At 56.9% G+C, this 115,343-nt stretch carries 83 protein-coding genes (1 of these 83 running past the window's edge); 30 read left to right on the top strand and 53 right to left on the bottom strand.

The window, feature by feature from the left end:
* Nucleotides 1–10 precede the first annotated feature (10 nt).
* Entirely contained in the window at nucleotides 11–1,213 is a 1,203-nt protein-coding gene (gene rlmI, locus ACLH1U_RS15800; protein WP_023289059.1) for a 23S rRNA (cytosine(1962)-C(5))-methyltransferase RlmI, read from the top strand.
* Nucleotides 1,214–1,272: 59 nt separating this feature from the next.
* Nucleotides 1,273–1,590: a heat shock protein HspQ gene (gene hspQ, locus ACLH1U_RS15795; protein WP_023289058.1), complete on the top strand. Its 318-nt coding sequence runs from the start codon at nucleotides 1,273–1,275 to the stop codon at nucleotides 1,588–1,590.
* Between the two features lie 41 nt (nucleotides 1,591–1,631).
* Here hspQ and ACLH1U_RS15790 read toward each other — a convergent pair whose 3' ends face one another.
* The 7 genes from ACLH1U_RS15790 to ACLH1U_RS15760 form a co-directional block, all read right to left on the bottom strand.
* Nucleotides 1,632–2,507: a peptidase gene (locus ACLH1U_RS15790; RefSeq protein ID WP_102003797.1), complete on the bottom strand. Its 876-nt coding sequence runs from the start codon at nucleotides 2,505–2,507 to the stop codon at nucleotides 1,632–1,634.
* A gap of 146 nt (nucleotides 2,508–2,653) precedes the next feature.
* Nucleotides 2,654–5,788: a glycosyltransferase gene (locus ACLH1U_RS15785; RefSeq protein ID WP_411299332.1), complete on the bottom strand. Its 3,135-nt coding sequence runs from the start codon at nucleotides 5,786–5,788 to the stop codon at nucleotides 2,654–2,656.
* A gap of 54 nt (nucleotides 5,789–5,842) precedes the next feature.
* Complete coding sequence (locus ACLH1U_RS15780) at nucleotides 5,843–7,063, bottom strand: HlyD family type I secretion periplasmic adaptor subunit (RefSeq protein ID WP_064154780.1); 1,221 nt, start codon at nucleotides 7,061–7,063, stop codon at nucleotides 5,843–5,845.
* Nucleotides 7,060–9,207, bottom strand: coding sequence for a type I secretion system permease/ATPase (locus tag ACLH1U_RS15775; protein WP_102003796.1), 2,148 nt, complete (start codon nucleotides 9,205–9,207; stop codon nucleotides 7,060–7,062). The genes ACLH1U_RS15780 and ACLH1U_RS15775 overlap by 4 nt, the downstream gene beginning before the upstream one ends.
* Complete coding sequence (locus ACLH1U_RS15770; RefSeq protein ID WP_044522009.1) at nucleotides 9,204–10,640, bottom strand: TolC family outer membrane protein; 1,437 nt, start codon at nucleotides 10,638–10,640, stop codon at nucleotides 9,204–9,206. The genes ACLH1U_RS15775 and ACLH1U_RS15770 overlap by 4 nt, the downstream gene beginning before the upstream one ends.
* 167 nt (nucleotides 10,641–10,807) lie before the next feature.
* Nucleotides 10,808–19,768 carry a BapA/Bap/LapF family prefix-like domain-containing protein gene (locus tag ACLH1U_RS15765; protein ID WP_411299331.1) on the bottom strand — a complete coding sequence of 2,987 codons (8,961 nt, stop codon included), beginning with the start codon at nucleotides 19,766–19,768 and terminating at the stop codon, nucleotides 10,808–10,810.
* 612 nt (nucleotides 19,769–20,380) lie between these two features.
* Entirely contained in the window at nucleotides 20,381–20,794 is a 414-nt protein-coding gene (locus ACLH1U_RS15760; RefSeq protein WP_117132600.1) for a CoA-binding protein, read from the bottom strand.
* A gap of 154 nt (nucleotides 20,795–20,948) precedes the next feature.
* Here ACLH1U_RS15760 and mgsA point away from each other — a divergent pair, with 154 nt between their 5' ends.
* Nucleotides 20,949–21,407: a methylglyoxal synthase gene (gene mgsA / locus ACLH1U_RS15755; RefSeq protein WP_004201439.1), complete on the top strand. Its 459-nt coding sequence runs from the start codon at nucleotides 20,949–20,951 to the stop codon at nucleotides 21,405–21,407.
* Between the two features lie 11 nt (nucleotides 21,408–21,418).
* Here the strand turns inward: mgsA and helD are convergent, their stop codons facing one another.
* Complete coding sequence (gene helD / locus ACLH1U_RS15750; RefSeq protein WP_236947937.1) at nucleotides 21,419–23,473, bottom strand: DNA helicase IV; 2,055 nt, start codon at nucleotides 23,471–23,473, stop codon at nucleotides 21,419–21,421.
* Between the two features lie 124 nt (nucleotides 23,474–23,597).
* Between helD and ACLH1U_RS15745 the strand changes: the two genes are divergently transcribed.
* Both ACLH1U_RS15745 and yccS read left to right on the top strand, forming a co-directional pair.
* Nucleotides 23,598–24,044: a YccF domain-containing protein gene (locus ACLH1U_RS15745; RefSeq protein ID WP_004201437.1), complete on the top strand. Its 447-nt coding sequence runs from the start codon at nucleotides 23,598–23,600 to the stop codon at nucleotides 24,042–24,044.
* Between the two features lie 17 nt (nucleotides 24,045–24,061).
* Nucleotides 24,062–26,197: a YccS family putative transporter gene (yccS, locus tag ACLH1U_RS15740; RefSeq protein WP_023289054.1), complete on the top strand. Its 2,136-nt coding sequence runs from the start codon at nucleotides 24,062–24,064 to the stop codon at nucleotides 26,195–26,197.
* Between the two features lie 10 nt (nucleotides 26,198–26,207).
* Here the strand turns inward: yccS and ACLH1U_RS15735 are convergent, their stop codons facing one another.
* Nucleotides 26,208–26,804, bottom strand: a complete 597-nt coding sequence (locus ACLH1U_RS15735; RefSeq protein ID WP_023289053.1) for a TfoX/Sxy family DNA transformation protein — start codon at nucleotides 26,802–26,804, stop codon at nucleotides 26,208–26,210.
* 17 nt (nucleotides 26,805–26,821) lie between these two features.
* Nucleotides 26,822–27,127 carry a hypothetical protein gene (locus tag ACLH1U_RS15730; protein WP_158238131.1) on the bottom strand — a complete coding sequence of 102 codons (306 nt, stop codon included), beginning with the start codon at nucleotides 27,125–27,127 and terminating at the stop codon, nucleotides 26,822–26,824.
* Between the two features lie 25 nt (nucleotides 27,128–27,152).
* Here ACLH1U_RS15730 and sulA point away from each other — a divergent pair, with 25 nt between their 5' ends.
* A complete protein-coding gene (sulA, locus tag ACLH1U_RS15725) occupies nucleotides 27,153–27,662 on the top strand; it encodes an SOS-induced cell division inhibitor SulA (RefSeq protein WP_023289052.1) in 510 nt (169 codons plus the stop codon).
* Nucleotides 27,663–28,014: 352 nt separating this feature from the next.
* The gene (gene ompA, locus ACLH1U_RS15720) at nucleotides 28,015–29,085 is read left to right on the top strand and encodes a porin OmpA (protein ID WP_044521956.1); all 1,071 of its coding nucleotides are present in this window, start codon (nucleotides 28,015–28,017) and stop codon (nucleotides 29,083–29,085) included.
* Between the two features lie 146 nt (nucleotides 29,086–29,231).
* Here the strand turns inward: ompA and matP are convergent, their stop codons facing one another.
* Nucleotides 29,232–29,684 carry a macrodomain Ter protein MatP gene (gene matP / locus ACLH1U_RS15715; RefSeq protein WP_002898404.1) on the bottom strand — a complete coding sequence of 151 codons (453 nt, stop codon included), beginning with the start codon at nucleotides 29,682–29,684 and terminating at the stop codon, nucleotides 29,232–29,234.
* A 185-nt stretch (nucleotides 29,685–29,869) separates the two neighbouring features.
* On the opposite strand from matP, the gene ACLH1U_RS15710 reads away from it, so the two are divergent.
* On the top strand, nucleotides 29,870–31,627 hold the full coding sequence (locus ACLH1U_RS15710; RefSeq protein WP_064155426.1) for a Lon protease family protein: 1,758 nt from the start codon (nucleotides 29,870–29,872) through the stop codon (nucleotides 31,625–31,627).
* A gap of 69 nt (nucleotides 31,628–31,696) precedes the next feature.
* On the top strand, nucleotides 31,697–32,215 hold the full coding sequence (gene fabA, locus ACLH1U_RS15705; RefSeq protein ID WP_004201428.1) for a bifunctional 3-hydroxydecanoyl-ACP dehydratase/trans-2-decenoyl-ACP isomerase: 519 nt from the start codon (nucleotides 31,697–31,699) through the stop codon (nucleotides 32,213–32,215).
* A gap of 68 nt (nucleotides 32,216–32,283) precedes the next feature.
* Here the strand turns inward: fabA and rmf are convergent, their stop codons facing one another.
* The 6 genes from rmf to rlmKL all read right to left on the bottom strand — a co-directional run bounded on the left by rmf (nucleotide 32,284) and on the right by rlmKL (nucleotide 40,202).
* On the bottom strand, nucleotides 32,284–32,451 hold the full coding sequence (gene rmf / locus ACLH1U_RS15700; RefSeq protein ID WP_002898396.1) for a ribosome modulation factor: 168 nt from the start codon (nucleotides 32,449–32,451) through the stop codon (nucleotides 32,284–32,286).
* 252 nt (nucleotides 32,452–32,703) lie between these two features.
* Nucleotides 32,704–33,267 carry a membrane integrity-associated transporter subunit PqiC gene (pqiC, locus tag ACLH1U_RS15695; RefSeq protein WP_032455285.1) on the bottom strand — a complete coding sequence of 188 codons (564 nt, stop codon included), beginning with the start codon at nucleotides 33,265–33,267 and terminating at the stop codon, nucleotides 32,704–32,706.
* A complete protein-coding gene (gene pqiB / locus ACLH1U_RS15690; RefSeq protein WP_032455284.1) occupies nucleotides 33,267–34,904 on the bottom strand; it encodes an intermembrane transport protein PqiB in 1,638 nt (545 codons plus the stop codon). Before pqiB ends, pqiC begins: the two co-directional genes overlap by 1 nt.
* Entirely contained in the window at nucleotides 34,894–36,162 is a 1,269-nt protein-coding gene (gene pqiA, locus ACLH1U_RS15685; protein ID WP_023289047.1) for a membrane integrity-associated transporter subunit PqiA, read from the bottom strand. Before pqiA ends, pqiB begins: the two co-directional genes overlap by 11 nt.
* A gap of 14 nt (nucleotides 36,163–36,176) precedes the next feature.
* Nucleotides 36,177–38,084 carry an ABC transporter ATP-binding protein gene (locus ACLH1U_RS15680; protein ID WP_023289046.1) on the bottom strand — a complete coding sequence of 636 codons (1,908 nt, stop codon included), beginning with the start codon at nucleotides 38,082–38,084 and terminating at the stop codon, nucleotides 36,177–36,179.
* 12 nt (nucleotides 38,085–38,096) lie between these two features.
* Nucleotides 38,097–40,202 carry a bifunctional 23S rRNA (guanine(2069)-N(7))-methyltransferase RlmK/23S rRNA (guanine(2445)-N(2))-methyltransferase RlmL gene (rlmKL, locus tag ACLH1U_RS15675; protein ID WP_023289045.1) on the bottom strand — a complete coding sequence of 702 codons (2,106 nt, stop codon included), beginning with the start codon at nucleotides 40,200–40,202 and terminating at the stop codon, nucleotides 38,097–38,099.
* A 99-nt stretch (nucleotides 40,203–40,301) separates the two neighbouring features.
* Here rlmKL and ACLH1U_RS15670 point away from each other — a divergent pair, with 99 nt between their 5' ends.
* The gene (locus ACLH1U_RS15670; protein WP_017899457.1) at nucleotides 40,302–41,411 is read left to right on the top strand and encodes a YcbX family protein; all 1,110 of its coding nucleotides are present in this window, start codon (nucleotides 40,302–40,304) and stop codon (nucleotides 41,409–41,411) included.
* On the opposite strand, the gene zapC is transcribed toward ACLH1U_RS15670, so the two are convergent.
* On the bottom strand, nucleotides 41,408–41,950 hold the full coding sequence (gene zapC, locus ACLH1U_RS15665) for a cell division protein ZapC (RefSeq protein ID WP_023289043.1): 543 nt from the start codon (nucleotides 41,948–41,950) through the stop codon (nucleotides 41,408–41,410). The genes ACLH1U_RS15670 and zapC overlap by 4 nt on opposite strands.
* 169 nt (nucleotides 41,951–42,119) lie before the next feature.
* Entirely contained in the window at nucleotides 42,120–43,130 is a 1,011-nt protein-coding gene (gene pyrD / locus ACLH1U_RS15660) for a quinone-dependent dihydroorotate dehydrogenase (RefSeq protein ID WP_004201417.1), read from the bottom strand.
* Nucleotides 43,131–43,378: 248 nt separating this feature from the next.
* Here pyrD and ssuE point away from each other — a divergent pair, with 248 nt between their 5' ends.
* Genes ssuE through ssuB form a run of 5 tightly spaced genes read left to right on the top strand, consistent with a single transcriptional unit; the run spans nucleotide 43,379 to nucleotide 47,623 of the window.
* Nucleotides 43,379–43,954 (top strand): NADPH-dependent FMN reductase, encoded by a 576-nt coding sequence (ssuE, locus tag ACLH1U_RS15655; protein ID WP_004201416.1) that lies wholly within the window; start codon nucleotides 43,379–43,381, stop codon nucleotides 43,952–43,954.
* Nucleotides 43,947–44,909, top strand: a complete 963-nt coding sequence (locus ACLH1U_RS15650; RefSeq protein ID WP_023289042.1) for a sulfonate ABC transporter substrate-binding protein — start codon at nucleotides 43,947–43,949, stop codon at nucleotides 44,907–44,909. Before ssuE ends, ACLH1U_RS15650 begins: the two co-directional genes overlap by 8 nt.
* Complete coding sequence (gene ssuD, locus ACLH1U_RS15645; protein ID WP_023289041.1) at nucleotides 44,906–46,051, top strand: FMNH2-dependent alkanesulfonate monooxygenase; 1,146 nt, start codon at nucleotides 44,906–44,908, stop codon at nucleotides 46,049–46,051. The genes ACLH1U_RS15650 and ssuD overlap by 4 nt, the downstream gene beginning before the upstream one ends.
* Nucleotides 46,052–46,061: 10 nt before the next feature.
* A complete protein-coding gene (gene ssuC / locus ACLH1U_RS15640) occupies nucleotides 46,062–46,853 on the top strand; it encodes an aliphatic sulfonate ABC transporter permease SsuC (protein ID WP_004201413.1) in 792 nt (263 codons plus the stop codon).
* The gene (gene ssuB / locus ACLH1U_RS15635) at nucleotides 46,850–47,623 is read left to right on the top strand and encodes an aliphatic sulfonates ABC transporter ATP-binding protein (protein ID WP_102003825.1); all 774 of its coding nucleotides are present in this window, start codon (nucleotides 46,850–46,852) and stop codon (nucleotides 47,621–47,623) included. Before ssuC ends, ssuB begins: the two co-directional genes overlap by 4 nt.
* Before the next feature lie 97 nt (nucleotides 47,624–47,720).
* Here the strand turns inward: ssuB and pepN are convergent, their stop codons facing one another.
* Nucleotides 47,721–50,336, bottom strand: coding sequence for an aminopeptidase N (gene pepN, locus ACLH1U_RS15630; protein ID WP_044521934.1), 2,616 nt, complete (start codon nucleotides 50,334–50,336; stop codon nucleotides 47,721–47,723).
* A 326-nt stretch (nucleotides 50,337–50,662) separates the two neighbouring features.
* Here pepN and pncB point away from each other — a divergent pair, with 326 nt between their 5' ends.
* The 4 genes from pncB (at nucleotide 50,663) to aspC (ending at nucleotide 56,483) form a co-directional block, all read left to right on the top strand.
* Entirely contained in the window at nucleotides 50,663–51,865 is a 1,203-nt protein-coding gene (pncB, locus tag ACLH1U_RS15625) for a nicotinate phosphoribosyltransferase (RefSeq protein ID WP_032428717.1), read from the top strand.
* Nucleotides 51,866–52,030: 165 nt separating this feature from the next.
* Complete coding sequence (gene asnS, locus ACLH1U_RS15620) at nucleotides 52,031–53,431, top strand: asparagine--tRNA ligase (RefSeq protein ID WP_017899452.1); 1,401 nt, start codon at nucleotides 52,031–52,033, stop codon at nucleotides 53,429–53,431.
* Nucleotides 53,432–54,022: 591 nt separating this feature from the next.
* A complete protein-coding gene (gene ompK35 / locus ACLH1U_RS15615; protein WP_004201406.1) occupies nucleotides 54,023–55,105 on the top strand; it encodes a porin OmpK35 in 1,083 nt (360 codons plus the stop codon).
* A gap of 187 nt (nucleotides 55,106–55,292) precedes the next feature.
* Nucleotides 55,293–56,483: an aspartate transaminase gene (gene aspC / locus ACLH1U_RS15610; RefSeq protein WP_023289032.1), complete on the top strand. Its 1,191-nt coding sequence runs from the start codon at nucleotides 55,293–55,295 to the stop codon at nucleotides 56,481–56,483.
* A 66-nt stretch (nucleotides 56,484–56,549) separates the two neighbouring features.
* Here aspC and ACLH1U_RS15605 read toward each other — a convergent pair whose 3' ends face one another.
* From ACLH1U_RS15605 to cmoM, 7 genes are all read right to left on the bottom strand, one after another.
* On the bottom strand, nucleotides 56,550–57,197 hold the full coding sequence (locus tag ACLH1U_RS15605) for an MBL fold metallo-hydrolase (RefSeq protein WP_023289031.1): 648 nt from the start codon (nucleotides 57,195–57,197) through the stop codon (nucleotides 56,550–56,552).
* A 13-nt stretch (nucleotides 57,198–57,210) separates the two neighbouring features.
* Nucleotides 57,211–57,762 (bottom strand): YcbK family protein, encoded by a 552-nt coding sequence (locus tag ACLH1U_RS15600; RefSeq protein ID WP_004201403.1) that lies wholly within the window; start codon nucleotides 57,760–57,762, stop codon nucleotides 57,211–57,213.
* A gap of 303 nt (nucleotides 57,763–58,065) precedes the next feature.
* Nucleotides 58,066–59,856, bottom strand: a complete 1,791-nt coding sequence (gene ldtD / locus ACLH1U_RS15595) for a L,D-transpeptidase (RefSeq protein ID WP_065805869.1) — start codon at nucleotides 59,854–59,856, stop codon at nucleotides 58,066–58,068.
* Nucleotides 59,857–60,057: 201 nt separating this feature from the next.
* Nucleotides 60,058–64,506, bottom strand: a complete 4,449-nt coding sequence (gene mukB / locus ACLH1U_RS15590; protein ID WP_023289028.1) for a chromosome partition protein MukB — start codon at nucleotides 64,504–64,506, stop codon at nucleotides 60,058–60,060.
* Nucleotides 64,506–65,210, bottom strand: a complete 705-nt coding sequence (gene mukE, locus ACLH1U_RS15585) for a chromosome partition protein MukE (protein ID WP_004150840.1) — start codon at nucleotides 65,208–65,210, stop codon at nucleotides 64,506–64,508. Before mukE ends, mukB begins: the two co-directional genes overlap by 1 nt.
* Nucleotides 65,191–66,513, bottom strand: coding sequence for a chromosome partition protein MukF (gene mukF, locus ACLH1U_RS15580; RefSeq protein WP_002898189.1), 1,323 nt, complete (start codon nucleotides 66,511–66,513; stop codon nucleotides 65,191–65,193). Before mukF ends, mukE begins: the two co-directional genes overlap by 20 nt.
* The gene (cmoM, locus tag ACLH1U_RS15575; protein ID WP_017899447.1) at nucleotides 66,510–67,310 is read right to left on the bottom strand and encodes a tRNA uridine 5-oxyacetic acid(34) methyltransferase CmoM; all 801 of its coding nucleotides are present in this window, start codon (nucleotides 67,308–67,310) and stop codon (nucleotides 66,510–66,512) included. Before cmoM ends, mukF begins: the two co-directional genes overlap by 4 nt.
* Nucleotides 67,311–67,431: 121 nt before the next feature.
* Between cmoM and elyC the strand changes: the two genes are divergently transcribed.
* Nucleotides 67,432–68,211, top strand: a complete 780-nt coding sequence (gene elyC / locus ACLH1U_RS15570) for an envelope biogenesis factor ElyC (RefSeq protein WP_374014252.1) — start codon at nucleotides 67,432–67,434, stop codon at nucleotides 68,209–68,211.
* Here the strand turns inward: elyC and ACLH1U_RS15565 are convergent.
* The 14 genes from ACLH1U_RS15565 to ACLH1U_RS15500 form a co-directional block, all read right to left on the bottom strand.
* Nucleotides 68,188–69,081, bottom strand: a complete 894-nt coding sequence (locus ACLH1U_RS15565; protein ID WP_004201393.1) for a YcbJ family phosphotransferase — start codon at nucleotides 69,079–69,081, stop codon at nucleotides 68,188–68,190. The genes elyC and ACLH1U_RS15565 overlap by 24 nt on opposite strands.
* A 137-nt stretch (nucleotides 69,082–69,218) precedes the next feature.
* Nucleotides 69,219–69,965 carry a 3-deoxy-manno-octulosonate cytidylyltransferase gene (kdsB, locus tag ACLH1U_RS15560; RefSeq protein WP_023289025.1) on the bottom strand — a complete coding sequence of 249 codons (747 nt, stop codon included), beginning with the start codon at nucleotides 69,963–69,965 and terminating at the stop codon, nucleotides 69,219–69,221.
* Nucleotides 69,962–70,144 (bottom strand): protein YcaR, encoded by a 183-nt coding sequence (gene ycaR, locus ACLH1U_RS15555; protein WP_004201390.1) that lies wholly within the window; start codon nucleotides 70,142–70,144, stop codon nucleotides 69,962–69,964. The genes kdsB and ycaR overlap by 4 nt, the downstream gene beginning before the upstream one ends.
* 63 nt (nucleotides 70,145–70,207) lie before the next feature.
* Complete coding sequence (locus ACLH1U_RS15550; protein ID WP_374014253.1) at nucleotides 70,208–71,437, bottom strand: winged helix-turn-helix domain-containing protein; 1,230 nt, start codon at nucleotides 71,435–71,437, stop codon at nucleotides 70,208–70,210.
* A 54-nt stretch (nucleotides 71,438–71,491) separates the two neighbouring features.
* Nucleotides 71,492–72,472, bottom strand: a complete 981-nt coding sequence (gene lpxK, locus ACLH1U_RS15545; protein WP_374014254.1) for a tetraacyldisaccharide 4'-kinase — start codon at nucleotides 72,470–72,472, stop codon at nucleotides 71,492–71,494.
* Nucleotides 72,469–74,217: a lipid A ABC transporter ATP-binding protein/permease MsbA gene (gene msbA / locus ACLH1U_RS15540; RefSeq protein ID WP_004201387.1), complete on the bottom strand. Its 1,749-nt coding sequence runs from the start codon at nucleotides 74,215–74,217 to the stop codon at nucleotides 72,469–72,471. Before msbA ends, lpxK begins: the two co-directional genes overlap by 4 nt.
* Nucleotides 74,218–74,253: 36 nt before the next feature.
* Nucleotides 74,254–76,518 carry a ComEC family protein gene (locus ACLH1U_RS15535; RefSeq protein ID WP_374014255.1) on the bottom strand — a complete coding sequence of 755 codons (2,265 nt, stop codon included), beginning with the start codon at nucleotides 76,516–76,518 and terminating at the stop codon, nucleotides 74,254–74,256.
* 202 nt (nucleotides 76,519–76,720) lie between these two features.
* A complete protein-coding gene (ihfB, locus tag ACLH1U_RS15530; protein WP_002898165.1) occupies nucleotides 76,721–77,008 on the bottom strand; it encodes an integration host factor subunit beta in 288 nt (95 codons plus the stop codon).
* 151 nt (nucleotides 77,009–77,159) lie between these two features.
* Nucleotides 77,160–78,833 (bottom strand): 30S ribosomal protein S1, encoded by a 1,674-nt coding sequence (rpsA, locus tag ACLH1U_RS15525; RefSeq protein ID WP_002898162.1) that lies wholly within the window; start codon nucleotides 78,831–78,833, stop codon nucleotides 77,160–77,162.
* Nucleotides 78,834–78,966: 133 nt separating this feature from the next.
* Nucleotides 78,967–79,650, bottom strand: a complete 684-nt coding sequence (gene cmk / locus ACLH1U_RS15520) for a (d)CMP kinase (RefSeq protein WP_023289021.1) — start codon at nucleotides 79,648–79,650, stop codon at nucleotides 78,967–78,969.
* Between the two features lie 171 nt (nucleotides 79,651–79,821).
* Complete coding sequence (locus ACLH1U_RS15515) at nucleotides 79,822–80,589, bottom strand: M48 family metallopeptidase (protein ID WP_085550648.1); 768 nt, start codon at nucleotides 80,587–80,589, stop codon at nucleotides 79,822–79,824.
* Nucleotides 80,590–80,736: 147 nt separating this feature from the next.
* A complete protein-coding gene (gene aroA / locus ACLH1U_RS15510) occupies nucleotides 80,737–82,020 on the bottom strand; it encodes a 3-phosphoshikimate 1-carboxyvinyltransferase (protein WP_085550647.1) in 1,284 nt (427 codons plus the stop codon).
* Nucleotides 82,021–82,093: 73 nt separating this feature from the next.
* Nucleotides 82,094–83,182, bottom strand: a complete 1,089-nt coding sequence (gene serC, locus ACLH1U_RS15505) for a 3-phosphoserine/phosphohydroxythreonine transaminase (protein ID WP_023289018.1) — start codon at nucleotides 83,180–83,182, stop codon at nucleotides 82,094–82,096.
* 188 nt (nucleotides 83,183–83,370) lie between these two features.
* The gene (locus tag ACLH1U_RS15500; RefSeq protein WP_023289017.1) at nucleotides 83,371–84,063 is read right to left on the bottom strand and encodes a DUF421 domain-containing protein; all 693 of its coding nucleotides are present in this window, start codon (nucleotides 84,061–84,063) and stop codon (nucleotides 83,371–83,373) included.
* 115 nt (nucleotides 84,064–84,178) lie between these two features.
* On the opposite strand from ACLH1U_RS15500, the gene ycaO reads away from it, so the two are divergent.
* The 4 genes from ycaO to pflA all read left to right on the top strand — a co-directional run bounded on the left by ycaO (nucleotide 84,179) and on the right by pflA (nucleotide 90,448).
* Nucleotides 84,179–85,939 (top strand): 30S ribosomal protein S12 methylthiotransferase accessory factor YcaO, encoded by a 1,761-nt coding sequence (gene ycaO / locus ACLH1U_RS15495; RefSeq protein WP_032455278.1) that lies wholly within the window; start codon nucleotides 84,179–84,181, stop codon nucleotides 85,937–85,939.
* Between the two features lie 385 nt (nucleotides 85,940–86,324).
* Nucleotides 86,325–87,182: a formate transporter FocA gene (gene focA, locus ACLH1U_RS15490; RefSeq protein WP_023289015.1), complete on the top strand. Its 858-nt coding sequence runs from the start codon at nucleotides 86,325–86,327 to the stop codon at nucleotides 87,180–87,182.
* 51 nt (nucleotides 87,183–87,233) lie between these two features.
* Nucleotides 87,234–89,516, top strand: coding sequence for a formate C-acetyltransferase (gene pflB, locus ACLH1U_RS15485; RefSeq protein ID WP_023289014.1), 2,283 nt, complete (start codon nucleotides 87,234–87,236; stop codon nucleotides 89,514–89,516).
* Between the two features lie 191 nt (nucleotides 89,517–89,707).
* The gene (pflA, locus tag ACLH1U_RS15480) at nucleotides 89,708–90,448 is read left to right on the top strand and encodes a pyruvate formate lyase 1-activating protein (RefSeq protein ID WP_002898145.1); all 741 of its coding nucleotides are present in this window, start codon (nucleotides 89,708–89,710) and stop codon (nucleotides 90,446–90,448) included.
* Between the two features lie 153 nt (nucleotides 90,449–90,601).
* On the opposite strand, the gene ACLH1U_RS15475 is transcribed toward pflA, so the two are convergent.
* The 9 genes from ACLH1U_RS15475 to lrp form a co-directional block, all read right to left on the bottom strand.
* On the bottom strand, nucleotides 90,602–91,750 hold the full coding sequence (locus ACLH1U_RS15475) for an MFS transporter (protein WP_008805851.1): 1,149 nt from the start codon (nucleotides 91,748–91,750) through the stop codon (nucleotides 90,602–90,604).
* Between the two features lie 274 nt (nucleotides 91,751–92,024).
* Entirely contained in the window at nucleotides 92,025–92,888 is an 864-nt protein-coding gene (locus ACLH1U_RS15470; protein ID WP_023289013.1) for a dimethyl sulfoxide reductase anchor subunit family protein, read from the bottom strand.
* 1 nt (nucleotide 92,889) lies between these two features.
* Complete coding sequence (locus ACLH1U_RS15465; protein WP_085550646.1) at nucleotides 92,890–93,507, bottom strand: DMSO/selenate family reductase complex B subunit; 618 nt, start codon at nucleotides 93,505–93,507, stop codon at nucleotides 92,890–92,892.
* Between the two features lie 10 nt (nucleotides 93,508–93,517).
* Nucleotides 93,518–95,956, bottom strand: coding sequence for a dimethylsulfoxide reductase subunit A (gene dmsA / locus ACLH1U_RS15460; RefSeq protein ID WP_044521912.1), 2,439 nt, complete (start codon nucleotides 95,954–95,956; stop codon nucleotides 93,518–93,520).
* A 198-nt stretch (nucleotides 95,957–96,154) separates the two neighbouring features.
* Nucleotides 96,155–97,447 (bottom strand): serine--tRNA ligase, encoded by a 1,293-nt coding sequence (gene serS / locus ACLH1U_RS15455; RefSeq protein WP_085550645.1) that lies wholly within the window; start codon nucleotides 97,445–97,447, stop codon nucleotides 96,155–96,157.
* A 91-nt stretch (nucleotides 97,448–97,538) separates the two neighbouring features.
* Nucleotides 97,539–98,882: a replication-associated recombination protein RarA gene (gene rarA, locus ACLH1U_RS15450; RefSeq protein ID WP_032455263.1), complete on the bottom strand. Its 1,344-nt coding sequence runs from the start codon at nucleotides 98,880–98,882 to the stop codon at nucleotides 97,539–97,541.
* Between the two features lie 8 nt (nucleotides 98,883–98,890).
* The gene (gene lolA / locus ACLH1U_RS15445) at nucleotides 98,891–99,502 is read right to left on the bottom strand and encodes an outer membrane lipoprotein chaperone LolA (RefSeq protein ID WP_085550644.1); all 612 of its coding nucleotides are present in this window, start codon (nucleotides 99,500–99,502) and stop codon (nucleotides 98,891–98,893) included.
* A 122-nt stretch (nucleotides 99,503–99,624) separates the two neighbouring features.
* Entirely contained in the window at nucleotides 99,625–103,905 is a 4,281-nt protein-coding gene (gene ftsK / locus ACLH1U_RS15440) for a DNA translocase FtsK (RefSeq protein WP_102003816.1), read from the bottom strand.
* Between the two features lie 135 nt (nucleotides 103,906–104,040).
* Nucleotides 104,041–104,535 (bottom strand): leucine-responsive transcriptional regulator Lrp, encoded by a 495-nt coding sequence (lrp, locus tag ACLH1U_RS15435; protein WP_000228469.1) that lies wholly within the window; start codon nucleotides 104,533–104,535, stop codon nucleotides 104,041–104,043.
* A gap of 532 nt (nucleotides 104,536–105,067) precedes the next feature.
* Between lrp and trxB the strand changes: the two genes are divergently transcribed.
* From trxB to infA, 5 genes are all read left to right on the top strand, one after another.
* Nucleotides 105,068–106,036 (top strand): thioredoxin-disulfide reductase, encoded by a 969-nt coding sequence (gene trxB / locus ACLH1U_RS15430; RefSeq protein ID WP_002898019.1) that lies wholly within the window; start codon nucleotides 105,068–105,070, stop codon nucleotides 106,034–106,036.
* 114 nt (nucleotides 106,037–106,150) lie between these two features.
* On the top strand, nucleotides 106,151–107,917 hold the full coding sequence (cydD, locus tag ACLH1U_RS15425; RefSeq protein WP_023289008.1) for a heme ABC transporter permease/ATP-binding protein CydD: 1,767 nt from the start codon (nucleotides 106,151–106,153) through the stop codon (nucleotides 107,915–107,917).
* Nucleotides 107,918–109,639 carry a heme ABC transporter ATP-binding protein/permease CydC gene (cydC, locus tag ACLH1U_RS15420; protein WP_023289007.1) on the top strand — a complete coding sequence of 574 codons (1,722 nt, stop codon included), beginning with the start codon at nucleotides 107,918–107,920 and terminating at the stop codon, nucleotides 109,637–109,639.
* Between the two features lie 39 nt (nucleotides 109,640–109,678).
* Nucleotides 109,679–110,380, top strand: a complete 702-nt coding sequence (gene aat, locus ACLH1U_RS15415; RefSeq protein ID WP_023289006.1) for a leucyl/phenylalanyl-tRNA--protein transferase — start codon at nucleotides 109,679–109,681, stop codon at nucleotides 110,378–110,380.
* A gap of 353 nt (nucleotides 110,381–110,733) precedes the next feature.
* On the top strand, nucleotides 110,734–110,952 hold the full coding sequence (infA, locus tag ACLH1U_RS15410) for a translation initiation factor IF-1 (protein ID WP_001040187.1): 219 nt from the start codon (nucleotides 110,734–110,736) through the stop codon (nucleotides 110,950–110,952).
* Between the two features lie 122 nt (nucleotides 110,953–111,074).
* Here infA and clpA read toward each other — a convergent pair whose 3' ends face one another.
* Nucleotides 111,075–113,354 carry an ATP-dependent Clp protease ATP-binding subunit ClpA gene (gene clpA / locus ACLH1U_RS15405; RefSeq protein ID WP_032455257.1) on the bottom strand — a complete coding sequence of 760 codons (2,280 nt, stop codon included), beginning with the start codon at nucleotides 113,352–113,354 and terminating at the stop codon, nucleotides 111,075–111,077.
* A gap of 30 nt (nucleotides 113,355–113,384) precedes the next feature.
* A complete protein-coding gene (clpS, locus tag ACLH1U_RS15400) occupies nucleotides 113,385–113,702 on the bottom strand; it encodes an ATP-dependent Clp protease adapter ClpS (protein ID WP_002896520.1) in 318 nt (105 codons plus the stop codon).
* Nucleotides 113,703–114,027: 325 nt separating this feature from the next.
* On the opposite strand from clpS, the gene cspD reads away from it, so the two are divergent.
* Nucleotides 114,028–114,249, top strand: coding sequence for a cold shock-like protein CspD (gene cspD / locus ACLH1U_RS15395; protein ID WP_002896516.1), 222 nt, complete (start codon nucleotides 114,028–114,030; stop codon nucleotides 114,247–114,249).
* Nucleotides 114,250–114,325: 76 nt separating this feature from the next.
* Here the strand turns inward: cspD and macB are convergent, their stop codons facing one another.
* Nucleotides 114,326–115,343: the 3' portion of a macrolide ABC transporter ATP-binding protein/permease MacB gene (macB, locus tag ACLH1U_RS15390; protein WP_023289005.1), read on the bottom strand. Its footprint extends 923 nt past the window's final position; the window shows 1,018 of its 1,941 coding nt (coding positions 924–1,941); its start codon lies off the right edge, out of view — the gene reads right to left on this strand; its stop codon occupies nucleotides 114,326–114,328.

Genomic DNA, 115,343 nt, shown 5'->3' with positions numbered 1-115,343 from the left:
AGGTAGCTCCATGACAGATTCCCTATTCCCCCGCTTAGTGTTAGCCAAAGGACGCGAGAAATCCCTGCTGCGTCGCCATCCGTGGATTTTCTCCGGCGGCGTCGCCCGCATGGAAGGTAAAGCCCGCAGCGGTGAAACCATCGATATCGTTGACCATCAGGGAAAATGGCTGGCCCGCGGCGCTTATTCGCCGTCGTCGCAGATCCGCGCCCGCGTGTGGACCTTCGATCGCAACGAAGCCATTGATAACGCCTTCTTTGAACGCCGCCTGCAGCAGGCGCAAACCTGGCGTGCCTGGCTGGCCGAGCGCGATGGCCTCGACAGCTACCGTCTGATCGCCGGCGAGTCCGATGGGCTGCCGGGCGTGACAATCGACCGCTTTGGCAACTTTTTCGTGCTGCAGCTCCTCAGCGCAGGCGCCGAATACCAGCGCGCCGCCATCATCAGCGCCCTGCAGAGCCTGTTCCCGGACTGCGCCATTTACGATCGCAGCGATGTCGCGGTGCGTAAAAAAGAGGGGCTGGAGCTGGCCCAGGGGCCGGTAGTGGGCGAACTGCCGCCAGCGCTGCTGCCGATCGCTGAGCACGGCATGAAGTTGTTGGTCGATATCCAGGGCGGGCACAAAACCGGCTACTACCTCGACCAGCGCGACAGTCGCCTGGCGACCCGTCGCTACGTGGCGGACAAACGGGTGCTGAACTGCTTCTCTTATACCGGCGGCTTTGCGGTGTCGGCGCTGATGGGCGGCTGCCGCCAGGTCACCAGCGTGGATACCTCGCAGGAAGCGCTCGACGTTGCGCGCCAGAACGTGGAGCTCAACGGACTGGATCTGTCCAAAGCGGAGTTTGTGCGCGACGACGTGTTCAAACTGCTGCGTAAATACCGCGATCAAGGGGAGAAATTCGACGTCATCGTGATGGATCCGCCGAAATTCGTAGAAAATAAAAGCCAGTTGATGGGCGCCTGCCGTGGCTATAAAGATATCAATATGCTGGCGATCCAGCTGCTGAACCCCGGCGGCGTGCTGCTGACCTTCTCCTGCTCCGGCCTGATGACCACCGATTTATTTCAGAAAATCATCGCGGATTCCGCAATTGATGCCGGACGTGATGTACAATTTATAGAACAGTTCCGTCAGGCTGCCGACCATCCGGTGATCGCAACCTATCCGGAAGGGCTGTATCTGAAGGGGTTTGCCTGTCGCGTCATGTAACTTGAAAAACGAAACATGAGCCTCATATAGGGAGTATTCATGTTTCCCAGGAGGTGCCTATGATAGCCAGCAAATTCGGTATCGGCCAACAGGTCCGCCATACGCTCTTGGGCTACCTGGGCGTCATCGTCGATGTCGATCCCGAGTACTCGCTCGCGGAACCGGAAGAGGATGAAATTGCCGCCAATGACGAACTGCGCGCGGCCCCCTGGTACCATGTAGTGATGGAAGATGATGATGGCCAACCCATCCACACCTATCTGGCAGAAGCGCAGCTGAGCAGCGAACCCCGCGACGAACATCCGGAGCAGCCGTCCCTCGACGAGCTGGCCAAAACAATTCGTCAGCAGTTGCAGGCGCCCAGGTTGCGTAACTAGCCTACCCGCGCCGCCCTCAGGGCGGCGTTTTGCTTTATAGCCTATTTTTTCGCCCCAACCACGGCGGCCAGCGTCTGACAAATCGTCTCATTAAACTCGGGGCTGCGCTGCTGCGCTTCCGACCAGCGGGTATTCGCCAGGTTTAACTGCCGCGACTGTACCGCGCTCCCCTGCGCCAGCTGATTAAAAAACGGCGTCAGCATCGCCCCCCCTTTCACTTGCTGTGCTATCAAGACCGGCGAACCATCGCTGTAACGGAAACGCTGTGCTGCTGCGGGGATAGTGATATTAGAAAAGTGCGCTTGCGCAAAGCTTGCCCAGTAATTCGCGGCGTTATAACCGCGTGTAAAATTACTTTCGCAATCAGGAAGCGGAAAGCGCGGCCGGGTATTTTTCTCCAGGGCTTTAAAGCTGTTCTCCATCCACCGCGCCATGCCCTCCAGATACCATGTTTGTTTAAAGACGGCATAGCCATACTGATAAAGATGGAAAAATTCATGAGCAGGGGTAATGTTACGCGCCGGTTCCAGCGCGGCATTCAATACAAACTTTAAACCGCAAGGCAGCTGCCTGCCGTCATTCATGGTTTCTGCCGCCACGCGATCGAAAGCCAGACCATTCCCCTTCGGCAGTTGCAATACATAGACATTGATTTGTCTGGCCTGAGCATAAATCTTTTGCTGTAACGGAAAGCGAAGGCCAAGCACATGGGAATAAAGATATTTGGCGGCCTGCAGCTGCACAGCAATATCTTTAATACTATCAGGGACGCCACTGCCTGAACTGTCGTACTGATATTTGAGCGCGTCGCGCCCTTGCAGGCTATAAAAAATATGGAAATCATCTTCAACATATTCTTTTTCGAGGCGATGTTTAAGCAATATCGAACCTTTGACGCAGCGAGATTCCTGCACCATTTCATTAGCCACTGCGGAAGGCAAACAAAAGGCCGCGAAAAGATATATGGCGCAGCATGCCGCTCCTGTTCTGCTATATCGCAAGGTACCGCCTCTCCGGATGTAGTCCGCCCCAGCGAATTCATTTTACCAGGGCGGAAACGTTTTCACACGACACGTTGTTTGAGTGAAACCACGTTGACCGGCTTCTCCTCCTGCCCCTTCATTCGCTGCTCATTTTGCTGTAACCAGTTCTCCCAGCGCCCGGCTATCGCGCTGGCGTAATAACGGCGTGCATTGCGGATGGCGGCGGCCTGCATCTCTTTTTGTAACGCCTTATCGGAGATGACCTGAACTAATGCCGCGGCCAGCGCCTCTTCGTCGCCGTAAGGTACGAGGATCCCGGCCTGACGATCCTGCAGAATATCGCGCGGCCCATATTTTATAGCAAAGCTAATTAACGGCGTGCCATAGACCATTGCCTCGACCGCCGACAGGGATTGCCCCTCCTGATTTGAGCAGAGTACCGTACAGCAAGCGCGGCGATGGACAGCAGCAATATCCGAGGTAAATCCATTGATTTTTATGACCTCTTCTAATCCCCACGCCTTAACCTGCTCGCTGAGTTTACGGCGAAGCGGACCGACGCCATAAGTGTGTAGCCGCGCATCAGGGCATTGCGCCACTACGTTACGGAACGCGTTGAAAAGCATCAGATGCTGTTTTTCTTCAGAGTAACGCGCCAGATAGATGACTGTTTCCGAGGGTTCCTTTTGCGGGTCAGCCGGAATTTTGCTGTCATCCATATGATTGGGGATGACCACCAGGCGATCGCCGGGGATCCCCTCCTGCTGTAAATCCTGCCATTGTTCGTCGGTAAGTACGATTAACCGATCCACCCGTTGCGGTTGTTCCAGTAAATGACGGTATGAAGCTTTTATCCCGCCGTTTAGCAACTGATGATGAGAGTGGATGACTGCGCTAACCGTGCAGTTCATCCGCTGTGCCGGTTGCGAGCAGACGAACGCTTTCCAGGCTTTGTTTTTATCGACGATAAAATGCCAGCTGCCCGCTGCGGGCAGCATCATTTCCAGCATCCAGGAAAAAAACGCCTCCTGTTGGCTGAAGGATTTTATTTCTCCACCGGGTAGCGCGAGATCCATGCGGGCTATCTGCAGGTTCGCTTTCTTCACGTCAAAATATTTACGCAGCAAAACGTTTCCCGCGCTATCGACGTAATCCTCCACCAGTTGCCCCTGCGGGCGTAATTGATAGTTATTTTTACCGACCGTCGCCTCTGCTTTTGGCGCTACAGCCTGACGAAGTTCGATCTCCCCTTTAAGCGCAGGTAGGGGAATGATTTTCCCGCTCTTCAGACACGACACCAAAGCATGGTACAGATTGTAAACCGGGACCGCTTCCGGCAGCGCGCCTCGCGCCTTCAATGCTTTTACCGTCTCATTGAGTTCGGGATCCCACATCGCGGTAATAAGCCAGGGAACAGTCTGTAAATGTTCTACAAACAGCCTTGCTCGCCGGGAAGCCGCTACCTCAATACCATTACCCACGTCGCGCAGATTCTCTAACAAAAAAATAGTCGTTCCCCGAGGTGCGGGCGCCGCCGCGATTGGCGATTGCTGACGTGTGTTGGCAGCCTGATAATACTTTTGATAAGCAATATAACCAGACAGATAGTGCTCTACATCATCAATCCGCACGCGGTAGCTATGGTGTCGAATGAAGAAGCTGTTGACGATACGAGCAGGATTTTTAAAAAACATCGCCAGCTCCGGCCAGAAGAAACCATCCAGCAGGTAACGCGCCCGCGACTCCAGCGCCTGATAAAACTTCTCTTTATCAAAGTTGTCGAGCAAATGGCGCTGTTCGGACGAGGCATCCAGACGCGCAATCATTTCCGCCGCCGCCATCATTAATTCCAGTAACGTCGGATAGGTTGTTACGCGTTGCAGCACGAAATCCAGATGATCGCGCACGTTATCCAGCCCGAAACGGAAATAACGCTCTTCCGGGCGGTAACGCGTCAATTCGTTAACACAGTAGCTCAACCAGTGATCGTGATGCTGCCAGTGTTTTTGTCGAATGAAGTATTCAAATGCTTTCTCCACCATGGACAGCCACTGCGGCGCCTGCGTCAAACGATACAAACGCATTAAGGCAAATGCCGCCTCGCCGTCGTAATAGATTATGCGATGTTTGGCTTTCAATGAGAGATCGTTGCTATTAAGAACATGAACAAACTCACCGCTTTGCGCATCCTGCATAAAGGCAATGCCGGTGGCCAGTTGCGACAACAAGTCCAGATATTGTCGGTCACCCGTCGTTTCGGTATATTTTACCAGCGCCAGAATACTGACCGCATTCCCGCCAAGCTTAATTTCATTTTCGACATCGCAAAGAAACGCGGCCTGTCGCCCATCGGCAAGCGTACGAACGGCAATAAGATTGTTGACCAGGTAACCAATCGCCCGATCGATTGCCTGACGCAGGTGCGGCTGCCTGGTGGCTTCCCATCCTTCAATCAGCGAATAGGTTGAGCTGGCGTGGCGCAGAGCATTATAGGAACGTACCGGACGGTCAAAGCAGGGAAACCAACCGTAATAATAGAGCCCATCTTTTTTAACCTGGCGAGCCAGATAGTCGCTCCCCTTTTTAATCACCTCGGGCAGATAGTTTTTTTGCCATTCATCATCGATAACGCGGTAGCCGGAACTGCGGCCGCTATGTTCAATGAGTTTGGCACCGCTACGATCGCAAAACACCGATCGCGTTTTAAAACGCCATAATATCTGCTGAGGCTCGCTCGGCCAGTTCAAACTACATTTAAACCGCCGTTGACCATAATTTTCCAGATTGATGTCATTTGGCGCCGCTACGCCATTGTCGCCATCATAAAGTAACGCATTCGCCGCAATTTCCTGTTCAAGGATCGCTTGCGTAAATTGGGTATCAAAAGAGATCCCGAAGCGGAAGTAATTGCGTTTAGTGATATTGAGTTTCTTTTGCAGATTTTCCCAGGTGAGTTTTTCTACGCTATCGACAATGTCAATTCGTAACCATTGCGGTTCATTATCCTGCTTTTTACGCCACTCCTGCAGCGCTCTGGCGCCGGTTAACCAGGCTTGATCAAAACTGGCGGCGGTCGATACCTGGACATGCGCGCGCTGCTTTCCGTCACTGACGCTAAAAAAGATGACCCATCCAGGATAATCGGCAGGCAATGCGGTCGTTTTTAATGGCTTGCACTGAAAGCAAGCCTGTTGTAATAAATCGCTTAATGCCATCTCAAATCTCCATACGTTGAAAATTTCACCAAACATACAGCCAGCTAGCGGGTGTTACCTTTCTCTCAGTGCTTCTTTCGCCCTGTTAAATGGTTTCACCAGATAATCCATTACGGTCTTTTCACCGGTTTTAATATCAACCGTGGCGATCATCCCCGGGCCAATTAAAAAACGCTTGCCGCGTTTATTTTCCAGATAGTTATGATCGGTTCGGATAAATACCCGATAGTAGTAGACGTCAGGTTTTGCCTCATCCTGGATCGTGTCCGGAGAGATAGTTTCGACAACACCATTGAGGGCGCCATAGATGGCATAATCATAGGCGGTAATTTTCACCAGTGCCTTCTGATCGGGATGAATAAATGCAATATCCCGCGGCGAAATACGCGCTTCGATCAATAATCGACCATCGATGGGTACAATATCCATCAGCTCACCGTTTGGCGCGATAACGCCGCCGATGGTATTCACTTTGATATTTTTGACGATCCCCTGCACCGGCGAGCGCACGGTCAGCCGAGCCACTGAATCTGCCCGGCCTTTAATCACTTCGGCAAGGCTGGCGACATCCGCGTTAGCTTTCGACAACTGCTCGCGGGCATCAACATAGTAGCGAGTGTTAAGGTCAATTTTCTTTAATTCAATATCGGCGGCCTGCTGACGCAAACGGAGTACTTCGACATTACTGGCCGCACCGGTCTTAGCCAGCTTTTCATTTATCGCCAGCTCGCTATTTACCAGAGACAACGACTGCTCCAGTTGCCGCATAGACTTCGTTAATTGCTCCCTGCGGCTGTGATAGAGGCGAGTTTCTTCCGCCAGCAGCCCCGGCCAGGCCTTCAGCGATGGCGGAAAAATCAGCGGTTGGTTATTAACCTCTGCGGTCAGGCGAATGCTCGCGGCTAATGACGCGCGATATTTAGCCTGACTCTCGCCAACATTGGATTCACTGCGGGTGGGATCCAATCGTGCGACCACCTGACCTGCGGCGACCCGGCTGCCTTCGCGAACGTGCAACTCAGTTAAGATCCCGCCGTCCAGCGTTTGCAACACCTGCTCGCGCGAGCTGGGGATCACTTTTCCGGTTCCGGTGGATACTTCATCGAGCGTCGCGAACCACGCCCATACGCCTGTGACAACCAACAGCAGTGCCAGTAAAGCGATCAGGCGTCGCGAATTAACCAGTTCAGCCTCATCACGCTCGTTATCAGCCATCGCGGCAACCGGATCCGGTTCCTGTACTCGCGGGAAAATTGCAGTACTGGGTTTATTCATATGTTCACCACCTGAGCGCGCGCTTTTTCCTGCTCAAATACGGTCGCCTTCGGTTTATCCAGCGCTAACTGACCATCCTGAATAACCAGAATACGATCAACGATATTGAGCACTGCTGCTTTATGAGTGGCGATGATTAACGTGCGCTCTCCTGCCCAGCACGCCAGTTGCTCGACGAACACTTTTTCTGTTCGTTCATCAAAAAATGAGGTGGGTTCATCCAGCAAAATAATATTAGGGTCGCGAATGAGCGAGCGCGCCAGCAACAGGGACTGCCGCTGTCCGCCGGAGAGCCCGAGCCCCCCTTCCATCACCACATGTTCAAGACCCATAGGCAGTTTGTTGACGAACTCCAGCGCACCACACAGTTCAAGCACTTTCACCAGTTCATCATCGCTCGCCATTGGCCGCCCCAGCGTCAGATTCTCCCTTAATGTTCCATGAAACAGCCGCGCCTCCTGAGTCAGTAGCGTGGCGTTACGGCGAATGTCTGCAAGATCGATCTGTGGCAGCGAAAGATCGTCAAGCCGAAGTTCGCCTGACGCCAGCTCGACATTGCCCATCATCGCCTGCAGTAGCGTCGATTTTCCGGCGCCTATGCGCCCAAGAACGGCTATTTTTTCTCCGGCTTTAATAGAAAGTTGTTTAATTCGCAGCGGTGCGGGACCATTGTCTTTGCCGTAACGAAACTCGGCGTTACGGAATTCATAATTGCCGTGCAGAACCGCTCGGTGGACCCGCGGTTCATCCAGCCCGCCCTCTACCGGCAGCGCCATTAAATTATCCAGGCTTGCTTTCGCGACTTTCACCTGCTGCCAGCGAGCCAGTACGCCGCAGAGGGCCGTCATCGGAGCAACCATTCGGCTGGACAGCATCGATGCCGCCACCATGGCGCCAGTCGTGATGTCGCCATTAATAACCAGTGGCGCCCCTACCGCTACGACGGTGGCATACAACAGGTTCTGAATCGACATGCCCCAGCTCACCAGGCCATGAGTAACTTTGCGGGTTTTCACTCCCGATTCGGCAGTAATTGCCACATAGCTGTTCCATTGCTGCAGGAAACGGCTTTCTGCCTGCATCATTTTGATATCCGGCAACCCCTGAATGCTTTCCACTAAAATGGCGTTGCGTAGCATGCTTTCATGCTGATTTTTGTTCGCCAGCTCGGCCAGTTTTTTCTGCAGTACCAATCCCGGTAATAGCATCAGAATAGTCGCAACAGGCGCAATCCAGCTCAGCCATGGCGAGACGATAAATAACACAAGCTGGAAAAGCAGGAAAAAAGGCAAATCGGCAATGACCGTCATCATGGTCGAGGTCATCATTTCCCGTACCTGTTCAAGCTCGCGAATTTGGGAAATAAAGCTGCCTGTCGAGCGTGGAACCGCCGTATTTTTCAGCCGCAATGCGTGACCAAACACGCGATCGGAGATACGGATATCTCCACGTTTGCCTAACAGATCCGTGACGTGTCCACGGGTAATTTTCAGCATGAAGTTGAACAGGGCGGCAATTAATACACCGCTGAACAAGACATATAAAGTGGGATAAGATTGAGCAGGGATCACCCGGTCATATACCTGCATAGAAAACAGGATGCCGGCTAATGCCAAAATATTAATCGCCAGCGATGCCAGCATGACATGCATATAGGGACGCCAATCTTTTAAAACGATTTTACGCAGCCAGTCTGGCTGAAAGCGAGAGAGATAGCTTTCAGTTCTAATATCTTTCTCCGGCGAGGCCGGACGAAAAGCTACGGTGAATTCAATCTCATCTAATAAGGCGTCAAGCGGGCAGTGGCTTAGTAAAGTCAGCTCTTTGACAAAACGGATCCCGACGGAATTATGCAGATCGAAGCTTTCAATAATGCCAATCTGACCATCTTTGAGCTGTACCACAAGCGGCAGACGCCAGGCCGACATTTTCCGGTCATTGCCATTCAGAAACTGGCAATGCAATCCGGCATGGCGGCAGAGATGTTTAAGCGCATCAGGCAGCGTTTTTTGCGTCGCCCACTCCGCCGCGGCATGGAGCGTACCCGGCGAGTAACTTTGCCGATAATGGCTGGCGACAAAAGCCATAGCGTTAGCCCAATCCTGCAAATGGGGAATATCGCTGCGCTGGTGTTGTTCGCTCATGGTCGAATCTCCACACCCTGAATTCTTTGGTTATCCAGAGCAAAAACGGCGCGCATTTTCCCCGTACTGAACAGACAGTCCAGTTCCAGATTTCGCAGTTGCGCTTCAGTTAATACCTGATTAAATTGCGCCTGATAAATTTCCTGATCGACATTGAGCAGGTCGAGTAACGGACGCGTGCCAAGCTGTAAATATTGATCCTGATACAGAGCGCGAGTTTGTTCGCCAAGTAATTGCTGGCGGCGCTGGATGGCGATAGATTGTTTCAGATTTACCGCCTCGTCGCGGGAGGCGCTTAACTTCTGGCTGGCATCGAGTTGCGCGTTTCTGATCCCGGCATTAGCCGCAGATAACGTTTGCTGCGCCGCTTCGCGGGAAGCGGTGAGTGCCCCGCCCTGATAGATCGGCATTTCAACTTTTACCCATGCCGAATACTGAGTTTTATTTAAAACCGCGCTGTTGGCGTAATTATCATTGAGGTAATGCGTTACCTGAGGTTCCAGCGAGATAGTTGGCAACATTTGCGCGGTGGCATTATCTAACTGCGCCTGCGCCTGCGTAGCCTGCGCCAAAGCCGCGAGCACCGCTGGTACGGTTCGGTAATCGATTTTACTTACGCCACAGGCAGCATCCATCGCCTGCGGTACGCTTTCGGTTACGGAGGTAATACTCCCGAGACCAAGATAAGTCGCCAGCGTTGCCTTCCAGCGCTCCAGCGCCGCCTGATATTGAATAAGCGTTGCCTGCGCGCCCTCTACGCGGGTATCCGTCTGCACCACATCTGAAAGCGATGTTGCGCCGGCGTCGTTGCGCTGGCGAATAAGATCGCCAATATGTTTTAACGAATCCACCTGGGCCTGAGCTATTTTCACCAGCTTTTGATAACCCTGCATCTGTACCACTGCACCCGCGGTATCATGAGCCACTTGATCGATATTAAGCATGACCATCGCCTGCTGTTGGGCAACAGCGGCATCCGCCGCTCTGACCGAGCTGGAGACTTTGCCAAAGTCGTACAGCATTTGCGAAACAGAAACCACTAATGAAGGGGAATATCCTGAATCAGAGTAGGTATTACTATAACCATTATTCATACCCGCATTGACCTGCGGATAATATTTGGCTTTCGCTACATCAACTTTTTGCACCTGCTCCTGGAGCTTACTCACCTGTTGAGTGATAGCTGGATGCCAGTTGACTGCTGATTTTACCGCCGTGGCAATATCCACTGGACCGGCCAGATGACTTTCAGGATTGATAAGATCTTCGCTATATCCGGCAATCTGCTGACTATCGTTTAATCTCTGGGTACTGATAGTGGTGGGCGGAAAGGAGAGCTCCTCTGCCTCAACCGTTAATACCATGCTTATTGACAGGAAAATAGTGCTGCACCTGTAAACGTTGACCATCCCTTTTTTTTGAAATAGACGCATAAAATTACCTTTCAGAAAGCACACTGAAAATATGGATATACTCTTTCCGCATCATTCCTTTTATTTAACAATAGCCCGTCGTTCTCGGGTTTGTTTTTTCTTTCTCCTTTTTTTGGTAAACGCCATAACGGCAGCACATCCCTGTGCCACCATTCCCATCGACATATTTAGTTCGAATTGTTGGTATCAATCAGCTCATCGAGCGAATTGATATGGACCCCCTGTAGCGTAATCAACGTCGCAGGTTGATGAGTGGTTCCACCGTTACCATCGCGATCAATAGACACCACGGTATTTCCGCCAACATAACTCAGAGTAATATAGTCACCCAGCGTATCGCTGGAACCATTCCAGCCGACCAGCAGCGCCGAAATATCGATATGGTCTCCCTGCGCGACTGAGAAATCGCTCCAGGTATCGCTACCATTGCCTCCTGTGTCGTCATCCGCCAGCAGGTTGTAAACCAGCGTATCGGCTCCCACTCCCATGCTGAAGGTATCATCGTAAGCGGTACTGTGAACGCTATCGTCATTGACGCTGCCGGCGATCTGCGGATGCAGATCGATGGTCAGGTTCGCCGTCGAACTGCCGCCATCACTACTGATAAGGGTATAGGTAAACGTCTCCTTAGCCGTTATAGCGTCGGTATTGACACCATTGTTCAACTGATAGGTGTAACCTCCTTCCCCATTAATGGTCAGGATCCCATATTCACCATACAGCACCGCATTTCCATTAGATGCGCTGGTCCCCGTATCGTTAGTTACCGTGCCATCCGAATGGAAGGTCCAGTTGGTCACGACGCCCAGATTATTTTCGCCACTTATCGTAAAGCCGCTATGCAGCGAACCAAGCGTATCCGGTGTGCCATTCGCATCGGAACCGTCGAGGATATTGCCTGCCACGGATTGCGCGACCGTCAGATGCGCATCGGTATGGATCTCGGTTCCTGTCACGCTCGCTGACAGGCTGTAGGTCATCGCCGGGCCAGCCTGCATCGTATGACTAATACTCAGCGTATAATCACCTGCCGCCAGTTGTACCGGGTTGCTGCCGTTGACCAGGTTTAGCGTCGCGGTAGCCGAATCCGCCCCCGGGCTCAAGAGGGTACCGTTGAGGGCCATCTCCAGAGGCCCCGTCCACACCGTGACATCTGTCGTGACTCCGCCAACGGTCACATGATGGATTAACGTGACCGTTCCGGAAAGATCGCCATTCAGTAGTGAAAGGCCACTGGTTCGGTTACCACTCAGGTTGAGAGTGATAGACGCCCCATCCACCTCCCGGCCTTCCGCGATGGTAAAGTTCTGGCTTGTTACTTTCACCGCCGAGGTCGCGCCAGTCTGTACCGCAGCGTTCGTCACCGCAAGATTACTGACGCTTTGCGTCCAGGTGGCCGCTTGCATTGCCGTCGGCGCCGACAGGGAAACGATATCATCAATCGCCACCGCCGGTGTCGATTCAATATTCATCGTCAACGTAGTCGATGAAGTCTGACCCAACGCATCTTCTATCGTATAGGTGAAGACATCGCTTTGACCGGCGCCCGTTGTACCATTGGCATGATAGCTATAACTACCGTCCGCCTTGATGAACAGCGTTCCCCAGGTGCCATTTATAGTGACGCCCTCAGGGGTGACGGTTTCTACCTGCGAACCAAACTGGACGCTGCTTACGGTAATCCCGTTTCCGGTATCGCCGACATCACCATCGCTATCAGTATGCAGAACATTACCCGTCACATATTTGGCCGAATCAGTCACCTCCATACTAATACTGGTGCCCAAATTGAGATTCAGAATCGAGCCGATCACCCCTCCTGTGGTGGGTGACGAAATAACGACCATATAGTTACCGGCGCCAATTCGTTCGAACTCTCCTCCCCCCGCATACTCAAGGCTTAATCCAAGGAGACCTGTCGGCGTTGCTGTAATTCCATCCTTAATGACCCCGACAATCTGGTTCGTATCGGTATTGACCAGAATAAGATCCAGGGTGACAGCGCCAAGCGCGATGCTAAGGGCAGTAGACCCTGAAACGCCTAACGTCACATCCTGTTCAGTCCCCTCGGCCACGGTAAACTTAAAGCCATTAGTCGGAAGCGCGACATTCACGGTATTCAGTAACGACAGGCCCGCCACCTGAACGACATTGCCCCCTTGAATATCAAGATTATCCTCGACATTGCCGACGTAATAAGCCTGCGTATCAGGATTGGCCTGGGCGGTTTCGATCTCCTGACCAATATTAATGGTCAGGGTCGTGGTGGATTGCAGTCCATTACCATCCGTAATGGTGTAGGTAAATACATCTGCATTACCTGCTGACCCCGCCTTACCTGATGCCTGATAGCTATAGCTGCCATCAGCGTTAATAGTCAGGACACCGTAAGCACCGGTTACCGATATGGTGCCGCCATCCACGGAGACAGTCTCGCCTGCGGCAGTGGTAGCCGTTACCGACGTTACCGAAAGATCGGTACCGCTATCGGCCATATCGCCGTTGTCGGATCCCTCCAGTACGTTGCCTGTAACGGTACTTCCGCTATAACCGAGCGAGTCTGTTACCGTTGCCTCAACGAAGGTGGCAACGCCTGCCCCTGCCAGCGTGTTGATCAGGCTCACCAGCACCCCATCAGAATTGGGTGAGGATATCGCCAGCGCATAGTTACCAGCGGGCAGATTCTCAAAGGAAGCGGTGCCGCTATAGACCAACCCACCAAGCAAGGTTGCGCTAATACTCACGCTCCCCGGGTCGATAGCAACAACGCGTCCCGTAGCGATATCAATCACCGACAGATCGGCTGTCAGCGTATTTCCCGCCCCCAGCAGATTGACTATCGACGTTAACAGTCCTGCTGTTGAAAGCAGAGAAACACCACTGACATCAACCGTCATATCTTCTGTTGTGTTGTTATCCACGTTGAAGCGGAAACTACTGCCAGACAACAGCGACACATTAATCGTGCTCAACAGCGAGACACCAACCAGTTGCGAGAGATTGCCTTCAGTGCCATTAAGGTTGCCGTACTGCTGAATAATCTCAGAACTATTAGTATCAGGTATTGCCTCAACGGAATCCGAGTCGCTGTCGGAGTCGGAGTCGCTATCAGAGTCCGAATCGCTGTCAGAATCCGAGTCACTGTCAGAATCCGAATCACTGTCTGAATCGGAATCGCTGTCAGAGTCGGAATCGCTGTCAGAATCCGAGTCACTGTCAGAGTCGGAATCGCTGTCAGAGTCGGAATCGCTGTCAGAATCCGAGTCACTGTCAGAGTCCGAGTCGCTGTCAGAATCCGAATCGCTGTCAGAGTCCGAGTCACTGTCGGAATCCGAGTCGCTGTCAGAGTCGGAGTCGCTGTCCGAATCCGAGTCGCTGTCCGAATCCGAGTCGCTGTCCGAATCCGAGTCGCTGTCGGAATCCGAGTCGCTGTCGGAATCCGAGTCGCTGTCCGAATCCGAGTCGCTGTCCGAATCCGAGTCGCTGTCGGAATCCGAGTCGCTGTCCGAATCCGAGTCGCTGTCGGAATCCGAGTCGCTGTCGGAATCCGAGTCGCTGTCAGAATCGGAGTCGCTGTCAGAGTCTGAATCGCTGTCGGAATCCGAGTCGCTGTCGGAGTCGGAGTCACTGTCCGCATCAGCATCTGACTCACCGGTATCGCTTCCTGCCACAATATTAATTGTCAGCGTGGCCGTCGCCATATCACCATTCTCATCCACTATCGTGTAGGTAAAGACATCAGCCTGGCCAACTGCGTCCGCATCGCCAGTCGCCTTATAGGTATAGCTGCCGTCCGCATGGATCGTCAGCTGGCCGTAAAGACCGTTGATCACAACGCCTTCAGACGTCACATCAAGCGGCGTGGTCTGCACGCTGGAGGCGATTTTGCTTACCGTAATGCCATCCCCGGTGTCTGCGACATCACCGCCTGCATCTGCAGTCAGCACATTGCCGGCAATTGCCGTCGAGGTGTACTGCGTAGAGTCTGTGATCGTCGCTTGCGCCACCGACAGCAGATTGGCTGAAGCCAGTTCATCAACCACTGCGGCCAGCGCGCCGGAAGCCTGTGGTGAAGAAACCACCACCGCGTAGTTCCCTGCCGGCAGGTCGCTGAAGGTCGCGCTGCCGGAGTAAACCAGATTGAGCAGCGCCAGAGATGGCGTCAGGCTCACGGCATCTGGAATAATCTGCACCACCTCACCGGTGTCGGTATTCACTATCGACAGATCGGCGGTGATAGATGAAGCACCTCCCACCAGTTGTCCCACCAGTGCCAGTACCGACTGCAGACTCAGCAACGTTGAACCGGTAACAGCTATCGTCACGTCCTCAGTGGTTCCTTCACTAACCGAGAACTTCGTTGAGTTTGCCGCCAGCAGGGAGACATCCACCGTATTGAGTAAGGAGACACCGAGCAGCTGGCTTGCGGTTCCGGTCACGTTGTTAAGATTGCCCTCTACGGTATCGATAGCCGCCGTATGGGTATCATCATTTGCCTGCGGTTCGGTATCCGAATCGGAGTCGCTGTCGGAGTCCGAGTCACTGTCAGAATCCGAATCGCTGTCAGAATCCGAGTCACTGTCAGAATCCGAGTCGCTGTCAGAGTCGGAGTCGCTGTCAGAATCGGAGTCGCTGTCAGAGTCGGAGTCGGAGTCGGAGTCGGAGTCGGAGTCAGAATCGCTATCCGAGTCCGCATCGCTGTCGGAGTCAGAGTCGCTGTCAGAATCCGAGTCGCTGTCCGAGTCTGAATCGCTGTCGGAATCCGAGTCACTGTCGGAATCCGAGTCACTATCTGAATCGGAGTCACTGTCGGAGTCGGAGTCAGAATCACTGTCAGAATCCGAATCGCTGTCAGAATCCGAGTCACTGTCAGAGTCAGAATCGGAGTCGCTGTCGGAATCCGAATCGCTGTCGGAGTCAGAGTCACTATCTGAATCGGAGTCGCTGTCAGAGTCAGAGTCGCTGTCTGAATCGGAGTCGCTGTCGGAGTCCGAGTCGCTGTCGGAATCCGAGTCACTGTCAGAGTCGGAATCGCTATCCGAGTCGGAGTCGCTGTCGGAGTCCGAGTCACTGTCAGAGTCGGAATCGCTATCCGAGTCGGAGTCGCTGTCGGAGTCCGAGTCGCTGTCGGAGTCCGAGTCACTGTCTGAATCCGAATCGCTGTCGGAGTCTGAATCGCTGTCGGAATCCGAGTCGGAGTCGCTGTCGGAGTCCGAGTCGCTGTCGGAGTCAGAGTCACTGTCAGAATCCGAATCGCTGTCGGAGTCAGAGTCGGAGTCAGAATCCGAGTCGCTGTCTGAATCCGCATCGCTGTCGGAGTCTGAATCGCTGTCGGAATCCGAGTCGCTGTCTGAATCAGCATCGCTGTCGGAGTCTGAATCGCTGTCGGAATCCGAGTCGCTGTCAGAGTCCGAATCGCTGTCGGAATCCGAATCGCTGTCGGAATCCGAGTCGCTGTCAGAATCGGAGTCGCTGTCAGAGTCAGAATCCGAGTCGGAGTCAGAATCGGAGTCGCTGTCTGAATCCGCATCGCTGTCAGAGTCTGAATCGCTGTCGGAGTCAGAATCCGAGTCACTGTCAGAGTCGGAATCGCTGTCAGAGTCCGAGTCACTGTCGGAATCCGAGTCACTGTCAGAATCGGAATCGCTGTCAGAATCGGAATCCGAGTCGGAGTCCGAGTCACTGTCAGAATCCGAATCGCTGTCGGAGTCGGAGTCACTGTCAGAATCCGCATCGCTGTCAGAATCCGAGTCGCTGTCGGAGTCGGAGTCGCTGTCGGAGTCCGAGTCACTGTCTGAATCCGAGTCGCTGTCAGAGTCGGAATCGCTGTCGGAGTCAGAGTCACTATCCGAGTCCGAATCACTGTCAGAGTCCGAGTCGCTGTCGGAATCCGAGTCACTGTCAGAGTCGGAATCGGAATCCGAGTCGCTGTCAGAATCGGAGTCACTGTCAGAATCCGAGTCGCTGTCAGAGTCCGAATCGCTGTCAGAATCTGAATCGCTGTCAGAGTCGGAGTCACTGTCAGAGTCCGAGTCGCTGTCCGAATCCGAGTCACTGTCAGAATCCGAGTCACTGTCAGAGTCGGAGTCACTGTCAGAGTCGGAGTCGCTGTCAGAGTCGGAGTCGCTGTCAGAGTCCGAGTCGCTGTCGGAGTCAGAATCGGAGTCGGAGTCGGAATCCGAGTCGCTGTCCGAGTCCGAATCGCTATCCGAGTCGGAGTCACTGTCAGAGTCCGCATCGCTGTCCGAATCGGAGTCACTGTCAGAGTCCGAGTCGCTGTCAGAATCCGAGTCACTGTCAGAGTCGGAGTCACTGTCAGAGTCGGAATCGCTATCCGAGTCGGAGTCGCTGTCGGAGTCCGAGTCGCTGTCGGAGTCAGAGTCACTGTCAGAATCCGCATCGCTGTCGGAATCCGAGTCGCTGTCCGAATCGGAGTCACTGTCAGAATCCGAATCACTATCAGAGTCGGAATCACTGTCCGAGTCCGAATCGCTGTCGGAATCTGAATCGCTGTCAGAGTCCGAATCGCTGTCAGAGTCCGAATCGCTGTCGGAGTCCGCATCGCTGTCAGAATCCGAGTCACTGTCTGAATCCGAGTCGCTGTCGGAATCCGAGTCGGAGTCAGAGTCCGAGTCGGAGTCCGAATCCGAATCCGAGTCGCTGTCAGAGTCCGAGTCGCTGTCGGAGTCAGAATCGGAGTCGGAGTCGGAATCCGAGTCGCTGTCCGAGTCCGAATCGCTGTCAGAGTCCGAGTCACTGTCGGAATCTGAATCGCTGTCTGAATCGGAATCGCTGTCAGAATCCGAATCGCTGTCAGAGTCCGAGTCGCTGTCGGAGTCCGAGTCACTGTCAGAATCCGAATCGCTGTCAGAATCGGAGTCACTGTCAGAATCGGAGTCGCTGTCGGAGTCAGAGTCACTGTCGGAATCCGAGTCGCTGTCCGAGTCCGCATCGCTGTCGGAATCCGAATCGCTATCCGAGTCAGAATCACTGTCGGAGTCAGAGTCCGAGTCGCTGTCTGAATCAGAATCACTGTCAGAATCAGAGTCGCTGTCGGAGTCGGAGTCGCTGTCGGAATCCGAGTCACTGTCAGAGTCCGAGTCGCTGTCGGAGTCGGAGTCGCTGTCGGAATCCGAGTCACTGTCAGAGTCCGAGTCGCTGTCGGAATCCGAGTCGCTGTCAGAGTCGGAATCGCTATCCGAGTCGGAGTCACTGTCCGAGTCCGAGTCGCTGTCAGAATCCGAGTCACTGTCGGAATCCGAATCGCTGTCAGAATCGGAGTCGCTGTCGGAGTCCGAATCACTGTCGGAATCGGAGTCGCTGTCAGAATCCGAGTCGCTGTCCGAGTCCGAGTCACTGTCGGAATCTGAATCGCTGTCAGAATCCGAGTCGCTGTCAGAATCCGAGTCACTGTCAGAGTCGGAGTCGCTGTCGGAGTCCGCATCGCTGTCAGAGTCCGAGTCACTGTCAGAGTCGGAATCCGAGTCGCTGTCAGAGTCGGAATCGCTATCCGAGTCGGAGTCGCTGTCAGAGTCAGAGTCACTGTCAGAGTCGGAGTCACTGTCAGAGTCGGAGTCACTGTCAGAATCCGAATCGCTGTCGGAGTCAGAGTCGGAGTCAGAATCCGAGTCGCTGTCAGAATCGGAGTCACTGTCAGAGTCGGAGTCGCTGTCGGAATCCGAGTCACTGTCGGAATCAGAGTCGCTGTCGGAGTCAGAGTCACTGTCTGAATCGGAGTCGCTGTCGGAGTCAGAGTCACTGTCTGAATCGGAGTCACTGTCAGAATCCGAATCGCTGTCAGAGTCCGAGTCGCTGTCAGAATCCGAATCACTGTCAGAATCCGAGTCACTGTCAGAGTCGGAGTCGCTGTCGGAATCAGAGTCACTGTCAGAGTCCGAGTCGCTGTCAGAGTCGGAGTCGGAGTCGCTGTCAGAATCCGAGTCACTGTCGGAATCCGAGTCGCTGTCAGAGTCGGAGTCGCTGTCGGAATCAGAGTCACTGTCAGAGTCCGAGTCGCTGTCCGAATCCGCATCGCTGTCGGAGTCGGAGTCACTGTCTGAGTCCGAGTCGCTGTCAGAGTCAGAATCGCTGTCGGAATCCGAGTCACTGTCGGAATCTGAATCGCTGTCCGAATCGGAGTCGGAGTCAGAATCCGAGTCGCTGTCGGAGTCAGAGTCACTGTCTGAATCGGAGTCGCTGTCGGTATCCGAGTCACTGTCTGAATCGGAGTCGCTGTCCGAGTCCGCATCGCTGTCGGAGTCAGAGTCGGAGTCAGAATCGGAGTCGCTGTCGGAGTCAGAATCGCTATCCGAGTCAGAATCACTGTCGGAATCTGAGTCGGAGTCGCTGTCGGAGTCAGAGTCGCTGTCGGAATCCGAGTCACTGTCAGAGTCAGAATCGCTGTCAGAATCCGAGTCACTGTCAGAATCCGAATCGCTGTCAGAATCCGAGTCACTGTCAGAATCCGAATCGCTGTCGGAGTCACTGTCGGAGTCACTGTCAGAATCCGAATCGCTGTCGGAGTCACTGTCGGAATCAGAGTCGCTGTCAGAATCCGAATCGCTGTCAGAATCCGCATCGCTGTCAGAATCCGCATCGGCATCACTTTCGCTGCCGCCAGGGTCAGTATCGCTGTCTGAGTCAGAATCCGAATCACTATCAGCATCGGAGTCTGTATCATCAATGTTAGAATGAGATGAGTGATCTTTATCAGATGATCCCGCAATCATCGCGCCCACCCCCAGCAGTGCCGCCCCAGCCATTACCCATGGAGCAATGCTACCACCAGAACTGCCAGCAACTAGTAATCCTGAAATATCGCTGATGAGAGAATAATGGGCATCGCTGGTTCCTGCCCCTTCAAGCCACCACAGAGCCCCACTATCGTCATCCTGTAAAACTAAATCGCTATGATGCCCACTGGCATCATTAACAAAAAAGTTTTTCAGCGTAAGCGTACTGCCATCGTTTATCTTCAGAACAAGATCATTACCTTGCCTCGAGAACGAACTGATGTCCTCTCGCTTAATATGCAACACGACAACTGACTGCGTGTTCAAGTTAACTTGATTACCATCGATGGTGTATTTCACACCTGTGTCTTTTGCTGTGATATTTATATTTTTCATCAGGACGCACCCTTGGGATGAAGACGCAGTCAGAGGTTTTGAGATAATTCTTACTTATGCATCTTATTAGATATACCAGAAACCACGGGGCCGCAAGGATGTTAAGAAACAAAACTGAAATACATTGAAACAAAACAACTGATTGATAAATAAGACAATAAAACAGAAAACCACACTTCTATACTCTTTTATTTTTCATGCCAGGTTTTCATTTCATTAAGAACTCGTTTGGCAAAAAAAAATTATACTTCCTGGCTTCGTCATATCTTTCTATCGTTTTTTTTCATCGCCCACCTCAAAAAATGAGACCTTTGTCACGGAATTGCAATATTCAAATCACCTCCTTTTTTTAATAATTAAAATAATTACCGTATTAATAACCTTAATTAAAACATGCCTTAAAAAAATGAAAAAATTCGAGTTTGAGTGTTTTTTTATTATTCCACATAATTAGCATGGCCATCTGTGATTAATAAAGGCATTATGTTCCACAAGGTTATTTCCACTCTATAAATTTTCAAATGAACAACGAAACGTTTCGCTAAGAAAACATAAATAATGCGAATTTTATTTATTAGAGAGGATAAAAAAACCCGCTAATGCGGGTTATTTTTACTTAGCCAGCCCCAGTCGCGGTAGCTCAATTGCCGGACAACGATCCATCACCACGTTTAACCCGGCTTCTCGGGCCAGCACCGCGGCCTGTTCATTGATCACCCCCAGCTGCAGCCACAGCGTTTTCGCGCCGATAGCAATCGCCTCCTGCGCCACGCCCCATGCCGCTTCTGAATTACGGAAGACATCAACCATGTCGACCTTTTCCGGAACATCGGCAAGCGTTCCATAGCCCTGTTGCCCCAACAGCGTCTTGCCTGCCACCTTCGGCGAAACCGGGATAACGTAATACCCCTGATCCAGCAGATACTTCATGACCCGGTAGCTAGGACGGTCAGGTTTGTCGCTGGCGCCGACCAGCGCAATCGTCCGTGTCGAGGTCAGGATTTCGGCAATATCGTTCTCTTTCATGGTTTCCTCCTGCTATTTCACCTAAGTGTATGCTAATCCGCAGCAGGGGGCCATCCAGGCTAACCCGCAGATTCAGCAAAATTTTCATCCCTGATGCTTGCAGCGACAGCCACATTCAGTAATCTGTCAGCAGGTCAAAATGCGGAATGAAAATATGGAACTGACAACACGTACCCTGCCTGCGCAAAAACATATCGCGCTGGTGGCTCACGATCACTGTAAAGATATGCTGATGAAATGGGTTGCTCGCCATCAGGCGCTGCTGGCACAACATGTTTTGTACGCCACCGGCACTACCGGCAACCTGGTCTCCCGGGCTACCGGGCTGGAGGTCAATGCCATGCTGAGCGGCCCGATGGGCGGCGACCAGCAGGTGGGTGCCCTCATTTCAGAAGGGAAAATCGACGTGCTGATCTTCTTCTGGGATCCGCTGAACGCCGTTCCCCACGACCCGGATGTCAAAGCCTTGCTGCGTCTGGCCACAGTCTGGAACATTCCGGTCGCCACTAACGTCTCCACCGCTGACTTTATTATCCAGTCGCCGCACTTCGCTCAACCGCTCGATATTCTGATCCCGGATTATCCGCGATATCTTGCCGAGCGCCTGAAATAATCGAACCGCGATCACGGCTTTCTGGCCACAGGCACATCCAGCGCCTGCAGGATCTCGACAAACGGCGACGGTTGCGCCTTGTTAAATAACAGCCACACCCGGTGACGGGCACGGGTTATGGCCACGTACAGCAGTCGACGTTCCTCCGCATCCGGAAAATCTTCCGGTTGCGGCAGGAGCGCCTCCTCTATGATCGACTCGCGCGCTGGAGCCGGAAACGCATCCACTCCCTCCTGCAGTCCCAGCACAATGACATAGTCGGCCTGCTGACCTTTGCTGGCGTGAATAGTCATAAAATCAAGCTGGAGGTGCGGCCAGCGCGTCACCGCTTTATCAAGCGCCTCGGGCTTCAGATGATGGTAGCGGGCAAGCAGAAGGATTCGCTGCTCGGGCTTAACGTAACCGCTCAATTTATCCAGAAGATCGTCCAGCTTATCGTCGGCTAACAGAGTGACGGCCTTTTTATCTCCCGCGGTCAGGCTGTTCAGCGGTTTGCTTAACTGATGCGGATTCTGCTGGATAAAACCATTGGCTATTTCGCCGATACGCCCGTTAAAGCGATAGGTGGTATCCAGCGCACAGCAGTCCCCTTCGCCAAAGTAGTGGTTGAACGCGGTGGTCAGGGAGAGCTGCGCCCCGCTGAACCGGTAAATCGCCTGCCAGTCATCGCCAACGGCAAAGAGCGTGGTTTGGCTATTTTGCCGGCGTAACGCGGCCAGCAGCGAGGCTCGCTGCGGCGAAACATCCTGAAATTCATCCACCAGAATGTGTTTCCACGGGCTAACGAAGCGGCCTTTATCGAGAATATTGACCGCCTGATGGATCAGGCCGGAAAAATCGACCGCATTCTCCGCCTTCAGCGCCGCCTTCCACTCTTTCAGCAGGGGCGACATCAGCTTCACCCGTTTACTGAACAGATCGCGTACCGCATCCGGCGCGCCGGCGATCATCTCTGCCTGGGAGCCGCCGTGCATGCGCATCAGGCTGACCCAGCGGTCAAGCCGGCTGGCCATCCGCCGCTGCACCTTTTTATCCTGCCAGAAGTCCCCTTCCGGCAGTTGCCAGCCCATCTCCTCTTCCAGCCACAGGCGCCAGCCTTTCGCCTGCGCTTTTTTCTCCTGGCACTGCTTTTGCCAGCTTTTCAGCAGCAATGCGTGGCGGGCCGCAGTATCGCTTTCCAGCTTACTGATGGTGGGCACTTTTTTGCTGCCCTGCTGGATAATATGCAGCGCCAGCGAGTGGAAGGTGCGGGCGGTAATATCGTCTGATGCCAGACGCTCGCGGATCCGCTCATCCATCTCCTGCGCCGCCTGGCGGCCAAATGCCAGCAGCAGAATTTGCTCTGCCGCCGCTTCTCCCCGCGCCAGCAGCCAGCCCGCTCGAGCCACCAGCACCGAGGTTTTACCACTGCCCGCTCCCGCCAGCACCAGCAGGGAGTGCTCGCCGTTCACCACCGCTCGCGCCTGCGACGGATTGAGCGGGGAGGATTCCACTCCGTCAAAAAAGCCGCGATACTGTTCCAGCATCGCCTCGGTAAAGGCCTGGTTATGGGCCTGACGCGCCGCTTCAATATCCCCTAACCAGCGCTGACATTCCCGCCACAGCTCCCGGCAGTTATCAAAGGCGTCAAGCCGGCTAGTGGGCATCGGCAGCCCGGTTAACGCATGGCGGATATTATCCTGAACATCCGCCACCTGCTGACGCGTCAGCCACTTACCTTCTGCCCGGGTGCGTTCGATGGCTGTCAGCTGCTGCTTCAGCACCCCGGCGGCGATATCGCTCATTTCCGTGCTCCACTGCTGCCAGAGCGTGTGTAAATGGTGATAAAAGCGCTGCGTTTCGCTCCATTCGGTACCGTGCAAACGCACGACTTTATCGTCCGGCAGCACAAACTCCAGTTCGCCCCAGACCAGACCGCGCTTACAATGCACTGACAATAACTGATTGAAAGGGATAAGATACTCATGACGATCGCCGGAAACCTTTACCCCGGCATTCAGTAACTGCACCCTGTCATAAGGATGCTGAGCCATGCGTTTGCCCAATGTTGTCGCTTTAAGTTCCATATAATGTCGATTTTCAATCAGGGTGGATTGTTTTTCAGTTTAACCGTCCCGGACCAGGTGCTCCAGCGCAAAAAAACGTTACAATTGTCAGGTCTTATTATCCACAGGGCAAAACCGAGGCTTTATGCGTACCATTCTGAATATTTTGAACTTTATCCTTGGCGGTTTCGCCACCACTTTAGGCTGGCTGCTCGCCACCCTGGTCAGCATTATGCTGATCGTCACGCTGCCGCTGACTCGTTCCTGCTGGGAAATCACTCGCCTTTCGTTATTTCCCTATGGTAACGAGGCGATTCATGTTGATGAGCTCGAGCCAGGTCGCCAAAACAGCCTGCTGAACGCCGGCGGCACCATCCTGAACATTCTGTGGTTCATTTTTTTCGGCTGGTGGTTGTGCCTGATGCATATTTTCAGCGGCATCGCCCAATGCCTGACTATCATTGGTATCCCGGTGGGGATCGCTAATTTTAAAATCGCCGCCATCGCCCTCTGGCCGGTGGGTCGCCGGGTCGTCTCTGTGGAAACCGCGCGCGCCGCACGCGAAGCCAATGCGCGTCGTCGCTTTCAGTAACCGAACGGAACACGGACATGATTAGCCCCCTGCTACGCCGCTACACCTGGAACAGCGCCTGGCTTTATAACGTACGCATTTTTATTGCGCTCTGCGGCACGACGCTGTTTCCCTGGTGGATCGGCGAAGTCAAACTGACCATCCCCCTCACCCTCGGCGTCGTGGCCGCGGCGCTGACCGACCTTGATGACCGTCTGGCGGGCCGTCTGCGCAACCTCGCCATTACTCTGGTTTGCTTTTTTATCGCCTCCGCCTCCGTGGAGCTGCTGTTTCCGTGGCCGCCGCTGTTTGCCCTTGGTCTGACCGTGTCTACCATCGGCTTTATTTTGCTTGGCGGCCTAGGACAGCGCTATGCGACCATTGCCTTCGGCGCCCTGCTTATCGCCATCTACACCATGCTCGGCGTCACGCTGTACGATCACTGGTATCTGCAGCCGTTGTTCCTGCTGGCAGGAGCCGTGTGGTACAACCTGCTGACGTTGTCCGGCCATCTGATTTTTCCAATTCGTCCACTGCAGGACAACCTGGCGCGTAGCTATGAGCAACTGGCCCGCTATCTGGAGCTCAAATCCCGGCTGTTTGATCCAGACCTTGAGGATGAGAGCCAGGCGCCGCTGTACGATCTGGCCCTCGCCAACGGCCAACTGGTGGCGACCCTTAACCAAACCAAGGTATCACTGTTGACCCGACTACGAGGCGACCGGGGACAGCGTGGTACTCGTCGTACGCTGCAGTATTACTTTGTGGCCCAGGATATTCATGAACGCGCCAGCTCATCGCATATTCAGTACCAGACCCTGCGCGACCAGTTCCGCTACAGCGATGTGATGTTCCGTTTCCAGCGCATGCTTTCGATGCAGGCGCAGGCCTGCCAGAAACTCTCGCGGGCGATTCTGCTGCGCGAACCCTATCAGCATGATGCCCATTTCGAACGGGCGTTTATGCATCTCGATGCGGCACTTGAGCGCGTACGCGCCAGCGGCGCATCCGATGAGCAGCTCAACGCCCTTGGCTATTTACTCAATAACCTGCGCGCCATTGATGCTCAGCTGGCCACGATTGAATCGGTGCAAACCACCGCGCCCGCCGGGAGTAATACAGAGACGCTGCTGGCCGACGACAGGCTCGGCGGACTGAACGATATCTGGCTGCGCCTGCAGCGCAATATGTCGCCAGAGTCAGCCCTCTTTCGCCACGCGGTGCGTATGTCGCTGGTGCTCTGCGCCGGCTATGCCTTCATCCAGTTTACCGGTCTTCAGCACGGCTACTGGATCCTGCTGACCAGTTTGTTCGTCTGTCAGCCGAACTATAACGCCACCCGCCATCGTCTGGCGTTGCGGATCATCGGCACGCTGGTCGGGGTGGCGATCGGCCTGCCGGTCCTCCTGCTGGTACCGTCGGTTGAAGGGCAGCTGCTGCTGATCGTCCTCACCGGCGTGCTGTTCTTCGCCTTTCGTAACGTGCAGTACGCCCATGCCACCATGTTTATTACGCTGCTGGTGCTGCTGTGCTTTAACCTGCTTGGCGAAGGTTTTGAAGTCGCGCTGCCGCGCATCATTGATACGCTGATCGGCTGCGCCATCGCCTGGGCGGCGGTCAGCTTCATCTGGCCGGACTGGAAATTCCGCAACCTGCCGCGGGCGCTGGACCGGGCGCTAAACGCGAACTGCCGTTATCTGGATGCCATCCTGGAGCAGTACCACCAGGGCCGCGACAACCGGCTGGCCTACCGTGTCGCACGCCGTGACGCCTACAACCGCGATGCTGAGCTGGCTTCCGTCGTCTCGAACTTGTCGACGGAACCACGGGCGGATGCCGCCCAGCGCGAGACCGCCTTTCGCCTGCTGTGTCTCAATCATACCTTCACCAGCTACATTTCCGCTCTCGGCGCGCATCGGGAAAAACTGTCCACGCCGGACATCCTCGCCCTGCTCGATGATGCGGTCTGCTATGTGGATGATGCCCTGCATCATACCCCAGCGGATGAACAGCGGGTGCAGAAGGCGTTGACCAGCCTGCAAAGCCGGATCCACCATCTGGAGCCTCGCGCGGACAGTAAAGAGCCCCTGGTGCTACAGCAGATTGGCCTGCTGCTGGCGCTGTTGCCTGAAATCTGCCGCCTGCAGCAGCGGGTACACGCTCAAACGGAATAACCGTTGTCCATTAGCGCGCAGACGCCCATTCCAGAAGCTCCTGACGCCGTGGCGTCGGGAGCGCGGCGGCATGAACGCCAACGATAGCCCCCTCCAGCGCCAGCAAGACGTTGTGCGATAGGGAAGCATTGTTCTCGCGCAGCTTTAGCCAGGCCTGGCGGGCGCCCACCTCCCGTAGTGCTAACACGTCTGGAATGCCCGAGTGAATCAGCTGCAACTCCATATGAAAACTGATATTGGGTAAATCCTTCAGGCGTCCCGACGACCGGCGGCGATATTTTTCACGCTGGGCGCTCTGCCACGACATCAGCGACAAGCGGAAAAGCTGTTTCTCATCGCGCCACAAGGCATCGTCGATTTGATAATACTTTAGCGGCACGATGCGCCCGTGTCGGCGCAGCATCAATAAAGGATTATGGTGTTCTACCCGATAGGCAGCGCTCTGCTCGCAGGCCTTTAGATAAATATTCCCCTCTGCCACCATCGCAAACACGGTATCTTCGATAGCCAGGCTGTAGCCGCCAAACAGGGGGCGAGAGTGAAGTTGGCCCAGCGGAGAGACGCAGGCCTGAAATTGCGGGAGCCGCGGACATACGAGTTTTCTCATGATCATTCCTTTGTGAATCATGTAATTAAACTTAAGTTGTTAACGGATCCGCTAAGGGAAAACATAAGGGACTTCCCTGACAGCAGCAAGATGATTTTTGCCTGCTTTTCCACCAGAATGCGGTTTTGCGAGACGCTTTCAGAAAATTGCAGCTGTTGCTGCAACTGGCAGACAGGAGAAAAAGGATTAGCCGGTGTTAAGGATGGTGTTGCGAGTAGCCGCAAACCTGTACCGTCAGGATGGCTGAAAGCGATTAAATTTCCACCAGCAAAATGACAAATTGCGGTTGATCTTTTCCCCTGGCGGATATACTGTATATGCATACAGTAACTACAGGCGGGATAGACTATGTTTACTTCAGCTCATGCAAACCGTTCAGCACAGGCCTCTGCTCCGGCAGCCCACTACGCTCATCGTTCTGGCGAACAGGCCGCCAATGGGCTGATCAGTGAAATTGTCTATCGTGAAGATCAACCCATGATGACACAGTTGTTGTTGCTACCTTTATTACAGCAGTTGGGTCAACAGTCTCGCTGGCAGCTGTGGCTTACGCCGCAACAAAAGCTTAGCCGCGAGTGGGTTCAGTCCGCCGGTCTGCCGCTGTCTAAGGTCATGCAAATTAGCCAGCTCTCCCCCAGTCACACTTTAGACTCGATGATCCGCGCCCTGCGTACCGGTAACTATAGTGTGGTTATCTGCTGGCTGGCGGAGGAGTTAACCGCTGACGAACATGAGCGTCTGGTGCATGCAGCCCAGGAAGGCTGCGCGATGGGATTCATCATGCGCCCGGTCCGAAATCAGGGCACGCTCGGCAGACAACTCAGCGGGCTAAAAATTCACTCAAATTTGTATCATTGAGTGAAATTAGGATTATTCCTGGAATTTTTTTTACCGGTAGTAATGGCACAGCGTTTTTTAAGGTCTTTTTCGCGGAATGCCTGCCACACGGGCATTTGTGCCTTTTTTTCGTGTACGAAAATCAACCATATTTGTTAAATATTGTGTACACAACCCTTTTTTTTCATATGCCTGACAGAGTTCACACTTGTAAGTTTCGAACTAAGTTGTAGACTTTACATCGCCAGGGGTGATCGGCTTACGCTGCATGTATCAGCATAGTTAACAACAAGTCACGCCCCCGGTGAAGGATTTAACCGTGAGGTCTTTTGTAACTTCATGGCGAATTTTGGATGATAATGAGGCGCAAAAAATGAAAAAGACAGCTATCGCGATTGCAGTGGCACTGGCTGGCTTCGCTACCGTAGCGCAGGCCGCTCCGAAAGATAACACCTGGTATGCAGGTGGTAAACTGGGTTGGTCCCAGTATCACGACACCGGTTTCTACGGTAACGGTTTCCAGGGCAACAATGGTCCGACCCGTAACGATCAGCTCGGTGCTGGTGCGTTCGGTGGTTACCAGGTTAACCCGTACCTCGGTTTCGAAATGGGTTACGACTGGCTGGGCCGTATGGCATATAAAGGCAGCGTTGACAACGGTGCTTTCAAAGCTCAGGGCGTTCAGCTGACCGCTAAACTGGGTTACCCGATCACTGACGATCTGGACATCTACACCCGTCTGGGCGGCATGGTTTGGCGCGCTGACTCCAAAGGCAACTACGCTTCTACCGGCGTTTCCCGTAGCGAACACGACACTGGCGTTTCCCCAGTATTTGCTGGTGGCGTAGAGTGGGCTGTTACTCGTGACATCGCTACCCGTCTGGAATACCAGTGGGTTAACAACATCGGCGACGCGGGCACTGTGGGTACCCGTCCTGATAACGGCATGCTGAGCCTGGGCGTTTCCTACCGTTTCGGTCAGGAAGATGCTGCACCGGTTGTAGCTCCGGCTCCGGCTCCGGCTCCGGAAGTGGCGACCAAGCACTTCACCCTGAAGTCTGACGTACTGTTCAACTTCAACAAAGCAACCCTGAAACCGGAAGGTCAGCAGGCTCTGGATCAGCTGTACACCCAGCTGAGCAACATGGATCCGAAAGACGGTTCCGCTGTTGTTCTGGGCTACACCGACCGCATCGGTTCCGAAGCTTACAACCAGCAGCTGTCTGAGAAACGTGCTCAGTCCGTTGTTGACTACCTGGTTGCTAAAGGCATCCCGGCTGGCAAAATCTCCGCTCGCGGCATGGGTGAATCCAACCCGGTTACTGGCAACACCTGTGACAACGTGAAAGCTCGCGCTGCCCTGATCGACTGCCTGGCTCCGGATCGTCGTGTAGAGATCGAAGTTAAAGGCTACAAAGAAGTTGTAACTCAGCCTGCGGCTTAAGTTATAACTGATGAAAAAACCCGCTTCGGCGGGTTTTTTTATGTCTTCTCGCTCGCTTTAGCGGCTAAAAGCTGAAGGCCGTAAGAGGCGGATGGTAGCCTGTGTGGCGCGACCTGCGCCTTAGTCACCACTGAACGGGCAGCCCGCTACTCCTTACCTAACAGTACCTGCAGATCGTGCTTCAGGCTCGACATTTTGCTGGCATACTTCTCTTTATGCTCAGCATCCTCAATCAGCTGGACGATGGTTTCAGACAAGGTTTTCCCTCGCCTCTGCGCCAGACCGGCAAGGCGCTGCCAGACGACAAACTCAAGGTCGATCGACTTCTTACGCGTATGCTGATGCTCGGCGTTAAAATGGCGTTTCCGTCGCGCACGGATGGTCTGTTTCATGCGGTTCATCAGCGCCGGATTCATATGCTGCTCAATCCAGGCATGCACCAGCACAGGTTCATTCTCGAGCGTCAGCAAGTCATCTACCGCAGCTTGCGCAGCGCTGGCCTCAATGTAGCGGGTAATCAGCTCACCTTCCCGGTGCTTCTTTACCAGATATTTCCATTTCCAGCCGCTTTCAAGATTTTCCAGTTGTTGATATTTCATTGCGATCTCAATGTGACCGTGTAACTCATTTCAGGATATCAGTTTTTTCCTGATGTGCTGAATATAAATCATTATTCGTGATGTGGATGGCCGGGTAATCATCGGGGTAGCCATAATCCTCCGTGTGCTCAGACGCGGCATCAGGTATAATTGCGCGCTTTACATCTAACTAAAAAACAGCGACTTTGACCATTACGAAACTGACCCGAACCGACCTTGCGCCTGATCTGGAACCTTACCAGGCGCTGTTTGCTCAAGCTGAACTCTCTCATCCGGCCCCCTCCCTCTCGGGCGATCTGCAGCCGCGGTTGTTCTATGCGCTTGAGCAGCTGCTGTACACCCCGGCAGTCTCCTCCTTCATGTTGGTGAAAGCCCCTGAGGAGCCGGAATATCTGCAATGGCTGGCGGCTGAAACTCGCACGCTGCACGAGCCTGCCGCACCGCTTCACGGAGTTCGCTATGAGGTTAACGGCCCTCACGTGACGCTCACGCCGGCGCAACGCGCTGAAGATAATTTTGCCAGTACCGCTCCGGTCGTGGCGGCCGATTGGCTGGAGGCGGAACAGCTGTTTGGCTGCGTACGCCAGTTTAACGGTGAAATCACACTCCAGCCAGGCCTGGTCCATCAGGCCAACGGCGGCGTGCTGGTGCTCTCACTACGCGCATTACTGGCGCAACCGCTGCTGTGGATGCGCCTGAAAAATATGGTGACCCGTCAGCGCTTTGACTGGCTCTCCATTGATGAATCACGGCCGCTGCCGGTCAGCATCCCTTCCATGCCGCTGAGCCTGAAAGTCATGCTGGTGGGCGAACGCGAATCGCTGGCCGATTTCCAGGAAATGGAGCCAGAGCTCTCTGCCCAGGCTATCTATAGCGAGTATGAAGACACCCTGCAGTTTGCGGACGCCGATACGCTGAAGGCCTGGTGCCAGTGGGTATGGCAGAATGCGCAGCAGCTGGAGCTACCGGGCCCGGCGAGCGATGCCTGGCCACTGCTGATCGATGAAGGGACGCGCTACACCGGCGACCAGGAGACCCTGCCGCTCAGCCCGCTATGGATAGCCCGCCAGCTGCGTGAGTCTGCCGCCTTCTGCGAAGGCGAAGAGATTACCGGCGAAGCGATGCAGACGATGCTGGCGCGCCGGGAGTGGCGTGAAGGCTACCTGGCGGAGCGTATGCAGGATGAAATCCTGCAGGAACAGATCCTGATTGAAACCGAAGGCGAATGCGTCGGGCAGATCAACGCCCTCTCGGTCATTGAATTCCCCGGTCATCCACGCGCCTTCGGCGAACCTTCGCGCATCAGCTGCGTCGTGCACATTGGCGACGGCGAGTTTATCGACGTCGAACGCAAAGCCGAGCTGGGCGGCAACATCCATGCGAAAGGCATGATGATCATGCAGGCTTTTCTGATGTCCGAGCTGGAGCTGGAGCAACAACTCCCCTTCTCCGCTTCGCTGACCTTTGAACAGTCCTACAGTGAAGTGGATGGCGACAGCGCCTCCATGGCGGAACTCTGCGCCTTAATCAGCGCGCTGGCCAACGTGCCGATTAATCAGAGCATCGCGATCACCGGCTCCGTCGACCAGTTTGGTCGTGTGCAGCCGGTCGGCGGACTGAATGAAAAAATTGAAGGTTTCTTCACAATCTGTCAGCAGCGCGGTCTCACCGGAAAACAGGGCGTGATTATCCCTGCCGCCAACGTTCGCCACCTTAGTCTGACCCACGAGCTGCGTCAGGCCGTTGCCGACAATCAGTTTGCTATCTGGGCAATAGACGATATTACCGAAGCGCTGCCGATGTTGACCCAGCTGATGTGGGACGGTGAAGGACAGACGCTGCGACAAACCATTCAGGAGCGGATAGCGCAGGCGACCCAGCAGGAGACTCGCCATCGTTTTCCGTGGCCGCTACGCTGGTTAGGTGGGACAAGTTCTAACTGATCGGACTTGTTCAGCTTACACGTGTTAGCTATCCTGCGTCCCGAACTTAAAATAAGGCTTACTGAAAACATGGTAGATAAACGCGAATCCTATACAAAAGAAGATCTTCTTGCCTCTGGTCGTGGTGAACTGTTCGGCGCGAAAGGCCCGCAGTTGCCGGCGCCAAACATGCTGATGATGGACCGCGTCATCAAAATGACCGAAACCGGTGGTAACTACGACAAAGGTTATGTTGAGGCCGAACTCGACATCAACCCGGACCTGTGGTTCTTCGGTTGCCACTTTATCGGCGATCCGGTGATGCCGGGCTGCCTGGGCCTGGATGCCATGTGGCAGCTGGTAGGTTTCTATCTCGGCTGGCTCGGCGGCGAAGGCAAAGGCCGTGCGCTGGGCGTTGGCGAAGTGAAATTCACGGGACAGGTTCTGCCGACCGCGAAAAAAGTGACCTACCGCATCCACTTCAAGCGCATCGTTAACCGTCGTCTGATTATGGGCCTTGCGGATGGAGAAGTGCTGGTTGACGATCGTCTGATCTACACCGCAAGCGATCTGAAAGTGGGTCTGTTCCAGGATACTTCCGCTTTCTGATAACGTTCAGCAGCGATTAAAAGGCGAAGCCCCCGCTATGCGGAGGCTTCTTTTTTAAAGAGACAGTGTCAGGCCGTTAGTACCCTGTCCTCCATGGCTTCTCGCCAGCCTCCCAGCCACCATGAGCGTTGATTCAAGCTCTGGTATGGACACATTTCTTTCGATCTTCCTGCGATACCCGCCTGATATCCGCGTTGATGTGCCCGTTCCAGGCGATCTCGTTTTTGTCTCTTCATGCCTCGTTTCCCTCATTCTTTGATCTGGTGGAAAAGAAAACAGTGGTCGCAAATTGTGCAGCCACGGGTTACGAATACCGCGAAATGAAGGCGACGTCAATGCGCAAAATTCACGCCATTGTCATATTTGTGACCTATATAAGAGTTCATTTTTTGTTCACCTGGCACACCGGCCGGTAACGAACTGACCTGACAAAAAAAAGCCGCGCGGCTCAGATGAACCGCGCGGCAGATCAGCGTGATGAATTTTACTTATGGCAGACGGTTAAGCTCGCTGGCAATGGCTGCCGCCTCCTGGCTCCACGCCTGCGCCAGGGTCTTGACCATCGCATCATATCCATCCTGATCCTGCTTAAGCACGATGTTAAACGGGCGCTTGATCAGCTGCCCCTGATGCTTCAGCAGCCACTCACCGCTGACGATAACCCGCCCGTCGTAGCGTCCGTGAAAGCCGTTGACCGCGACGTTGAGCGTATCCTGTTCGCTACCCAGCGGCTGGGATGACACTACCCAGCCCGGCAGCTGTTGGCTCAGGTTCGCCACCAGCGTGGTGCGTAGCTGCTGGTCCAGCGGGCTGGCCCACAGATTATTATTGGCGATCACATACTGTACGTCGGTGGTCTGGTAGACCACCCCGTTACCCGCCAGATAATCCGGGATGCTGACCTGCTCAACCCACAGCAGACGTGCCCCCTGGCTGGCGGCGCGCTGTGCGCCGCCCTGCGCCACCGGCAGCTGGTAATACGTTTTGCTTTCGCCGCCGCTACTGCATGCCGTCAGCACGCATACGGTTGCCGCGAGTAACCATTTTTTCATTATTTCGCTCCCTTCGGCTGTGGGTCTTTTTTATCCTTCGCCTCAAATACCAGCGCATTGCTCTTATCATTGAGCGTTTTCAGGACCGGCTGCAGCTCGCGCAGCACCTGATCCAGACGCTGCATATCGGCCACCATCTTATTGTAGGCCGCGGAGCCCGGCTGGAAGCCCTGCATGCTGCGGTTCAGCTCGCGCAGCGTCGTCTGCATATCGGCAGGCAACTGCTGCATCGACTGGCTGGAGGTGATCTTATTCAGACTATCCAGCGTGGTCTGCACGTGCTGCATGGTCTTCTCGCTCTGCGCCAGGGTGCTCGTCGCCTGCTCCAGCAACGGATTGAGCGGCAGGTTATTAATCTTATCCAGCGCATCCATCAGACGCTGCTGGATCTGCGCCAGACCACCGCTGATGGTCGGGATAATCGGATAGCCGTTAAACTCCTGCATTTTCCCGCGCGGCGGCGCCTTCGGATAGAAGTCGAGATCGATATACAGCGCGCCGGTCACCAGATTGCCGGTTTTCAGCGAGCCACGCAGTCCGCGGTTGATCAGATCGTCAATGTGGGCGCGAATATTCGGATCGCCGCCCAGCTGGTTAATCAGACGTTGCGGTTCAACCCGCACTTCCACCGGAATGCGATAGTCGTCGTTCAAACGCTGCTTCAGACCGGGGATGAAGAATGGCACTTTGCCGACGGTTCCCAGACGGATGCCGCGGAACTCCACCGGCGCGCCGGGCTGCAGGCCGCGAACTGAGTCTTTGAAGAACATCACATAGTCAATATGTTCGGTAAAGACCGAATCCTGGATGCTCTTCTGATCGTCAAACAGATGGTATTCCGTTTTATTCGCCACCGGCTCGCCGAGATCCAGTCCTTCCGGAATATCGAAGCTCACGCCGCCGCCAAACAGCGTCGACAGCGAGCCCATCTCGACGCGCATCCCCGCCGAGGTCAAATCGACAGCGATCCCACTGTCCTTCCAGAAGCGGACATTGGTGGTCACCAGGCGGTCATTGGGCGCATTGATGAACAACTGATAAGTGATACGACGTTTCTGGGTGTCGAAGGTGCTGGTTTCCACCGACCCCACGCGATAGCCGCGGAACAGTACCGGATCGCCCGGCGACAGCTGGCCCGCCTTGCTGCTCTCCAGCAGAATACGGATCCCCTTGGCGTCCGGCGAGGCCAGCGGCGGAGAATCAAGCAGCGGATACTGCTCCGGCACCGTACCTTTCGACCCCGGCTGCAGTTCAATATAGGCCCCGGACAATAATGTTCCCAGGCCACTGATCCCCTCGCGCCCTACCTGCGGTTTCACCACCCAGAAGACGGAATCGTTGTGCAGTAATTTCTGCATCCCGGAATTGAGGCGGGCTTTGATTTCCACGTGGGTTAAATCGTCGGTCAGCGTGGCGCTCTCCACCACCCCAACGTCCACGCTACGGCTCTTGATACGGGTTTTTCCCCCTTCAATCCCCTCCGCATTCGTGGTGATCAGCGTGACCTCAGGTCCCTGATGGCTGTAATGATAAAACAGGATCCACGCCCCGATCAGCGCAGTGACGATAGGGAAGATCCACACCGGTGACCAGTTCTTCACCTTCTGCACTTTCGCTTCTCCGCTCTTATTTTCCATGTTGTTGTCTTTCCTCATGGCTTGAATCTGGCTCACGATCCCACAGTAAACGGGGATCAAACGTCATGGCTGAAAACATGGTCATCACCACCACCAGCGCAAACATAACCGCGCCGATGGCGGGATAGATATTCATCAACCCTCCCATGCGCACCAGCGCAGAGAGTACGGCGATGACAAAAACATCAATCATTGACCAGCGGCCAACAAATTCCACCACTTCATAGATCAGATGCATGCGTTCCGAATCGCGCGCACCGTTGCCATTGGCATTCCAGCACAGCCAGGCGATAGCGATCATCTTTAGCGTCGGCACCATAATACTGGCAATAAAAATCACCAGCGCCACCGGATAAGACCCCTCGCTCCACAGTAAAATTACCCCGGCCATGATGGTTGACGGCATTTTATCGCCCAGCAGATCGGTGATCATGATCGGCATAATATTGGCGGGGAGATAGAGGATAAATGAGGTCACCAGCAGGGCCAGCGTCCACTGCAGGCTGTTTTTACGCCGCGCCGTTCCTTTACTATGACAGCGCGGGCAGACCGTCTGGTCGACGGGTAACACCGCCGTGCAGCAGGCGCAGGAGCGCAGCCCCTGGCGGATGCCGGCCACTCCGACCTTCAGCGGTTGGCTAATGGCTGGCATGGGGGCAATATCATCCCACAGCCAGCGGCGGTCGACGCACTGGAAAGTGCGTAACTGCAGCAGACAAAACATGCACCACGGAACAAAGCTCAGACCGATACCGATATCGCCATAGGCCATCAGCTTAACGAAGCTCACCAGCACGCCGGCAAGAAAGATCTCCGCCATTCCCCACGTCTTCAGGTGAAACAGAATTCGCGCCAGAAACGCTTTCAGGCCAGCGGGCATCCTGACCCGATTGACCAACAGTAGAATGGTGACCAGGCAAAAGGCCGGTACCAGTTGCACAAAGAGTAAAAAGAAGGTGCCGAGGCTGGCGTAATCCTCGGTAAATAACACATTGGGAATTTCCAACAGCTCTATTTCGCTGCTGATCCCGCCCACTTTCATGTAGATAAATGGAAACAGGTTGGCCAACAGCAGCATAAACAGCGCGACCAACGCGTAAGCCGTGGGACGCTGGCGAGGCGCGTCCCATGTGGTGGTTAACGTTGTACCGCAGCGCGGGCAAGCGGCTTTCTGGCGATGCTCCAGCTGCGGCAAAGCCACCAGCAAATCACATTGGGGACATAAAATATGTCGCGCAGCATGATGATGATCGCACATGACAACTCCTCGGCTCAGGCGCCGTTCTTTAATCCTTCGAGATATTCCCAGCGTTCAAAGGCTGCTTCCAGCGCCTGTTCCGCTTCGGCCAGCTTTGCCAGCACCTGCTGCGTGCGATCGTGCGGTTGTCCAAAGAAGTCGGGATCGGCAACCTGTTCCTGCAGCGTCTGCAGTTCGGCCTCGAGAGCTTCCAGCTTCTGCGGCAGCTGTTCCAGCTCGCGCTGCAGGTTATAGCTTAGTTTGTTCCCACCGCGTTTGACAGTTTCTGCTTTTGGCTGAGCGACTTCCATCGTTTTTTTCGCTGCCGGCTGCTTCTGCGCCAACGACTGGGCCTGCTGGCCGCGGGCATCGTGATAGCCGCCGATGTACTGGCCGATGCGACCGCCGCCTTCGAAGATCCAGCATTCGGTTACGGTGTTATCCACGAACTGACGATCGTGGCTTACCAGCATCACGGTGCCCTGATAGCCATCGATCAGCTCTTCCAGCAGCTCCAGCGTTTCGACATCCAGGTCGTTTGTCGGTTCATCGAGAATCAATAAGTTGCTGGGTTTCAGGAACAGACGCGCCAGCAGCAGGCGGTTACGTTCCCCGCCGGAGAGCGCGCGCACCGGGGTCATCGCCCGTTTGGGATGGAACAGGAAGTCCTGCAGGTAGCCCAGCACATGGCGCGGCTTACCGTTAACCATCACCTCTTGCTTACCTTCCGCGAGGTTATCCATCACCGTCCGATCCGGATCCAGCTCTGCGCGGTGCTGGTCGAAGTAGGCGACTTCCAGTTTAGTGCCGACGTGGATCCGCCCGCTGTCGGCCTGCAGCTGGCCAAGCATCAGCTTCAGCAGCGTGGTTTTCCCGCAGCCGTTGGGGCCAATCAGGGCAATCTTGTCGCCGCGCTGGATCTGCGCGGAGAAATCTTTCACCAGCACTTTGCCATCAACCTGGTAGTTGACGTTCTCCATTTCGAACACGATTTTGCCGGAGCGCGAAGCCTCTTCAACCTGCATTCTGGCGCTGCCCATCACTTCCCGGCGCTCCCCGCGCTCGCGACGCATCGCCTTCAGGGCGCGAACGCGGCCTTCGTTACGCGTGCGGCGCGCTTTGATCCCCTGGCGGATCCATACCTCTTCCTGGGCCAGCTTGCGGTCGAATTCCGCATTCTGCAGCTCTTCAACCCGCAGGGCTTCCTCTTTATCCAGCAGATACTGATCGTAATCGCCCGGGTAGGTCACCAGCTTGCCGCGATCGAGGTCGACGATGCGCGTCGCCATATTGCGGATAAAGGAGCGGTCGTGCGAAATAAAGATAATGGTGCCTTTAAAGGTTTTGAGGAACCCTTCCAGCCAGTCGATGGTTTCGATATCCAGGTGGTTGGTGGGTTCATCGAGCAGCAGCACGCGCGGCCCGCTGACCAGCGCGCGGCCCAGCGCCGCTTTACGCAGCCAGCCGCCGGACAGGGATGCCAGCTGCGCGTTGGCGTCGAGACCAAGCTGCTCAATCACTTCATTAATGCGGCTGTCCAGCTGCCACAGCCCCAGGTTATCGAGCTGCTCCTGCAGGCGCGCCAGTTCATTTAAATTTTTGTCGCTCGGATCGGTCATGACCTGATGCGACACGTCATGATAGGCCTTCAGGTAGGCCGCCTGCTCGGCGATGCCTTCCGCGACAAAATCGTACACTGTACCGGCGACATTGCGCGGCGGATCCTGCTGCAGACGCGCCACAATCAGATCCTGTTCATAAATAATGCGCCCGTCATCCAGCCCCTGCTCGCGGTTGAGGATCTTCATCAGGGTCGATTTACCGGCGCCGTTGCGTCCGACGAGGCAGACGCGTTCGTTATCTTCGATATGCAGCTCGGCATTATCCAGCAGCGGCGCATCGCTGAAGGAAAGCCAGGCGCCGTGCATACTAATCAGTGACATTCTTTATTCCTTTCAGGCTGCGGTAATCAGCCAGCAGTTGTGGATCTGACGGTTGCGGGCAAAATCCTGCGACAGCGTTTTTTGCGAAATTTCTTGCGCCTTCAGGCCAAGCGCCGCCAGCCCGTCATGATCCATACGGAAACCGCGTTTGTTATTCGAGAACATAATGGTGCCGCCTTTACGCAGCAGACGTTTCAGATCGGTCATCAGGCGAATGTGATCGCGCTGGACGTCGAAAGCATCTTCCATTCGTTTGGAGTTGGAGAAGGTCGGCGGATCGATAAAGATCAGATCGAACTGCTCGGTGCTCTCCCGCAGCCAGCCCAGCACGTCCGCCTGCATCAGGCGATGCGCGCGGCCGGTCAGGCCATTGAGACGCAGGTTGCGTTCCGCCCACTCCAGATAGGTGCGCGACATATCGACCGTGGTGGTGGAGCGCGCGCCGCCGAGACCGGCGTGGACGCTGGCGCTGCCGGTATAGGAGAACAGATTCAGGAAGTCCTTGCCTTTGCTCATCTGGCCGAGCATACGGCGGGCGATACGGTGGTCGAGGAACAGACCGGTATCCAGGTAGTCGGTGAGGTTGACCCACAGGCGCGCGTTGTACTCCTGCACCTCGATAAAGTCGCCCTTCTCCGCCATCTTCTGGTACTGGTTTTTCCCCTTCTGCCGCTCGCGGGTCTTCAGCACCAGCTTGTTAGGCGCCATGTCCAGTACGGCGATGGTCGCGGCGATAATATCGAACAGGCGCTGGCGCGCTTTGTGCGCATCGACGGTTTTCGGCGGGGCATATTCCTGGACCACCACCCAGTCGGCGTAGCGGTCGATGGCCACGTTGTATTCCGGCAGGTCAGCATCGTACAGGCGATAGCATTCAATGCCTTCCTGACGGGCCCATTTTTCAAACTTCTTCAGGTTCTTACGCAGACGGTTAGCAAAATCTTCCGCCAGCATCGCCGGCTTGCCGCCTTCGCTCTCCGCCAGGTGATAATTCTTCTGTACGCAGTCCAGCGGGCCGTTCTTGGCTTTAAACTGTTTGTCGGCGCGCAGCTGCAGGCAGCTTAACAGCTCCGGCGAGGCGCTGAACACCGACAGGTTCCAGCCGCCAAACTGACTTTTCATGATCCGGCCCAGCAGGCTGTGCAGGGCGATCAGCGCCGGCTCGCTTTCCAGACGCTCGCCGTACGGCGGGTTGCTGATCACGGTGCCGTACGGGCCTTTCGGTAGCGGATTATTCAGCTGGGCGACGTCTTTGACTTCAAAATCGATCAGCTCGCCGATGCCGGCCCGACGGGCGTTGCGACGGGCGCGGTCAATGACGCGTTCGTCGACATCGGAGCCATAGAAGCGTGACCCATATGCCGCCAGCCCCTGACGGGCGCGCGTTTGCGCTTCCGCTTTCACTTCTTTCCAGATGGCGTCGTCGTGCTGCGCCCAGCCGCCAAAGCCCCAGTGGCCGCGGTGCAGGCCCGGCGCGCGGTCGGTCGCCAGCATCGCCGCCTCAATCAGCAGGGTACCGGAGCCGCACATCGGATCGAGGAGCGGGGTGCCCGGCACCCAGCCGGAACGCATCACGATCGCCGCCGCGAGGTTTTCTTTGATCGGCGCCATACCGGTGCCATCGCGGTAGCCGCGCAGGTGCAGGCCTTCGCCGCTCAGATCCAGCGAGATGTGCGCCGTCTCTTTGTTCAGCCAGACGTTGATCCGCAGATCGGGCGACTCACGATCGACGTTCGGGCGCGGCAGGTTCTTACGGGTGAAGCTGTCGACAATGGCGTCTTTGACCTTCAGCGCACCGTACTGGCTGTTGCGGATCTCCTCATTGAGACCGCTAAAATGCACCGCGAAGGTGGCGCCAGGGTTGAACATCTCCGTCCACGGAATGGCCTGTACGCCGAGGTACAGATCCAGATCGCTGTATACGCGACACTCGCCCAGCGGCAGCATGATGCGCGAAGCCAGCCGGCTCCACATCAGGCTTTGATACAGCAGGCGCGTATCCCCCTGAAAATGGACCCCGCCCTGGACTACCTGGCAGTCCGTCGCGCCAAGCCCTTCCAGTTCAGTTTTTAACAGCTCTTCCAGCCCACGAGCCGTACTGGCAAACAGAGAATTCATATCGTCACTTTTACTTAAAGAAAATTGGTGCGCATTATAGCCAATATGTGCCCTATGTCATAAAGTTATAGGCTTATTTTTGGAACCCGGAGGCAGCGTATGGTAACGCTCTCGCGTCTTTTTATTCATCCCGTTAAATCCATGCGCGGCATGGGCCTGACCCACGCCTTTGCCGATATCAGCGGCCTGGCCTTCGATCGCCTGTTTATGGTCACCGAAACCGACGGCACCTTTATTACCGCCCGTCAGTTTCCGCAAATGGTGAAATTTATTCCGGCGCCGCTGCATGATGGCCTTCACCTGACCGCACCGGACGGCAGCAGCGCCGTGGTGCGTTTTAACGATTTCGCCCCTCAGGCCGAGCCGACAGAAGTCTGGGGCAACCATTTTACCGCCCTTATCGCGCCCGCCGCCGTTAATCAGTGGCTCAGCGGCTTTTTCAATCGCGATGTCCAGCTGCGCTGGCTGGGGCCACAGTTAACCCGCCGGGTGAAGCGCCACGATGCGGTACCGCTCTCCTTCGCCGACGGCTACCCTTACCTGCTGGCTAACGAGGCCTCGCTGCGCGACCTGCAGCAGCGCTGCCCGGCAAGCGTAAGCATAGAACAGTTTCGCCCTAATCTCGTGGTCACCGGCGCGGCGGCCTGGGATGAAGACAGCTGGAAAGTGATCCGCGTCGGCGAGGTGGTATTTGACGTCGCCAAGCCGTGCAGCCGCTGCATTTTTACCACCGTCAGTCCGGAGCGCGGGCAGAAGCATCCCAGCGGAGAGCCGCTGGAAACCTTAAAGCGCTTCCGCACCGCGCAGGATAATGGCGATGTCGACTTTGGTCAGAACCTGATAGCCCGTAACAGCGGCGTGATCCGGGTGGGGGATGAAGTGGAAATCCTCGCCCGCGGCCCGGCGAAAGCCTACGGCGCCGGCGAAAGCGACGATACCCCGGCTCCCGAGGCGCAGCAGCAGGCCACGGTTGCCATTGAATGGCAGGGTCAACAATTTACCGGCAATAACCAGCAGGTGCTGCTGGAACAACTGGAGCAACAGGGCATTCGCGTACCCTACTCGTGTCGGGCGGGGATCTGCGGCAGCTGCCGCATCCGTCTTGAAGAGGGGGAAGTGAGTCCGTTAAAGAAAAATGCGGTCGCCGGAGATGGCACCATTCTCGCCTGCAGCTGCGTGCCGAAAACGGCCCTGCGCCTGGCGCCTTAAACCGCCTGTCCCAGGCTGTAGCTGACCGCGCTTTGCGCCGGCTGCAGCCTGTCGTTCATGATTTTAATCACATCGCCCAGCTGCATAACGCGGCCGGCAAGCGTGAGACCCGGCTGGGCCAGCAGACAAAGCGCGGCGTTATCGCCCGGCTCCACCACCAGCAAATTGACCTGCTCGCCGGTATCGCTCAGCCAGACGCAGGCCGCGTCGCCGCCGCTCGGCTGCCAGTGATGGGGATGGGCGACGAAGTGCCAGCTTTTCGGCATCTGCGGTTTGAGAAAACGGATCGCGGTTAATGCGTTGAGGACTAATTCCGCCCGCTGCTCTTTCGACAACTCGAAATCGCGGCATTTTTCTTCAAAGGAGAAATAGAGCGCGGCGTCATCGACGCAGAATCCCGATGGGGCAAAAGCGTCCGGGGTCAGCATGCGCCGGGCGAAGCGCGAGCGAAATAACATGCCATTGGCCAGATCGAGCATCATGCGGTCGTGCTCTTCATCGTAATACCAACGCCAGTTATCGTCAGGTTTAATCCGCATTTTTCCCCCTGTCCCCTTTCATACGCCTCTGCAAAGTTGTTGCGACTTGCCGCAGAATATTTTCTAAAATTAAGAAAAGTCTAAAATGTTTAAATAAGCAACAGTGAGGGAATATAAAACAACCAGGGCCGGAAATAAAGCCCTGGGTGGGATTCAGAGGAGGAAAAGATTAGATGTGGGTAACAATTTCTTTAATCAGCGGCGGACCTTTAAAAATAAATCCGGAATAGATCTGCACCAGCGATGCTCCGGCGGCCATCTTTTCCCGCGCGGCAATCACGGAATCAATGCCGCCCACGCCAATGATAGGCAAGCGGCCATTGAGCTCAGCGGAGAGCATACGGATAATTTCGGTACTTTTTAATTGTAATGGACGACCGCTAAGTCCGCCGGTCTCATCGCAATGTTTCATTCCCTGAACCAGAGAACGATCGAGGGTGGTATTGGTGGCAATCACGCCATCAATATTATGACGCACGAGGCTATCGGCAACCTGGATCAATTCCTCAGGCAAAAGATCCGGCGCGATCTTCACGGCGACCGGAACATATTTTTGATGCTTCTGCTGCAGCTCAAGCTGCTTATTTTTAATACCGGAGAGTAAATCATCGAGCGCTTCGCCGTATTGCAGCGTGCGCAGCCCCGGGGTATTCGGCGAGGAGATATTAATGGCGATATAGCCGGCGTAGGGATAGACTTTTTCCATACAAATCAGGTAATCATCTTTCCCGTGCTCAACCGGCGTGTCTTTATTTTTGCCGATATTGATGCCCAGCACGCCGTCAAAATGCGCCTTCTTCACGTTCTCAACCAGGTTATCGACGCCATGGTTATTAAAGCCCATGCGGTTGATCAACCCCTCGGCATCCACCAGACGGAAGATCCTTGGCTTATCGTTGCCCGGCTGCGGACGCGGCGTCACGGTGCCGATCTCAATGGATCCAAAACCCATCGCGCCCAGCGCGTCAATGCATTCCCCGTTTTTATCCAGCCCGGCCGCCAGACCCAGCGGGTTTTTAAAGGTCAGCCCCATGCAGGTGACAGGCCTGGCCGGCACCTTCTGGCGAACCAGTATTTCCAGCGGCGTCCCGGTGACACGGCGTAATTGTTGAAAGGTAACTTCATGAGCGCGCTCAGGATCGAGCTGAAAAAGGGCTTTACGAACGAAGGGGTAGTACATGAACTCTCCTGGATTCCCGGTGTGCAAACCGGGGGCGTATTATGTGCGATCTGTTGCGGAAAGGGAATTGACCTGCGACAAAAAATCCCCCATCAGCGCAAACGATTACCTCCCCGCGCGCCGTTATGCGCTTTTCGGCTATCTAACGGTGGATAAATCATTTAGGGAAAGAATGGCCCTCTGTCACACTCACTACAAATGTTATCAATTATAGATAAATGCAAACATTTAGTTATAAGGAGAGAGAGATGCGCGTCATTACGCTTGCGGGCAGCCCGCGTTACCCTTCCCGTTCCAGCGCCCTGCTGGAATACGCCAGAGAGACGCTCACCGCCGCCGATATCGAAGTCTGCCACTGGCATCTGCAGAACTTTGCCCCGGAAGACCTCCTGTACGCTCGCTTCGACAACCCGGCGCTGCAGACGCTCAATGAGCAGCTGGCCGGGGCTGACGGACTGATCATCGCCACGCCGGTGTATAAAGCCTCGTTTTCCGGCGCCCTGAAAACGCTGCTCGACCTGCTTCCTGAACGGGCGCTGGAGGGCAAAATCGTGCTGCCGCTGGCCACCGGCGGCACCATCGCCCACATGCTGGCGGTGGACTACGCACTGAAGCCGGTGCTGAATGCCCTCAAGGCTCAGGAGATCCTCCATGGCGTCTTCGCCGACGACAGCCAGGTGACCGATTACCAGCACAAGCCGCAGTTTACCCCGAACCTGCAGCGGCGCCTCGATGAAGCCCTGGAGACCTTCTGGCAGGCGCTGCATCGCCCCAGCAGCCGCGCCCCGTCGTTAACGTCTCTGCGTGGGGTGGAACATGCTTAATCCTCTCCGCGCTCTGACCCTCGGCGGGCTGCTGCTGTTCTCCGCCCTGGGCCATGCCGCCCCGGCGGCGCCTGACGCCCTGCGCATCGGCTATCAGAAAGGCAGCGTCAGCATGGTGCTGGCGAAAAGCCATCAGCTGCTGGAGCAGCGCTACCCGCAAACCCATATTTCGTGGATTGAATTCCCGGCCGGTCCGCAGATGCTGGAGGCGCTGAACGTCGGCAGCATCGATATTGGCAGCACTGGCGACATTCCGCCTATCTTTGCGCAGGCGGCCGGCGCCGATCTGGTGTATATCGGTTCGGAACCGCCAAAGCCCAAAGCGGAAGTGATTCTGGTGGCGCAGGGCAGCCCGATTCATAACGTTGCTGAGCTAAAAGGGAAAAAGGTCGCTTTTCAGAAAGGCTCCAGCTCCCACAATCTGCTGCTGCGCGCCCTGCAGCTCGCAGGTTTGAAGTTTAGCGACATTCAGCCGGTCTATCTCGCCCCCGCCGATGCGCGCGCCGCCTTCCAGCAGGGCAATGTCGACGCCTGGGCGATCTGGGATCCGTATTACTCGGCCGCGCTGCTGCAGGGCGGCGCCCGGGTACTGACCGACGGAACCGACCTGAAACAGACGGGATCCTTCTATCTCGCTTCCCGCCCTTACGCTGAACGCAATGGCGCCTTTATTGAGGGCGTACTCGATACCTTTACCCAGGCCGATGCCCTGACCCATAGCCAGCGTGCGCAAAGCATTACGCTGCTGGCAAAAACGATGGGATTACCGGAAGCGGTGATCGCCAGCTACCTGGACCATCGTCCCCCCACCTCGGTGACCCCGGTGAGCGCTGAAACCGCCGCTCGCCAGCAGCAGACGGCCGACCTGTTCTATGAGAACAAGCTGGTGCCGAAAAAAGTTGATATCCGGGCCCGCATCTGGCAGCCCGCCGCCGCACAAGGAGCGAAATCATGAGTCTGAATATGTTCTGGTTTTTACCGACCCATGGTGATGGTCGTTATCTGGGTACCGAAGAGGGAGCCCGTCCGGTCGATTACGGCTATCTGCAGCAAATCGCGCAGACGGCGGATCGGCTGGGATTCACCGGCGTACTGATCCCGACCGGGCGCTCATGTGAAGATGCCTGGCTGGTTGCGGCCTCGATGATCCCGGTAACGCAGCGGCTGAAATTTCTTGTCGCCCTGAGGCCAAGCGTGGTGTCGCCGACGGTGGCCGCGCGCCAGGCGGCGACCCTGGACCGACTGTCGAACGGCCGGGCGCTGTTCAATCTGGTCACCGGCAGCGATCCCGCCGAGCTGGCAGGCGACGGTGTCTTCCTCGACCACACCGAGCGCTATGAGGCCTCGGCTGAATTCACCCATATCTGGCGCAAGCTGATGGAGGGGGAGACTGTCACCTTTAACGGCAAGCACCAGCGCGTTCGCGACGCCAAACTGCTGTTCCCGCCGCTCCAGCAGCCGCGTCCGCCGCTCTATTTCGGCGGATCGTCTGAGGTGGCGCAGGATCTGGCCGCTGAGCAGGTCGATCTCTATCTTACCTGGGGCGAACCGCCGGCCCAGGTGGCAGAGAAGATAGCTCAGGTGCGGGAGAAAGCCGCCCGGCACGGTCGCCGGGTGCGGTTTGGCATCCGCCTGCACGTGATCGTGCGGGAAACCAATGAGGAAGCCTGGCAGGCGGCGGACAGCCTTATCTCCCATCTGGATGATGAGACTATCGCCCGCGCCCAGGCGGCCTTCGCCAGAACCGACTCCGTCGGCCAACAGCGGATGGCGGCGCTGCACAATGGTCGACGCGATAAGCTGGAAATCAGCCCCAACCTGTGGGCTGGCGTCGGTTTAGCGCGCGGCGGCGCCGGGACCGCGCTGGTGGGCGATGCCGCTACCGTTGCCGAACGGATCAATGAATACGCCGCGCTGGGTATCGATAGCTTTATCTTCTCCGGCTATCCGCATCTGGAAGAGGCGTATCGGGTCGGCGAGCTGCTGTTCCCGCTGCTCGACGTCGCGGTGCCGTCTGTTCCGCAGCCGCACAACCTGCGTCTGCAGGGGGAAGCCGTCGCTAACGAGTTTATCCCGCGTAAAGTGGCGCAGAGCTGAGGAGGCACTGATGGCAAAATCAACCCATCCCCTGTTGTTACGCCTCGCCCCCTGGCTGCTTCCGGTGGGAACGGTCATTGTCTGGCAGTTGGCGTCGTCCGTCGGCTGGCTGTCGACGCGGGTGCTGCCCTCGCCGGAGGGCGTTTTGAAAGCGTTCTGGACGCTCTCGGCCAGCGGTGAGCTGTGGCAGCATCTGGCCATTAGCTCGTGGCGGGCGCTGGTCGGCTTCGCCATCGGCGGCTCCATTGGACTGGTGCTCGGCCTGATCAGCGGTCTGTCACGCTGGGGCGAGCGCCTGCTGGACACGTCGATCCAGATGCTGCGCAATGTGCCGCACCTGGCGCTGATCCCACTGGTGATCTTGTGGTTCGGCATCGATGAGACCGCCAAGATCTTTCTCGTATCGCTGGGCACCTTGTTCCCGATCTATATCAATACCTGGCACGGGATCCGCAATATCGACCGTGGGCTGGTGGAGATGGCGCGCAGCTATGGTTTATCCGGCTTTGCTCTTTTCCGTCACGTGATTTTACCCGGCGCCCTGCCCTCGATTATGGTCGGCGTGCGTTTTGCACTCGGTCTGATGTGGCTGACGCTTATTGTCGCCGAAACCATCTCGGCGAACGCCGGTATCGGCTACCTGGCGATGAATGCGCGTGAATTTCTGCAAACCGACGTGGTGGTGGTCGCCATCATTCTTTACGCCATTCTTGGCAAACTGGCCGACGTCAGCGCCCAGCTGCTGGAGCGGCTCTGGCTGCGCTGGAACCCGGCGTATCATCTTCAGGAGGCTAACGCATGAACACTGCCCGTCTGAACCCAGGTATCCCGCTGCTGCTGAACGGGGTGACTAAACGCTATGGCGACAACACCATTCTTAACGAGCTGGATCTGCATATCCCCAGCGGCCAGTTTGTGGCGGTGGTGGGCCGCAGCGGCGGCGGCAAAAGCACCCTGCTGCGCCTGCTGGCGGGCCTGGAAAAGCCGAATGCCGGCGAGCTGCTGGCAGGCGCGACGCCGCTGGCGGCGATCCAGGACGACACCCGGATGATGTTTCAGGATGCGCGCCTGCTGCCGTGGAAAACGGTGATTGATAACGTGGGGCTGGGGTTAAAAGGCGCCTGGCGCGACGCCGCCCTGCAGGCGTTGGCCAGCGTCGGACTCGAGAGCCGCGCGCAGGAGTGGCCGGCGGCGCTGTCGGGCGGGCAGAAGCAGCGCGTTGCGCTGGCCCGCGCACTGATCCATCGCCCGCGCCTGCTGCTGCTGGACGAGCCGCTGGGGGCGCTGGACGCCCTCACCCGTATGGAGATGCAGGAGCTGATCGTCTCCCTGTGGCAGGAGCATGGCTTTACGGTCCTGCTGGTGACCCACGACGTCAGCGAAGCCGTGGCGATGGCCGACCGGGTGCTGTTGATTGAAGAGAAGAAGATCGGTCTCGATTTGAACGTGGATATTCCGCGACCACGGCGCACCGGTTCGGCGAAGCTGGCCGAGCTGGAGGCGGAGGTGCTGGATCGGGTGATGAAACGCGGCAAGAGCGAGAGCGCACCGCGTTTGTTTAGTCATGGCTAACTAACGTCCCCGGCCCGCGCTTCGCTCGGCCGGGCTACCAAATCGCACAGCGCTGTAGCCCCGGTAAGCGAGAGCGCAACCGGGGATTTTGCCACCGTTACGCCAGCGCCTTACTGATTTTCTCGTACAGATCGCCTGAGAGATCCTTCAGCCCCTTCAGCTGCTCCAGCGCGGCGCGCATCAGCGCCTGGCGCTTCTCATCATAACGCTTCAGACGAATCAACGGCTCAATCAGTCGCGATGCGACCTGCGGGTTGCGCTGGTTAAGCTCGGTCAGCATCTCCACCAGGAACTGGTAGCCGCTACCGTCTTCAGCATGGAACGCCGCCGGGTTGCTGCTGGCGAAAGCGCCGATGAGCGACCGCACGCGGTTCGGGTTGCTCATGCTGAACGAACGATGGTTCAGCAGACCGCGTACCGTTTCGACCACATTGGCCGCCGGACTGGTGGACTGCAGGATAAACCACTTGTCCATCACCAGGCCGTCCTGATGCCATTTGTCGTCATACTCCTGCATCAGCGCATCGCGGCACGGCAGCTCAGCGGCAACCGCCGCCGACAGCGCGGCCAGCGCGTCGGTCATGTTATCCGCCTGGTGATACTGCGCCGCCACCAGCTTATCGCCCAGCGTCGGCTCTGCGAACGCCAGATAGCGCAGGCAGGTATTGCGCAGGGCTCGCTTACCGATATCGGCGTGCTCCACCCGGTAGCTGTCGAGCTTATTGGCGTTATATACCGCGAGGAATTCGTCCGCCAGCTCGTTCGCCAGGGTGCGGGTGAGCGCCTCGCGCACGGTGGCGATGGCGATAGGATCGATAATGGCGAACATCTCGGCGATTTCGTTGGCCGACGGCAGGGTTAAGATCTCGGCGGCCAGCGCCGGGTCAATCTTCTCGTCGAGCAGAATCGCGCGGAAGGCGTCCGCCACGTGCACCGGCAGCGACAGCGGCTGTCCCTGCTGATGACGGTTGACGTTCAGCTTGATGTAGGTCGCCAGCAGACTCTGCGCCGCATCCCAGCGCGAGAAATCATTCCGCGCATGGCGCATCAGGAAGGTCAGCTGCTGATCGCTCCACTTGTATTCCAGTTTCACCGGTGCTGAAAACTCGCACAGCAGGGCCGGGACCGGCTGGAAATAGACATTATCAAAGACGAAGGTCTGCTCAGCCTGGGTCACATTAAGCACCGGGTGCAGCGGATGACCGCCCTTCTGCAGGGGGATCACCTTACCTTCGTTATCGTACAGCTCGATGGCAAACGGAATATGCAGCGGCTGTTTCTCAGCCTGCTCGGCGGTCGGCGGCGTGCGCTGGCTGATGGTCAGCGTATACTGCTCGGTTTCCGGGTTATAGTCGTCGTGGACGGTGACAATCGGCGTACCGGACTGGCTGTACCAGCGGCGGAAGTGCGACAGGTCGACGTTAGAAGCATCTTCCATCGCCTGGACGAAATCGTCGCAGGTGGCGGCGCTGCCGTCATGACGTTCGAAATATAGCTGCATCCCTTTCTGGAAGTTTTCTTCACCCAGCAGCGTGTGCAGCATGCGGATCACTTCGGCACCCTTTTCATAGACCGTCAGGGTATAGAAGTTATTCATCTCGATAACCATATCCGGGCGGATCGGGTGCGCCATCGGGCTGGCGTCTTCGGCAAACTGCAGCCCGCGCATGGTGCGCACGTTGTTAATGCGGTTCACCGCCCGCGAGCCGAGGTCGGAACTGAACTCCTGATCGCGGAACACGGTCAGCCCCTCTTTCAGGCTGAGCTGGAACCAGTCGCGACAGGTGACGCGGTTGCCGGTCCAGTTATGGAAATACTCATGGCCAATCACCCGCTCGATATCGAGGTAGTCTTTATCGGTGGCAGTGTCGGTGCGGGCCAGGACATATTTGGAGTTAAAGACGTTCAGCCCTTTGTTTTCCATCGCTCCCATATTGAAGAAGTCGACGGCGACAATCATATAGATGTCGAGGTCGTACTCGAGGCCAAAGCGCTCCTCATCCCATTTCATGGAGTTTTTCAGCGAGGTCATCGCCCACGGCGCGCGGTCGAGGTTACCGCGGTCGACGTACAATTCCAGCGCCACTTCACGCCCGGAGCGGGTGGTAAAAGTGTCGCGCAGGACGTCGAAATCACCGGCCACCAGCGCAAACAGGTAGCACGGCTTCGGGAAGGGATCCTGCCACTGTACCCAGTGACGACCGTTCTCCAGTTCCCCTTCCGCCATCCGGTTGCCGTTGGAGAGCAGGAACGGATATTTGGCTTTATCGGCGATAATTTTGGTGGTAAAGCGCGCCAGCACATCCGGACGGTCCAGGTACCAGGTGATATGGCGGAAACCTTCCGCTTCACACTGGGTGCACAGCGCTTCGCCTGACTGATACAGGCCTTCCAGCGCGGTGTTCGCCGCCGGGCTGATCTCATTGACGATGGTCAGGGTGAAATGCTCCGGCAGGCCGCCGATCACCAGCTGATTATTTTCTTCTTTATAGTCGCTCCACGGCTGGCCGTTCACCTGCAGAGCGATCAGGGTCAGATCTTCGCCGTCCAGGCGCAATGGCACATCAGACGCAGCCGCATGGCGGGAGACCTTGCTCTCGGCCGTAACAACGGTTTTTGCGGCATCCAGGTCAAAGGTCAAATCGATATCGCTAATCAGATACTCCGGCGCACGATAGTCGTGGCGGTATTTGGCTTGGGGCTGTTGTGTCATAAAAAACCTTTAGCATCTTCGGTAAAGTGTCGTCCCAGTCTATTCCTGTTGTGTCAATCGCGCTATGCAGAATCTTCATCTTTTCAACGTGAAACACGAAAATCGCTACATTTTGTTAACACTCGTGGCACGAATTGCCCTCGACCCGACGCAAAGCTTATGGTGTGATCCATGTTCAATATATTAAACTAGGCCTCGCAAATGACCGTCAGCGTCGCCATCGCTCTCCATCGCGGGACAGAGCCGGGTAATAAAGGTATACTCCGCCTCCTTTTTCCGCGTTGGTTTCGATGGAACGCTCCAGTGAGAGGATGCTACTGCGCACCATGACACAATTCACTTCTCCTGTACTGCATTCGCTGCTTGATACGGATGCCTACAAGCTGCACATGCAGCAGGCTGTCTTCCACCGCTACGGCGATGTACATGTGGCGGCGGAGTTTCGCTGCCGTGGAGACGACCTGCTCGGCATTTATGCCGACGCGATCCGCGAGCAGGTGGAGTCCATGCGCGATCTGAGGCTGCGGGATGATGAATATCGCTGGCTGTCCACCCTTCCCTTTTTTCGCCAGGATTACCTCGACTGGCTGCGCGATTTTCGCTATGACCCGCGCCAGGTCACGGTCGCCAATGACAACGGCAAGCTGAACATTCGCCTCACCGGCCCGTGGCGGGAAGCCATCATGTGGGAAGTCCCCCTGCTGGCGGTGATAAGCGAGCTGGTCCATCGCTACCGTTCACCCGAGATGGGCGTTGAACAAGCGCTAAACGCGCTGGAGCATAAGCTAGGCGACTTCGCCACCATGACCGCTGACCTCGATATGAGCGCCTTCCGCCTGATGGATTTCGGCACCCGCCGTCGTTTTTCACGCGATGTACAGGAAGCCATTGTGCAACGCCTGCAGCAGGAGCCCTGGTTTGTCGGCACCAGCAACTACGATCTGGCGCGCCGTCTGAACTTAACCCCGATGGGCACCCAGGCCCATGAGTGGTTCCAGGCCCACCAGCAGATCAGCCCGAACCTGGCCAGCAGCCAGCGGGCGGCCCTCGCCGCCTGGCTGGAAGAGTATCCTGACCAGCTGGGCATCGCGCTGACCGACTGCATCACCATGGATGCGTTCCTGCGCGATTTCGGTCCGGAGTTCGCCACCCGCTATCAGGGTTTGCGCCACGACTCCGGCGACCCGGTGGAATGGGGTGAAAAAGCCATCGCCCATTACCAGAAGCTGGGCATCGATCCGCTGAGCAAAGTGCTGGTCTTCTCCGATAATCTCGACCTGGCGAAAGCCGTCGACCTGTATCGCCACTTCGCCTCGCGGGTGAAGCTGAGCTTTGGAATTGGCACTCGTTTAACCTGCGATCTGCCGCAGGTTAAACCGCTCAATATCGTGATTAAGCTGGTGGAATGTAACGGCAAGCCGGTGGCGAAACTCTCCGACAGCCCGGGGAAAACCATCTGCCACGATAAGGCCTTCGTCCGCGCCCTGCGCGAGGCGTTCGACCTGCCGCCGATTAAAAAGGCAAGCTAATTTCCCTAAGGAGCCTTTCAGGCTCCTTTTTCTTTATTATTTATTGCCGAATTATCCGGTTATGATGCGAAATCTACTTGTCTGATGGAAGATGACAGGTAACATAGATATCCCCCCGCTGTAGGGGGAAGAGACTTTTTTATTGGACTATATAGAGAGATTATTATGAGCGTTGTGCCTGTAGCCGACGTACTCCAGGGCCGCGTTGCCGTTGACAGCGAAGTCACGGTCCGCGGATGGGTGCGTACCCGCCGAGATTCAAAAGCTGGCTTTTCATTCCTCGCCGTCTATGACGGTTCCTGCTTTGATCCTGTACAGGCCGTTATTAATAATTCTCTGCCCAATTACAATCAGGAAGTGCTGCGTCTGACCACCGGTTGCTCGGTGATTGTCACCGGTAAAGTCGTGGCTTCCCAGGGCCAGGGTCAAAGCTTTGAGATCCAGGCGACCAACGTGGAAGTGACCGGCTGGGTGGAAGATCCGGACACCTACCCGATGGCGGCCAAGCGTCACAGCATCGAGTATCTGCGTGAAGTGGCCCACCTGCGTCCGCGCACCAACCTGATCGGCGCGGTTGCCCGCGTGCGTCACACCCTGGCGCAGGCGCTGCATCGCTTCTTTGATGAGCAGGGCTTCTTCTGGGTCTCCACCCCGCTGATTACTGCCTCCGATACCGAAGGCGCCGGCGAAATGTTCCGCGTGTCGACGCTGGATCTGGAAAACCTGCCGCGTAACGATCAGGGCAAAGTCGATTTCGACAAAGACTTCTTCGGTAAAGAGTCGTTCCTGACCGTTTCCGGCCAGCTGAACGGCGAGACCTATGCCTGCGCGCTGTCGAAGATTTACACCTTCGGCCCGACCTTCCGTGCGGAAAACTCCAACACCAGCCGCCACCTGGCGGAGTTCTGGATGCTGGAGCCGGAAGTGGCCTTCGCTAACCTGAACGATGTTGCCGGCCTGGCGGAAGCGATGCTCAAGTACGTCTTTAAAGCGGTACTGGAAGAGCGCGCGGACGACATGCAGTTCTTCGCCGAGCGCGTTGATAAAGACGCTATCGACCGTCTGCAGCGCTTTATCACCGCTGATTTTGCGCAGGTGGATTATACCGACGCCGTCACTATTCTGGAAAACTGCGGCAAGCAGTTCGAGAACCCGGTCTACTGGGGCGTGGATCTCTCCTCCGAGCACGAACGTTACCTGGCTGAAGAACACTTCAAAGCGCCGGTGGTAGTGAAAAACTATCCGAAAGATATTAAAGCCTTCTACATGCGCCTTAACGAAGACGGTAAAACCGTCGCGGCAATGGACGTCCTGGCGCCGGGTATTGGCGAGATCATCGGCGGTTCCCAACGTGAAGAGCGCCTCGACGTGCTCGACGCGCGTATGGCCGAGATGGGTCTGAATAAAGAAGACTACTGGTGGTATCGCGACCTGCGCCGCTACGGCACCGTTCCACACTCCGGCTTTGGCCTGGGCTTCGAGCGTCTGATTGCCTACGTGACCGGCGTGCAGAACGTCCGCGATGTCATCCCGTTCCCGCGGACCCCGCGCAACGCGACATTCTAAATTTTTCTGACATAAACCTGAAAGGCCAGCGCAAGCTGGCCTTTTTTTATGTCAATTACTGTTATCAAAATTCAACAAACTTAAACATCAAGGCCTCGGATTCACATTTATGTTACGCACTGTTTCGGTGCATCCGGGTGATGCAGATCGCACTTTATGTTCATAACAGAGCAAAACCCCTGATAAATTTGCTCATTTTTTAACCACGCTCCGCACGTCTTGCCAAGACAAAGGCTGAATAAAAAGAAGGCGAATTCAACACACAAAATGAGCAAATTTACGCTTATCCAAATTAATCATAAATAATTCATATAGATAGATATGGAAAGGCGATTTACCTCACCATGTGGAACGGAATTTTGATTAAGTTCACAAAGTTCCCAGAAATACATATTTAGTTACATGTTTTTTCGTTTTGTTACTCATATGAGATATTAGTAGCATTTTCCGGCTAGCGAAACGTTGTCGCGGATGGAAAGATGCCTTCAGACACCAAACTCTCATCAATGGTTCTGTAAGTTTTTATTGACAGAACTTATTGACGGCAGTGGCACGTGTTCATATAAAAAATATTAATGAGGGTAATAAATAATGATGAAGCGCAATATTCTGGCAGTGGTGATCCCTGCCCTGCTGGTAGCCGGTGCAGCTAACGCTGCAGAAATCTATAACAAAAACGGCAACAAACTGGACTTCTACGGAAAAATGGTCGGCGAGCACGTCTGGACCACCAATGGCGACACCAGCAGCGACGATACCACCTACGCCCGTATCGGCCTGAAAGGCGAAACCCAGATCAACGATCAGCTGACCGGCTACGGTCAGTGGGAATACAACATGGACGCCTCCAATGTTGAAGGTTCCCAGCCGACGAAAACCCGTCTGGCGTTCGCAGGTCTGAAAGCGGGCGAGTATGGTTCATTCGACTACGGCCGTAACTACGGCGCGATCTACGACGTCGAAGCAGCAACCGATATGCTGGTTGAATGGGGTGGCGACGGTTGGAACTACACCGACAACTACATGACCGGCCGTACCAACGGCGTGGCAACCTACCGTAACTCTGACTTCTTCGGTCTGGTTGACGGCCTGAGCTTCGCGCTGCAGTACCAGGGTAAAAACGACCACGACCGTTCGATTCACAAGCAGAATGGCGACGGCTTCAGCACCGCGGCGACCTACGCGTTCGACAACGGTATCGCGCTGTCTGCTGGCTACTCCGGCTCCAACCGCAGCGTAGACCAGAAAGCTGACGGCAATGGCGACAAAGCCGAAGCCTGGGCAACCTCTGCAAAATATGACGCCAACAATGTCTACGCGGCCGTCATGTACTCCCAGACTTACAACATGACCCCGGAAAACCAGGGTAACTACTTCGCTGGCAAAACCCAGAACTTCGAAGCCGTTGTACAGTATCAGTTCGACTTCGGCCTGCGTCCGTCCATCGGCTACGTACAGACCAAAGGCAAAGACCTGCAGGCGCGCGGCGGCTTCTCCGGCGGCGATGCGGATCTGGTTAAATACGTCGAAGTGGGTACCTGGTACTACTTCAACAAGAACATGAACGTTTATGCGGCGTACAAGTTCAACCAACTGGACGACAACGCTTATACGCGTGAAGCTGGCGTAGCGACCGACGACCAGGCGGCCGTGGGTATCGTTTACCAGTTCTAATCTGCAGTACACCCCTTCGTGATATGCCTTCAGAGCAGGACTTCGGTCCTGCTTTTCTCTATTCCTGAGGCAAAGATCGTATCTTTCGAAAACCTTCGCGCTTTTTATCGCAAACGGTTGGCAATTCGTTGTTCTCCCGTTAACCTGATAGCGGATTTCCCTTCAGTAATCACAATGGAACCTCGTCATGTTTGAGAACATTACCGCCGCCCCAGCCGACCCGATTTTAGGTCTGGCCGATCTGTTTCGTGCCGATGACCGCCCTGAAAAGATTAACCTCGGAATTGGTGTTTACAAGGATGAAACCGGTAAAACACCCGTTCTGACCAGCGTCAAAAAAGCAGAGCAGTACCTGCTGGAAAATGAAACGACTAAAAACTATCTGGGCATCGATGGTATTCCTGAATTTGGTCGCTGCACCCAGGAGCTGCTGTTCGGTAAAGGCAATGCGATTATCGCCGATAAACGCGCCCGCACCGCGCAGACCCCGGGCGGTACCGGTGCGCTGCGCGTCGCCGCAGACTTCCTCGCCAAAAACACCGACGTGAAACGCGTGTGGGTAAGCAATCCAAGCTGGCCAAACCATAAGAGTGTGTTTACCTCCGCCGGGCTGGAAGTACGTGAATATGCCTACTACGATGCGGCTAACCACGCGCTGGACTTTGATGGTCTGCTGGCCAGCCTGAACGAAGCCCAGGCGGGCGACGTGGTACTGTTCCACGGCTGCTGCCACAACCCGACCGGTATCGATCCGACGCTCGAACAGTGGCAGACGCTGGCGCAGCTGTCGGTCGAGAAAGGCTGGCTGCCGCTGTTCGATTTCGCCTACCAGGGCTTCGCCCGCGGTCTGGAAGAAGATGCTGAAGGGTTGCGCGCCTTTGCTGCTCTGCATAAAGAGCTGCTGGTCGCCAGCTCCTACTCGAAAAACTTTGGCCTGTACAACGAGCGCGTCGGCGCCTGCACCCTGGTCGCCGCCGATCAGGAGACCGTAGACCGCGCGTTCAGCCAGATGAAGTCGGTGATCCGCGCTAACTACTCCAACCCGCCAGCGCACGGCGCGTCCGTGGTCGCGACCATCCTGAGCAACGATGCGCTGCGGGCAATCTGGGAGCAGGAGCTGACCGATATGCGCCAGCGCATCCAGCGTATGCGCCTGCTGTTCGTCAACACCCTGCAGGAGAAAGGCGCGAGCCGCGACTTCAGCTTTATCAGCAAGCAGAACGGTATGTTCTCGTTCAGCGGCCTGACTAAAGAGCAAGTGCTGCGTCTGCGTGAAGAGTTCGCCATCTATGCGGTCGCGTCCGGCCGTATCAACGTGGCCGGCATGACGCCTGACAACATGGCGCCGCTGTGTGAAGCCATCGTCGCCGTGCTGTAAGCGATATTATTCGCTATAAAGAAAAAGGCCGCGAATGCGGCCTTTTTTACGTTCGCGTCAGGTCGGTTACCAGACCGGCATCTCATCCTGCAGGAACGGGTTGTTGCGGCGTTCCTCACCCAGCGTCGACAGCGGACCATGGCCGGGAATAAAGGTCACGTCATCGCCCAGCGGCAACAGCTTATCCTTAATGGCCGCGATCAGCTGTCCATGGTCGCCGCGTGGAAAATCACTGCGCCCCACCCCGCCTTTGAAAATCACATCTCCGGAAATGAGCAGTCGGGAAGCGTCATCAAAGAAGACCACGTGACCCGGCGTATGGCCCGGGCAGTGCAGTACCCGCAGCGCCACATTCCCCACATTAACCACATCGCCTTCATTGAGCCAGCGATCCGGACGCAGCGGCTGGCAATCCTCCAGGCCGAACATCCGGCTTTGCGCCGGTAATCCTTCCAGCCAGAACTCATCTTCTTTTTCCGGACCAATAACCGGTACGCCATAATGCTGCGCCAGTTCCGCAGCGGCGCCGACGTGATCGAGATGGCCATGCGTCAGCAGGATCTGCATCAGCGTGACGCCAGCCTCCGCCACCACCGCTTTGATACGTTCAGCATCGCCGCCAGGGTCGACCAGCGCCGCCAGCCGGGTTTGTTCGCACCAGATAAGAGAACAGTTCTGCGCGAACGCGGTAACCGGAATAATACGATAGTTCATGACGCTCCTTTCGTTACCAGTGCCTTACGGGACCGGTATCAATATGCACAAAGTTACTACGTGGGTAATATCCTACACCACCTGCGCGCATAGATAACGCCGCTTTGCGAATATTGCTTAACGAAATACCTTCAATATGGAAATCCATTGCCTGCCCCTTGGTGTGATAGCTGTGTTTTGCTACACCACGGCTTCGTGCGCGAAGCTCATCATTGGTATCGAGGGAACGATAGCCAGAGATAAGCTGGACAGGTTTGTTGGTGCCAAGTAGTCCCTGCAACCGATAAAGATGATCGAACAGATTTGGATCGATGGACTTAATTTTATTCGCGCGGTAATCACGGAAAAAATGGTTAAGTCTTGCTAATTCATCCTGAATATAGCCTCTGCCATCGAAAAACTCCGCCTTGAGTGATTCACCAGTATGCAGGTTATTCAGCGTCAAAATACGCGGACGGGGGGTCGAGAGGGTGGCAAATGCCGGCGCAGGGAGAATGGCGGCAGCACCCAGCGCAGCACCACCCAACGCCAGCAATCTGCGGCGATTAGCGTCAAATTTGTCCATGATAATCAGGTCTACAGTCAATGAATCGTTATATACTTTTTCCGCTTTGCGCGATGCTGAACCTCAGCACGCCATCGCTCGCCACAGCCGTGATGCTGCCCGGCAAAAGAGAGCGTTCGCGCTGACTGCGTCACGCATTGAGCGGAATGATATGTATATGCACTTCTGGCGCACGAAAGGCACCTTACCGGGCATTATTGCCAACGTCAAGGCAGCCTCACCCCAGGAAAATCGGGCGCTGCAGAGGAGCAGCGCCCTTTTTTACCCAGTGCTAGGACAACAAAATCCATTGAACTACTTCATTTACCTGATTAATTGCTCAGCTTTCGTCAGAATTTGTGCGCTGGATCGCGCGGTGATATCGTAATTGTAAATATCTGTTCGATATTGTGTACGTCCATCAGCGTCCACAAACGCCGTTAAGTAATATAAATTCACCGGTATATTTTGCCGAATATTGACATAGCGCGTGTCCCCTTGCTTCAGGGCATCGGAAATACGCGTGTCATTCCAGCCCGCATCCTGCAGCAGCATATTGGCCAGCTCCGAAGCCTTATTCACCCTCACACAGCCGGAGCTGAGCGCACGAACATCCTTCTGGAACAGGTTATGGTTCGGCGTATCGTGCAGGTAGATGGCATCGGAGCTCGGCATATTGAACTTGTAGCGTCCGAGCGAGTTACGCGCTCCGGGCGCCTGCTGAAAACGGAACGGTAAGTTGTTCTCGGTGATGGTCGACCAGTCGACCCGATAAGGATCGATGGTCTCTTTACTGTTCCAGCCGCGCATGACGGTGTAGCCATGCTGCTCAAGATAGCCTGGATTGTTACGCACCTTCGGCAGGATATCTTTGCGCGCCAGGGTTGGCGGCACGTTCCATGGCGGATTGACCACCACGTTATTCAGCGCGCTGCTCATCATTGGCGTTTTGCGATCCGGACGCCCCACAATTACCCGCGAGGCCAGCACCTGGCTGCCGTCCTGGTAATAGACCAGCGAGAACGCCGGAATATTGACCATAATGCCGGTGGACAGTTTGCCCGGCAGTAAGCGTAAACGCTGAATGTTCAGGGCCAGCACCCCTGCGCGCTGCGCGGAAGAGACGTTGAGCCAGTCGCGAGTCGACTGGCCGATGACGCCATCCGCCCCCAGCCCCTGCATCGCCTGGAAGCGCTTAACCCCCTCCACCAGCTGGCGATCGTACACGCCGCGCGCCGCAGGTTTGCTCTTTTTCTTCGCCGATGGGCTCACCACATCGCCGGGCAGAACGATATTGGCGGTATCGTCCAGCATTCCGGTACGCTGGAGGATCTCGCGCAGGGCGCCGATATCATTGCTCCATTCGCCGGGGCGCAGCGAGCCGCTGCCGGTCATCTGCGGCCATGGGCGAGAATCAGCCACCAGCGCCAGCAGCGACTGATGCATGGTTTCATACTGCGGATGATGCGGCGCCAGGCCGGCGATAAACGCCGGCAGGGAGCCATTGTCCAGCGCCAGCTGCCACTGGTTAATCACCGACAGCGGCGGGGTCGCCATCTTGTACGGCGTTGAACTGTACAACCAGCGGGTCCCCTGGGTGGGGATGCCGCTGATAAAGTGCAGATAGCCCATCATGGCGTCCGACAGCACCACATCGCGCGCCATGCCGCTGACGGCGGGATCGGTCAGCAGGCTGACCCAGGTGGTAAACTGCGGCTGAAAACCGGCGATGGCGATCTCCGCCAGCTGCTGCTGGAACGCCTGCACTGCCTCGCGGTTTTCCCACATCGGTTTCATATCCCTGGCGGCGTACAGCGACACCAGCGGATTCATAAAGACGGGTTTGTACCCTGCCGGCAACAGCGCCTCGATCTGGGCGCGGCTGTTTGCCGCCGCCTCCATCGACAGCGGCTGCTCCCCGGCCAGCTTCGCGACCGCCGGCGATTGCCCATCGCTTTGCGCCAGCGCGGCGGAAACCTCGGCGGGCGCCGCAGAACTGTCGCCGGGTACGACTTCAGGCTCTTCGGCCTGGACATTGAACAGCGGAGCAAATGCCAGTGCCAGGCTCAGGCTGAGCGCTGACAATGGACGACCATACCGTTTCTTTAGCAACATCCCTTGCCCCCTGTTGTCACACATTGCTGCCCACAAAATTGGGGCTCTTTTTTCAGTATATAAAGACGAAAAGGCTTTTGCCTTACCTAATGTAAAGAAGTTTAAAGATTATACCACCCTCGCATACCGGGCTGGATAGAAAAAAAGGGCAACGTAACGTTGCCCTCTTCACCGCTTAGCCGCCAGAATGTAGCCGCAGCCTCAGGAGGCGTCGGCTGTGCCCGGCAGCGCTTCCGGCAGCGGCGCGGCAAACCCGCGCAGCCCCACCACGTGGACGTGTTCGTGATTATTGAACACCTTACGCACCAGTTTATAGGTGGTGCCTTTCTCCGGACTGATGTTCTCCGGCGCCGCGATAATCAGCTGCATCTCCAGACGTTCGCACAGCTCGAACAGCGTGGCGATGGAGCGGGCGTCAAGACGCGCCGCTTCATCGAGGAACAGCAGACGGCAAGGCGAGATATCCTTGCCGCGCAGGCGGCGGGATTCATCTTCCCAGCTCTGGACGACCATCACCAGAATCGACATCCCGGTACCGATCGCTTCCCCGGTGGACAGCGCGCCGGACTCCGCGCGCAGCCAGCCGTCGGAGCCGCGGTTAACTTCCACTTCCATCTCCAGATAGTTGCGGTAGTCGAGCAGCTCTTCGCCGATGGTTTGCGGCGTGCGCTGCCCCATGTCGATCTGCGGATTCAGGCGCTGATAGAGCTTGGCCAGCGCTTCCGAGAAGGTCAGGCGGTTGCTGTTGAACAGATCCTGATGCTGTTCATGCTGCTCGGAGAGCACATCAAGCAGCGTCGAGTGGGTCTCGCGCACGTTGACGTTCAGACGCACGCTGTTGACCTGGCCGAAGGAGACGCTCTGCAATCCCTGGTTGAGCATTCGGATACGGTTCTGCTCGCGCTGAATGGTTTTGCGAATAATGTTGGCCACGCTGCGGGAGCTGATAGCCAGCTTCTGTTCGCGGTTTGTCAGCTCTTCGGTCAGGCGGCTGAGCTCAATCTCCATCTGCTCGATCGCTTCCACCGGGTCATCGGTGCGGATAATATCCTGGCGGATACGCTCGCGCAGATGCTGGTAGACGGCAACGAAGAACTGAATTTTGCGCTCCGGGCGCTTCGGATCTTCCGAGATACGCAGCACGTCGCGCAGATGTTCGTTATCGGCGACCGCCAGACGCAGCGCACCGAGCGCCTTATCCGACATGGAGCGCAGCTCGTCGGCGGAGAGATAGGCCAGCTCGCGGCGGTGCAGACGACGCTCGACGCCGTTGTCTTTCACCAGGCGCATCACCGCGCACCAGCCCGCCTTGGCGGTCACTACCTGCTCGCGCATTTCGCAGTAATCGCGCTCCAGCTTGCGCAGTTTGCGGGTCAGGTTGTCCATTTCCGCTTCGCAGAAGGTCAGCGCTTTCTCCAGCTGATTGCGACGGGAGCGGTTATTGCTCAGCTGCATGTGCAGCTCATCGCGACGCGCACGGGCACGCTCTTCCGCGCCGGCATCGGCGCGCACGCCAATGTCCTGCAGCTCTTTATACAGATCGTTGAGCAGCTCTTTTTTGGTGTCATACGAGCTCTTCAGCGAGGCCAGCACCTGATTGTACTGGCTAAGCTGCGCCGCATGGGCACGCATCGCGTCGCGCGCGCGGCTGCGTTCGGTTTCCGCCTGCTCCAGGCGCTGGCGCAGTTTCTCGTTGAGATCGCTGTTGCCGCTGAGCATTTCCGCCGAATCGGAGTAGCTGAAGTGGGCCCGGCGCTGGACGACTTCCGCCAGGGCAAAAGCCTGCTGGCGCGCATCGCGCTGGGTCTGCTGCGCATAGGCGTAATCTTCTTTCAACTGCTCAAACTGCTCCGGATCGCTCTGCAGCACCGAAACAATCGGCTCCAGCTTCGCCAGCTGGTTGCCGTGCTGCTGAATAAAGCGCGCGGCCTCCTGCGCTTCGTCCAGACGTTCCTGGATCTCGTCCACGCGGTCGGCCAGCGTATCATCCGCCAGCAGATTCAGGCGCGGCAGCAGGCGGTTGAGCGCCGACACGCCCTCTTTCGCCTGCTCATACTGCACGCGGTTCTGTTGGTTATCGCTTTCATGGGCGCTCAGCGCGCGCTCCAGCTCGCCGCGGCGGCTGTTGAGTTTGCGGATCTCTTCTTCCGGATCGTCCTCAAAGGCCACTGCCAGATGGCTGCCAATGAAGCGGCTAAAGGCCTGATGCAGACGCTGAGTTTTCTGCACGTCAAACGACAGGGTCGCAAAACGCTCGGACAGCGATTCACGCTCGGCATGCAGGGTTTCAATGCGGTTTTCACGCGCGGCGCGGCCAAACAGCGGCAGCGACGGGAAGCGCGAATAACGCCACTGGCGGTCGGCGATCTTCACCACCACCGCTTTTTCCAGCTCATCCACGCTGAATACGCTATCGTCAAAGGACTGCGGATCGCCTTCGATCAGATAGAGATCTTCCGGACAATCTTCCAGTCCTTCAAGCTGCTCGGCAACCTGCGACAGATCCGGCACCACGATGGCATGGCGCGACGGACCGTACAGCGCGGAGAAGTACGGCGCATCGTCAAGGCTGACATCATCGTAGATCTCGGACAGCAGAACGCCGCCGAACCGTTCCGCCAGCGCGTTGAGGCGCGGATCTTCCGAACCGCCCGGCTGGCTGAGACGCTCAATTTCTTCGTCGATGGCGCGCTTGCGGGCGCCGACCTCGTCACGTTCAACGATAGCTTCGCGCTCGCGCTCCAGCAGCTGCTGCAGGTATTCGGTAACCTCCTGGCCGGACTCAAACTGCTCGCCGCTCTGCTCGCACAGCTGGTTAAGGCTGTTCTGCGCCGCCAGCCAGACCGGCGCCCGGCGCATCAGCGTCTGAGTGCGTGACTGCAGCTGCTCCAGTTCCTGGCGCAGGGTCATGCGCTGTTCCTGCGCGTTAGAAACGCTGTCGGCCAGCGAAGCGATGCGCGCTTCCAGCTCCTGATGCAGCGTTTCCAGATCGTCGATATCGTAGCGTTTGCCCTGGCGTTTGCAGAACTCAGCCAGCTGGCGCTCGGCGTCCTGCTGCTCGCGCAGGCGCTGCTCCAGCTCGTTGAGGCGGCTACGCAGCCCCTGCGCCTGCTCGGCCTGGTGACGCTGGTTCACGCCGTCGCGCAGCAATTCGCGCGCCACGTCCCAGGCTTCATTGCGCGCCAGCGGGCCGTTAATCGCCGCCACCAGCTGGTAGGCCTGTTCAAACTGGCTGTGCGCGGTTTGCGCCACGCTCATTTTCTGTTCCAGCGACAGCATTTTCTCCGTCGCTTCCTGCTCTTTCGCCTGGAAGGTTTCCAGCCACTCGTCGGCGCTCTCCGGCGTCAGATCCGGCAGATGACACAGCGCCTTCGCGCGCTCCAGCGCCTGCAGCGCCTGGTTATACTGAATGGCGCGGGTCTGCTGCACGTCGAGCGCCTGCTGATAGTCGGCGAGCTGGTTTTTCAGCTCATCCACTTCCAGCTCGGCGGCCTCGGCGCGGGCTTCGTTCTCTTCCTGGCGATCGATGGCTTCCGCCACCACTTCGTTCTGCTCTTCCAGACGGATCTGCAGCTCGTCGAGATCCGCTTCGTAGCGCTCGATTTTTTCCTGCTGACGCAGTGCGGTCTGCACCAGGTTCAGGTGGTCGCTGGCGGCCTGGTAATCCGCTTCCAGATCGCCTTCTGCGCCGTTATGCTCCTGCAGCTCGCGGGCCATGTCGACGTGCTTATACTGCTCTGCCGCCAGCTGTGAACGGGAGGTAAAGAGATCGCGACGATACTCCAGCGCCTTATCAAGATGAATGCGCCGCTCGTTGGCGTGACGCATATAGTCCGCCGCCACGTAGTTGGTGGCTTCGCTGATCAGGTGTTTGAACAGATCGCGATCGGACTGGGTGACGCGGATCGCCTCGAGGGTCATGCGGTTTTCCCGCAGCGCCGCTTCCATATCCTGGAATGCCTTACGCACGCCGCTGTTTTCCGGCAACAGGTAGTCGCGCAGCGAGCGGGTAATGGTGCTGGAGATCCCGCCGTACAGCGAGGCCTCGATCAGGCGATAGTATTTACTTCGATCGGAGGCGGAACGCAGACGACGCGCCACCACGCCCAGGTCGAACATCAGCGAGTGATACTCAGTGATCGAGTTGAACTGCTTAAACTGGACCCCCTCCATCGCCTCGAGCTTGTCTTTCAGCTCATTGAGACTGACCACGCGCGCCTGGCGATCGTTCAGCGTTTCGGTTAACAGCTGGGTCGGCAGGATAGCGGTGGGCAGCCCCTGAATGGCGAAAGGCTTGATATCGACTTTGCGATCGCGCCCGGCAACCTGCTGCAGACGCACGCCGACCACCACGCGCTGATGGCGCGAGTTGATGACGTCGAGCACGGAGTAACAGACCCCGGCGCGCAGCTTCCCGTGCAGGCCTTTATCGCGTGAGCCGCTAGTGGCCCCCGCTTCGGTGGTGTTACGGAAATGCAGCAGGGTTAAATCGGGGATCAGCGCCGTGACGAAGGCCGCCATGGTCGTCGACTTACCGGCGCCGTTCCCCCCGGAGAGGGTGGTGACCAGTTCATCAAGATCAAAGGTCCGGGCAAAGAAACCGTTCCAGTTAACCAGCGTCAGCGAGCGAAACTTACCGCGTTCAATCATTACTCTTCCTCCCCGCTATCCGGCTGGTTCTCTTCATTCTCATCATTGAGCTGCAGGTGATTTTCCAGGGCCATCGCTTCCCCGTCGCGGATCAGGCGGCGCTGCGCCTCGCGTGGGTCGTCGCCGGCGCGCACATCGGCGCCAAAGCGGAATACCGATTCGGTAATACGGAACTTGCTGCTGTCATGGCCCATAAACCACACCATCCCCAGACGGCGCAGGCGGTTAAGCGACGCGCGCATTTTTTCCTGCAGCTTCTGGCGGTCCAGATCCGAACCGGTGGAACGGTTGTTGACCAGCTTCAGCAGCCTGGATTCATCCGCCAGGGTCAGCAGCTCGTCATACAGCTCCTGCTGGGTGAAAATCCCTTCATTTGCCAGGCGCTCCGGGCTGAGATAGAGATAGCAAAGAATTTTGCCCACCATCATATCCAGTTCGGACAGCACCGAGCGTGAAATCAGGGTTGTGGAACGCGGGCGCAGGTAGAAGAAGCCCTCCGGCGCGCGGATCAGCTCGACGTTATAGCGAGCATAAAACTCTTCCAGATAATCCTGGAAATCCATCAAAAATGCGTGATTATCCAGCTCGTCGAGGCCGATATGTCGGCCTGCGCGCAGGGCGCTGTCCAGCGCCGGAAATAACGGATTGGCCAACGCCTGCGCCAGCTTAACCGGCATCACTTGTTCAATATTTGTCAATGACATGCGCCTGTACCTTGGCTCCGTAATCATTAATCGGCTGCCATTTGGCTGGCAGTCCGGTGAAATCTGCCTGGGCGACGCCCAGCTGTACCGCCTGATCCACGACGATCCGCGCCACGTCAAAGTGACGCCCGCGCGGATATTGCGCCAGGAACTCCCGCGCCACCAGGCCGAGATCCAGCGGTATTCCTTTCTCTTTATAGACCGCCAGCTGCGCTTCGATCAGCGCCGCCAGCTGCTCGCGAATTTCATTAAACTCTTCAAATTCAAGGTCCGCAGGCAGCTCGCCGGTGACCTCTTCATCGCGCAGGGCCATCTCCTCGTCGCGCATATCCAGCAGACGGTCGGCATTGGCGTAAGTCAGCGCCCACGGCTCATCAAAATAGGTCTGTACCGACTGGCGCAGACGCTGAGCGAAGACGCGGTTCTTATCCATATCGATAGCGGTACGGATAAACTTGTGCACGTGGCGGTCATAGCCGATCCACAGGTCAATCGCCTGCTGGCCCCAGCTGACGATGCGGTCGAGCTTGCTTTGCAGATCGAACACCAGCCGGTCGACAAAATGGAGATCGTCGCGCGCCATGGTCGAATCCTGAATGCGCAGCAGATTCGCCTGCAGCTTATCCCCCGCCGCATCCAGCGTATCCTGCAGTTCACGCAGGGTGCCGGAAGTTTCCGACAGCAACAGTTCACAGCTGGAAATCGCCGCGCGCCAGTCTTTGTTCAACAGCTGCGCGATATCATCTTTCACCAGCTGCTGCTGCTCATCCATGATGCGCTGCGTCAGGTCGATGCTGTCGAAAATTTCCGCCACCGAATACTTCAGCGGGGCAAAAACGTTGCGATGCCAGTGAAACTCATCGCCGCCCTCTTCTGCCGCGTCCGCCGCGCGCTTCAGCTCGCCGGCGACGATCGACAACTGCATCGAGAGACGCAGCGTCGAAAATTCGCGCTGCCGGATATAATAATCGGTGATCCCGATCCCCAACGGCGTCAGACGATAGATTGCATTGCCTTCGGTAATTTCGCTGGTAAAGCGGTTCAGCAGACGCTGGCGCACCAAATCGTTGATGGCATTATTGGCGCGCTGGCTGATGGTTTCGCTGGTCTGCTCAAACGCATCACTCACGTGGCGGAACGCATCCACCAGTTCTCCCTCGCTCATTTCTCCTTCCAGCCGTTCGCCATTCAGGGTGGCGATCGCCAGCAGGAAAGAGAGCCTGTCGACCGGCAGCGAGATAGAAAAATCATTTTTCCTGGCCCAGGCAACCAGTTCGGGGACTGTCTGGGAAAATTCACTCATACTTTATCCTTGCATCTGCGGCTATGAGCCTGGCTCTTAAGCGCGGTGACATGAATATAACGGCCCAGGCTGAGGTACGGCTCCTGACGACAGTAGCGCGTCTCCAGCTCCAGCAGCGCCGCATAGCTGTCATGCTGTTGGCGTTTTTCACGCAGATAATCATGAAACACCCGCACGCCGGTTTTGCTGACAATTTGCCAGCCAATCTCTTCCAGCCAGTGATAAACCTGTTGCGGCTCACGCGGATAATCCGGCGACAGCGTGCGTTTTTTCTTTTTTGGCATGCCCAGTTGTACGTAATCGAAATTACCGGCAACCATATTGTGCATCAGCAGGCCGTTAGCATTGTAGAACATCAACGACAAGCCGCCGCCAGGACGCAGCGTCGACCACAGGGTACGCAGCACCGCCTGGGGCTCCGCCACCCACTCCAGCACCGCATGAAACAGTACCAGATCGACCGGGCTTTCCAAGTGCTGCGCAATATCCTGAGCCGCGCATTGTACAAAATGCATGTTGTCGATCACACCTTTATCGACAGCAGCCTGGCGGGCGCGGGCCACCATTTCAGCAGAGAGATCGCACAGCGTCACGTGATGGCCCAGTTGCGCCACTTTAATGGCCGTTTGCCCTTCGCCGCCGCCGGCATCCAGTACCCTCAGCGGTCCCGGTCCCAGCTGCGCCAGCAGCGGCTCCAGATCCTGCCAGAGGATCGCCTGGCGCAGCTGGCCTTTTGTGGTGCCGTAAATATTGCGCGAAAACTTTTCAGCAATGTCATCGAAATTGCGATCCTGCACGGGCGACTCCACAAGCCAACACAAAACCGCTATTTTGTCATACCCGCGCCGAGAATGAAGCGATCTGTTATAAGATCCGAACATAACTTTGGTTATATGGTTAAAAAAGGAACCATCTGGCATGCTTTTCACGCTAAAAAAGATCGTCGGCGGTCTGCTGCTGCCGCTTCCTGCCCTGCTGTTGCTGATCGGTATCGGGATCGCCCTGTTATGGTTCAGCCGCTTTCAGCGTACCGGGAAGCTGTGCGTGAGCCTCGGCTGGCTGCTGCTGGCGCTGCTGAGCCTGCAGCCCGTGGCAGACAGCCTGCTTAAACCGATAGAAGATCGCTATCCCACCTGGCGCGGCGAGCAGCCGGTGAGCTACGTGGTGGTGCTGGGCGGCGGCTATACCTGGAACCCGGAGTGGGCGCCAAGCTCTAACCTTATCAGCAACAGCCTGCCGCGCCTGACGGAGGGCATTCGCCTGTGGCAGGAGAATCCGGGATCGAAAATGATCTTTACCGGCGCGGCGGCAAAAACCAACCCCATCAGCACGGCGGAGGCCGGGGCGAGAGTGGCGGAGAGCCTCGGCGTACCGCGCAGCGATATCATCGTGCTCGATAAGCCGAAAGATACGGAAGAGGAAGCGCTAGCGGTGAAGGGCGCCATCGGCGACGCCCCCTTCCTGCTGGTCACCTCGGCGTCACACCTTCCGCGGGCGATGATCTTCTTTCGCCATGCCGGTCTGGACCCGCTGCCCGCACCGGCTAATCAGATGGCGATCATGTCACCGCTCAATCCGTGGGAGCGGGTCATTCCTTCTCCGGTGTGGCTGATGCACAGCGACCGGGTCGGCTATGAAACGCTCGGTCGCGTTTGGCAATGGCTGAAAGGCAGCTCAGGCGAGCCAGGGCAGGAGTGATTTTGCGGCGAGGTCGAAACGGGCGCGGTCAAAGCGCCCGGTATTGACCAGACTATCCACCTCATCCCACAGCAGATAAAGCCAGCGCCGCCAGACAAAGGCCTCGGAAACCGGCGCCTGCTGCAGGTAGCGCCATAGCAGCTGCTCGGCCTGGCCCCCCTCCGCGAGACGGAACAGTTCGTACTCCCGCGGCGCCCACAGCATCATCCCCGGGCCGACCATCGCCAGCAGCTGGTCGCTGCGCGGATCTTTCAGCATGCTGCGCAGGGTGAAATTGCCGTGCACCAGCACGGCATTATCATTGAAATCGCGGAACAGCTCCGGCAGACACTCGCGAGAGCGGAACAAAACCCGCTTATCCTGCATGGTCAGGCCGGTGTCCTGATACAGGTTCAGGGTGCTCCACAACATCGCCACCCGCTGCCGGTACCAGTTCGGCCACAGATTGTCCTGGGTATTATCGACCATCCCCACGCAGCCGCCGCTGTCCTGACGATGCCAGGCCAGCAGCGCCTCGACGATCTGCTCCTGCAGCTGCTCCCAGCGCGCCGGGGTGCGGGTGGGCGCCTCCACCGGGACGCCGCGCAGGCGCTCAAGCAGCAGCACGTCCGGCCCGGGATGCTCTTCGTGCGTCATCACGCCGTAGACCACCGGCATGCGCACCGTACCGCTGCGCGCCAGAGTGGAGATCTTCCAGGCCAGCTGCCGCGCCACCCCGGGCGTGGTGAAACTTCGCGCCAGCAGCGGCATCGGATTTCCCTGCGCGTCATACAGGGACCACAGCGCCGTAGCGGCTTTTTCACTGACACACTCCACCCGGCTCAGCTTTTCGCCAAGCAGGTGACTGAGTTCGGTTCGCAACTGTTCCATTGTCGATTACCCCTATGAACACTACTGATTTCATAATGAGCGCCCGCACCTGGGTTGTCATCGGATAAGATCAAAAATGGGCAAAAAAAGCATAAAACTGGTGGGGATATCCCCTCCTGCAAGGAGGGGACAGAGGACTAGCGCAGTTCAGCGCGGACGCGCGCCAGATCTTCAGGGGTATCGACGCCGGTACCGGGCACTTCGGCCGCCACGGCGACGTGGATCTTCTCGCCATACCACAGCACCCGCAGCTGCTCGAGCATTTCAATCTGCTCCAGCGGGCTTGGCGCCCAGCTGACGTAGCGGCGAATAAAGCCGGCGCGATAGCCATAGATGCCGATGTGGCGCAGCAGAGAATCACCAATGGCGTCGCGGGAGTGGGCAAAGCGATCGCGATCCCAGGGAATGGTGGCGCGGGAGAAATAGAGCGCATAGCCCTGCGCATCCATCACTACTTTGACCGCATTTGGATTAAACGCCTCTTCCGCATCGTGGATCGGTACCGCCAGCGTCGCCATTCCGCTGGTGCTGGCAGCCAGATTCTCCGCCACCTGGCGGACGATAGCCGGGGGGATCATCGGCTCATCGCCCTGGATATTGACGATGATGGTGTCATCGCTGAACGCGCACTTCTCCACCACCTCCGCCAGCCGTTCGGTGCCGGACTGATGGTCGGCGCGGGTCATGCAGACCTCGCCGCCGGCGGCTTCAACCGCCCGGGCGACATCTTCGTGATCGGTGGCGACAATAATGCGTTCCGCGCCGGATTCGCGGGCGCGCTCCAGCACATGGACAATCATCGGCTTGCCGTTAATGTCCTGCAGTGGTTTTCCCGGCAGGCGCGTGGAGGCGAAACGCGCAGGAATAATGACCACGAAACTCATGAGTGACTCTCTTCTACCGCCAGCGGACGCGCTTCTGTCTCCAGCAGCACAGGGATGCCGTCGCGGAGCGGAAACGCCAGACTATCAAGTTTGCAAATAAGTTCTTGCTTATCCTGACTGTAATACAGCTTACCGTTACAGACCGGGCAGGCGATGATTTCAAGTAAACGGTGATCCATGTTTCCTCCTGATGGACCGGATAGATTTCTCAGCAGCATAACACAGGAAGGTCGGCGCCGGGATCAATCGGCATCGATTTCCCACCCCTGCGTCTGGCCGTCAAACAGCCCTTCCGGCAGGCGTCGGCACAGGATCCGCTCTGCCGATTGCCAGCGTGCGAAATCGTTGATCGCCCGGCGCAGCCCCTGCTCCAGACCACGGGTGATCTTCACCCCATCCTCCAGCCACAGGGCGAAGATCTCCAGTTCCCGGCTTTTGCGATGTATTTTACTGTCCATCCGCCCGACCAGTTTTCCCCGGTGCAGCAGAGGCAGTACGAAGTAGCCATACTGACGCTTCGGCGCAGGGGTATAGCACTCCAGGCGATAGCTGAAGTTGAACAGCTGCTCAGCGCGTTTCCGATCCCAGACCACCGGGTCGAAGGGCGAGAGCACGGCGCTATGGCTGGCGGTAAGTTTACCGCCGGGCGCGGACTCCAGCTGCGCCAGCGCATCGCGATGTAGCCACATCTCGCCAAGCGCTTCCACGTTGGCCTGGGTCACCAGACCCTCTTCCTGCCAGGCCGCCAGCAGACCCGGTAGCGCCGGCTGACGTAAACGATAGTAATCCGCCAGCCACTGGGGACGAAAGATGCCGAGGCTGCGGGCGCTGTTGCGCAGCATGATGGCCTCTGCGGCGTCGCGGGACAGCGCATCGCGCTCGTCGTCCCAGTGCGGCATCACCCGCCGGGTTAAATCATACACGCGGTGAAAGTTGCGCCGCTCCACCACCATCACTTCCCCGGCAGTAAACAGCCCTTCCAGGTGGCGCTTATGCGGTTTCCACTCCCACCAGCCGCTGGCGCCTTTGCGAGGGTGGGCAAAATCCGCCGAGCGAACCGGCCCGTTTTGGCCGATATGCGCCACCAGCTCTGCAATACTGCCGGCATGCTCCTCCATCCACGCGCGATGATATTTCCAGCCCATCTTGTCGGGGTTCAACATCCGGTGGCGTACAAGGGCGAAATCGCTGCGCGGCAGAAAACAGGCTTCATGCGCCCAGTATTCCATCAACTCGCCGTTGCGCAGCGACTCATCCAGCCAGTGCTGCGGATAGCTGCCGAGACGGCTGAACAGCACCAGGTAGGGGCTGCGGGCCACCACGTTGATGGTATCGATTTGCAGCAGCGACATCTGCTGGATGGTAGAAAGGATGTCATTTGGGCGAGCGCGACGCCGGGGCTTTTTTAATAACCCCTGCGCCGCGAGATGGAGGTGGCGCGCCTCATTAAGCGATAGTTGCAATACCGACATGCAGGTTCTCCGTCAGGATTTCCAGCACAGCGGCGAGCAAAGCCGGCGCGTCGGTTAACGTTGCGCCAACGTCGCTAAGTCCGCAAGCAACCGCTGTGCGCGTTCATCGGCCATTATGGCGTCGACCGGTAAATACCACCAGTTCGCAGCGGCGAAATCGCGACATTTCACGGCGTCTTTTTCGGTCATCAGCAGCGTCTGCCCGGCGGTTACCAGGGCGGCGACATCGGCCTGGCTCAGCGCCTGATGGTCCGCCAGAGCCACGGTTTTGACCGGTTGGACGCCGCAGCTTTCGAGGGTGGCGAAAAAGCGCGGCGGATGGCCGATGCCAGCCATTGCCACCACGTTAGTGAAGGTAGAGACATCGCGACGTTCGCCGGTGAGCAGGTTGACCGCCATCCCGGGACGCAGCTGCATCGGGATCTCTCCCGGACGCGCCACGCCGCCGTTGACGATAACCGCATCAACGCTTTGCAAGCGCGACGCCCGCTCGCGCATCGGCCCGGCAGGCAGCCACCAGCCGTTGCCAAAGCGGCGCACGCCGTCGATGACGACAATTTCCCGGTCCCGCGCCAGCTTATAGTGCTGCAAACCATCGTCGGTCACGATAATCTGCAGATCGTGCGCGCTGAGCAGCGATTTCACCGCGTCGCTGCGCAGTGGAGAGACAGCCACCGGCGCGCCGGTGCGCTGATGGATGAGCACCGGTTCATCACCTGCCTGCGCCGTACTGGTCCGGTCAGTTAACACCAGCGGGTAGCGTTCGGCTTTACCGCCGTAGCCGCGGGAGACCACCCCAACGCGAATGCCGCGCTGTTGCAGCTGCTCCACCAGCCAGATCACCACCGGCGTTTTACCATTGCCGCCGGCGGTCAGATTACCGACCACCACCACCGGCACAGGCGCGCGCCAGGTTTTTTTCCACCCCAGCTGATAACTGAGGCGAATCACCGCGCTCACCAGGCCATACAGCCAGGAGAGCGGCAGCAGCAGGCGCCACAGCGGCGATTCACCGGACCAGATGCGCGCGATCATTCGCCGAATTGCATCTTATGCAGCTGGGCGTATACGCCTTTATGCTCCAGCAGGTCGTGGTGCGTGCCGCGCTCCACGATCCGCCCGTCTTCAACCACCACGATCTCATCAGCCTGCTCAATGGTTGACAGACGGTGGGCGATAACCAGCGAGGTGCGGTTTTTCTGCAGCTCATCCAGCGCCGCCTGAATCGCACGTTCGGACTCGGTATCCAGCGCCGAGGTGGCTTCATCGAGGATCAGGATCGGGCTGTTACGCAGTAGCGCACGGGCGATAGCAATACGCTGACGCTGGCCGCCGGACAGCATCACGCCATTTTCGCCGATGATGGTATCCAGGCCATTGTCCATCTTGTTGATGAAGTCCATGGCGTAGGCCATCCGCGCAGCCTCTTCAATTTGCTCGCGGCTGTACTCTTCGGTACGGGCATAGGCGATGTTATTAGCGACGGTATCATTGAACAGGTGCACGTTCTGTGAAACCAGCGCGACCTGGTCGCGCAGCGAGCTCAGCTTGTACTCGCGCAGGTCGTGGCCATCCAGCAGGATCTGCCCGTCGTCGACATCGTAGAAGCGTGTGATCAGGCTGGCGATGGTCGATTTACCCGACCCGGAGCGTCCCACCAGCGCCACGGTTTTCCCTTCCGGGATATCGAGATTGATATTGCGCAGCGCGGCCACTTCGCGACCCGGATAGGTAAAGGTGACGTTCTCGAACTTGAGATTGCCTTTCGCCCGCTCAATGACGCGCGTACCTTCGTCTTTTTCCTGCTCGGAATCGAGGATCGCAAACAGCGTCTGGCATGCCGCCATCCCGCGCTGGAACTGGGCATTGACGTTGGTCAGCGACTTCAGCGGACGCATCAGCGCAATCATGGAGGAGAAGACCACGGTAATGGTCCCGGCGGTCAGGGTATCCATCACGCTCGGGAAGCTGGCGGCGTACAGGACAAAGGCCAGCGCCAGAGAGGCGATAAGCTGAATGATCGGGTCGGAGATAGACGAGGCGGAAACCATCTTCATCCCCTGCAGGCGCATTTTATTGCTGACCTTATCAAAACGTTTGGTTTCCACTTCCTGGCCGCCAAACATCAGCACCTCTTTGTGCCCTTTCAGCATCTGCTCGGCGCTGGTGGTGACCTGCCCCATCGTGTTCTGCATATTCTTACTGATATTGCGAAAACGCTTGGAGACCACGCGGATTGCTACCGACACGATAGGCGCCAGTACGATCAGGATCAGCGACAGCTGCCAGCTGTAATAGAACATCATCACGAACAGGCCGATAATCGATGCCCCTTCGCGGACCACGGTGATCAGCGCGCTGGAAGAAGAGGAAGCGACCTGCTCGGAATCATAGGTGATACGTGACAGCAGCGTCCCGGTAGACTGCTTGTCAAAGAATGCCACCGGCATACCCATCATGTGGCCGAACAGGCGACGACGCATGGTCATCACCACTTTGCCGGAAACCCAGGAGATACAATAGCTCGAGATGTAGCTGGTGATCCCACGCAGCACCATCAGCCCGATAACCACCAGCGGCATCCATAGCAGCACTGAGCGATCCGTTTTACCAAAACCATCATCCAATAACGGTTTAAGAAGCGATAACATGAAGGTGTCACTGCCCGCGTTAAGCACTAACGCCACCGCCGCTACGATTAGCCCGGCTTTAAACGGTGCAATAATCGGCCAAAGTCGGCGGAAGGTCTGCCACGTGGAGAGATCTTTATCGTTCTGCATTCAATAAACCAGCTTGTGTTGAAATAGCCGCATATTCTACCCGTTATCGGCGGGCGCGCCAAACCACTGATGATACCAACGTGGTAAAACTTGATCCCGTAAGCTATGGATTTGCCACCCTTCTGCAGAAAAAACCACCGTTATCTGCCCCTGCTGCGGCGTGGCGAACCAGCTATACCCCCGCTGGCGATAACGCTGAACGACCTTGTGCGAGGGCATCCGCCACGCATTGTAGCGCGAAGCGGAAACCAGCGCGGCCGCGCCATCCACCCGCCGGATCAGCAGTTCGCTGGAGGAGGTGTTGCTGCCGTGATGGGGAACCTGAATAAGTGTAGACGCCAGATGCTGCCAGTAGCGGCTGATCATCGCCTGCTCCGCCTGACGTTCTATATCGCCGGTCAGCAGGATGCTGGAGCGACCGTCATCGATCCGCACCACGCAGGAGTGATTGTTTCCCTTTGCCGTGCTGCCCGGCAGCGGCCACAGCGCCTTGAAAGTGAGTCCCTGCCACTGCCAGCGCTCGCCGCGATGGCACGGCAGATGACCCGACCAGCCTGGCGGGCTGCGCACCCACGCCTGCGGCCATGCCTGCAGCACCGATTCGAGGCCGCCGCGATGGTCAAGATGCTCGTGGCTCAGCATAATCCCCTGCAGCTGCAGATGGTGCCAGCGCAGCCACGGGATAATCACCTGTCGACCGCTGTCGCCCTGCGGCCATGCCGGCCCGGTATCGTACAATAACGCCTTGCCGTAACGCTCGATCACCATCGCCAGCCCCTGCCCGACATCCAGCATCGTCACCTGCCATTGGTCCGCGGGCGGTTGCCGGCTGAATGGCCGCGTCAGCAAAAACAGCACGCTCAGACACAGCGCCGGCGAATGTCGCCAGCTCTGAAAACGCCAGCCCATCACCAGCAGCCACGGCAGGCTACTGATCCAGAGCCAGCGGGCATCCAACGTCAGCCAGCCGTCCGGTAAACGTCGTAACCCCCAGAACAATACCGCCAGCACGCGATCGGCTGCCAGCCAGATCAGCGACGCCACCATCTCCGGTCCAGTGAGATGCAGCAGCATTCCGGCGAGAATGAGCGGCACCGCCAGCAGGGTCACTAACGGTACCGCCAGCAAATTGGCGGCCATCGACGTCAGGCTTATGCCGTGGAAGAGCAGCAGTTGCAGCGGCATCAGCAGCAGCGTCACGCCAGCCTGCAAATGCGCGAGGGCGAACAGGGCTTTCCACGGCCAGCGCCAGCGGCTGTCAGGCAGCGGTAACCACTGGTACCAGAAGATCAGCCCCGCCACGGCGAAGGCGGATAGCCACAGGCTTTGCGACAACACCGCTAACGGATCGGCAACCAGTATCGCCCCCAAACAGCAGAGCCACACCTGCCACGCCGTCCAGCGTTGACCCGACAAACGTAAAGCACAGCAGACCGCAAGCCCTACGCAAGTGCGCAGGGCCGGCGGCTGCATACCGGTCAGCCAGGCATAGCCGACGGCGCCCGCCAGCCCGGCCAGCAGCGGTAGCCGCCAGCCGATCCAGCGCCCCGGTAAAAGTGACTGTAATCCGCGCAGCAGGAGCACGATCAGGGAAGCCGCGAGGGCAATATGCAAACCGGAGATAGCCATCAGATGGGAGGTGCCTGTGTTCTGCATCAGGACCTTTATCTCCGCCGGCAGCGCCAGCCGCTCCCCCATTCCCAGCCCCAGCATCACCGGATGCCAGGGATAAGTCTGCAATCGCCGGGTCAGCGACGCCAGGTAGCGGGCGCGCAGACTGCAGCGGGTATCCAGCGCGGAAGCGGCGACGATCCCCCCGCTCAGCGGCCGATGCTGAGCCAGCGCATAGCGCTGGCTGTCGAAGCCCCCGTCATTGAGCTGTCCATGCACCGGCCGCAGGCGCAGCGTCATCATCCAGCGCTGCCCCTCGCAGACGGGCGCAGGTGCAAGTTCCCCGTATAAAGTCACGCCAACCGGAGGGAACAGGAAGCGACCCGCCAGGCGCACAATCTGCCCGCGGTGCAGGGTCTGACCATCCGTCTCGTGGAGGATCACTTCCGCCTGACGGACGGCGCCGGTGAGGTGCTGCGTTGGCCACAGCGCCTGATACGCGCTTAAAACTCCCCAGACCATCAGCAGAAGCGTCACCGCCACAACGGCGACGACCGTCCCGCGCAGACGGGTCAGCAACATCGCCAGTACGCCGGCGACCGCCAGAGTGCCCGGCCCCGGCAACGCGGGTAGCCAGAGTAGCGGCAGTATTGCGATGATGGCGCATCCGGCAAGCCATGGTAGACGCATAAACACCTCCCTGTGAGCGGGCAGTGTTACGCAAAGCGAGGCTGGCGTCCTGGGGCAGTATTCAGGCGCGCGCGCAGCGTTCCAGACAATCGTCACGCTTGCAGTCAGGCACTTTTGTTTTGCGAGGCGGAACGCAAATGGCGGGTACAAAAAAAGCACCCAAAGGTGCTTTTATCGTCAGGCAGGTTGCACGTCGTGCAACTCACCCTTCATAAATATTGGCGCGGTCACGTAATTCTTTCCCGGGCTTAAAGTGCGGAACGTACTTACCTTCCAGTTCGACTTTATCACCAGTTTTCGGGTTACGTCCGGTGCGAGGTGCTCGATAGTGCAGAGAGAAGCTGCCGAAACCGCGGATTTCAATGCGCTCACCTTGAGCAAGCGTTGAGGCCATATGTTCCAGCATTTCTTTAACAGCATCTTCCACCGCTTTCGCCGGAATGTGAGATTGCTGGCTGGCAAGTCTTTCAATCAATTCTGACTTGGTCATTATTCCTCCGGTTTCCTTCAAGGCAAAAATTAGCTAACAGCTTAAACAAGGGCGGCCGTAGCCGCCCTTTGTGCTTGATTACAGGACGAATCCTGCAATCTGTCAAGTAAACTCGTCACTATTCAGGTTGTTATTACCTGAATGACAAAGATTACTCGCCTTTCGCTGCTTTGAACGCTTCAGCCATGGCGTTGTTGGAGAAGTTCGCGTCTTCCTGCTTGTTCACGGTAGCGATAGCGTCTTTTTCTTCCGCTTCGTCTTTCGCACGTACAGACAGGCTCACTACGCGGTTCTTACGATCCACGCCAGTGAATTTCGCTTCAACTTCGTCGCCAACGCTCAGAACCAGAGTTGCGTCTTCAACGCGGTCACGGGATGCTTCAGAAGCACGCAGGTAACCTTCTACGCCGTCAGCCAGTTCTACGGTTGCGCCTTTAGCGTCAACTGCAGTCACTTTACCAACAACGATAGCGCCTTTCTTGTTCAGAGCAACGTAGTTGTTGAACGGATCTTCCGCCAGCTGTTTAACGCCCAGGGAGATACGCTCACGCTCTGCGTCAACCTGCAGAACAACTGCTGCGATTTCGTCGCCTTTTTTGTATTCACGAACTGCTTCTTCGCCTGCAACATTCCAGGAGATGTCAGACAGGTGAACCAGGCCGTCGATGCCGCCGTCCAGGCCGATGAAGATACCGAAGTCAGTGATAGACTTGATTTTACCTTCAACACGGTCGCCCTTGTTGTGGGTTTCCGCGAACTGCTGCCATGGGTTAGATTTGCACTGCTTCAGACCCAGGGAGATACGACGACGTTCTTCGTCGATATCCAGAACCATTACTTCCACTACGTCGCCAACGTTAACAACTTTGGACGGGTGGATGTTTTTGTTGGTCCAATCCATTTCGGAAACGTGAACCAGGCCTTCAACGCCTTCTTCGATTTCAACGAAGCAGCCGTAGTCGGTCAGGTTGGTCACGCGACCGGTCAGTTTGGTACCTTCCGGATAACGTTTAGCGATAGCTACCCACGGATCTTCGCCCAGCTGTTTCAGGCCCAGGGATACACGGGTACGCTCGCGGTCGAACTTCAGCACTTTAACAGTGATTTCGTCGCCAACGTTTACGATTTCGCTCGGATGCTTAACGCGTTTCCAGGCCATATCGGTGATGTGCAGCAGGCCGTCAACGCCGCCCAGATCAACGAATGCACCGTAGTCAGTGAGGTTCTTAACGATACCTTTGACTTCCATGCCTTCCTGCAGGTTTTCCAGCAGCTGATCGCGCTCTGCGCTGTTTTCGGATTCGATAACGGCACGACGAGAAACAACAACGTTGTTACGCTTCTGGTCCAGCTTGATGACTTTGAACTCAAGCTCTTTGCCTTCCAGGTGCAGCGTGTCGCGCACCGGACGAACGTCTACCAGGGAACCCGGCAGGAACGCACGAATACCGTTCAGCTCAACAGTGAAGCCACCTTTAACTTTGCCGTTGATAACACCGGTAACAGTTTCAGCGTCTTCGTAAGCTTTTTCCAGCGTGATCCAAGCTTCGTGACGTTTAGCTTTCTCACGGGACAGCAGAGTTTCACCGAAGCCGTCTTCTACTGCATCCAGAGCAACGTCAACTTCGTCACCAACCTGGATTTCCAGCTCGCCCTGGGCGTTTTTGAACTGCTCAGCCGGGATGGCGGACTCAGATTTCAGACCGGCGTCAACCAGTACTACGTCTTTGTCGATAGCAACAACAACACCACGAACGATGGAACCCGGGCGGGTTTCGATTTCTTTTAAGGATTCTTCAAACAGTTGAGCAAAAGATTCAGTCATGTTTAATCTTCAGGTTAATATTAACGTCCACCTGGCTCCGTGCCGGATGGGGTTGTTTCACATACCCGCTGACCATCCATTGCCGCGGGGTACTGCTATAATTCGGAGGCTTCGGCGCGTGACCGGTTAAGGCTTACGCAACGGCCAATTTTTCGCGCGCATATTGTAGCGCTTTTTCAATCACTTGCTCAATGTTTAGTTCGGTTGAATCGAGAACTAATGCATCGGCAGCCGGGACAAGCGGCGCCACGGCGCGATTTCTATCGCGATCGTCACGCTCTTTTATCTCGGACAAAAGACGTTCAAAGTTAACATCAAAGCCCTTTTCCTGCAACTGCCGCATGCGGCGATGCGCCCGCTCATCGGCCGAGGCATCGAGGAAAATTTTCACCGGCGCGTCCGGGAAAACCACCGTGCCCATATCGCGCCCGTCGGCAATCAGCCCCGGCAGTTCACGAAAGGCGCGCTGGCGGCGCAGCAGCGCTTCGCGAACGCGAGGGAAAGCCGCCACTTTCGAGGCGGCGTTCGCGACCTCCTGGGTGCGAATTTCGCCGCTAACATCTTCCCCTTCCAGCACCACTTCGAGGTTGCCGTCAGTAGAAATAAAGCGCACGTCGAGATGGGCAGCCAGGGGCACCAGCGCCTCTTCGGACTCCACGTCAACATGATGATGCAGCGCCGCCAGCGCCAGAACGCGGTAGATCGCGCCTGAATCTAACAGATGCCAGCCCAGCGCTTCCGCCATTGCCTTGCATAACGTACCTTTACCCGCACCGCCAGGCCCATCAATGGTGATTACCGGAACTGTTGCCGTCATCTTTTTCTCCTTCAGCAAGGCGCATAAATATCTAAACGCCGCGCATTATACGCATCTCTTCGGCGGAAAGTGAGTCTTGCTTTTAAATTACAGATAACTGGAAATCTCATGCGGAAGAATTGAGCAATTATAGCGGGCTGATTGAGCATCAGCCCGGAAGATGAGGCAGTTTTACTTTTTATCTGCAGCGATACGGTCGCGGATATGCTGCGCGCGTTCAGCGGAAGGCGGGTGTGAATCGAACAGAGATTTACTGTGGCCGGCGTCAAGGCTGGCCAGTTTTTCGAAGCTGCCCACCAGCCCCTGAGTGCTGATGTTGCGTTTTTTCAGCAGATCGTAAGAGAAATCATCAGCATCCGACTCCTGCGAGCGGGAGAACGCAGAGTTGATCATTCCCTCAGCGATATCGCCCAACTGAGATTTAGACAAGCTTGCAGCCGCTTCGCTGGTCGCTGAAATTGCATCGCGTGCGGCAATAGTCGCATACGCGGTTTGCATCGCTTTGCGCGAGTGTCCGAGCGCTACGTGACCCAGCTCATGGCCCAGAACCGCTTCAACTTCATTATCGGTCATCATGTCCATCAGGCCGCTATAGACGCGGACGCAGCCGTTGGCCATTGCCCAGGCGTTGACGTCGGATGTCATGTAAACCTTATAGGTTACCGGCGTGCCGTTGATATTATTTCCTAACGCTTTGGCAATTTTGTTCAGACGTTTGGTGTACTTACTTGATGCACTAGCCAGTTTATTTTCACTATCCATTTGCTTACAGGCATCGTCGGAAAGCGTTTTGACTTCAGAGTCAGAAAGCGTCGCCGCTTTGTAAGCCGTCATTCCTGAATTGACGAGGGCGTTGGTGTCCATCCCCTGCATATTTTTACAACCTGCCAACAACGTGGCGGAAACGGCCAAAGCCAGCATTACTTTTGTATTTCTCATATTAATCATCCATTGATTAGCATAATAAATGCTTATAAATCCTATATTTACAAGCAAGAAAGGCTAGCATTTAGTTTCCTGTCCGACAAGCAGAGATAAAAAAACGCCGACCTGAGGGTCGGCGTTGTTACCTTAAATTCGCGTCATTCAGGCCGGCGTACTGATCCGCGCCAGTTGCTCAAAATAGTCGGGGAAGGTTTTCGCCGTACACTTCGGATCAAGGATGGTCACCGGCGTATCAGACAGCGCCACCAGCGAGAAGCACATCGCCATCCGGTGGTCGTTATAGGTGCCGATTTCAGCATACTTCAGCGTCGCCGGCGGGGTGATGCGAATATAATCTTCACCCTCTTCCACCTCGGCGCCCACTTTACGCAACTCGGTCGCCATGGCGAACAGACGGTCCGTCTCCTTGACCCGCCAGTTGTAGATATTGCGCAGCGTGGTGGTCCCTTGCGCGAACAGCGCGGCGGTGGCGATGGTCATCGCGGCGTCCGGGATATGGTTCATATCCATATCGATAGCCTTGAGCTCGCCACGGGTACAGGCGATGAAATCGTCGCCCCAGGTGACGGTGGCGCCCATTTTTTCCAGTACGTCGGCGAAACGAATATCGCCCTGTACGCTGCCGCGGCCGATACCGGTGACTTTCACCGTGCCGCCCTTAATGGCGCCAGCGGCAAGGAAATACGAGGCCGATGAAGCATCCCCTTCCACCAGGTAATCCCCCGGCGACTGATACTGTTGCTTGCCGCGCACCACAAAGCGCTGATAAGACTGGTTGTCCACCTCAACCCCGAAGGTTTTCATCAGGTGCAGCGTAATGTCGATATAGGGTTTTGACACCAGATCGCCCTTAATGGCGATCACGGTATCCTGCGGCGCCAGCGGCGCGGTCATCAGCAGCGCGGTCAGGAACTGGCTGGAGACGCTGCCGTCAACTTCAACGTTGCCCCCCTGGAATCCCCCTCGCAGGCGCAGCGGCGGATAATTTTCCTGCTCCAGATAGTCGATCTGAGCGCCGCCCTGACGCAGGGCATCCACCAGATGGCCGATCGGGCGCTCTTTCATTCGCGGCTCGCCGGTCAGCACGATATCGTTGCTGCCAAGGCACAGGGCTGCCGCCAGCGGGCGCATCGCGGTACCGGCGTTGCCGAGGAACAGCTCCAGCACCGCTGCGGCATGCAGCGGGCCGCCGTTGCCGGTCACTTCACAGCGGGTACGGTCAGCAGACAGGGTGTATTGAACCCCCAGCGCACTCAGGGCATTCAGCATATGGCGCACATCGTCGCTGTCCAACAGGTTGGTCAGCACCGTCGTGCCGCGGGCCAGGGCGGCCAGCAGCAGCGCGCGGTTGGAGACGCTTTTCGAACCTGGCAGGTTCACGGTGCCCTCTACGCGTGCGATGGGTTGTAACGTCAGGGAATCCATCAAACTTCACTCTCAAACAAACAGAATAAAAACCCCGCAGACAGGCCGCGGGGAGGAAGAAAGGAACGGGCGATTAACCGTGGCGGCGTTCGAAGTCCAGCATAAAGTCGGTTAACGCCTTAACGCCGTCCAACGGCATCGCGTTGTAGATGGAGGCACGCATGCCGCCCACCACCCGGTGGCCCTTAAGCGCGTGCAGCCCGGCGGCAAACGACTCTTCAAGGAACAGTTTATCCAGCGCGCTGTCCGCCAGCTGGAACGGCACGTTCATACGGGAGCGGTTGGCTTGCGCCACATCGTTACGATAGAAGCCGCTGTTATCGATCACGCCATACAGCAGTTCGGCTTTCTGCTGGTTGATCTTGTCCATCGCGGCAACGCCGCCCTGCTGTTTCAGCCACTTAAACACCAGACCGGCCAGATACCAGGCAAACGTCGGCGGCGTGTTAAACATCGAGTCATTCTCGCTTAACACGGTGTAGTCGAGGATTGACGGGCAGGCCACGCTGGCTTTACCCAGCAGATCTTCACGCACGATGACCAGCGTCAACCCTGCCGGGCCGATATTTTTCTGCGCGCCGGCATAGATCACGCCGAAGCGGTTGACGTCAATTTCGCGGGACAGAATGGTGGAGGAGAAATCGGCGGTCACGATGACGTCGTCGCCGAAGTTCGGCGTATCGTCAATCGCGATACCGTCAATGGTTTCGTTCGGGCAGTAGTGCAGATACGCCGCGCCCGGCGTCAGCTGCCACTCGCTCATTGGCTTGACCGCGCGCTTGCCGTCGACGGTGATTTTCGCGTCGATGACGTTAGGCGTGCAGTATTTCTTCGCCTCTTTGACCGCGCTGGCGGCCCAGTAGCCAGCGTCCACATAGTCAGCGACGTTTTTATCGCCGAGGATGTTCAGCGGGATCCCGGCGAACTGGCCGCGGCCGCCGCCATGACAGAACAACACTTTATAGTTGGAAGGGATATTCAGCAGAGAACGGAAGTCCTGTTCTGCCTCTTCTGCCACCTGGATGAACTCCTTACCACGGTGACTGATTTCCATGACCGACGTACCCAGACCGTGCCAGTCGCACAGTTCCTGCTGAGCCAGTTTGAGTACTTCCGCCGGCAGCATTGCCGGGCCCGAACTGAAGTTATAGACCTGAGCCATTTCCCCTCACCACGTTGCTATGTTGTTTTGCCCGCGAACCGCCGCGGGCATAAGTTATTCCTGTGGCTATCGGTTTTATCATTCAGTGACACGGTCCGCAATGGCTAAAACTCGCCGACGGCAAAACGCGGCAGCCGTCACACAACAGAATCTATCGGCTTGACGTAATAAAACCGACATATTTGCTGTCAGGTGAGTCGTTTCGCCCGGCTGGCCTTCGACCATTCTGCATTTGCGCAGCGGGAACATATTCGCTTTTCTCCCGCCTGCATCGCCATCACAATGCTGCAGCGTACGCAGGCGTAGATCCCCTCCTGAGGAATAGTGGTATAGCGCGTGGTGCAGTGCGTCGGGAGAATCGACAACCCGGCCCTCACCTCGTCATCGGGATAATAAAACACGCTGATCTGGCCATTGGTTTCAAGGATCGCCAGCCGCACCTGGCCGAGCTGCTCGACGCTGTTGACCCGTAGCTCCATAAAAAATTCGAATTCGGTCATATTTTCCGCATGCAGTTTCTCCCATGCCAGTTGCCCCTCCTCCACCACCACGATAGGCTTGCCCTCCAGCAGATCCTCCAGCTTTTCACTATGCCCCATCAGCCACATGATGCCGCGATAAAGCAGCGCCAGCGTGACGAAGACCACCAGCACCGGCAACAGCGGAACATCGTCATAAAACGCCACGTCCCCCGCCGCCGAGCCGAGGGTCAGAATAATCAGCACTTCAAACAGCGACATCTGCCGCACGCCGCGCCGTCCGGTAATTTTGAGGAAAATAAAGACCAGAACGAAGGTGTAGAGGCTGCGCAACGCCACCTCGCCGAGAAATTCCACCGGCACTTTATCGAGCGCCATCCTCTGCCAGTCAAAGGCTTTCATTATCATCTCCCTGAGCATTAAAAGATGTCTCTAAGCATAGCCAGATGATGGAGATAGCACCTGTCAGATAAAAGCCGTATCATTGCGCGCTTTCCGTACGACAAAAGTGATCGCCATGACCCAAACGTTTATTCCCGGCAAAGATGCCGCCCTGGAAGATTCCATCGCTCGCTTCCAGCAAAAATTGCTCGACCTCGGATTTGATATCGAAGAGGCCTCGTGGCTGAACCCGGTGCCGCACGTGTGGTCCGTTCACATTCGCGATAAGGAATGCGCGCTGTGCTTTACCAATGGTAAAGGCGCCACCAAAAAGGCAGCCCTCGCCTCCGCGCTGGGCGAATATTTCGAGCGCCTGTCCACCAACTATTTTTTCGCTGACTTCTGGTTAGGCGACACTATCGCTAACGGCCCGTTCGTTCACTACCCGAACGAAAAGTGGTTCCCGCTGACCGAAAACGACGACGTCCCGGAAGGTCTGCTGGATGCCCGCCTGCTCACGTTCTACGATCCGGACGATCAGCTGACGGCCAGCATGCTGGTAGATCTGCAATCCGGTAACGATGAGCGCGGCGTGTGCGGCCTGCCCTTTACCCGCCAGTCCGACGGCGAAACGGTCTATATTCCTATGAATATCGTCGGCAACCTGTATGTCTCCAACGGCATGTCCGCCGGCAACACCCGTAATGAAGCTCGCGTGCAGGGCCTGTCCGAAGTCTTTGAGCGCCATATCAAAAACCGCATCATCGCCGAAAGCATCAGCCTGCCGGAGATCCCGGCGGAGGTCATGGCGCGCTATCCGGGCGTCGTGGAGTCGATCGCCAAACTGGAAGCCGAAGGTTTCCCGATCTTTGCCTATGATGGCTCGCTGGGCGGCAAGTATCCGGTTATCTGCGTCGTGCTGTTTAACCCGGCAAACGGCACCTGCTTCGCCTCTTTCGGCGCCCATCCGGACTTCGGCGTGGCGCTGGAGCGTACGGTCACCGAACTGCTGCAGGGCCGCAGCCTGAAAGATCTCGACGTCTTCACGCCGCCGACCTTCGACGACGAAGAAGTCGCCGAGCATGCTAACCTCGAAACCCACTTTATCGACTCCAGCGGCCTGATTTCCTGGGATATGTTCAAGCAGGATGCCGACTATCCGTTCGTTGACTGGAGCTTCTCCGGCACCACAGAAGAAGAGTTCGCCACCCTGATGGCCATCTTCAAGGCCGAAGATAAAGAAGTGTATATCGCCGACTACGAGCACCTGGGCGTTTACGCCTGCCGTATCATCGTCCCGGGGATGTCGGATATTTACCCGGCGGAAGATCTGTGGCTGGCGAACAACAGCATGGGCGCTCATCTGCGCGACACCATTCTGTCCCTGCCGGGCAGCGAGTGGGAAAAAGAAGATTACCTGGCGCTGATCGAGCAGATGGACGATGAAGGCCTGGATGATTTCACCCGCGTTCGCGAACTGCTGGGCCTCGCCACCGGCAAAGACAACGGCTGGTATACCCTGCGCGTCGGCGAGCTGAAAGCCATGCTGGCCCTGGCCGGCGGCGATCTGGAGCAGGCGCTGATCTGGACCGAGTGGACCATGGAGTTCAACGCTTCGGTCTTCAGCGCGGAACGCGCTAACTACTATCGCTGCCTGCAGACCCTGCTGCTGCTGAGCCAGGAAGAGGAGCGTCAGCCGCTGCAATACCTGAACGCCTTTATCCGTATGTACGGCGCCGAAGCGGTCGAAGCCGCCAGCGCGGCGCTGAGCGGGGAAGCGCCGTTCTATGGCCTTCAGGCTGTCGACAGCGATCTGCAGGCCTTCCCGGCCCATCAGTCGCTACTGAAGGCTTATGAAAAACTGCAGCGAGCGAAGGCGGCGTTCTGGGCAAAATAAGCCCTAAGCGCGCCATCGTGGTGACCAGCAACGGAGCCCAATGCGGCTCCGTTGATTTCACCTGACGAGGCGGCCACTATAGTTTGTAGTTGCAAAGTTAATTAATAGTAAATAATGCGCTTATAAGATTTACCATTCGTTAATTTTAAATAAAATACTCCATATTAATTAACTCAAAAAATGGCGTGAAAACGAAAAAATTCAACATAACTTATAAATTTTAAAATTTATTTTCTTCATAATATTCAATCATTTAACCACCAAAAACACAAAAACCACACACTAAAAAGGCATATAGTTCCGGTGAGATATGATCTATATCAATTTCCCTTCTATAATGCTTTGTTAGTATCTCACCGCCAACTTATATAAAGAGAGAGTTAGTGTGAAAGCTGACAACCCTTTTGATCTTTTGCTCCCTGCCGCGATGGCGAAAGTCGCCGAAGAAGCAGGTGTCTATAAAGCAACGAAGCATCCGATGAAGACCTTTTATCTGGCGATCACCGCTGGCGTTTTCATCTCCATCGCTTTCGTATTCTATATCACCGCGACCACCGGCACTGCCGCGATGCCTTATGGGATTGCCAAGCTTATCGGTGGGGTCTGTTTTTCCCTGGGTCTGATTCTGTGCATTATCTGCGGCGCTGACCTCTTTACCTCTACGGTATTGATCGTGGTGGCGAAAGCCAGCGGTCGAATTACCTGGGGGCAACTGGCAAAAAACTGGCTCAACGTCTATTTTGGTAACCTGGTGGGAGCACTGCTGTTTGTGCTGCTGATGTGGTTATCAGGCGAATATATGACTGCCAACGGCGGTTGGGGGCTCAATGTCCTGCAGACCGCTGACCACAAAATGCACCATACTTTTGTGGAGGCCGTGAGCCTGGGTATCCTCGCTAACCTGATGGTTTGTCTCGCCGTATGGATGAGCTATTCCGGTCGTAGCCTGATGGATAAAGCGATGATCATGGTCCTGCCGGTAGCGATGTTCGTTGCCAGCGGCTTTGAGCACAGCATCGCCAACATGTTTATGATCCCGATGGGTATCGTAATCCGCAACTTTGCAAGCCCGGAATTCTGGACCGCAATCGGTTCGACTCCGGAAAGTTTCTCTCACTTGACCGTTATGAACTTCATCACTGATAACCTGATTCCGGTAACTATCGGGAACATTATCGGCGGGGGTCTGCTGGTCGGGTTGACATACTGGGTCATTTACCTGCGTGGCAACGACCATCACTAAGGGTTGTTTCAGGCAGTAAATAAAAAATCCACTTAAGAAGGTAGGTGTTACATGTCCGAGCTTAATGAAAAGTTAGCCACAGCCTGGGAAGGTTTTGCGAAAGGTGACTGGCAGAATGAAGTCAACGTCCGTGACTTTATTCAGAAAAACTACACCCCATATGAAGGCGACGAATCCTTCCTGGCTGGCGCGACTGAAGCGACCACCAAGCTGTGGGACAGCGTAATGGAAGGTGTAAAACAGGAAAACCGCACTCACGCGCCTGTTGATTTTGACACTGCCCTGGCCTCCACCATCACCTCTCACGACGCAGGCTATATCGAGAAAGGTCTGGAAAAAATCGTTGGTCTGCAGACCGAAGCGCCGCTGAAACGTGCGATCATCCCGTTCGGTGGTATTAAAATGGTTGAAGGTTCCTGCAAAGCGTACAATCGCGAGCTGGACCCGATGCTGAAAAAAATCTTCACTGAGTACCGTAAAACTCACAACCAGGGCGTTTTCGACGTCTATACTCCGGACATCCTGCGCTGCCGTAAATCCGGCGTGCTGACCGGTCTGCCGGATGCTTACGGCCGTGGTCGTATCATCGGTGACTACCGTCGCGTTGCGCTGTACGGTATCGACTTCCTGATGAAAGACAAATTCGCCCAGTTCAACTCTCTGCAAGCGAAACTGGAAAGCGGCGAAGATCTGGAAGCGACCATCCGTCTGCGTGAAGAAATCGCTGAACAGCACCGCGCGCTGGGCCAGATCAAAGAGATGGCGGCTAAATATGGCTACGACATCTCCGGTCCGGCGACCACCGCTCAGGAAGCTATCCAGTGGACCTACTTCGGCTACCTGGCTGCCGTTAAATCTCAGAACGGCGCGGCAATGTCCTTCGGTCGTACCTCCAGCTTCCTGGATATCTACATCGAACGTGACCTGCAGGCGGGTAAAATCACCGAGCAAGACGCGCAGGAAATGGTTGACCACCTGGTCATGAAACTGCGTATGGTTCGCTTCCTGCGTACCCCGGAATACGATGAACTGTTCTCCGGTGACCCGATTTGGGCAACAGAATCCATCGGCGGTATGGGCGTTGACGGCCGTACTCTGGTGACCAAAAACAGCTTCCGCTTCCTGAACACCCTGTACACCATGGGGCCGTCTCCGGAGCCGAACATCACTATCCTGTGGTCTGAAAAACTGCCGCTGAGCTTCAAGAAATTCGCTGCTAAAGTGTCCATCGATACCTCTTCTCTGCAGTATGAGAACGATGACCTGATGCGTCCGGACTTCAACAACGACGACTACGCTATCGCATGCTGCGTAAGCCCGATGGTTGTTGGTAAGCAAATGCAGTTCTTCGGTGCTCGCGCCAACCTCGCAAAAACCATGCTGTACGCTATCAACGGCGGCGTGGATGAAAAACTGAAAATGCAGGTGGGTCCGAAATCTGAACCGATCAAAGGCGACGTTCTGAACTTCGACGAAGTGATGGAACGCATGGATCACTTCATGGACTGGCTGGCTAAACAGTACGTCACTGCGCTGAACATCATCCACTACATGCACGACAAGTACAGCTACGAAGCCTCTCTGATGGCGCTGCACGACCGTGACGTTATCCGCACCATGGCGTGTGGTATCGCGGGTCTGTCCGTTGCTGCTGACTCCCTGTCTGCAATCAAATATGCGAAAGTTAAACCGATTCGTGACGAAGACGGTCTGGCTGTCGACTTCGAAATCGAAGGCGAATACCCGCAGTTTGGTAACAACGATGCTCGCGTCGATGACATGGCCGTTGACCTGGTTGAACGTTTCATGAAGAAAATTCAGAAACTGCACACCTACCGCAACGCGATCCCGACTCAGTCTGTTCTGACCATCACCTCTAACGTGGTATATGGTAAGAAAACCGGTAACACCCCAGACGGTCGTCGCGCTGGCGCGCCGTTCGGACCAGGTGCTAACCCGATGCACGGCCGTGACCAGAAAGGTGCTGTTGCCTCTCTGACCTCCGTAGCGAAACTGCCGTTTGCTTACGCGAAAGATGGTATCTCTTACACCTTCTCTATCGTACCGAACGCGCTGGGTAAAGATGACGAAGTTCGTAAGACCAACCTGGCGGGTCTGATGGATGGTTACTTCCACCACGAAGCGTCCATCGAAGGTGGTCAGCACCTGAACGTGAACGTGATGAACCGCGAAATGCTGCTCGACGCGATGGAAAACCCGGAAAAATATCCGCAGCTGACCATCCGCGTATCTGGCTACGCTGTACGTTTTAACTCCCTGACCAAAGAACAGCAGCAGGACGTTATTACCCGTACCTTCACTCAGACCATGTAATTCCCTGTCTGACTGAAAAAGCGTACAATAAAGGCCCCACATCAGTGGGGCCTTTTTAACAAGCAATCCCCGCCCTAGCCTGCTTTGCCAGTTATCTATACTTTGGGTATCTGTCAAAACAGACTCGACACAGCCGCTGAGCTGTGCACCAACACGGCCCCGGATGGGCCACATCTGGAGAAAACACCGCAATGTCAGTTATTGGTCGCATTCACTCCTTTGAATCCTGTGGCACCGTTGATGGCCCGGGCATCCGCTTTATTACCTTTTTCCAGGGCTGCCTGATGCGCTGCCTGTACTGCCACAACCGTGATACCTGGGATACCCACGGCGGCAAAGAAATCACCGTTGAAGAGTTAATGAAAGAGGTAGTGACCTATCGTCACTTTATGAATGCTTCCGGCGGCGGCGTCACCGCATCGGGCGGCGAAGCGATCCTGCAGGCGGAGTTTGTTCGCGACTGGTTCCGCGCCTGTAAGAAGGAAGGTATTCATACCTGTCTCGATACCAATGGCTTTGTTCGTCGCTACGATCCCGTTATCGACGAACTGCTGGAGGTAACAGACCTGGTGATGCTGGATCTCAAGCAGATGAACGATGAGATTCACCAGAACCTGGTCGGCGTCTCTAACCATCGTACGCTGGAATTCGCCCAGTATCTGGCGAAGAAGAATATCAATGTCTGGATCCGCTACGTGGTGGTTCCGGGCTGGTCAGACGATGATGATTCCGCGCACCGCCTGGGCGAATTTACCCGCGATATGGGCAATGTCGAAAAAATCGAGCTGCTGCCCTACCATGAGCTGGGCAAACACAAATGGGTAGCGATGGGCGAAGAGTACAAGCTGGACGGCGTCCATCCGCCGAAGAAAGAGACCATGGAGCGAGTCAAAGGCATCCTTGAGCAATATGGGCACAAAGTGATGTACTAATCCCACCGGGCCGGTGATGCGCTTATGCCGGCCTGCAACGGCGTGGTAAGCTGTTACCGTCCAGCCGTTGCATTCTTATGCAAGACGGCTCTACTGCAGTAAGCACAGGCTATTAAAACGGATGACGCGCAGCATGCGCTGCGCGCTACAGCGTCAGGCGTGCGCCACCGGCGTTGGATGATGCCCGGCTTTGCGCAGCAGGGTCAGCAGATAGATAAACGACACGCTGGCGATCATAATAAACAGCAGGTTATCCGAGAAGTTCTGCATCAGCATCGCCGTCAGCGTCGGGCCCAGCAGGCTGCCGATGGTATAGCTCATCAACAGCGCCTGGTTCATTGCCACCAGCTGATGGTGCTCCACTTTTTCACAGGCCCAGGCCATCGCCACCGGATAGAGGGTAAAGCCCGAAGCGCCCAACACAAACAGCGCCGGCGCCATCGCCGCCTGGCTGAGCATCGCCATACATCCCAGAATCACCACAAAAACCTGCACCCGCAGCACCAGCAGGCGACCGTAGCGGTCTGCCAGGCGCCCTACCGGCCACTGGCCGAGGATCCCGGCGCTAACCATCACCGCCATCCAGAAGCCAATGCCGGCGTCGCTGACGCCCTGATGGTTCAGCCACAGCGGCATCAGACCATACAGCGAGCCGAGGACAATCCCTGAGATAATGCAGCCATTGACCCCGTGGCGCGCCTGGCGCAGCTTCAGCATCGGCCAGATACGTACCGTTTCATGCGGCTCTTCGGCCTGCCCCATGATGCGGGTAAACAGCAGCGGCAGGATCGCCGCCAGCGCCAGACCCGTCACCCACGGCAGGACGCTCATTAAATCGGTGGGGAGTTTACTGACCATCAGCTGGCCCAGTACGGTACCGACGTAATAGACCATCATGTACGCCGCCAGCAGACGACCGCGGCTGCGTGAAGTGCCGCTGCAGACCAGCGCGCTTTCCACCACCACCCAAATCATCGCGCAGCCTACGCCGGCGATAAAACGCCAGCTCAGCCACGTCCAGAAGCCCACGGTGATCCCCAGCCCTACGCAGCCGACGGCGAATATTAACGACGCGAGATAATAGCTGCGGTTAAACCCCAGGCGCTTGATCACCCAGCCGGCAAGCAACGTACCGGCCAGGTTGCCGGTAAAATAGGATGACCCCACCATGCCGACCTGCCAGGTTGGCATATTTTCATGAGCGAGCCAGAGCGGGACGAGCGTATTCAGCACCGCTATCGCCAGGGTCAGTAAAAGCAGGCCACAGAGCAGCATTTGCACTGGCCGGGTGTAGATGGTCATGGGTAAAAACCGTGAGGAATGTTCAGATCGCGAGCGCATCATGCCACCGCTAAAAACATTGTCAATCCACCTGAAATCAGGCCTGACGCGGTTTTGCCGGGCACGATAGAAGTTTTTTATCCACAGAAGGGATAAAGATGAGGCAACAGATAATACGCTGTTGTTTTTCTTAATTTATTAATAAATCTTGCTGTTAATTTCAGTCGAAAAATTTCATCTATCGACAGCACGTTTTCATCATGCCGGCACGCCTGCGCCGGCATGATGACGCTGATTAACTGGCGATAGCCATCCCGACGGTCATATGCAGACCATAGAATACGCCGCGGCCAATCATCTCTCCCGCCAGCACCAGAACAAACGCCAGGCCGAGCAGCGAGACCGCCGGCTTGCGGCCGCGGATCTGCGGCACGCACCAGCAGGCCAGGGCCAGCGCCAGCAGCACCACGCGCCAGGCCATAAGCAGCCCATAATCCGGCACCAGGGCGGAGGCCTGCTGAATTGAGCTGCGGATAGTGGCGAGTTCACTCCCCTGCATCAGGACCACCACGATACTCACCAGCAGCGCCAGTAAAGTGACCACCGGCAGCAGGCGCAGCGCCCAACCGTCGACGCCTGCGACGCGCAGCAGCAGGTAGCCCAGCAGCGGACCGCCGATAAATAGCGTCAGGAAGAAGCTCAGCGGCGTCCAGACGGTATACCAGGTCGGCACCGTGTCGATGGTGTTATAGACCCGCACCATCATCCAGACGAAGATCACCCCAAGCGCCATGGTTGCTACCAGCCACAGGCTACGCAGTCCGGCAGGCAACTTTTTACACACGGCCAGCAGCCAGCCAATCCCGCCGACGGCGAAGAAGATCGCCCCGCTGGCTATCTCATTACTCAGCGATGAGGCCCCTACGCGATTGAGCGAGTTAAAGGCCCGCAGCGGCGAACCGAGGTGCATTGTCGAGGCGATAAACCCGATCCCCATCAATACCCACAGGCCGAACATGCTACCCACCACGCGCTGCTCCTGCTCACGGGAGAGCTTGCCCGTCATGAGCGCCAGCGCCAGGACGATGAAGCCGCCCGCGACGCACTGGCCGAAGACCGTAAAGATCATCAGCGGCCATTCATGCCATCCGTTTCCCATCTTACACCTCCTTCGGGTTTGCCAGGTAACCGGTGGTATCGCCACACGGCCGGGCATTGGTGTTAGGTTTGATCACGATGCTCGGCCGGGTAAAGTGCGCCGAAGGCAACGGCGCCACCGCCGCCAGCTGGCCGTGCTTAGCGCGCAGTTCGGCAATCGGCCCGAAATCCAGCGCCCGCAGCGGACAGGACTCGACGCAGATCGGCTTTTTCCCGTCGGCGACGCGCTCGTGGCAGCCGTCACACTTGGTCATATGGCCTTTGTCGGCGTTATATTGCGGCGCGCCGTAAGGACAGGCCATATGGCAGTAACGGCAGCCAATGCACACCTCTTCGTTGACCACCACAAAACCGTCTTCGCGCTTGTGCATCGCTCCGCTCGGACAGACCTTGGTGCAGGCCGGATCTTCGCAGTGGTTACAGGCGATGGAGAGGTAATAGGCGAACACGTTCTGATTCCAGACGCCGTTATCCTCCTGCCAGTCGCCGCCGGCATATTCATAAATGCGGCGGAAGCTGACCTCCGGGGTCAGATTTTTGTAGTCCTTACAGGCCAGTTCGCAGGTCTTGCAACCGGTGCAACGGGCGGAATCAATAAAAAATCCATACTGAGTTGTCATCGGTTACTCCTTACAGCTTCTCAACCTGGACGAGGTTGGTATGCGACGGGTTCCCCTTCGCCAGCGGCGAGGGGCGCTGGGTGGTCAGCACGTTAATGCTGCCCGCCTGATCCACGCGCGAGGCGTCCGGGTTATACCAGGCCCCTTCCCCCAGCGCGACCACGCCCGGCATCATGCGCGGGGTCACCTTCGCTTCGATATGCACTTCCCCACGGTCGTTGAAGATGCGAATGCGATCGCCGTTGGCAATACCGCGCTGGCGGGCATCGATCGGGTTAATCCACATCTCCTGCCGACAGGCAGCCTTCAGTACATCGACGTTGCCGTAGGTTGAATGGACGCGCGATTTATAGTGGAAGCCGGTCAGCTGTAGCGGGTATTTCGCCGTCAGCGGATCGTTGTAGTTTTCGAAGCCCGGGGTGTAGATCGGCAGCGGATCGATGACATCGCCTTCCGGCAGCTCCCAGGTGGCGGCGATTTTCGCCAGCGCCTGCGAATAGATTTCAATCTTGCCCGAAGGCGTGGTCAGCGGATTAGCCTGCGGATCCTCGCGGAAGGCTTTATAAGCCACATGGTGCCCTTGCGGATCGCGCTGCTTATAGATGCCCTGCTGACGGAAGGTGTCGAAATCCGGCAGGTCGGGAATCGCTGTACGCGACTGCTCATACAGATAGCGCATCCAGCCTTCCTGGGTACGGCCTTCGGTAAATTTTTCCTCGACGCCGAGGCGCTTCGCCAGCTCGCTGGTCATCTCATAGATAGTTTTGCATTCGAAACGCGGCTTGATGGCCTGGTCGGCAAAGATGACGTAGGACATGTTGCCGCAGGAGGCATCCAGCGCGAAATCCATCTGCTCAGAGGCGGTGCAGTCCGGCAGCAGAATATCGGCGTATTTCGCTGACGAGGTCATATGGCAGTCGATGACCACAATCATCTCGCACTTCTTGTCGTCCTGCAGGATCTCGTGGGTGCGGTTAATCTCTGAGTGCTGGTTGATCAGGCAGTTGCCCGCATAGTTCCAGATCATTTTGATCGGCACATCGAGCTTATCTTTGCCACGCACCCCATCGCGCAGGGCAGTCATTTCCGGGCCGCGCTCAATCGCATCGGTCCACATAAACATCGATATGCTGGTCTGAACCGGATTCTCCAGCGTCGGCATGCGCTCAAACGGCAGGCTGTAGGAGCCCTCGCGCGCGCCGCTGTTACCGCCGTTGATCCCGACGTTACCGGTCAGAATGGCGAGCATCGCGATAGCCCGGGTGGCGATTTCGCCGTTGGCGTGACGCTGCGGCCCCCAGCCCTGGCTGATATAGGCCGGTTTGGCGCTGGCAATTTCGCGCGCCAGTTTAACAATGCGTTCGCGCGGAATACCGGTTATGGTCGAGGCCCACTCCGGCGTTTTGGCGATACCGTCGGCGCCCTGGCCAAGTATCCAGGCTTTATAGTGGCCATTGGCCGGGGCATCGGCAGGCAGAGTTTTCTCGTCGTATCCCACACAGTATTTATCGAGGAACGGCTGATCGACCAGATTCTCGGTGATCATCACCCACGCCAGACCCGATACCAGCGCCGCATCGGTACCGGGGCGAATCGGGATCCATTCATCTTCGCGTCCGGCGCCGGTGTCGGTATAGCGCGGATCGATAATGATCATCCGGGCATTGGATTTCTGGCGCGCCTGCTCAAGATAGTAGGTCACCCCGCCGCCGCTCATCCGCGTTTCGCCTGGGTTGTTGCCGAACAGCACCACTAACTGGCTGTTTTCAATATCCGACGGGCTGTTGCCATCCGCCCAGCCGCCGTAGGTGTAATTCAACCCTGCGGCAATCTGCGCGGATGAATAGTCGCCGTAATGATTGAGATACCCACCGCAGCAGTTCATCAGACGGGCAATCAGGGTTTTCCCCGGCGGCCAGGAGCGGGTCAGCGTGCCTCCCAGCGTGCCGGTGCCGTAGTTCAGATAGATGGACTCGTTGCCGTAGTCTTTAATCAGGCGCTGCGTCGTGCTGGCGATGATATCGAACGCCTCTTCCCAGCTGATTTGCTCGAATTTACCCTCACCGCGTTTGCCTACGCGCTTCATCGGATATTTCAGCCGATCGGGGTTATAAACCCGGCGGCGCATAGACCGCCCGCGCAGGCAGGCGCGCACCTGATGCAGGCCGTCATAGTTATCGTCACCGGTATTATCGGTTTCGACGTATTGAATCGCGCCATCCACCACGTGCATGCGCAGCGGGCAGCGGCTACCGCAGTTGACGGTGCAGGCGCTCCAGACCACCTTCTCACTGGCCGGGGCAGGCGTGTCGGCGGCGTGGGCCATACGGGAAAAGGGTAACGTTAGTGCGTTGCTGGCCAGCGCCAGGCCGCCTATTGCCGTGGTTTTCATCAGACCACGGCGGCTTACCTCAGCAGCCAGTAAAGCATCGGGGGCTTTAATTTTCATGGATACTCGCTTTGGTTGCTCACAATAAACTGACAAGCGCTATATAGTCATATATATAAGGCTTTGAAATATTATTGGTTTTTTATGCTGGTTTAATCCAAAGGGAGTATCACTGCATTCGCGGATGGGATTATTGCCCGGTATCAATAAGGATGTAAAAAAAGCGCCCGCAGGCGCTTTTAAGGGAGAAGGTAAAAATTAACCGATATATTCGAGGCCGCGCATATACGGGCGCAGGATTTCCGGGATCTCGATACGGCCATCAGCCTGCTGATAGTTTTCCATCAGCGCCACCAGGGTACGACCGACCGCCAGGCCAGAACCATTCAGGGTATGAACGAGACGGGTCTTCTTGTCGGACTTACTGCGGCAGCGAGCCTGCATACGACGCGCCTGGAAATCCCAGACGTTGGAGCAGGAAGAGATCTCACGGTAGGTGTTCTGCGCCGGGACCCACACTTCGAGGTCATAGGTTTTGCAGGCGCTGAAGCCCATATCGCCGGTGCACAGCGCGACCTTACGGTAAGGCAGGCCCAGCAGCTGCAGCACTTTCTCGGCGTGGCCGGTCATCTCTTCCAGCGCCGCCATCGAGTCTTCCGGACGGACAATCTGCACCATTTCAACTTTATCGAACTGGTGCATACGGATCAGACCGCGGGTGTCGCGACCATAAGAACCTGCTTCGGAACGGAAGCACGGCGTATGGGCGGTCATTTTTATCGGCAGATCGTCTTCATCGATAATTTCATCACGCACCAGGTTGGTCAGCGGCACTTCCGCCGTCGGGATCAGCGCGTAGTTGCTGCTGTCAGCCTCTTCTTCCAGCGGACGGGTATGGAACAGGTCGCCGGCGAATTTCGGCAGCTGACCGGTGCCATACAGGGTGTCCTGGTTAACCAGGTACGGGACATAGTTTTCGCTATAGCCATGCTGTTCAGTGTGCAGATCCAGCATGAACTGCGCCAGGGCGCGGTGCAGACGGGCCAGCTGGCCTTTCATCACCACGAAGCGCGAACCGGTGAGCTTAACGGCGGCGGCAAAATCCAGCCCCCCGTGCATTTCACCCAGCGTCACGTGATCGCGCACGTCGAAATCGAACTGGCGCGGCGTGCCCCAGCGGCTGACTTCAACGTTGTCGTTTTCGTCACGGCCAACCGGCACGTCATCGTGAGGAATATTCGGGATCGCCAGCGCGATATCGCGGATTTCCGCCAGCAGCGCTTCCAGCTCGGATTTTGCGGCATCCAGCTGTTCGCCGAGTATGTTCACTTCCAGGCGTAATGGCTCGATGTCTTCCCCGCGCGCTTTCGCCTGGCCAATGGATTTCGATCGGGAGTTGCGCTCCGCCTGCAGGTTTTCCGTTTGCACCTGCAGAACTTTACGACGCTCTTCAAGCGCGCGAAGTTTATCTACATCCAGCTTAAAGCCCCGGCGTGCCAGTTTTTCTGCGACTGCGTCTGGCTCGGTACGCAGCAGATTGGGATCGAGCATGCTTATCCTGTGCTTATCGAATTAAAAAAAGAATAGTGGCCGCAGACTACGACCACGGAAATAGTGTAATAACCTTACCGCAACGCCTCAATTAGCGGTAGCGTTTTATCGGGCTATTTTGATCCTGTTCAGCGAGCCAGGCGAGCTTTTCGCCAATTTTGCCCTCAAGCCCCCGGTTTGTCGGGCGATAATAGCGCGTTTGCGCCATTTCCTGCGGGAAGTACTGCTCACCGGCGGCGTAGGCGTTAGGTTCGTCATGAGCGTAACGATACTCCTGCCCGTAGCCCATCTCTTTCATCAGCTTCGTCGGGGCATTGCGCAGATGCACCGGAACGTCATAGTCCGGACGGTCTCGCGCGTCGGCCAGCGCCGCTTTAAAGGCGGTGTAGACCGCATTGCTCTTCGGCGCGCAGGCCAGATAGACAATGGCCTGGGCAATCGCCCGTTCGCCTTCCGCCGGCCCGACGCGGGTAAAGCAGTCCCACGCCGAAATGGCCACCTGCATCGCCCGCGGGTCGGCGTTGCCGACGTCTTCCGAGGCAATCGCCAGACAACGGCGGGCAACGTACAGCGGATCGCCCCCGGCGGTGATGATCCGCGCGTACCAGTAGAGCGCCGCGTCCGGCGCGCTCCCGCGCACTGACTTATGCAGGGCGGAAATCAAATCGTAGAAACGGTCGCCTTTATTATCAAAGCGCGCGCTGCGCTCGCCGGCGATCTCGGTCAGCAGTTCCGCCTTCAGCACCCGCTTGCCCGCATCATCGCTCTCGGCCATATCGGCCATCATTTCCAGGGTATTCAGCGCCCGCCGCGCATCGCCGTTCACCAGTTCGGCGATGGCCCTGCGGGTCTCATCCGGCAAAACGATATCCTGGCCGCCGTAACCGCGGGTTTTATCGTGCATCGCCTGGTCAAGCACCTGCTCGATATCGTCGGTGGTGAGCGATTTCAGTAAGTAGACGCGGGCGCGGGAGAGCAGCGCCGAGTTAAGCTCAAAGGAGGGATTTTCGGTGGTCGCGCCAATAAAGGTGATGGTGCCATCTTCAATATGCGGCAGAAAGGCATCCTGCTGGCTTTTATTGAAGCGATGCACTTCGTCAACAAACAGAATCGTTCGTCGGCCGGCGTTGCGATTCTGCCGCGCGCGCTCAATGGCCTCGCGGATCTCTTTCACCCCGGAGGTCACCGCCGAGATCCGTTCGACATCGGCGCTGGCATAGCGGGCGATCACTTCCGCCAGGGTAGTCTTGCCGGTGCCCGGCGGCCCCCAGAGGATCATCGAATGCAGGTGCCCGGCTTCGATCGCCCGCGGCAGGGGTTTGCCCGGCGCCAGCAGGTGCTGCTGGCCAATATACTGCGCTAAATTTTCTGGCCGCATGCGAGCGGCCAGAGGTTGAAACGCGTTGTCGGAAAAATCGAGCGACAGATTGCTCACTTTCGCCTCTACTTACGTTGATCGTCCACCGTCACCCCTTTCGGCGGCGTAAAGGTGAACTTAGATGCGTCGACGGCGCCGTTCTGCTGCGTTTTCAGCTGATAGCTGCTGCGCTGATCATCCTGCTCGACGGCGCTGAACTGATGGATGGTGCCGTCCCGACCGACGTTGATCGTGAACTGTTTCAGGTTGCCGCTGCCGCTTTTCGGCGTCAGCACAAAATCATCGCCGTTTTGTTTGATATTGTACTGCTGCCAGTCGCTGGACTGGTTGCGGGCAATCAGCATAAACGGCGTGTTGCTGGTGGCGTCTTTCAGCCAGGTCGCCGTGGCCTGCTCGACGAACGGGTTATAGAACCACAGGGTTTTACCATCCGAAACGAGGACGCTCTCATCCGGCTGGGTCATATGCCAGTTAAACAGATTCGGGCGTTTTACCCACAGGTCGCCCTGTCCGTCCTGCACGGCGTTGCCGCTGCCGTCGGTGACTTTTTGCGTGAAGCTGGCATGGAAGCTGCTCACTTTATCAAGACGGCTTTTTAAGTCACTGGCCGCATCTGCCCAGACCTGGCTGACGACCATACCAGACAGTAATGCACAGGTGATTGCGAGTTTTTTCATTGTTCTTCCTTAATGTGCGTCACTCCCGACGCGGGAGCCTCTTCTGCCCCTAATGTAGGACCGCTGACGGCGGCGGGACAGAAGAATTGGCTGATTTTGCGCTTATTTACCCAACTTTGCACTCATTCAAAGGGCGGCGGCGCCAGTACTTCGCGGTTACCGTTATGGCCCTGCTCGCTGACAATGCCCTGCGCTTCCATCTGTTCGATAATACGCGCGGCACGGTTATAGCCGATGCGGAACTGGCGCTGCACCCCGGAAATCGACGCTTTACGCTTCTCGGTCACAAAGCTGACCGCCTGATCGAACAGCGGATCCAGCTCTTCACCACCGTCGAAGCCACCGCCGCCGCCTTCGCTTTCGCTGTCGGAGGTAATGCCGTCTACATACTGCGGACGACCGCGGGCTTTCCAGTCCTGAACCACGGCGTGGACTTCCTGGTCGCGAACAAACGCCCCATGGACGCGCACCGGCGTGGTGGAGTTCGGCCCGGAGTAGAGCATGTCCCCCATCCCGAGCAGCGATTCCGCACCGCCCTGATCCAGAATGGTACGCGAGTCAATTTTGCTCGACACGGTAAAAGCGATGCGCGTCGGAATGTTGGCCTTAATCAGACCGGTAATGACATCCACCGACGGACGCTGCGTCGCCAGCACCAGGTGGATCCCCGCCGCACGCGCTTTCTGCGCCAGGCGAGCGATCAGCTCTTCCACCTTCTTACCGACGGTCATCATCAGGTCGGCGAATTCGTCCACCAGCACCACAATGTACGGCAGCTTTTCCAGTACCGGGTGCACGGCGTCCATACTGTCGCCTGGCTTCCAGTACGGATCCGGGATCGGACGCCCCATGCGCGCCGCTTCTGCAATCTTCTCGTTATAGCCCGCCAGGTTACGCACGCCCAGCGCCGACATCAGCTTGTAGCGACGCTCCATCTCGTTGACGCTCCAGCGCAGCGCATTGGCGGCGTCTTTCATGTCGGTAACCACTTCCGTCAGCAGGTGCGGAATACCTTCGTAGACCGACAGCTCCAGCATTTTCGGGTCGATCATGATGAAACGCACATCTTCCGGCTGCGCCTTGTAGAGCATGCTGAGGATCATGGCGTTGACGCCGACCGACTTACCGGAACCGGTGGTACCGGCCACCAGCAGGTGCGGCATTTTCGCCAGATCGGCCACCACCGGATCGCCGGCGATGTCTTTACCCAGCACCACGGTCAGCGGCGACGGGTTATCACGGAACTTGCTGTTGTCGAGCACTTCACGCAGGTAGACGGTCTGGCGCTTTTTATTCGGCAGCTCAAGCCCGACATACGGTTTACCCGGGATCACCTCCACCACGCGCACGGCGACCGTGGACAGCGAACGCGCCAGATCCCGTGACAGGTTAGAGATTCGCGCCGCTTTGACGCCAGGCGCCAGATTCAGTTCGAAGCGGGTGATCACCGGCCCCGGCGAGTAGTTCACCACATCCGCTTTAATGCGGAAATCGGCGAGTCGCGCTTCCACCAGTCGTGCCATCTGCTCGAGAGCAAAGGTATCCACCGGCTCGACTTCACTGGGCGGCGGCGTAAGCAGATCCAGCGACGGCAGCGGCGTCGTCGGCTTTTGCAGCGGTCGACTATCGCCATTGCGCATCAGCAGCGGGTGGATCAGGCTCTCCTGCGGCGCAGGCGCGGCAGGCTGATGCCCCTGCGGGGTAACCGGTTGGTGCTGCGGCACGGACTGCGGCGCAGTCTGGTAAGGCTGCGGCGGCACTGGCTGATGATGTACCGGCTGGTGCTGCGCAGGTTGATAACCCTGCTGCGGAGCGGCGGCCGGTTGTTGATAGTGCTGGGCTGGCTGCTGCGGCTGTACTTCAGGTGTCGGCGTAAACAGCGGCTCGCTCGGCCCCTCATTGACCAGAGTTTTCATCGGCGAGAATTCGTAATCCGCCGGCGAGAACGGATTGGCGCCCGGCGGCTGCTCGGAGGCGTAGCGCTGCTGCTGGGTGGCGGCAAACTGGCGCGCCAGCTCCGCTTCCGCCGCGGCGTCGGCATCATCGTCATCAGTCGCGTTATCGTCTTCCCAGCGATGGCCATAGCGCTGCTGTTGAGTGGCGGCGAACTGGCGAGCCAGTTCATCCTGCTCCATAGCATCCGCTTCCTCATCAGAGATCAGCCCATCATCATAATGGGGGTCTCGCTCTGCCTGCCGCGCGCGCTGTTCTGCTTCACGCTGCGACGGTAGCTTGATGCCGTAGGAGGCCAGTTCCCGACGCGTCGGGACGCGAACACGATTAGGCCGCGGTAGTTTTGGACCAATGCCCTCTTTCACCTGTACCCGCGGTCCGCTGGAGGCCGGGCTGAACAATGGCGCCGTCGCTGCGGACGCGGCGGTCGCCGTCGTCGCGGCCGCTGAGCCGCCGCTGGCAGCCGTTGCCTGATGCACCCCGGCCGCCACCGCAGAAACCACGGTTGACTCCACGGGCGGTTTGGCCGGGGCGGCTGGCGGCGTCAGCGGTTTGGTGGCGATCGGGCTTTCCGGCTCCGGAATAGGCTGATACCAGGAAGCCAGCAGCTCGCGTTCGCGCGCCCGCTTCTCTTCCACTTCCTCGAAGTAATAGAGCGGCGGACGTTTCACTTCTTCCTGCACGGCCTCAGGCTCTGGCTGCGCGGCAGGTACCGGCGCGGGCTCAGGCTGATACGCCTGCGGCGCGGGCTGGCCGGCATGCGGATCGTAACTCGGCTGCTGATAAGGCGCAGTCTCGGGTTGATACCCCTGCGGCGCGGTCTGGCCGGCATACGGATCGTAAACCGGCTGCTGATACTGTGCAGGCTCGGGTTGATACCCCTGCGGCGCGGGCTGACCGGCATGCGGATCGTAAACCGGCTGCTGATACTGTGCAGGCTCGGATTGATGCCCCTGCGGCGCAGGCTGTTGTCCGGCATATGGATCGTAAACCGGCTGCTGATACTGTGCAGGCTCGGGTTGATATCCCTGCGGCGCAGGCTGTTGCCCGGCATATGGATCGTAAACCGGCTGCTGATACTGTGCAGGCTCTGGTTGATACCCCTGCGGCGCAGGCTGTTGTCCGGCATATGGATCGTAAACCGGCTGCTGGTGCGGCGCATGCTCGGGTTGATACCCCTGCGGCGCAGGCTGTTGTCCGGCATGCGGATCGTAAACCGGCTGTTGATACTGCGCCGGCTCTGGCTGATACGCCTGCGGCGCGGGTTGCCCCGCTGGCGGCTGATAAGCAGCCTGCTGGAACGGGGCGGGTTCAGGCTGGTAGGCCTGCTGCGGCGGATAGCTGGCTTCTGGCTGATAAGCCGGCGCAGCGCCCTGATGGCCCGCCGTCGACTCGCCCCACGCCTGCGGCGCGGCAGTGGCCGCCGCCGCTGCGCCCACCGGCTCAGCGATACTGTGGCCGTTCAGCAACGGATCGTAAGGGTCGAAATCGCCCGGGCGCGCGGCGCTGGCGCCGGAAAATAGCACATCATTCTCTGCGGGACGCGCGGCGCTGGCGCCGGAAAACAGTACATCGTCGGCGGCGACAGGCGCACCGCTGGCGCTGTACTGCACGGCCTCTTCCCCGTCGTCCATCCGTTTGCCGGAGAAAAGCGCCGCGTCGGTTTTACGCCCCATAGGGTTGGTAAACTTCTCGGCCAGACGTTTACGCCGCGCCAGCGCGCTGCGCAAGATGCGGGCCCGACGCGACTCCTGGGGGGTTGCCGCCTCTTCGTCGTCGTACTCTTCATCGTCGTCTTCGTATTCGCCTTCATCGACCCAGGTATCATCCCGACGGGTGCGGTTGCTGGCAAAGGTGAGTACGGACAGGATGCCGCCGCCCAGTTTTTCCGCAATGCTGACCCACGACCAGCCGGTAAACAGCGTCAGGCCGGCCGCCCAGATGCACAACAGAGCGATGGTGCCGCCGCTGCTGTGCAGCAGCGGTTGCAGGGTGGTGCTCAGCAGGCTGCCAATCACCCCGCCAGAGGCGAAGTACCAGATATCATCGGCGTTAATCGCCGCCAGACCGCAGGAGGTCAGGATCAGGGCTAACGCACCGATGAGACGCAGAGAAACGGCGAAATAATCAATGTATTCGTCGTTTTCCTGATGCCGCCAGGCAAACCAGCATCCGCCGATGATGATCACCGGGATGGTATAGGCCATGACGCCAAAAATGAAAAACAGGGTATCGGCAAGCCACGCGCCGGGGGCGCCGCCTAAATTATGAATAGGCTCATGCCATGCCGTTTGCGACCAGCTTGGGTCCGAGGGGTTAAAGCTCAGTAATGCCGCCATCAGCCAGATGGCGAAGAGGGAGCAAAGGATGAGCATCGCCTCAAGGAGTCGGCGCCCGCTGCTGAGTTTGGTAAGTTTGACTTCTTTGTCTTCGGTGTATTCCTGGCTCAAGAAAGGCTCTCCAGGTATCAGGCTGTTTCCTGCCTGCTGCTAAAACGGACAACAGCGCCGGGTCTCCCCGGCACTGTTGCTGTATGGATTAACAGGAGTGTAATCAAACTACGTCGAGTTTGCACCTGTTCCGTGTTAGCGCGTCTTAATAACCAGACGATTACTTTGCTTGACTTCTTCCATTACCACATAGGTACGGGTGTCGTTAACGCCCGGCAGGCGCAGCAAGGTCTCGCCCAGTAATTTACGATACGCTGACATATCCGGTACGCGGGTTTTCAACAGATAGTCGAAATCACCGGAAACCAGATGACACTCTTGAATTTCTTCAAGTTTTTGCACTGCGGCGTTAAATTGCTCAAACACATCCGGTGCGCCACGATTCAGAGTAATCTCAACAAATACCAGAAGTGATGCATCCAGATAATGCGGGTTGAGCAGCGCCGTATAGCCCTGAATAAAACCCTGTCTTTCAAGACGACGCACACGCTCAAGGCAAGGCGTCGGAGAAAGTCCCACCCGTTTAGAAAGCTCGACGTTAGAAATTCGCCCATCTTTTTGCAATTCATTCAGGATGTTACGATCAATGCGGTCGAGATCTTTGCCAGGGCGCTTCTTGCTATCTACCATTATTATTGTCTCTCTGTATTCCTTCCCTACTCCTGTTCCGGCTCTGTGCCTTCACTGCCAGAGCCCATCCTGTTATTACCCGTACGACATTAGGTAACCCAGGGGTACGTGAGAAGCCCGTTGCCTGACGGCAGTCACCGATATCACGCATGGCGTCTGTCCACACCATGCGTAGATTTCGTTAACCCGGATAAAAATGGCATTTGCGTGCATGAAAATTCGCCGCACGCCAAATACTGCTTTTCTTCTTCCTTGAATGTTTTCGCAAAAGCACAGGGGATTGTCAAAGCAAAACATCGATTTTTAGTACAAGATGCCAGATATTCATCATCCACCCTGGTTGATTCTCATTTTTTCGTCTTATAATTGTCCCGCCAACAGTAGAAATAGTTATATTCCTTGCCGGGAAAATCGCCAATTCATCGGCCGCTTCTATTGCACACATCGTTAACAAAATCGCTGCGCTCTTTTTTTACGACAACAAATTCCCTACAATCTCAGCCCAATGTATGCCAATTATTATGGGGATCTCATGGGCACAGCCAAACACAGTAAACTGCTTATTCTTGGTTCTGGACCTGCGGGATACACCGCGGCGGTCTATGCCGCGCGCGCCAACCTGCAGCCGGTGCTGATCACCGGGATGGAAAAAGGCGGTCAGCTGACCACCACGACGGAAGTGGAAAACTGGCCAGGCGATCCGAACGATTTGACCGGTCCGCTGCTGATGGAGCGCATGCACGAGCATGCCGCGAAATTTGAAACCGAGATTATTTTCGACCATATCAGCCGCGTCGACCTGCAAAACCGGCCGTTCCGTCTGACCGGCGACAGCGGCGAATACACCTGTGACGCGCTGATTATCGCCACCGGCGCTTCAGCCCGTTACCTGGGTCTGCCTTCCGAAGAAGCCTTCAAGGGCCGCGGCGTTTCCGCGTGCGCCACCTGTGACGGATTCTTCTATCGCAACCAGAAAGTGGCGGTGATCGGCGGCGGCAACACCGCGGTTGAAGAGGCCCTGTATCTGTCGAACATCGCCTCTGAGGTACATCTGATCCACCGTCGCGATTCCTTCCGTGCGGAAAAAATCCTCATCAAACGCCTGATGGACAAAGTGGCAAGCGGCAACATCGTGCTGCATACCGATCGCACCCTCGAAGAGGTGACCGGCGACCAGATGGGCGTCAGCGGCCTGCGTCTGCGCGATACCAAAAACAGCGACAACGTCGAGTCCCTGGAAGTAGCCGGTCTGTTTGTCGCCATCGGCCACAGCCCGAACACCGCCATCTTTGAAGGTCAGCTGGAGCTGGAGAACGGCTACATCAAAGTGCAGTCCGGTATCCACGGCAACGCGACCCAGACCAGCATCCCGGGCGTGTTTGCCGCCGGCGATGTCATGGACCATATTTATCGTCAGGCTATCACCTCCGCCGGCACCGGCTGCATGGCGGCGCTGGACGCTGAACGTTACCTCGACGGTCTGGCTGACGCGTGCAAATAATCTTTACAAGTCAGTAACAAAGGTAAAGAAGGCGACGAAAAGTCGCCTTTATTTTTGCCGCGATGTAACATTGCCGTGCCCAATATTCCCATAACGACACCTGCTAAGCGCGCAATGAATAAAACCCGTCAACAAGAGTTAACCCGCTGGTTAAAACAGCAAAGCATTATCTCCCGTCGCTGGTTGATGATTTCCCGCCTCCTCGGCGTGGCGAGCGGTCTGCTGATCGTGGCGCAGGCCTGGTTCCTGGCGCGGATCCTGCACCGGATGGTGATGGAGAATATTCCTGCGACCGCCCTGCTGCTGCCGCTGACCCTGCTGGTGCTGACCTTTGTGCTGCGCGCCTGGGTGGTCTGGCTGCGTGAACGGGTCGGCTTTCAGGCCGGACAGCATATTCGCTATGAAATTCGCCGCCAGGTGCTCGACCGTCTCCAGCAGGCGGGCCCGGCGTGGATCCAGGGTAAACCGGCCGGCAGCTGGGCGACGCTTATCCTCGAGCAGATCGACGATATGCATGACTATTATGCCCGCTACCTGCCGCAGATGACGCTGGCGGCCTGCGTGCCGCTGCTGATCGTTATCACTATTTTCCCGATCAACTGGGCCGCCGCGCTGATCCTCCTCGGCACCGCGCCGCTGATCCCCCTGTTCATGGCCCTGGTTGGGATGGGCGCCGCCGATGCCAACCGGCGTAACTTCCAGGCGCTGGCCCGCCTCAGCGGCCACTTCCTCGACCGTCTGCGCGGCATGGAAACCTTGCGTATTTTTCACCGTGGTCAGGCCGAAACGGATAATATTCGCGACGCCTCGCAGGACTTTCGCCAACGCACCATGGAAGTCCTGCGCCTGGCGTTCCTCTCCTCCGGAGTACTGGAGTTTTTCACCTCGCTCTCCATTGCGCTGGTAGCGGTTTATTTCGGCTTCTCATACCTGGGCGAGCTTAACTTCGGCCACTATGGCGCGGGCGTCACGCTGATGGCGGGCTTCCTGACGCTGATCCTCGCCCCGGAGTTTTTCCAGCCATTACGCGACTTGGGCACCTTCTACCATGCCAAAGCCCAGGCCGTCGGCGCTGCGGACAGTCTGAAAACGTTTATGGAAACCCCGCTGACCCAGGTGGAGCGTGGCGAAAAAACCTTAAATGATAACGATCTGATTGGCGTGGAAGCGCGCGATCTGCTGATTAAATCCCCCGACGGGAAAGTCCTCGCCGGGCCGCTGAATTTTTCACTGCCTGCAGGCGCGCGGGTGGTGCTGGTGGGACAGAGCGGCTCAGGGAAAAGTTCCCTGCTGAACACCCTGCTCGGCTTTTTGCCCTATGAAGGTTCGCTGAAGGTCAACGGCGTGGAGCTGCGCGAGCTGGACGCCGATCGCTGGCGTCGCCTGTTAAGCTGGGTGGGGCAGAATCCCCAGCTTCCTGCCGCCACGCTGCGGGAAAATGTGCTGCTGGCGTGGCCGGAAGCCAGCGATGCCCAGCTTCGGCTGGCGCTGGACAAGGCCTGGGTGAGCGAGTTTATCGCTCTGCTGCCGGATGGGATCCATACCGCCGTGGGCGATCAGGCGGGCCGTCTGTCGGTCGGCCAGGCGCAGCGTATCGCGGTCGCCCGCGCGCTGTTGGTGCCGTGCCGCCTGCTGCTGCTGGATGAACCCGCCGCCAGCCTCGACGCCCATAGCGAACAACGGGTCATGCAGGCGTTGACCCACGCCTCCACCCAGCAAACCACGCTGCTGGTTACCCATCAGCTTGAGGGACTGGCGGACTGGGATGCCGTCTGGGTGATGCAGAACGGACAGATTATCGAACAAGGCGACTACGCCACGCTGGCCCGCGCCGGCGGGGTCTTCTCGGCGCTGTTGGCCCATCGTCAGGAGGAGATTTAAATGCGCGCGCTCTTACCCTATCTGGCACTGTATAAACGCCACAAATGGATGCTGCTGCTCGGCATCGTACTGGCTATTGTGACCCTGCTGGCCAGTATCGGCCTGCTGACGCTCTCCGGCTGGTTTCTCTCCGCCTCTGCGGTGGTGGGCGTCGCCGGGATCTACAGTTTTAACTATATGCTGCCCGCCGCGGGCGTCCGCGGCGCAGCGATTATCCGTACCGCCGGACGCTATTTCGAGCGTCTGGTCAGCCACGATGCCACCTTCCGCGTGCTGCAGCACCTGCGCGTCTTCACCTTCAGCAAACTGCTCCCCCTCTCTCCGGCGGGGCTGGCGCGCTTTCGCCAGGGGGAACTGCTCAACCGCGTAGTCGCCGACGTCGACACCCTGGATCATCTCTACCTGCGGGTCATTTCGCCGCTGGTCGGCGCGCTGGTGGTGATTGTGGTGGTGACCTGCGGATTAAGCCTGCTCGATGTTACCCTCGCGCTGACGCTCGGCGGCATCATGCTGGTGACCCTGCTGGTTATGCCGCCGCTGTTCTATCGCGCCGGTAAACCGGCCGGAGAGAGTATGACCCAGCTGCGCGGTCAGTATCGGCAACAGCTTACCGCCTGGCTGCAGGGCCAGGCGGAGCTGATGGTGTTTAACGCCAGCGACCGCTATCGCGCGCAAATGGAAAAAACCGAGCTCAGCTGGCAGGACGCGCAGCGTCGCCAGGCCGAGCTGACCGCGCTTTCACAGGCGCTAATGCTGTTAATTGGCGGAATCGCCGTGGTGGCCATGCTCTGGCTGGCCTCAGACGGCGTCGGCGGCAACAGTCAGCCCGGGGCGCTGATCGCCCTGTTCGTCTTCTGCGCCCTGGCGGCTTTCGAAGCCCTGGCGCCCGTCACCGGCGCTTTCCAGCATTTAGGTCAGGTGATCGCCTCCGCGCTGCGGATCTCGCAGATCACTGACCAGCAGCCGGAAGTCTCCTTCGTTGAGGGCGAGGCCAGCAGGCCTGCGCAGGTGGCCTTAACCTTCAGGCAGGTCACCTTCCGCTACCCGCAGCAGCCCTCCCCCGCCCTGGAGAACATCTCCCTGCAGATTGCCGCCGGGGAACATATCGCTATTCTTGGCCGAACCGGCTGCGGAAAGTCGACGCTGTTGCAGTTGCTCACCCGCGCATGGGATCCGGCGCAGGGAGAGATATTGCTCAACGACCAGCCGCTGTCCGGGCTGAGCGAAGCCACCCTGCGGCAGTCAATGAGCGTGGTGCCGCAGCGCGTGCATCTGTTCAGCGCCACCCTGCGCGACAACCTGCGGCTGGCGGCGCCTGAGGCTGATGATACACTGCTCTGCGCCACCCTTGAGAAGGTAGGCCTGGAAAAACTGCTGGAAGATGGCGGACTCAACGGCTGGCTGGGCGAAGGCGGACGCCAGCTTTCCGGCGGCGAACTGCGCCGGCTGGCCATCGCCCGCGCGCTGCTCCACGATGCGCCGCTGATGCTGCTGGATGAACCGACAGAAGGTCTGGATGCCGCCACCGAAAGCCAGATCCTGCATCTGCTGGCGGAAGTCATGCGCGAGAAAACCGTGCTGATGGTCACCCACCGCCTGCGAGGCCTGGCGCGTTTTAATCAGATAATAGTCATGGACAACGGCCAGATAATTGAGCAAGGTAGTCACGCGGAGCTGCTCGCTAAACAGGGCCGGTACTTCCAGTTTAAACAGCGTCTGTAGGCTATTATCTAATTTTTGCTGATGCGTATTGAGGTTAAAATGCGTCTGGTTCAGCTCTCCCGGCATTCTATCGCCTTCCCTTCTCCGGAAGGCGCCCTGCGTGAACCTAACGGCCTGCTGGCGCTCGGCGGCGATCTAAGCCCCGCGCGTCTGCTGATGGCCTATCAGCGTGGTATTTTTCCCTGGTTTTCCCCCGGCGACCCGATCCTCTGGTGGTCGCCCGATCCCCGGGCAGTGCTTTGGCCGGAACAGTTCCATCTCAGCCGCAGCATGAAGCGCTTTCATCAGCGCTCCCCCTACCGCGTCACGCTCAATCATGCCTTTGGCGAGGTGATTGAGGGCTGCGCCAGCGATCGTGACGAAGGCACCTGGATAACCAGCAGCATCGTTCGCGCCTATCACCAGCTGCATGAGCTGGGCCATGCCCACTCCATTGAAGTCTGGCAGGAGAATACCCTGGTGGGGGGAATGTACGGCGTGGCGCAGGGGGCATTGTTTTGCGGCGAGTCGATGTTCAGCCGGGCGGAAAATGCCTCTAAAACCGCGCTGCTGGTATTTTGCCAGGACTTTGCGCAGAGCGGCGGTAAATTAATTGACTGTCAGGTGCTGAACAACCACACCGCGTCATTAGGCGCAGTGGATATTCCCCGCCGCGATTATCTGGACTATCTCTCGGTATTACGCGGCTACCGTCTACCCGAGCGATTTTGGGTACCACGGGTGCTATTTCCGGGCGGATAATAAAATGTTTTCAGCACATTTTGCGTCAGGATGGTATAATTGCGCGGTAGAGTAGCTTCTGCCTGTTGCCCCGCCGCCGTTTGGGAATAATAAGAGTCAGATAACGCCCATCGTTCTGTCACTCCCCTTTACGTTTGCGCCTGTCACGCGGCATGGCCGTGTGTGTCCCGGGCAATGCGCCAAAACTACTTCGGCGATTCATACCCGTCATATTTCCATTGCCGGCGTGCTGACTGCGCGCCTTGCGGTAAGGTGAATGATTCAGGGTAGACACGTAAAACTTTACTTACATGATGAACTTCGGCATTATCTTGCCGGTTCAAAACTACGGTAGTGATACCCCAGAGGACTAGATGGCCAAAGAAGACAATATTGAAATGCAGGGCACCGTACTTGAAACGTTGCCTAACACTATGTTCCGCGTAGAACTGGAAAACGGTCACGTGGTAACCGCGCATATCTCCGGTAAAATGCGTAAAAACTACATCCGCATTCTGACGGGCGACAAAGTGACTGTTGAGCTGACCCCGTACGACCTGAGCAAAGGCCGCATTGTCTTCCGTAGTCGCTGATTGTTTTCGCCACTAAGGCGTCAGATGCTGAAGGCCGGGATAATTCCCGGTCTTTTCATTTCTGCCGCCAGCCAGCAAAAAAAAACCGGCCAGTGGCCGGTTTTTACATGCAAGATATCGCCTTAGTGGGCGGCTTCCGGTTTGTGCTTCGGCGCGCTCTGGAAGTCGTAAGTCAGCGTATTTTTCACGCTGTCCAGAGAGACCGTCACCTGCCCCCCGTCGACCAGCGAGCCAAACAGCAGCTCGTTCGCCAGCGGTTTTTTCAGGTTGTCCTGAATGACGCGTCCCATCGGACGTGCCCCCATCGCCCGGTCGTAGCCTTTTTCCGCCAGCCAGTCGCGCGCTTCCTGGCTGACTTCCAGAGAGACGCCTTTCTGATCCAGCTGAACCTGCAGCTCGACGATAAACTTGTCGACAACCTGATGGATCACCGTGGTGGAGAGGTGATCGAACCAGATAATGTTGTCGAGACGGTTACGGAACTCCGGCGTAAAGATCTTCTTGATCTCATCCATTGCATCCGGACTGTTGTCCTGCTGGATAAGGCCAATCGATTTACGCTCGGTTTCCCGCACCCCGGCGTTGGTGGTCATCACCAGCACCACGTTGCGGAAGTCCGCTTTACGTCCGTTATTATCGGTCAGCGTTCCGTTATCCATCACCTGCAGCAGCAGGTTGAACACGTCCGGATGCGCTTTTTCGATCTCATCAAGCAGCAGCACCGCGTGCGGATGTTTAATCACCGCATCGGTCAGCAGCCCGCCCTGATCGAAGCCGACGTAGCCCGGAGGCGCCCCGATTAAACGGCTGACGGTATGACGTTCCATATATTCGGACATATCAAAACGCAGCAGCTCGATACCCAGCGCCTTCGCCAGCTGCACGGTCACTTCGGTTTTCCCCACCCCGGTCGGCCCGGCGAACAGGAATGAACCCACCGGCTTGTGCTCATGGCCCAGCCCGGCGCGCGCCATTTTGATGGCTTCCGTCAGCGCCTCGATGGCCTTATCCTGACCAAAGACCAGCATTTTCAGTCGATCGCCAAGGTTTTTCAGCGTATCGCGATCGCTGCGGGAGACGCTCTTCTCAGGGATCCGCGCAATGCGCGCCACCACTGACTCGATATCCGCCACATTAACCGTTTTCTTACGCTTGCTGACCGGCATTAAGCGCGCCCTCGCCCCTGCCTCGTCAATCACGTCAATCGCCTTATCCGGCAGATGACGATCGTTAATGTATTTCACCGCCAGCTCAACCGCGGCACGCACCGCCTTGGCGGTATAACGCACATCGTGGTGCGCTTCGTACTTCGGCTTCAGGCCGTTGATAATCTGGACGGTCTCTTCCACCGACGGTTCGGTAATATCAATTTTCTGGAAACGGCGGGCCAGCGCACGATCTTTCTCAAAGATGTTGCTGAACTCCTGGTAAGTGGTGGAGCCAATCACCCGGATCTTGCCGCTGGAAAGCAGCGGTTTGATCAGGTTAGCCGCATCGACCTGACCGCCAGACGCCGCCCCCGCACCGATGATGGTGTGGATCTCATCAATGAACAGGATGCTGTTGGTATCCTGCTCCAGCTGTTTGAGCAACGCTTTAAAGCGTTTTTCAAAATCGCCACGGTATTTCGTCCCGGCCAGCAGAGAACCAATATCGAGCGAGTAGATGGTGCAGTCAGCCATGACTTCCGGCACATCGCCCTGCACAATACGCCAGGCAAGGCCTTCGGCGATGGCGGTTTTACCGACGCCGGATTCCCCCACCAGCAGCGGGTTATTTTTACGCCGACGGCACAGAACCTGAATGGCGCGCTCCAGCTCTTTTTCACGGCCGATCAGGGGATCAATGCCGCCGACGCGAGCAAGCTGATTGAGGTTGGTGGTGAAGTTTTCCATACGTTCCTCCCCGCCGGCTTGCTCTTCATTGCCAGGCTGGCTTCCGCTGTTATCGGAAGACTGGCTCGGCTCGTCTTTGCGTGTACCATGAGAAATGAAGTTCACCACATCGAGTCGGCTCACTTCATGTTTACGCAGCAGGTAGGCGGCCTGCGACTCCTGCTCGCTGAAAATCGCCACCAGCACGTTGGCGCCGGTCACTTCGCTGCGGCCAGAAGATTGCACGTGGAAGACGGCGCGCTGCAGCACACGCTGGAAGCTCAGCGTCGGCTGGGTGTCGCGCTCTTCTTCCGTGGCTGGCAGGACGGGTGTGGTTTGTTCGATGAAGGCTTCAAGTTCCTGACGCAATGCCACCAGGTCCACTGAACACGCTTCCAGGGCCTCACGGGCCGAGGGGTTGCTTAGCAGAGCCAGCAGCAAGTGCTCGACGGTCATAAACTCATGACGGTGCTCGCGCGCTCTGGCGAAAGCCATATTTAAACTGAGTTCCAGTTCTTGATTGAGCATAGGCACCTCCCCCAATTTTCATGCCTGTATTCAGGCTTTTTCCAGCGTACACAGCAATGGATGCTCGTTCTCCCTCGCGTACTGATTCACCATAGCGACTTTGGTCTCCGCCACTTCCGCGGTAAACACGCCACAAATCGCCTTACCTTCATAGTGAACCGTGAGCATCAGTTGCGTTGCACGTTCAACATCATAAGAAAAGAATTTTTGTAACACGTCAATAACAAACTCCATTGGAGTGTAGTCATCATTGACCAATATCACTTTATACATAGATGGCGGTTTAATCGCATCACGAACTTCGTCGTCAACCAGGTGCTCGAAGTCCAGCCAATCTCTCTTACTCATCGTCAGTGTTCATCATCGGTTGCTGTTGCCAACAGGCGGAGGCCTGTCGATGACCAGAGGTTATGCTCATCACAAATCTACAACAGATCATAGATAACTATCATCTATCGCTTCTATCCGCGACGGCTGTCACATTCCCCGGCAATAGCGTTAACTGCTTCAAATTTTGACGCATTTTTCGCCGCTCCCCCTCCTCAATCGCTTGACGCGTTTTCGTATTTCTCTAAATTGTAGTGGCGAGAGTTGGCGAGCAATTGAACAACTCGTCACTCCACCACCGGTTCATTCCATCTTACTAATAAAGATTTACGAAGGATGTCGAAGTATGGAAATGGGTACTGTTAAGTGGTTCAACAATGCCAAAGGGTTCGGTTTTATCTGCCCTGAGGGCGGCGGCGAAGACATTTTCGCCCATTACTCCACCATCCAGATGGATGGTTACAGAACGCTAAAAGCCGGACAAGCCGTTCGGTTTGATGTTCACCAGGGGCCAAAAGGCAACCACGCCAGCGTGATCGTCCCTGTGGAAGCGGAAACGGCTGCATAACTCTTTTGCTTCATTGTGTACATCCTGCTAATAAAATGCCAGTCCTTCTGACTGGCATTTTTATTTCTCATCCCGACTACTCCCGCGCCAGGGCATCCACCGGATCGAGCCGCGCCGCATTGCGCGCCGGCAGCCACCCAAACAGCACCCCGGTTAACGTCGAACAGAGAAACGCTGTCACCAGCGCCAGCGGCGAAAAACCGATCTCCCAGCCGGGGAGAAACAGCTGCAGAATAAACGCAATCATCAGCGACAATGTCACCCCCAGCGCGCCGCCGACCAGGCAAACCAGCACCGCTTCGATGAGAAACTGCTGCAGCACATCGCTGGCCCGGGCGCCAACCGCCATGCGGATGCCTATCTCACGCGTCCGTTCGGTCACCGACACCAGCATAATATTCATCACGCCAATCCCGCCGACCACCAGGGCGATCACCGCCACCAATGTGAGGAACAGCTGTAAGGTATGTGTGGTCCTTTCGGCGGTTTTCAAGATGCTGTCCATATTCCAGGTGAATACATCTTTTTTACCATGCCGCAGCTCCAGCAAACGCAGCAGCTGCTTTTCAGCGGTGTCGCTGTCATAGCCTTCATGAACGCGGACGGTGATCGAGTTCAGCCACGACTGGCCCATCACCCTTCCCGCCATGGTGGTGTAGGGCAACCAGACGCGGAGAATTTTACTGCTGCCGAACATCGACTGCTTTTCATCCGCAACGCCAATCACCGTGGCCGGCATATTGCCCACCAGAATCACCTCGCCCACCACTTTCGCTTTGTTGGGAAACAGCTGGCGACGGGTATTGCTGTCGAGCACCACCACCTGCGCCCGGCTGTTGAGCTGCAGCTCATTAAAGGTATTGCCCTCGCTAAAGGTCATGCCGTAAACATTAAAGTATTGCGGCCCCACCCCTTCCGCGCTGGCGGCTACGTCAATATTGTTGGCGCGCAGACGCAGGCTTTTTGACACCGCCGGCGTAGCGGAACGCACCCACGGCTGTTTCTGGATCGCCAGCAAGTCGTCATACTTCAGCGCCTGTTGATAACGCGGGTCGTCATCGCCAAAATCCTTGCCAGGGTAGACGTCAATGGTA

Origin of the sequence: Klebsiella sp. 1SOBk5mer, assembly GCF_046603115.1 — a bacterium.
Classification (GTDB): Bacteria; Pseudomonadota; Gammaproteobacteria; order Enterobacterales; family Enterobacteriaceae; genus Klebsiella; species Klebsiella quasipneumoniae.
This window is presented reverse-complemented; position numbering and strand designations above follow the sequence as displayed.

Coding starts and splice junctions, on each gene's coding strand:
- rlmI (WP_023289059.1), top strand. CDS start 11: ATGACAGATTCCCTATTCCCCCGCTTAGTGTTAGCCAAAGGACGCGAG.
- hspQ (WP_023289058.1), top strand. CDS start 1,273: ATGATAGCCAGCAAATTCGGTATCGGCCAACAGGTCCGCCATACGCTC.
- ACLH1U_RS15790 (WP_102003797.1), bottom strand. CDS start 2,507: ATGGTGCAGGAATCTCGCTGCGTCAAAGGTTCGATATTGCTTAAACAT.
- ACLH1U_RS15785 (WP_411299332.1), bottom strand. CDS start 5,788: ATGGCATTAAGCGATTTATTACAACAGGCTTGCTTTCAGTGCAAGCCA.
- ACLH1U_RS15780 (WP_064154780.1), bottom strand. CDS start 7,063: ATGAATAAACCCAGTACTGCAATTTTCCCGCGAGTACAGGAACCGGAT.
- ACLH1U_RS15775 (WP_102003796.1), bottom strand. CDS start 9,207: ATGAGCGAACAACACCAGCGCAGCGATATTCCCCATTTGCAGGATTGG.
- ACLH1U_RS15770 (WP_044522009.1), bottom strand. CDS start 10,640: ATGCGTCTATTTCAAAAAAAAGGGATGGTCAACGTTTACAGGTGCAGC.
- ACLH1U_RS15765 (WP_411299331.1), bottom strand. CDS start 19,768: ATGAAAAATATAAATATCACAGCAAAAGACACAGGTGTGAAATACACC.
- ACLH1U_RS15760 (WP_117132600.1), bottom strand. CDS start 20,794: ATGAAAGAGAACGATATTGCCGAAATCCTGACCTCGACACGGACGATT.
- mgsA (WP_004201439.1), top strand. CDS start 20,949: ATGGAACTGACAACACGTACCCTGCCTGCGCAAAAACATATCGCGCTG.
- helD (WP_236947937.1), bottom strand. CDS start 23,473: ATGGAACTTAAAGCGACAACATTGGGCAAACGCATGGCTCAGCATCCT.
- ACLH1U_RS15745 (WP_004201437.1), top strand. CDS start 23,598: ATGCGTACCATTCTGAATATTTTGAACTTTATCCTTGGCGGTTTCGCC.
- yccS (WP_023289054.1), top strand. CDS start 24,062: ATGATTAGCCCCCTGCTACGCCGCTACACCTGGAACAGCGCCTGGCTT.
- ACLH1U_RS15735 (WP_023289053.1), bottom strand. CDS start 26,804: ATGAGAAAACTCGTATGTCCGCGGCTCCCGCAATTTCAGGCCTGCGTC.
- ACLH1U_RS15730 (WP_158238131.1), bottom strand. CDS start 27,127: ATGCATATACAGTATATCCGCCAGGGGAAAAGATCAACCGCAATTTGT.
- sulA (WP_023289052.1), top strand. CDS start 27,153: ATGTTTACTTCAGCTCATGCAAACCGTTCAGCACAGGCCTCTGCTCCG.
- ompA (WP_044521956.1), top strand. CDS start 28,015: ATGAAAAAGACAGCTATCGCGATTGCAGTGGCACTGGCTGGCTTCGCT.
- matP (WP_002898404.1), bottom strand. CDS start 29,684: ATGAAATATCAACAACTGGAAAATCTTGAAAGCGGCTGGAAATGGAAA.
- fabA (WP_004201428.1), top strand. CDS start 31,697: ATGGTAGATAAACGCGAATCCTATACAAAAGAAGATCTTCTTGCCTCT.
- rmf (WP_002898396.1), bottom strand. CDS start 32,451: ATGAAGAGACAAAAACGAGATCGCCTGGAACGGGCACATCAACGCGGA.
- pqiC (WP_032455285.1), bottom strand. CDS start 33,267: ATGAAAAAATGGTTACTCGCGGCAACCGTATGCGTGCTGACGGCATGC.
- pqiB (WP_032455284.1), bottom strand. CDS start 34,904: ATGGAAAATAAGAGCGGAGAAGCGAAAGTGCAGAAGGTGAAGAACTGG.
- pqiA (WP_023289047.1), bottom strand. CDS start 36,162: ATGTGCGATCATCATCATGCTGCGCGACATATTTTATGTCCCCAATGT.
- ACLH1U_RS15680 (WP_023289046.1), bottom strand. CDS start 38,084: ATGTCACTGATTAGTATGCACGGCGCCTGGCTTTCCTTCAGCGATGCG.
- rlmKL (WP_023289045.1), bottom strand. CDS start 40,202: ATGAATTCTCTGTTTGCCAGTACGGCTCGTGGGCTGGAAGAGCTGTTA.
- ACLH1U_RS15670 (WP_017899457.1), top strand. CDS start 40,302: ATGGTAACGCTCTCGCGTCTTTTTATTCATCCCGTTAAATCCATGCGC.
- zapC (WP_023289043.1), bottom strand. CDS start 41,950: ATGCGGATTAAACCTGACGATAACTGGCGTTGGTATTACGATGAAGAG.
- pyrD (WP_004201417.1), bottom strand. CDS start 43,130: ATGTACTACCCCTTCGTTCGTAAAGCCCTTTTTCAGCTCGATCCTGAG.
- ssuE (WP_004201416.1), top strand. CDS start 43,379: ATGCGCGTCATTACGCTTGCGGGCAGCCCGCGTTACCCTTCCCGTTCC.
- ACLH1U_RS15650 (WP_023289042.1), top strand. CDS start 43,947: ATGCTTAATCCTCTCCGCGCTCTGACCCTCGGCGGGCTGCTGCTGTTC.
- ssuD (WP_023289041.1), top strand. CDS start 44,906: ATGAGTCTGAATATGTTCTGGTTTTTACCGACCCATGGTGATGGTCGT.
- ssuC (WP_004201413.1), top strand. CDS start 46,062: ATGGCAAAATCAACCCATCCCCTGTTGTTACGCCTCGCCCCCTGGCTG.
- ssuB (WP_102003825.1), top strand. CDS start 46,850: ATGAACACTGCCCGTCTGAACCCAGGTATCCCGCTGCTGCTGAACGGG.
- pepN (WP_044521934.1), bottom strand. CDS start 50,336: ATGACACAACAGCCCCAAGCCAAATACCGCCACGACTATCGTGCGCCG.
- pncB (WP_032428717.1), top strand. CDS start 50,663: ATGACACAATTCACTTCTCCTGTACTGCATTCGCTGCTTGATACGGAT.
- asnS (WP_017899452.1), top strand. CDS start 52,031: ATGAGCGTTGTGCCTGTAGCCGACGTACTCCAGGGCCGCGTTGCCGTT.
- ompK35 (WP_004201406.1), top strand. CDS start 54,023: ATGATGAAGCGCAATATTCTGGCAGTGGTGATCCCTGCCCTGCTGGTA.
- aspC (WP_023289032.1), top strand. CDS start 55,293: ATGTTTGAGAACATTACCGCCGCCCCAGCCGACCCGATTTTAGGTCTG.
- ACLH1U_RS15605 (WP_023289031.1), bottom strand. CDS start 57,197: ATGAACTATCGTATTATTCCGGTTACCGCGTTCGCGCAGAACTGTTCT.
- ACLH1U_RS15600 (WP_004201403.1), bottom strand. CDS start 57,762: ATGGACAAATTTGACGCTAATCGCCGCAGATTGCTGGCGTTGGGTGGT.
- ldtD (WP_065805869.1), bottom strand. CDS start 59,856: ATGTTGCTAAAGAAACGGTATGGTCGTCCATTGTCAGCGCTCAGCCTG.
- mukB (WP_023289028.1), bottom strand. CDS start 64,506: ATGATTGAACGCGGTAAGTTTCGCTCGCTGACGCTGGTTAACTGGAAC.
- mukE (WP_004150840.1), bottom strand. CDS start 65,210: ATGTCATTGACAAATATTGAACAAGTGATGCCGGTTAAGCTGGCGCAG.
- mukF (WP_002898189.1), bottom strand. CDS start 66,513: ATGAGTGAATTTTCCCAGACAGTCCCCGAACTGGTTGCCTGGGCCAGG.
- elyC (WP_374014252.1), top strand. CDS start 67,432: ATGCTTTTCACGCTAAAAAAGATCGTCGGCGGTCTGCTGCTGCCGCTT.
- ACLH1U_RS15565 (WP_004201393.1), bottom strand. CDS start 69,081: ATGGAACAGTTGCGAACCGAACTCAGTCACCTGCTTGGCGAAAAGCTG.
- kdsB (WP_023289025.1), bottom strand. CDS start 69,965: ATGAGTTTCGTGGTCATTATTCCTGCGCGTTTCGCCTCCACGCGCCTG.
- ycaR (WP_004201390.1), bottom strand. CDS start 70,144: ATGGATCACCGTTTACTTGAAATCATCGCCTGCCCGGTCTGTAACGGT.
- ACLH1U_RS15550 (WP_374014253.1), bottom strand. CDS start 71,437: ATGTCGGTATTGCAACTATCGCTTAATGAGGCGCGCCACCTCCATCTC.
- lpxK (WP_374014254.1), bottom strand. CDS start 72,472: ATGATCGCGCGCATCTGGTCCGGTGAATCGCCGCTGTGGCGCCTGCTG.
- msbA (WP_004201387.1), bottom strand. CDS start 74,217: ATGCAGAACGATAAAGATCTCTCCACGTGGCAGACCTTCCGCCGACTT.
- ACLH1U_RS15535 (WP_374014255.1), bottom strand. CDS start 76,518: ATGCGTCTACCATGGCTTGCCGGATGCGCCATCATCGCAATACTGCCG.
- ihfB (WP_002898165.1), bottom strand. CDS start 77,008: ATGACCAAGTCAGAATTGATTGAAAGACTTGCCAGCCAGCAATCTCAC.
- rpsA (WP_002898162.1), bottom strand. CDS start 78,833: ATGACTGAATCTTTTGCTCAACTGTTTGAAGAATCCTTAAAAGAAATC.
- cmk (WP_023289021.1), bottom strand. CDS start 79,650: ATGACGGCAACAGTTCCGGTAATCACCATTGATGGGCCTGGCGGTGCG.
- ACLH1U_RS15515 (WP_085550648.1), bottom strand. CDS start 80,589: ATGAGAAATACAAAAGTAATGCTGGCTTTGGCCGTTTCCGCCACGTTG.
- aroA (WP_085550647.1), bottom strand. CDS start 82,020: ATGGATTCCCTGACGTTACAACCCATCGCACGCGTAGAGGGCACCGTG.
- serC (WP_023289018.1), bottom strand. CDS start 83,182: ATGGCTCAGGTCTATAACTTCAGTTCGGGCCCGGCAATGCTGCCGGCG.
- ACLH1U_RS15500 (WP_023289017.1), bottom strand. CDS start 84,063: ATGAAAGCCTTTGACTGGCAGAGGATGGCGCTCGATAAAGTGCCGGTG.
- ycaO (WP_032455278.1), top strand. CDS start 84,179: ATGACCCAAACGTTTATTCCCGGCAAAGATGCCGCCCTGGAAGATTCC.
- pflB (WP_023289014.1), top strand. CDS start 87,234: ATGTCCGAGCTTAATGAAAAGTTAGCCACAGCCTGGGAAGGTTTTGCG.
- pflA (WP_002898145.1), top strand. CDS start 89,708: ATGTCAGTTATTGGTCGCATTCACTCCTTTGAATCCTGTGGCACCGTT.
- ACLH1U_RS15475 (WP_008805851.1), bottom strand. CDS start 91,750: ATGACCATCTACACCCGGCCAGTGCAAATGCTGCTCTGTGGCCTGCTT.
- ACLH1U_RS15470 (WP_023289013.1), bottom strand. CDS start 92,888: ATGGGAAACGGATGGCATGAATGGCCGCTGATGATCTTTACGGTCTTC.
- ACLH1U_RS15465 (WP_085550646.1), bottom strand. CDS start 93,507: ATGACAACTCAGTATGGATTTTTTATTGATTCCGCCCGTTGCACCGGT.
- dmsA (WP_044521912.1), bottom strand. CDS start 95,956: ATGAAAATTAAAGCCCCCGATGCTTTACTGGCTGCTGAGGTAAGCCGC.
- serS (WP_085550645.1), bottom strand. CDS start 97,447: ATGCTCGATCCCAATCTGCTGCGTACCGAGCCAGACGCAGTCGCAGAA.
- lolA (WP_085550644.1), bottom strand. CDS start 99,502: ATGAAAAAACTCGCAATCACCTGTGCATTACTGTCTGGTATGGTCGTC.
- lrp (WP_000228469.1), bottom strand. CDS start 104,535: ATGGTAGATAGCAAGAAGCGCCCTGGCAAAGATCTCGACCGCATTGAT.
- trxB (WP_002898019.1), top strand. CDS start 105,068: ATGGGCACAGCCAAACACAGTAAACTGCTTATTCTTGGTTCTGGACCT.
- cydD (WP_023289008.1), top strand. CDS start 106,151: ATGAATAAAACCCGTCAACAAGAGTTAACCCGCTGGTTAAAACAGCAA.
- cydC (WP_023289007.1), top strand. CDS start 107,918: ATGCGCGCGCTCTTACCCTATCTGGCACTGTATAAACGCCACAAATGG.
- aat (WP_023289006.1), top strand. CDS start 109,679: ATGCGTCTGGTTCAGCTCTCCCGGCATTCTATCGCCTTCCCTTCTCCG.
- infA (WP_001040187.1), top strand. CDS start 110,734: ATGGCCAAAGAAGACAATATTGAAATGCAGGGCACCGTACTTGAAACG.
- clpA (WP_032455257.1), bottom strand. CDS start 113,354: ATGCTCAATCAAGAACTGGAACTCAGTTTAAATATGGCTTTCGCCAGA.
- clpS (WP_002896520.1), bottom strand. CDS start 113,702: ATGAGTAAGAGAGATTGGCTGGACTTCGAGCACCTGGTTGACGACGAA.
- cspD (WP_002896516.1), top strand. CDS start 114,028: ATGGAAATGGGTACTGTTAAGTGGTTCAACAATGCCAAAGGGTTCGGT.